Genomic DNA, 115,343 nt, shown 5'->3' with positions numbered 1-115,343 from the left:
TCTAGCTGAAGAAATCGTAAAGGAAGTGTATGAGCACCTAGCTGAGCTCGAGCAGGTTATGGGCAAGCGCTTCGGGGACGTTGAAAACCCTCTGCTGGTATCTGTCAGATCAGGTGCACCGGTATCAATGCCAGGAATGATGGATACTATCTTGAATCTCGGTCTCAATGATGAATCGGTCAAGGGTCTGGCTGCTAAGACCGGCAATGAGAGATTCGCATACGACAGTTACAGAAGATTTATCCAGATGTTCGGAGATGTCGTGCTTGAGATTCCAAAGGCAAAATTTGATATCATCTTCGACGGCAAGAAGGAGGAGGTTGGTGCAGAGTTCGACGTAGATCTCTCCACAGATGATCTCAAGGCAATCATAGAAGGCTATAAGGCTCTAGTCAGAAAAGAGCTGGGAAGAGACTTCCCTCAGGATCCTAGAGACCAGCTGATGGAGGCTATTCTGGCAGTGTTCCGTTCATGGAATAACGACAGAGCTATCCTATACAGACAACTCAACAACATCTCCGCTTCGCTCGGAACAGCTGTTAATGTACAGTCGATGGTATTCGGCAACACCGGCGAGACTTCGGGTACAGGAGTCGCATTTACAAGAAGCCCTGTAAACGGAGAGAACAAGATCTTCGGTGAGTTCCTCGTCAATGCACAGGGCGAGGATGTTGTTGCAGGTATCCGAACACCTCAACCAATTGCTGAGATGGAGCAGGCATTTCCGGAGGTATATGCTAAGTTTGAGTCTGTTGCGGATATCCTCGAGAAGCATTACAGGGATATGCAGGATATGGAGTTCACTGTTGAGGACAACAAGCTCTACATGCTGCAGACCAGAAACGGCAAGAGAACTGCTACAGCTGCAGTTAAAATTGCCGTAGACATGGTCGAGGAAGACCTTATCGACAAGGAGACTGCAATTCTCCGCATCGAGCCTGATCAGATCAACCAGCTGCTGCACCCTACATTCGATGCGGACGAGCTCTCCAAGGCAACAAGTGTTGCAAAGGGGCTTCCTGCGTCGCCGGGAGCTGCTTGCGGCGAGATTGTATTCAGTGCGGATGACGCTGCCGAGGCTGCAGCAGCAGGTAGAAAGGTTATACTCGTTAGAGAAGAGACTTCCCCTGAGGATCTCGCAGGTATGGTTGCTGCAGAGGGAATTCTTACAGCTAGAGGTGGAATGACATCCCATGCTGCTGTGGTTGCACGTGGAATGGGCAAGTGTTGTGTAGCCGGATGCAGTGCAATTGCTGTATATGAGTCTGATAAAAGGATGGTAGTAAACGGCAGGGAATATCGCGAGGGAGATGTAATCTCCATCAACGGTACTGACGGCAGCGTTTATGACGTTGCCATCAAGACGGTCGCTCCTGAGCTGTCCGGTGATTTCGGAACTATCATGAAGTGGGCAGACGAGGTGAGATCTCTCGGAGTAAGAGCTAACGCAGATAATCCAAGGGATGCCATGCAGGCTCTTGAATTTGGGGCAGAAGGAATCGGCCTCTGCAGAACTGAGCATATGTTCTTTGAAGACGAGAGAATTCCTAAGATTAGAAGAATGATTCTCGCTGATTCCGAGGCAGAGAGAAGAGAGGCACTTGCCGGACTCCTTCCTTATCAGAAGAGCGATTTCAAGGGAATTTATGAGGTAATGGGTGAGAGACCGGTTACGATCAGACTTCTCGATCCACCTCTACACGAGTTCCTGCCTAAGACAGAGGCAGATGTTAACCAGCTGTCCGAGCAGTTTGGAATCTCCAAGGAAGCAATCGAGAAGAAGACTGTTGAGCTGCACGAGTTCAATCCGATGCTCGGACACAGAGGTTGCCGTCTGGCTGTTACATATCCTGAGATTGCCGAGATGCAGACAGCTGCTATTATCACTGCTGCTATCGAGGTATCGAAGGAAAAGGGATACAAGATCAAGCCGGAAATCATGGTTCCTTTGGTTGGGAATATCAAGGAGCTTAGATTTGTCAAGAATACTATTGATGAGATGGCTAAGAAGTGCTTTGAAGAGGCAGGTACGGAGCTGGAGTACATGGTAGGAACGATGATTGAGATTCCTAGGGCGGCTCTTACTGCTGACGAAATCGCTGATGATGCTGAATTCTTCTCGTTTGGGACTAACGACTTGACTCAGATGGGCTTTGGTTTCTCACGTGATGATACAGGTAATATCATCAAAGAATACATTAATGATGGCATCATGGAGAGAGATCCGTTCCAGTCACTGGATCAGAAGGGTATCGGAAAACTCGTTAAGATGGCTTGTGAAGGCGGAAAAGAGACTAGACCGAATATTAAGCTAGGTGTTTGCGGAGAGCACGGCGGTGATCCTGCTACTATTGAGTTCATGTACAAGACCGGACTCAACTACGTATCTTGCTCGCCGTTCAGAGTTCCAATCGCAAGACTGGCTGCTGCACAGGCAACTATCAAGAATCGTAAATAATAACTAAAGGTGAAGCATCCCTAAGGGATGCTTCACCATAAATTTTTTGAAATGAACTGGTTTAATAAATTTGAAGACAAATGGAATGGATTATCAAGTGCCATATTGATGATTCTTGGAAACTTAATTTATGCGTTCAGCATAAACCTCCTAATCACTCCGATGCACTTGTATAACGGTGGATTCCTCGGAATATCGCAGATTGTTAGGCATTTAATCGCCGTTAATACTGGATTCACAACTATATACGGACTTGATTTTACGGGTATTATCTACTTCTTAATCAATATACCGCTGTTCTTATATGCTTATTCCTCAGCAGGTTTTAAATTCGCGACTAAGACTCTGATTTCGATAGGTATATCATCGATATGTCTCACACTTGCACCAGTGCCAAAGATTCCTTATATCGATGATTACCTAACTGCGTGCGTAGTAGCTGGTGTCATCGGAGGAATAGGAACTGGAATGATTTTGAGAGGTGGAAGTTCCACTGGTGGACCTGATATCATTGCTGTGTGTATGGCAAAGAAGAATCCTAACGTTAGCGTAGGGATGCTTAACAATATTGTGAATTTTGTTGTATATGGTTGTTGTTTGCTTCTATTTAATGTCAAAATAGCAGTTTACTCTTTCATTTACTCATCTATAAAGGCGATGTTTATCGATAGAATGCATACTCAGAACATAAAGACGGAGGTTCTGATTATTACAAAGAAAGACGGCATAGAAAAATTTCTCACTGAAGAATTAAACAGAGGAGTTACAAGTTGGAAAGGAAGAGGAGCGTATACAGGAGATGAGGTGAATATAGTTCTCACGCTTGTATCGAAATATGAAATTGAACACCTAAAAGGAATAGTTCACGATGTTGACTCTAATGCATTTCTTATGATGTCAGATGGTGAAAGCATAGTGGGTAATTTTAAGAGACACATAGGGATCGGCGAATAGCAAAAGTCTGCAAGCATTGGCAAAGAATTTCACTCGCTTGACGAATTATACGAATGCTGCTTAACTTGATGTGATAAAACAATGCTCACATTCGTAACTTCGCAAGTCTTTGAACTTATCAAAACTTCGTAGCCTTCTGTATTCGCCTCCAGCACTTAGCTGTGATGACTGCCCGCTAGGTAGCCTGAGAGCAATAATCAAAGTCACAGTCTTGACAATATTAGAGAGATTTTGCAACAATAAGGAAAGTGAGAACTAATTTATGAGTTTGTTAATCGAAAGACCTTGGATAGTACCTGTGGGAATGTCTATATTATTCTTTATAAGTTTGGGATTCTTGTATTACAAGCAGACTAAACGCAAGAAGGCATTTAATATGATTAAGACCATGAAGCACGACAAAGAGCTATCAAAAGTATACCTAAGAATAGATAACGGATATGGTGATTTCTATAATATGTCATTTTCTGTTGATGGGGAGAATTGGTCATCAGGAGTTTTATTTTCAGACGAGTTTTTAACACCGTCTATTTTGATGCCTCCTGGAGAGTATGAGATAAAGTTCTCAATAAAATCTCGCTCCGGGGCAACGGCATATTACAAGAAAAAAGGACCTTTTTACACGGAGATCGTAGTAAAACCGTTTATTGACACGACGATCGTGTTTGATAATGATACATTAGCTAGTTGGCAAGAAGAGTTAAAGGAGTAAAGTTACATGAGTGATCTAAGAATCAATTTTATCGACAACTGGGAGAAGAAGGATGTTAACCTAGAAGAGCTAAGACGTGCTCTTGAGGACGGAAACTCATCTGTTTACAACGACGCAAGCCTCAAGAAGGTTTCTGCTAAGTGGAAGAAGTTCAAGGAGAGAGGTGTCTCGAATCTATACCTTCTCAAGGAACTAGATGATGATGGTGTTGCGTGTGCAATGTATGCATATTCGATTACTGATGGTGTAATCGACGATGAGACTCTAGAAAAACTCAGAGAAGTATGTGCTCAGAATCTATCTTCTGGCGAGATGAGAGCTGATGGTTCATTCTCAAAGCCAAACGAGTGGTGGGATACAAATCCTGGTCGTTCAATCAAGGCTGTTGAGTCAGGTTCTGCAGATAGCCTACATCAGTATCTAGGCGCTGAACTATATCCAAAGGGAATCGTGCTAAGCTCGAGAAGCATTAAGTCAAAGCATGCAGGTGAGCTAGCTTGTTCAGCTATTGCATGGGGTGTAAGCACATCAATATTTAAGAAGGGTGCTTACATGAGCGTTCTTATTCATAACGACGCACTATAACCATTGATTTTAGCGTCAAGAGGTAGATGCAATTATGCATCTACCTCTTACGTTTATTTAGGCATTATAAAAATTTTATCCTTATCTATCTACACTAAAGCCTGCTCCAGCGCACCTTTTCCCTGTGCACATGTAACTATACCGTAAGCACCGTTAATCACTGTAAAGCAAGGTTCAACATGACCTATGTCAGCATTCCAGATGAATGGTATATCCGGAATCGCCTGACGTAGCTGAGCGATATATTCTTCGTCTGACTTATCTGGGAACATGGTGCGTCCGAACACTATTGCTGTAGTTCCCTCAAAGTAGCCGCAGTATTTCATCTGCATCATGGTTAGGTACAGATCAAATGCACTCATCGCAAAATTATCCATAAACCAGATCTTGCGGGGATATTTCTTGACGAATTCTCCGGTTCCGTCGTAAGGGGTACCAATCAATTTAGCTATGCAGTCGATACATCCCCCAATTAGACGACCCTCTACGATCAATTTCGGTGAATCAGGGGATGACGATTTGTCGAATATTTCCTCAATCCCGGGCATCGACAATATCCAATTTACCTCGCCATCAAGTGTATTACCGGATACAGAAAAGTCGGTATTCGAATCATAGTACTCGAAGGAGTGCTGCTTTGTTATATCTCCCCGCAAAAACTTTAGTGAGTTGTGCTGAAATTCATGCAGCTCATTCCAGTCGAAGCTGCCCGCGTTGAACCCATACATGGTAGCTATGTCGAGCTTAGTCGTGACGTAGTAAGTGATATTGGTAGGGTCGCTAGCACCGGTTATCCATTTTGGATAGTTGGATAACAACTCCACGTCTATATAGGGGAGCATCTCAATATTGTAATCTCCGCCCGAAGCTGCGAGTATCATCTCGGCATCAGGATTCTCGAGCAGTGAGTTGAACTCTTCGCCGCGGGTTTTGCCGTCGGCAGACCTCACGTTATCAGTTCTGACGTTGGCAGTTTCAATTATGTCGTAGCCTGCATCGCGCAATACCGCTAGAGATTTGTCAAACGATTCAAGCTTGCGACCAACCCCGGCGCTCGGAGCGCAAATCCCGATGGATGAGCCCTTGTCTAAAAATTTTGGATATATCAACAGTTCCTCCTTTAATTACTTAGAACGTTCCTTGCAAACCGCAGCTGTACAGCTTGCCGCACGTAACATACATCGAATATGTCGAGCGCAGAAGTGTGATGCCAAGGGAATTTGCAAGTGAGATCAGAGAAGGCTCCGGCTCGTATATCCCGATGAGAATTACACACTGTACACCCTTCATTTCAGCGGTTTTGAGTATCTGTGGATTGTACACGGCTGTGATGAGTATGGACTTGTCGCTTACGTATGTCACGATGTGGCTGATCACATCGGAGGAAAATGCGTTCACTAGCTCCATGTCCATGTCGGGGTCCTTTGTAAGAATTTCTCCATCTATTATGGCGTTAATCTCTTGTAAAGTCATTTTGTGCCTCCGCAACTTCCCGGTCTCCCGGATATTTTATAACACTATCATTATACGTTACTAATTTATCAATTGCGAGTATTTAGATGCAAAATTTAGAATTAAAAAAAGCGAATAAATATGTGCAAGCATTCATGGTCAAAAGTATAACTATCGTTGCAATCACTGCGTTCCAGATATATAATATTTTCAATGTATAGTTTAATTTTGTTAAACATGACTAATTGGTTAGTCCAAGGAGGTTCTAAGGTATGAAGGTTTCAAACGTCCCTTTTAAGGGAACACCTGAACAGGAACTACAACTACGCGGGGTTATTGACGGCCTTAAGGGTGAAAATGGCTGTCTGATGCCGATTATGCAGAAGGCTCAGGAGATATATGGCTATCTCCCGTACCAGGTCCAGAAGATTATTTCCGATGGAACCGGTATTCCTATGGAGAAGGTGTATGGCGTTGCAACATTTTATGCACAGTTTTCCATGTCACCTAAGGGGGAACACGAGGTTTCAGTCTGTCTCGGCACTGCATGCTATGTAAAGGGTGCAGGCGATATCTTTGACAAGGTATCGGAAGAACTGCAGATCGGTGATGGAGAATGCACTCCGGACGGCAAATTCTCTTTAGATTCCTGCCGCTGTGTAGGAGCCTGCGGCTTGGCTCCGGTAGTGATTGTTGGAGGAGATGTGTACGGCAAGATGACTCCGGACAAGATTCCGGAGGTGCTCGCAAAATACATCTAGTTTCCGGTTATGAAATGATACGCTAAATTATACAGCGTGAGGTTTACTTATGGAGGGTTATTATGAAATCGCTTAATGAGCTTAGGTCCATCAAGAACAAGATGATGTGCCAAGTCGGCCTGAGATTAGATGGTGCAGCTGCTGTCACTGAAGCTGATGGTGTACAGGTTCATAAATATTATGTATTAGTATGTGGCGGTACCGGATGTACATCCAACCATAGCGGAGAGGTCGTAGAGGCCTTGGAAGAGCAGCTCGGAAAGCACGGCCTGGAGGATGATGTCAAAATTATTCAGACCGGATGTCAGGGGCTGTGTGCTAAGGGTCCGGTTGTTGTTGTGCATCCGGGGGCCGTTTATTATGAAGAGGTAAATCCTAAAAAGGTTGAGGCTATTGTAGATGAACACATCATCGGAGGCGTTCCCGCTGATGATTACCTGCTCAAGGAAGAGACCACAGACGGCAGTCCGGCCAAGACGATGACAGAGTCCGACTTCTACACTAAGCAGGAGAGGATTGCCCTTAGAAATTGCGGTGTTATCGATCCGGAGAACATCGATGAATACATTGCCACCGGCGGGTATGAGGCTCTTGGCAGGTGCCTGACAGAGATGACACCGGATGAAGTAATTCAGGTTGTAATGGACAGCGGTATCAGAGGCCGCGGTGGTGCCGGGTTCCCGACAGGTAAAAAATGGAAATTTGCATCAGGCGATAGGGGAAACGTACAGAAATATGTATGTTGTAACGCCGATGAAGGTGATCCCGGTGCATTTATGGATCGTTCAATCCTAGAGGGCGACCCGCATTCGGTATTTGAAGCTATGGCGATTGCCGGCTATGCAATCGGTGCTGATCAGGGTTACATTTATGTTCGTGCCGAGTACCCGATTGCCGTTAACAGACTTGAAATTGCGCTCAAGCAGGCGAGGGAGTATGGACTGATAGGAAAGGATATATTCGGTACAGGCTTCAATTTTGATATAGATCTCAGACTTGGTGCCGGAGCCTTTGTATGTGGTGAGGAGACAGCACTCATGACATCTATCGAGGGAAATAGAGGAGAACCGCACCCACGACCACCTTTCCCGGCAGTTAAGGGTCTGTTCGGGTGTCCTACGATTCTCAACAATGTTGAGACTTATGCAAATATCCCGATGATATTCAACAAGGGTACAGAGTGGTTCAGCTCACTGGGAACCGAGCAGTCGCCCGGTACTAAGGTGTTTGCTCTCGGCGGCAAAATCAACAACACGGGACTTGTCGAGGTGCCAATGGGAACGACTCTGCGCAATGTCGTAGAGAACATCGGAGGCGGCGTTCCCGGAGGCAAGAAATTCAAGGCAGCTCAGACCGGTGGCCCTTCAGGTGGATGTATTCCGAACACCTACTACGATATTCCAATAGACTTCGAGAACCTCAAGAATATCGGGTGTATGATGGGCTCCGGCGGACTGATTGTAATGGACGAGGACAGCTGTATGGTCGATATCGCCAAGTTCTTCCTCGAATTCACCGTAAGCGAATCCTGCGGTAAATGCACTCCTTGCAGAGTCGGAACTAAGAGAATGCTCGAGATTCTGACCAGAATCACAGAGGGCAACGGCGAAATGGATGACATCGACAAGCTGGAAGAATTAGCCAAGTTTGTCCAGGGAAACTCCTTGTGCGGGCTGGGACAGACTGCACCTAACCCGGTACTGTCAACGTTGAGATTCTTTAGAGATGAGTACGTTGCACATATCAAGGACAAAACATGTCCTGCCGGCGTATGTAAGAAGCTGCTCAAATACACCATCATTGCAGAAAAGTGCAAAGGCTGTACTCTCTGTGCCAGAAACTGCCCGGTAGATGCTATTTCCGGTACAGTTAAGACACCACACGTGATTGACAGCGCTAAGTGTATCAAATGCGGCGCTTGTATGGATAATTGCAGATTTGGTGCGATTGTAAGAAAGTAGTGGAGGAAGCGATATGTCAGATGTTAAGGTAACAATTGATAATATAGAGGTTAATGTTCCTGAAGGTTCTACGCTACTGGAGGCAGCGCACATTGCAGGAGTGGATATTCCTACTCTATGTTATCTCAAGGATGTAAATGAAATCGGTGCATGTAGAATGTGTCTGTGTGAAGTAGAGGGTGCGAGGGCGCTTGTGGCGGCTTGCGTATTCCCTGTATTTGACGGGATGGTAGCACATACAAATACCCCTAAGCTGATTGATTCGAGAAGAAAGAATTTGCAGCTTCTGCTGTCGGATCACAACATGGATTGTCTCGGCTGCTATAGAAGCGGGAACTGTGAGTTGCTCAAGCTCTGCAGGAGATACGGAGTGGATGATACGGAGTACTATAAGGGTGTTAAGAATCATTCTGTGATTGAGGACAGCTCTAAGTCTATCGTGCGTGACAACAGTAAATGTATCCTATGCCGCCGTTGCATCGGTGCATGTAACAATCTCCAGAGCATAGGTGTAATCGGGACCAACAGGAGAGGTTTTGATACATATGTCGGAACTGCATTTGACCTGCCACTCGCGGAGACGAGCTGTGTTAACTGCGGACAGTGTATAGTTTCATGTCCGGTTGGAGCGCTGTACGAGAAGGATTCTGTAACTCAGGTTATGGAAGCAATTGAAGATCCGGATAAGTATGTAATAGTTCAGGCGGCACCTTCAACACGTGTTGCTATCGCTGAATGTTTCGATCAGCCGATCGGCACAGAAGCAGAGGGCAAGCTATCTGCAGCACTTCACAGACTTGGATTTGACAGGGTGTTCGACACCAACTTCTCAGCCGATCTTACTATCGTCGAGGAGGCGAACGAGCTGATTGAGAGAGTCCGGGGTGGCGGTGTGCTGCCTATGATTACTTCATGTTCACCGGGGTGGGTTAAATTCTGTGAGCACTACTACCCGGACCTGATTCCTAACCTGTCGACATGTAAGTCGCCGCAGCAGATGTTCGGTGCTGTAACCAAGTCGTACTATGCGGAAGTGATGGGGATACCGGCGGACAGGATTGTGTCCGTCAGCGTGATGCCTTGTACAGCCAAGAAGCATGAGCTGGGTCGAAATGATCAGGGACAGGACGGATATCAGGACGTCGATTTCTCGATCACGACTAGGGAGTTGGCTAAAATGATCAGGCTGGCCGGTATCGAGTTCATGAAGCTTGAGGACGAACCGTACGACAACCCGCTTGGTGAATACACCGGTGCCGGAGTAATATTTGGTGCTACAGGCGGTGTAATGGAGGCTGCTCTCAGAACTGCTGTAGAGAAGCTGACAGGTGATGAGCTAATCAATCTGGACTTCGTGGACGTACGCGGAGTTAAGGGCGTCAAAGAGGCTGAATATGATCTGCAGGGACAGAAGGTCAAGGTTGCTGTTGCCAGCGGACTTGCAAATGCCAGGGTGATTTTAGATAAGGTTAAGGCTGGAGAAGCTGATTACACCTTCATAGAGATTATGGGATGCCCGGGCGGATGTGTAAACGGCGGTGGACAGCCTCACGTTGATTCGCAGATCAGGAATTTCATGGATGTCAGAGCTGAACGTGCAAAGGGCTTGTATACTCTGGACAAGAATGCGCCGATCCGCAAGTCTCACGAGAACCCGGTCATCGTCAAAATGTACGAAGATTACTTCGGAGTGCCGGGAGGAGAGAGGGCTCACCATCTGCTGCATACAACATACGTAGATAGAGTAGTTAATGTTCAGGTCGATTAGTTGACCATACAGCTTGGGAACTTTTGTTGCCCGGATTCTGCTAGGCAAGTGAAACATGCTGATCACAATAAATACAAAAAATATAAGCAAATAGATGATGAAGTGCAAAATCCCGTCTCGGTAGAGACGGGATTTTGTGCATATCTGATATTTGTAAATCTTTCGGCGTATAGACGACGATTAATCGCGGACATACATCGCGGGAAATATAAAGGCTCTATGCTTCAAGGATAAACGCCTTGTAACCCTTATAAGCCTCATATACATCGGACTTGCTGACAGCTTCATAGGGAGCATGCATGTTGAGAACGGCAATGCCGCTGTCCACGACTTCCATGCCATACAGGGCGAGGATATAAGCTATAGTGCCGCCGCCGCCGACATCTACCTTGCCGAGTTCGGCAGACTGGAATTTGACGTCGTGCTTGTGCATTATGGCGCGTAGATGTCCCAGATATTCAGCATTGGCATCGTTAGAACCCCCTTTGCCTCTGCTGCCGGTATACTTGTTGAATACTATTCCGCGTCCGAACAGAGCAGCGTTTCTCTTGCTGAACTTGTCAGCATACATAGGGTCGTAGGTTGCACTGACGTCGGATGAGAGCATGCGCGAATTTCGGAGAACGCGTGCGGCATTCAGTTCTGTGTAGATTCCCATTCTATCCAGTAGCTCTCTCACTATATCCTCGAAGAAGTGTGATTGCATACCTGTTGCGCCGTAGCTTCCAATCTCTTCCTTGTCGACGAACAGTCCGCAGGTCGTGGTCTTGGGATTATCAACTTCAAACAGGGCAACGGCGGACGTGTAGGCGCACGATCTGTCGTCATGTCCGTAACCCAGAATCAGACTTCTATCGAGGCCGGCTTCTCTAGCTCTGCCGGATGGAACTGCTTCAATCTCAGCCGACCAGAAATCGTCCTCTTCAATATCATATTTATCCTTGAGTAGCTTGAGTACGTTGGCCTTGACAGCGTTTTCAGTGTCTTCATCGAGAGGCTGCGTGCCAAATACGATATCCATATTCTCGCCGTCAATCAGCTTGGTGCCTGTGAGCTGCATCTGGTCTTGTGCGAGATGAATGAGCAGGTCGCTGATGAAGAAGACCGGATCCGTAGGGGCCTCGCCGATATTGACATTGACAACTGTTCCGTCCTTCTTAGCGACTACACCGTGAAGTGCGAGCGGCATTGTAACCCACTGGTACTTCTTGATGCCACCGTAATATTGTGTGTCCAGATAAGCGAACTCGTCTGTCTCGTACAGTGGGTTCTGTTTGAGATCGATTCGCGGTGAATCGATGTGCGCACCGAGGATGTTCATGCCGCGGTTAACGATATCTTCGCCGATGTTAAATGTAACCAGACTCTTATGCATATTTACCGCGTAGACCTTACTGCCTACATCCAAAGTCTCGTTATTCCTGATTACCTCGTTTAAGTCGCGGTATCCGTGCTCTTCAGCCATCTTGACCAGTAAATCAGTGCACTCGCGCTCTGTCTTGCCCTCAGAAATAAAGTCTATGTATCCTTTGCTGAGCTTATCGAGCGCTTCAAGCTCAGCGGGAGAGTAGCTATTCCATACGTTTTTATCTTTCATAAATACCTCCTGTAATGCATATGATGGTATCATAAATGGGAGTTGGGCACAATCACGTTCATGTGATGGTGTTATGAATTGATGGGCTTTGCGCCGTGTGATACAATTGACTGGTCCACTGCAGGATAAAGCAGATGGCCGATTATGAAAAAGGTTATATTTTTATTTGAGTATACATGACTAACTCCGTTAGTTCGTAAAGTCCAATTCCTTGTTCTGGGGAATGGGCACATATACAATACATGATTAACTCCAGTAGTTCGTAAAGAGGAGGACGGATGATTACAACACTGCTGATGGCTATGGTGCCGGTCATAGAGCTGCGCGGTGCGATTCCATACGGAGTTGCTGTAGCCGGTCTTGAGATATGGCAGGCGGCACTGATAGCGGTAATTGGAAATCTGCTGCCAATTCCTTTTCTGGTAGTTTTTACCAGAGATGTATTCGCTTGGATGCGCAAAAAATCCGAACGACTCGATAGAATCGTCGTTAGAATGGAAAAGAAAGCGGACAAGAACAAGGACGTGGTACTCAGATACCAGTTCTGGGGGTTAATGATTCTGGTAGCCATTCCGCTTCCCGGTACAGGCGCCTGGACAGGCGCGCTGGTTGCAGCACTGATGGATCTGCAGCTCAAGAGGGCTATGCCTGCTATTGCGCTGGGTGTAGTCATAGCGGCAATAATAGTAACATGGATAACGTATGGAGCATCCGTGTTTTTGTAGGATCTGCATATGACAAAGCTGTCTAATGCTTTACGCCTGCATAATCCGGATAATCAAGTTCATAGCGGTTAAATTCCGACTGAATATCCTCAGTGAGGCTTTCGCCTATCGTATGAGATCTCTTCCATCGCTTTGTCAATCGCAGATACGTATTTCCCTATAATTTTAAATCTTGAATGTCTGGAACTTCTCGTCCTCGCCTTCCTCACTGAACAGATAGTCCTTGCCGGGTAGCAGGCTGTTAGCTGCAATTCCGACAATGGCTGCGATAGCCAGTCCGGAAAGCGTGATGTTTACACCGGCAACCTTGAATGAGAGTCCGCCAATCTGGTTGAAGCCTAGCGAGCATACCAGAATTAAGGCTGTGATGATGGTGTTTCTGGTGTTCTTGAAGTTAACCTGGTTTTCAACCAAGTTTCTGATTCCGACTGCGGAAATCATACCGTAGAGTATCAGGGATACGCCACCGATAATGGCTGCCGGAATAGTCTCGATTATGAATGCAAATTTTGGAATGAACGACAGCACAATCGCAAAGCATGCTGCAATTCTGATTACCAGCGGATCGTACACCTTGGTGAGTGCGAGTACTCCCGTGTTCTCGCCGTAGGTTGTATTTGCAGGGCCGCCAAATAAAGAAGCCATCATCGTGGCTAACCCGTCTCCCAGCAGAGTGCGGTGCAGTCCGGGATCCTTGATATAGTTATTGCCTGTTGTAGCACCGATGGCGGAGATGTCTCCGATGTGTTCCATCATGGTAGCCAACGCGATAGGGGTGATCGTGATGATGGCGCTGAGATCGAACTTTGCCATCATGATTGGTGGAAGTGCAACCAATGACTGTCTGCTCATACCGGTGAAGTCTATCCTGCCCATCAGCAGCGCAACTGCGTAAGCGATAACTACGCCCAAAATAATAGGGACAATCTTGGCCATGCCGCGTCCCCACATGTTGAAGAATATAATAGACGCGAGGGCTATAATCGCCAGAAGCCAGTCTGTCTGAGCGTTCTTGATAGCAGAAGGAGCAAGTATCAATCCGATGGAGATTATTATTGGTCCGGTAACTACAGGAGGAAAGACTCTCATGACCTTTTCTATCGTAAAGAATTTGATGAGTGTTGCGAGAACTACGTATACGAAGCCTGCAACCAGGACACCGCCACATGCGTATGGAAGCATCTCGGTATTGGGATGTCCGTTCTGCAGCGGAGCAACTGCTGCGTATCCGCCGAGAAAAGCAAACGACGAACCGAGGAATGCAGGAACCTTCCCCTTCGTGATAATGTGGAATAGCAGCGTGCCCAGACCTGCCATCAAAAGTGTTGTCGAAATGTTTAAGCCTGTCAGCAGCGGGACCAACACGGTAGCGCCGAACATGGCGAAGGTGTGCTGCAGTCCGAGCAGAATGGTCTTGGGCCAACCCAGCGTTCTCGCGTCGGTTATGCCGTTAGAGTACTGATGTTCGTTACTCTGTGTCATTGTATCCTCCTTGGGGAAATTAAAACATGAAAAAATTAATTAAAATATCTAAAGACTCCCTTGACCTTGCCGACAATCGTGCAATCATCGACGATGATCGGATCCATGAAGTCATTTTCAGGCTGAAGTCTGATATGATACTTCTCCTTGTAAAATCTCTTAACCGTGGCCTCTGTCTCAAAGGCGCCCTGTATCATTGCTACGACGATATCTCCGTTTGCCGCGGTCTGATCTTCCTGCACAATCAGGTAATCACCGTCGTTGATACCGGCATTGACCATGCTGTCTCCGTGCACTACAAGCAGGAAGTTGTTGCCATTTCCGATAAACCTGGCGGGGAATGGAATGCTGTCTTCGATATTTTGCTCGGACAGGATAGGTACCCCTGCCGCTACATTCCCTATTACCGGCAGCTGAACCATACTGATATCGTCAGCTTCGAATTCTGCATTCTGATGCTCGCAGTCAACAACCGCAAGTGCGCGAGGCTTACTGGGGTCCTTTCTGATGTACCCCAGTGACTCCAGCGCCTTGATATCGCTGTAAACTGTAGATGTTGACTTGATGCCTATGGCATCGCAAATCTCCCTCACGGTAGGAGGGAATCCCTTGAGCTTGATAGTTTCTTTCATATATGCCAGCACCTTCTTCTGGCGTTCCTCGCTCTTCTTCATATCAAATCCTCTATCTGTCAAATAAACCGAAGTGATAAAGTATACAAATTGAGAGTATAATCGCTATTGATTGCGCTGCCTGGGATTCAGACTGGCGATTTTATAGTTATAGATATCACTATCGCTATAAAGTCAACGAGTTGAGCGTTAACTCTTCACCGTAATTGTTCCAGTCATCATATATCTCCCCGGTCTGCCTGATGATGATGTCACCAACTCTTCCGTTAATCTTGCTATAGGGCAGAGTTTTGTGATAGGTGATTCTGCTGTCACCGAGTTGAAACAGGAAGCCGGTACGGAAAAGCTCCTTCTCCAGATGTCCCTTGTATTCGGCGATGGAGCTTATGAGCCTGAACAGATCGTCCTGCTCAGTGTCAAACACGTTGTCAAGAGTCAGCTTGGAGTAATTGGCTCTTAGCTGAATCTCGTGTCCCGCGAATCGATCGAGAACCTTGAGAAGCTTCTCCTTAGTCTCAGGCTCGTTGGCATCTTGGAATACTACGCAGTTTATGCGATGAGGTACCTCGAGCAAATCGAAAATCCCGTCCGAACACTCCTTTACGTAGTGCTTGAGATGTCTGGAAACATTGATACAGCTAATCTTGTCCTTGTTCCTGTTGAGAACCTCGGCAACCTTGTGGATATCCTGAGTCTCGTTGGTCGGAAGTGTGGTGTTGATGTAGACGTGATGACCATCCTTGATGTGATTCAAGATGTCCTGAAGCGCATCCAAGTCGGCAAGAGGCTCACCGCCTGTCAAAACCACATCGTTATGAGGCAGCACCTTATCCATCAGGTCAAGCGCTTTATAGCATCGGTCTAAATTAAACGATGATGTATCTCTATAATCATCTTTATTTACACAGAAAGGGCAGCAGTTGTTGCAGTCGTACGGAACGAACATTGTGACTGTTGGCCCCTCCTTAATAAAATCCTTCATTCCGGTTTAATCTCCCTGTACTAAAATCATCAAATTATACCATTTCGAACAGTTGTTTGCAATTGAAATGGTGAGAAAATGCAATAATTTGAACGACTTTAAAATGCACAGTAATCTGAACAAAAGTCTTTAACGGTACGATTCTATCATGTATACTTATATAGCAATTATATTTTCAATCAGTTTTATAACGTTTTATAAATGAAAGGTTAAAGGTAGAGATGAGAGACTTCTTTCGCGACCGACACCTGGTGAGCAATCCATATCTGAACTTCCTGGAAGTGTTCAGCTTGTTATTGCTTTTGTGGATCGTGATGTCAGAGATATTTCAGGTGAAATTCGTTTTATACGGATGTATTTCCGCATTTTTGATTTCATGCTTTGTCATAGATTCTCTGAGAATTGGAGGCCTCAAATCCGACCGCACATATTTCATTCTACATGCCAACTATCTGAAGCTCCTAATATACTTCCTGTGGCTGATCAAGGAAGTGGTGAAAAGTGCTGTGGATGTCACCGGGATTATATTGACATCCAATGACAAGATAGATCCGCTTGTAGTGTGGTTCAAGGCGGACTATGATAATCCGGCAGCGAGGGCTATTCTTGCAAATTCAATAACCTTAACTCCGGGAACTGTCACCATCGATATATATGACAGTGGCGTTTTTTCTGTACACGCACTCACCCGAAAGTTTGCCGACGGATTGCTTTCGGGTGATATGCAGAAGAGGATTGCCAAACTCTACGGTGAGGAGATCGATTACCGTGTCGTCGATGTGGTGGTTGATCCGGATTATACAGTTAAGGAAGTTGTCGAGCTGACAACCAAGCGATTCAAGAGAAGGAGAAAGAAGAAAAATGCATAGTTTTTTCATTGCAATTCTTGCCGGCCTTCTAGCGATTGTGCTGACGATGATCATCACGATGTTTGTCGGCAAGACTGTATACGATAAGCTTAATGCGCTGTTTGTAATAAATACGAATATAGTAATGCTGATTCTGGTAGTGGGACTGATTGATGACAGAATGGACATGCATATCGATATCGCTCTCAGCTATGCGCTTCTCGGTTTCATTACAACTGTAATTTTGGCTAAATTCATAGGAGGTAGGAGGTAATGGGTGTACACAATATTATTGCGATAGCACTTATCGGCCTTGGATACCTCTTCATGGCAATTGCGGCTGTAGGTGTAATTAAATTTCCGGATTTCTTTACACGTCTACACGCATCAGGTGTAGGCGAGACCTTTGGTGCTCTCATGATGACGCTGGGAATCATCGCTTATAAAGAGGGTACGCTGCTGTCCTTAAAGGTGTTTATCATATTCTTCATACTTCTGCTGACCAATCCGCTTGGTACGAATCTGATTATGCTGACTTCAATTCATGCCAAAAACTATCAGGATTATAATCACAAGAGACACGTGGGTGTCAGTGAGGACTTGGATATCGAAGCGCGTGCGGATGCTGATGATGAAGAAAATGCCACAGCTGAAGGAGAAGTTGCTGATGATGAAAACGATGATTTGGAAGAAGGAGGTAGATAGATGAGTACATATATTGTGGAAGCGCTGCTGCTTCTGGCTTTGATATCTATCACGCTGGTGATAATTTTCGATAAGGACCTGGTGGCGGTAGTCGTTGTGTACTGTGCATTCAGCTTTGTGACGATGTTTCTGTACATCATCATGGGGGCTCCTGATGTCGCATTCACTGAGGCGGTAATCGGGGTAATTTCGACTATCTATTTCATCATGACGCTCAAAAACATAGATAGGCGGTGCAAGTGATGCGCAAATATGTCAATGTGACGTTTTTAATTGCTTCCATCGTTACGCTGTTCCTCGTTGTAGCTAAGCTTGACGTGCTTCCGGCAATTGGGGATGTGAATTCAGCGCCGGCATTGCATGTGTCCAAATACTACATCGAGCATGCTGTGCATGACACTAACTCACCCAATATGGTAACCGCAATGATTGTAGATTATCGCGCCTTCGATACTATGTTCGAGACAACGGTAATGTTCCTGTCGGGAATCGGGGTAATCATGATTCTGGCAAACAGACCTAAGGCCAAGAACCGTATCGTAGAGCCGAAGAGGTATTTCGGACATCGCTATAAGCTGGGTGATCCTACTTACAAGACAATCAACAAGGATGTAATGATCACGCTGCTGGAACCGCTGATTCTGATATATGCGTTCTATGTACTGTTCCACGGAGAGGTCAGTCTGGGCGGAGGCTTTCAGTCAGGAGCGCTTATAGCACTGACATATATCATTGATATACTGGTCATACCGGACAAAAAGAACCTGTTCATGATGACAGGTAAGAACTCGTCTAGTATAGCGGGTATCGGCGTTCTGATATACGTTATGACCGGTGTGGTACCGATGTTTAACGGTGGCTCTTTCATGGACTACACATATCTGCCGTTGCCTGTTCATACAGCCGAGAGGCATGCTATCGGCATACTCCTTGTAGAGATTGGAGTAACAATCGGTGTAATGGGTACTATTATTACAATTCTGAATGCGATTATGAAGAGGGTAAGATTTGATGATGACACAGATCAACGCGTTGCTGGCAAGTAAAGGAATATATTTTCTAACGCTTCTGCTGATGTTGCTGGGAGTGTATGGGATGATTTCCTGCAAGAATTATATGAAGAAATTGATATGCATGAATATTATGCAGGTAGCTGTCATATTCTTCTACCTTTGCTTTGCTCAGAAAAAGGGTGGAACTATTCCGATTGCGCTGGATACTATAGTTAATGCCAGCAAATATGTCAATCCGATACCTCATGGTCTAATGCTCACTGCAATTGTTGTAAGCCTTGGTACCACAGGTGTAGGGCTTGCGCTTCTCACTCGCATTAAGGAGAAGTACGGGAGCATCGAGGAGGACGATATAATCAGGAGGGAGAACCGTTTTAAATGAATGATCTTCCAATAATTATTATTTTATTGCCGCTTATCAGTGCTCTGCTGTCGATTGCGCTGTCAAGAATCCATATACATCTGGGCAGAAATATTGTCACAGCTGCAATTTTTGTTGCTCTTGGATGTGCTGTGAAATTATTCATCAACATTATTAAGGGCGGACCTGTTCATTACAGCTTTGGCGGTTACAAAGCACCTTACGGCATCGAATTTTATATTGACTCTATAGGAGCGATTATAGTCGTTGTAATACTGCTGCTCGGTTTTATCACGACACTCTATGTGATGAACTTTGAAGTCACAAATGAACGCAAGGTCATCGGCGGTGCTTACTCGCTTATCGGACTGCTGATAGTGGGCATGTGCGGTATGAGCATGACAGGGGATGTGTTCAACCTGTACGTATTCCTCGAGATTACCTCGCTGTCAGCGTACTGTCTAATAGCGCTCGGTGGAAGCCGAGGCATAGTGGCTTCTTTTAGATATCTCCTTGTAGGAACCGTTGCGGCTACGATGTATCTTCTCGGCGTCGGGATATTATACGCTTCGACTGGTACACTCAACATGGCAGATATGAGGAATATCTTGAATTCCCACAACTACGATACTGAGATGACAGTGTCCATGTGCCTGTTTATAGCTGCATTTGGCATCAAGATGCCGATGTTCCCGTTTCATGGTTGGCAGCCTTCTGCCTATTCGCATGCTGAACCGGGTTCGAGACCGCTTATTGCCGGTGTAATGGGTAAGATTCCTGCGCTCGCGCTGTTCAGATATATGTATTTTATATATGGAACTGATTTTAAATTCTTCAATCTGTTCCTGAACATAATCGGCATACTCTCGTGCTGTGGAATCATCTACGGTTCGGTACGAGCAATGGCGCAGGAGGATGTGAGGAAGATCTTTGCATACTCTTCAATAGCGCAGATTGGGTATATCACGCTTGGTTTTGCCATTGACAGTCCGTATGCGCTGGCAGGCGCTTTTTTGCATTTAATCGGTCATGTGTTCATGAAAAGCGGACTTTTCTTCAGTTCGGCAGCCATCAGATACAGGTTCGGCAGCTTTAAGATATCCAGCTTCGGAGGGATTTATAAAAAGATGCCGCTCACATCAGGCTTGATTGTGTTGGCATCGCTCTCCATGATAGGAATTCCGCCGGCTGTAGGATTTTTCAGCAAATGGTACATCGCTCTAGGCGCAGCGGAGACTCATCAGTACCGGTACATCGCGATACTGGTGTTGAGCAGCTTGCTCAACGCTATCTACTTCTTCAAGCTGATAGAGAAGATATTTATCAATCAACCAAAGGAGTTGTATGATAAGCGAGATGGCGAGACTGTTGAGCTGCCATGGACTATGCTTTTGGCAATCGGCACATGTTTTGTGATCATATTGGCTCTTGGTATATTCAATGCCGGTGTTTTTGATGTGATAATGATGACGGTGAAGGGGGTATGAATATGAACTTGATAGCTCTAAATCTGCGCCCCTTGCTGGCGATTCTTGTTTCACTTGTTGCATCCGGGCTCATCTATGTGCTGGGTGAACACATCAAGGCGAATACAAGAGAGGCGATAACCTTCACGGCTTCCATTCTTAAGATTCTGTTAGTCTATTCGATGGTGCCTGCGGTTCTTACGGGTCAGACGATTAGGCTCGAGCTGTTTAGGCTGGTGGACGGCATCTCATTTGCCTTAAATGTCGATACAGCCGGCATCGTGTTTGCTTGCAGCGCTTCGACACTTTGGTTGCTCACGTCTGCATACTCCGTCGGCTATATGCGAGGTCACGGTGAGAAAAATCAGACAGGCTACTATGCTGCTTTTGCTATGTGTCTGTCAGCTGCAATGGGCATTTGCTTCGCGGCAAATCTCATTACATTTTTCATATTCTTTGAGGTGCTTACCATCGCAACATATCCGCTCGTAGTCCATTACCGTGACGCAGAGGGCACGAGTTCAGGTAGAAAATATCTGGCTTATACATTGATTAGCGGTCAGATATTCTTTGCCGCTATGGTTATCGTGTATGCAGTCTCAGGAACATTAGAATTCAAGCCCGGCGGGTTCATGGATTCCGGCATGATTCCCGGCGGATGGATGTTGGTCATTTTTGTCATGATGATTGGAGCGGGAATCGTCAAGGCCGGCGTGATGCCGTTTCACAGCTGGTTGCCGGCGGCAATGGTTGCGCCGACACCGGTCAGTGCACTGCTTCATGCCGTAGTAGTGGTTAAAGCCGGAGCGTTTGCAACCTTGAGAGTTATGATGTATGTATTTGGACCGAAACTGGCGAGAGAATGTGGAGGAGCGACCCTGCTAGCCTGGATGGCAGCGGTGACGATACTAATATCGTCACTGATAGCGCTCAAGAAGGACAATCTCAAGGCTAGGTTGGCTTTTTCAACCATAGGGCAGCTGTCATATATTGTGCTGGGAATTGCTATCCTATCTCCGCTGAGCACAGTAGGTGCTCTTTATCATCTGGTTGCCCATGCATTTATGAAGATCACACTATTCATGTGTGCCGGTGCCATATTCGTTACAGCTCACAAGAAAAATATCAGTGAGATGGTGGGTCTTGGTCGGAGAATGCCGATAACGATGACAGCATTTACAATAGCTTCACTCGGAATAGCGGGATTCCCGTTCTTTGTCGGCTTCGTTAGCAAAGCAAATATCATCATGGGTGCGCTTAAGTCGGGGCAGCTGTTGTTCGGTGTGACATTGATTGTGAGCGCGTTGCTCGCTTTAACTTATCTTATGCCTGTAGTGCTGATTGCATTTAAAAGAGACGTTGTAAATCCTGATTTTACGGTATACGGAGAGGCTAACAGGATGATGCTCATTCCGCTGGTTATTACAGCAGGCTTGTCGTTGCTGCTTGGACTGGCGCCTAACTTCGGCCTGCATCTGCTGGACTTGGCAATGCAGACTGGCAACGCAGTATTTTCGGCAACAGGAGGTACGCTATGTTGAACGAGATATTACATTACATAGTTCTTTCTCTTGCAGGTTCTGTGGCATTGGTTGTCATGAGTAAGATCATATTAAACAAGCTGCTACGCCGTGATACGGGGTATTACGAGTCAATAGAGCTTGATGAAGAAGCCGAGATGCTGAAGCGCGCATCTATCGATGCATTGTATCCTGAGAGGAGTGAAGACGATGTTAAATAGCTTTCATCCCGGACTCCTGATTATAGCGATCGGCTCTTTGATTTTGATCCTGCCGGCAAAGTGCAGGAAGCCTCTGGCACTGATATCAGCTGCTGTTGGAATAGCAGGTTTGTTCATACTCAGTAGTAGCAGTCATCTTGTATACAGGCTTACGCCTGCGCTTAAACTGAATCTTATTCACGTGGATAGACTGTCGATAATATTCATAATAATATTTGCAATTATCGGAGCTATCAACAATATATATGGGCTGGATATTCAGGACAAATGGGAAAAGGGAATGTCGGTAATTTACGGCGGTAGCATTATCGCCGCGACGTTAGCTGGTGACGTGATTTCTCTTATAGTGTTCTGGGAGGTTGCGGCATTTAGTGCGGCATATTTAATCTATGCTAAACACACCAGACGTTCGTCAAGGGCGGCGCTCAGATATTTGCTGATGCACGCGTTTGGAGGTAACATGCTCTTGGTAGGCTTCTTGATGCATGCGGCAAACAGCGGTTCCTTGGCGATTCCTAAATATACCGGCTCAGATGGCTCTGCAGCCTTCTGGTTCATACTGATTGGAGTCTGTGTCAACGCAGTTGTGCCGCCGTTTAACTCGTGGATTTCCGATTCGTATCCGGAATCTACTATTGCGGGAACAGTATTCATGTGCGGATATACCACAAAGCTGGGAATTTACGCCATGATTAGGATATTTGCAGGAACAGAGATGCTTTTATACGCAGGCGTATTTATGGCTCTCTACGGTGTTTTGATGGCATTTTTGGAGAATGATCTGCGCAGGCTGTTCAGCTACCATATAATGTCACAGCTTGGATACATGGTTGCATCGCTCGCTGTTGGTGGAGCATGGGGGATCGATGGAGCCGCTTCACACGTGTTTAACAACATAATCTACAAGGGCGTTTTGATGATGTGTTCAGGTGCAGTGATAATGGCAACCGGCAAGAGAAAGATTACAGAGCTCGGAGGCCTCAAGGATAAGATGCCTATTACGGCATTTACATTCCTTATAGCTTCGCTTTCGATTGCGGGAATGCCGTTCCTTAACGGATTTGCGTCCAAGACTGTTGTAATGCACGCGGTACAGGCAAGCGGGCACGATGTTGCGGCACTGTTGCTAACCGTCACGTCTATAGGCACCTGGTTATCCGTGGTTCTTAAGGTCAACTGGTTTGTTTTCCTTGGTGAAGCCAGGACTGAGTTTGAAGTCAAAGAGATTCCGCTATCCATGAAGCTCGGCATGCTTCTCGGTGCAGCAGGGTGCATTATAATCGGTATAGTTCCTTCGATTTTGTATAGGCTTTTGCCATTTGCAGTATCTGTACATCCTTTTACAGTCGAGCATGTGCTTGAGTACCTGATTCTATTCGCCGGAGCAACAATCGTATTCTGGCTTGTGAGAGTTAAAATGCTGCCGCATGATCAGCTCTCGTTGGACTTCGACTGGCTTCTGAGAAAGCCCTTAGCCGGGGTAATAACAGCAACATCAACCGGACTTAACAAATTTACAGGGTGGGCAGACGTCAAATCGCTTGGAATAGTTCGTTTCTGTGGCGAGAGACTTGGCAACCCTTACAAATGGACAGAAAGCTCCCGCAGGTCATTCGTTCGGAACATATCGTTTGAAAATGAAGATCGTGATATAGGCATCGTCATTGAGATATCGGTTTCGATGCTGGCATTAATAACTATAATAGCTATGTTATTTATCAATAAATAGCAAATGTATTGACAATGAAGCTCTATTACATATAATTGAAGTTAGAGTATGACAGGTCATACGAAGGGGTACACCACCTTGGGTGTAGAGCTTCGTGTGACCTTTTTTTTGTTGTATTAGCTGTGCCAGACAATCGGAGTTATGAGCGGCTTGTTCATATGATATGATGCGGTTTGCAGTCTTTCGAAGGGAGGTGAGGAGCTTGATTAGGGTTAATGGAAGAGAGCACGAATATATAAAGGATATGACTATCGAGGAGCTTATTGTCGCCCTCGAGTATAATCCGGTTCGCATTGCAGTTGAATATATGGGCCGGATACTACCCCGGAGTGAATATGGACGGGTGGTTATAGCTGATGGCGATTGTATTGAAATTGTCTGCTTTATGGGAGGAGGTTAATTGTCAGTGAGATGTAATATTCCGAGTGAGTCGGAACTCAATCGGGCAAAAGACATGAGATTTACAAGAGAGCTTCACGATAAGCTGCGGAGAGCGTCAGTAGCGATTGCGGGAGCGGGCGGTCTCGGCTCCAATGTGGCTGTAATGCTTGCTAGAGCGGGCATTGGACATCTGCATATCGTCGATTATGATATCGTAGATATAACCAACCTTAACAGACAGGCGTATACGATTAGACATATCGGTATGCACAAGGTGGATGCAATCAGCAATATTTTGCTGGAAATCAATCCGTACATGAAGGTGACTACGGAAAATGTCATGGTGGATGAGTCTAATTGCGTGAGAATATTTGGAGGCTTTGACCTGGTGTGCGAAGCCTTTGACCGGGCGTCGGCAAAATCCATGCTCGTCAGCACGCTGTTATCCGAAACCGGTGAGCAGGTAGTTGTCTCAGGCTCCGGGATGGCAGGATATGGGGATGCTAATGCGATTAAGAGCAGATGCGTGACGAAGAGATTGTATATCTGTGGAGATGAGACAACCGATGTGTCTGAGTGCATTGGGCTGATGGCGCCACGAGTTGCTATCTGTTCAGGTCATCAAGCTAATCTGATAGTCAGGTTGATACTTGGCGAAGCTTGACGGTTCTGAGCTGCTGATGTCAGATACAATGCCGCACTGCGGACAAAACTGTAATACAGCTGACTGTACAAGGCTATATCAAGGTGTATGAAGCTGTATCGCAATTACGAGGAATAAGGACCGGGAAGAACTGGGAGCCGGAATACGTAAAAATGAAAGGAAATATATAGAAGGAGCACAATATGAACGATAAGCTTGCAATAGCAGGAAGAGAATTTGAATCACGCTTTATCCTAGGATCGGGCAAGTACGACCTTGAGCTGATACGAGCAGCCGTTGAAAATGCCAAGGCAGAGATCATTACACTCTCGGTCAGACGAGCAAATACCGGTGGACAGAATATACTTGATTACATTCCCGGTAATGTGACCCTGCTGCCAAACACTTCCGGTGCCAGGAATGCCGATGAGGCTGTGAGAATTGCACGTCTAGCCAGAGAGCTGGGATGCGGCGATTTCATTAAGGTTGAGGTCATTCGCGATTCAAAGTATCTATTTCCGGATAATCAGGAGACGATTCGCGCGACTGAGATACTTGCTAAGGAGGGCTTTGTGGTTATGCCATACATGTACCCTGATCTCAATGCGGCACGCGACCTTGTAAATGCAGGGGCTGCTACCATTATGCCTCTTGCGGCTCCAATCGGATCTAACAGAGGACTCGTCACCAAGGAGATAATCAGGATTCTGGTTGACGAGATAGATATCCCGATAATCGTGGATGCCGGTATCGGTTCTCCCTCACAGGCCTGCGAGGCGATGGAGATGGGGGCAGATGCGATTATGGCTAATACGGCCATTGCAACTGCACGAGATGTAGCTACGATGGCAGGAGCTTTTGGCAAGGCGGTTGAGGCCGGAAGAACTGCGTATCTCGCAGGGCTTGGCAGAATAGTCAAGGATGGTGGCGTCGCGTCGTCGCCGCTCACCGGTTTTCTGGAGGGATAGCGAATGAACGGAAAAGCACGTATAGACCACATGAAATATTTGGAAGGAATGGAGATTATTTCCCATGAAATATATGATGCGGTTCTAAAAGAGATGAATGGATACAGACCTGAGCATTACGGCGATAGCGACGTGATGCGTGCACTTGAGCATGAGTCTTGCAGTGTGGATGATTTTAAAGTGTTGCTGTCACCTGCGGCGGGGAAATATCTGGAGCAGCTTGCGAAGCGAGCTAAGCTCGAGAAGGATAAGCATTTCGGTAATTCGGTCAACATGTTTACGCCACTCTATATATCCAATTATTGTGAAAATTACTGCATCTACTGTGGCTTCAATTGTCATAACAGGATTCACAGGGCGAAGTTGAACGGCGCAGAGATAGAGCGAGAGATGCAGGCAATCGCTGCTACAGGACTTGAAGAGATTTTGATACTGACCGGGGAGAGTCGCAGCATGTCAGATGTTAATTACATAGGTGAAGCTTGCAAAATCGGACGTAAATACTTCAAAAATGTCGGTGTTGAAATATATCCGATTAACTCCGATGAATATGCGTTTCTTCACTCGTGCGGTGCCGACTATGTGACGGTCTTTCAAGAGACGTATGACTCCGATGAATATGAGAAGCTGCATCTGTCCGGTCACAAGCGCATATTCCCTTATCGTTTCAATGCTCAGGAGCGTGCGCTCATTGGAGGCATGCGCGGCGTCGGGTTTGCAGCCCTTTTGGGCTTAGGTGATTTCAGACGCGATGCACTTGCAACCGGCCTTCATGCCTATATGCTGCAGCGCAAGTATCCGTGGGCAGAAATCTCATTTTCTTGTCCCAGACTGCGTCCGATTATCAGCAACAGCGATGATGACATGAGTTTTTCCCTTTCTTCCGATAGTGAAACGGTGGGAGAAAGACAACTGCTTCAGGCTATGTGTGCCTATAGGATATTCATGCCGTTCGCAGCTATGACGCTATCGACCAGGGAGCGAACAGGTTTTCGGGATCATGCAGTCGCAATTGCAGCAACGAGGATATCTGCAGGGGTTGATACAGGTATCGGAAGTCACAGCGACGATACTGCGACAGGTGACAACCAGTTTGAAATTGCAGATGGAAGGACTGTTGATGAGATATATTCAGCCCTATGTAGTCACGGAATGCAGCCGGTGATGAACGATTATGTGTACGTGTAAAAAAATTTTCGTAACGAACCGCCGCTTATCCGACTTGTCGCTTGACGAGCAGGTAGAGAGGGTATTCGAGAAATCAAGGCCAAATACATTGATACTGAGGGAGAAGGATTTGCCTGAAAGCGAATACCGAGATTTATCTTTACAGATAAAAGAAATCTGTGATAGTTTTGATGTCGAATTTATAGTTAATAAGTTTTGGCAAGTAGCATTTGATATGAGTGTTCCGGTACAGTTGTCATTTCAGGATTACATGAACCTAAAAAGGCCGGAATATGGACACAAAACCGAAAGTTTGAGGGATGAAGAGCTGTGCGTCTGTTCAAATATAAAATTCCCCTACACATGGGTATCAATTCATTCTGTAGAGGAAGCACTTGCTGCATCCTCTGCGGGGGCGGATTGCCTAATTGCCGGTCATATATTTACAACAGCCTGCAAGCCCGGGATTGCACCTCGCGGAATACAATTCCTGACTGATGTCATCTCTGAAGTCGAGGTTCCCGTATATGCAATCGGGGGAATCAAGTCCGGCAACCTGCAGCTGGTAATTGCTGCAGGTGCTGATGGAGCATGTCAGATGTCATATTACATGAAAATGTAGTACTATTATTGTGCTTCTTCCATGTTCGGCGGTGTTTTATACTACTAATAATGAGAGGTCAGCAGTAATTGAAAAAATTGTAAAAACTCATTAGCAGTTTGTGATTAGCAGGTTGAATCAATCAGAAAAGAGGATACTGATGTCTATTAGCAGTGTAAGAGAGTATTTCAGAAAATTAGGTATCGAGGATAAGGTGATGGAATTCGACGTATCGAGTGCTACAGTAGAACTCGCAGCGGCTGCACTCGGGTGCGAGGGACAGAGAATTGGCAAAACTATGGCTTTTATAGTCGATGACAGACCAATTCTCATAGTCGTTGCGGGCGATGCGAGAATTGCCAACCCGAAGTTTAAGGGCCGCTTCCATACCAAAGCCAGGATGATAGCTCCGGACCGGTTAGATGAGTTGGTAGGTCATGAGATGGGCGGTGTGTGTCCGTTTGCTATCAGGGAAGGCGTAGAAGTGTATCTCGATGAGTCACTGAAGAGATTTCAGACTGTATTTCCGGCAGCGGGGAGTGCCAACAGCGCAATAGAACTAAGCCTTCCGGAGCTCGAGAGATATGCGCATGCTGAAGGCTGGGTTGATGTGTGCAAGGGTTGGGAATAGCAGTTTCCGGCTACAGTCTCATCTGCTCGAGCTCGGCAATAATTCTGTTGTATGGGAGACCGACAACATTTTCGTAATCACCACGGATTGCTGATATGTATTTGCGAAATCCGCCTTGAATAGCGTAAGAGCCGGCCTTGTCGAAGGGTTCTCCGGTATTTATATACTCTTTGATATCAGAATCGCTGTAGTCCTTACAAATTATCTCCGTAACCTCTGCAAAGTTTTTTCTTCCATCTAGCAAAGGTGTGCCGCCGTCAATCTCCACCAGCGTTACTCCGCTCGCCACAAAGTGTATGGAATTCCTGAGTGATGAAAGCATGCGAAATGCATCGTCTCTATCTCTTGGCTTGCCCATGATTTCGTCATTGTAGACGACGGTGTCCGAAGCAATCAGCAGAGCTCTACCGCGTATGTTTTCAAGTGCTGGTAAGGAGGTCGCTGCAAGTGCCTTTCGCTCTGAAAGCAGTCGCACGGCATCAATATAATCGGTTTCTGCAGGAAGGGTTTCATCTACATCGCATGGAATGAGTATCGGCTCAATCCCATGACCTCGCAGTATATCGAGACGGCGTGGTGATTTGGATGCGAGTATAATGCTATCGTATTTTGTTAGTGCGGGATGCCCCGAATTCGTCTGCATTCTTAATCCTTTCGAATAGATTCTTAACAGGCGGCATATTGATGACAACTATTGTAATTGCTGCCTCAACTGCAATATAGGTGATATTGTACCATACAGACCAGGTAACCGCATTAAACCCCTTTGGTGCGTATGAGCCAAAGAAGATGATTCCGGATGCAACCGCGCACAGGTATCTTGCAAATACTCCTACGACATAGACCTTCGTTAATCCGTTTTTTCCGTTCCTAAACGCTCCACCGATGCCTAACGCTCCGAAAGCGATTGGGTAATCGAGTAGAAGCTGTGCAGGATGGATGACATAAGGGCCAAATATCAGGTTGACGAGGCCCAATGCAACTCCCGCCATTATACCTCGTTTAGTTCCATACAGATATGTCACCACAGCGATCGGAAGTAGCGACAAAAGTGTGATGGATCCGCCCTGAGGCATGGTAAAAATTTTAACATTTGATAGAACCATTGCAATAGCAATGAGAAGGGCAGAGACGGTCATTGCCTTGATATCGACCTTTCTGTTAGCGCCCTTACTCTTACCTCCAAGCGTGATGAGCACAAGCATGAGTACGATGACGAGTATGATTACGACTTGACCTACTCTTGATTCAACAAAACCTTGTAAGTTCATTAAAAAACCTCCTATATTTCAGGAGGGGGTGCAGTTGATATTAGCTAGCTTCCCGTGGCAGCATTATCTGCCTGGTAGAAGGGTCTCGCTTCGCGATTACGCATAACTGCAAATACAATCTTGCGGATAACGTAAACCAAAGCAACTCTCAGCTATCGCTCCCCCAGCATTATTTTATTAGCTAATTGTACATTGTAGTAAATAACAATTCAAGTGAATAAACCTTATCTGTATAGGTTGTATCTTATCTGTATAAGTTGTAAATCAAATTTACCTGATGGCGTGTTTCTCGATTGACACTATGCGTTGCAAACTGATCTGCATCAGGCTGTTGAATTTTAGGGTTAAAAATAACTTGAAAAATAATAAGTAAATCGATTATTAATATAGAATTTATCAATGTGTCTCCTGTATAATCTTACGTGTTATAAAAAGCGGCGGCACAGCTAACTCGCATGTGGCATCGCGCGGAGGAAATATTTATTATAAGTTTGTATTGAGGTGTTTTCAAATGAAAGAGAAAGAGAATCTTCTCGAAGAAAGAGATGCGAGCGGAGTAGCACTATTACCGCTCCTGCTGTTTATCGTAATTTATCTCGGAGCAGGCATGATCTTGCAGTCGAAAGGTGTTGAAATGGCATTCTACCGGTTTCCTACGGTAGTTGCCATGACGATTGCAGTTATTGTTGCATTCCTAATGTATCACAAGACCGGAATCAATGAAAACTTCACACTTTTTGCCAGGGGAGCAGGTGATGAGAATATCATGACAATGCTCATGATTTACCTTCTGGCAGGAGCGTTCTCATCAGTAGCCGGAGCTATGGGCGGAGTTGCTTCCACTGCAAATCTGGGACTTACAATTATTTCACCCAGATTTATCGTCCCCGGGATCTTCGTAATTGCTGCGTTCCTATCTACGGCAACAGGTACATCGATGGGAACCATAGGGGCAATAGTTCCTATCGCTTATCAGATGGCTAAGACTGCGGATCTCAATATGGCGTTCGTTATATCCGCGGTAATGACAGGTGCAATGTTTGGGGATAACCTATCCATGATCTCTGATACAACAATTGCCGCTACCAGGACACAGGGCGTTGATCTGAAGGACAAATTCAGAACCAACGCTTGGATTTCTCTTCCATCGGCGGTAATTACCATAGTGCTGATGATTATATTCAGCAAGGGCGGCACGTCTGTAGGTCAACTTGATTATAGCGTTATCAAGGTTATACCGTATGTTCTGGTACTTGGACTTGCACTTGCAGGGCTCAATGTATTTACGGTACTGCTCATCGGAATACTTATTGCTTCTGTTGTAGGAATAGGAACCGGCACAATCGGTCTGATGGACATTGCAGGTAAAATCTGGACAGGCTATCAGGGCATGATGGAAGTATTCCTGCTATCGATGCTTGTCGGTGGACTCGCAGAGATGACTAAACACTACGGAGGCCTCAAATGGCTGATTACCAAGACGAGCAAGCTGTTCAAGGGTCCTAAGTCGGCTTCCGTTGGTATTGCTGCACTTACAGCAATTACAGATGCTGCTGTAGCTAACAATACTGTAGCTATCATCGTGAACGGTGAAATCGCCAGAGAGATTTCTGAGAAGTACAGAATCGATCCTAGAAGAACGGCTTCGTTCCTTGATATCTTCTCATGTATCATGCAAGGCTTTATTCCTTACGGGGCTCAGTTTCTGATGACCGCCAGCTTAACCAAGAATTCGGTTAATCCAACTGACATGATTCCATACAACTGGTATCTGATTATTATCGCAGCTGTGTCGATCTTGTCCGTAGTTATTCCTTCATATAATAAGAGAGTGTGCAAGGGAGAATGGGATTGGGAGCATATGATGCCTGACTACGCGGTAGCTAAGCTTGAGAAATAGCGATTGCCTAGTAGTAGCCAGTATGGCGCCTTGATTTTTAGAAGGGCTATTGCAGCCCATTTGGTGCACCGCTGTGATTACATCGATAGATGCGGTATAAAAGTGTAGAAAAATGTAAGGGTAAACGATATAAATCAGAGAGCTGCAGAACTTCTGCATGTTTGACGATCCTAGAAAGTAGTATGGGTATTGACAAGTGGACGGCGGTAGTTTACAATTATCGGGTCGAAGAAGAAGTTATCCGCTTCTCACCTTGTATGCGTTGGTGTACGGGTTACCTGTGACTTGATTTAATCAGTTAGTTCGCGGATACTTCTGTATCCGCTTTTTTATTATATGGAGGTAGACCAATTAGCAAGGATAAACAACAGATCAACGGAGATATTCGTGCAAAGGAAGTCCGTTTGATAGATGAGAATGGAGATATGCGCGGAGTTATGGGCATCAGAGAAGCGCTGGCGATTGCTGAGGAGGCCAACCTGGACCTCGTAAATGTTTCTCCGAATGCTGAGCCGCCCGTTTGCAAAATCCTCGACTACGGGAAATATCGCTACGAGCTCCAGAAGAAGGACAAGATAGCTAAGAAAAACCAGAAGACCATGCAGGTCAAGGAGGTTAGACTCAGCACCTTTATTGAGGCTCACGATGTAAATGTAAAGGCGAATACAGCAATCAAGTTCTTGAAGGATGGAGATAAGGTTAAGGTTAGCCTTAGATTCAGAGGTAGAGAGCGTGATTATACAGCTAAAGGCTTTGATGTTATGAACAGCTTTGCGGATCAGGTATCTGAATACGGTGTCATCGACAAGAAGCCGAAGTTTGAGGGACGAAGCCTTACTATGTTCCTATCACCGAAGAACGGCAAGTAATGAATTAACAACTTAGGAGGAAATCATTATGGCAAAGAACAAGATGAAGTCTCATAGAGGCGCAAGCAAGAGAATGAAGCTTACCGGTTCCGGTAAGCTTAAGAGAAACAAGGCATATAAAAGCCATATTCTGACAAAGAAGACTGCAAAGAGAAAGAGAGGTCTTCGTAAGTCCACAGTGCTTACCGGTGCAGATACAAAGCGTATGCTTAGATCAATGGCAAAGTAGTTTAGGGAGGTTTTGAGATATGGCAAGAGTAAAGAAGGGTGTAAACGCTCATAAGAGACATAAGAAGGTATTGAAGCAGGCAAAGGGCTTCTACGGACAGAGAAGCAGGAATTTCAGAGCTGCTAACCCGGCGGTGATGAGAGCACTCAGATCCGCTTTCGTTGGAAGAAAGAACAAGAAGAGAGAGTACAGAAGACTGTGGATTGCCAGAATCAACGCAGCAGCAAGAGCTAACGGTATCAACTACAGTAACCTTATGAACGGCCTAAAGAAGTCCGGAATTGAGCTCAACAGGAAGATGTTATCCGAGATGGCAATCTACGATGCAGCCGGCTTTGCTGAACTGTGCGAGATCGCTAAGAAGGCTAATTAACATATGGAATATTTTTTAAGCCACATAGGCGTCATATTCGTGGCTGCGATAATCGTCGCAGTGTTCGCAGTCATATGGTGGGGTCTGACAGCCAGAAATGAATATCTTAAGCGTAAGCGTGCGATGGCTCGCAAGGAAGCTGCACTTGCAAAGCATAATGAACAAAACAAAAACGATTAGCTTTAAGCAGAACTCCTGATCCAATGTCGTTGAGTCATTAAGTTAAAAAGACTTATCAACACTCTCTCTGATAAAATGGAGAGGGTGTGTTTTTTTAGTTTTAAATTTGTGCAAATTTGTAGACATTATTATAAATTTATGATATCGTATGTAAAACAAACTTGGTGGTGTTAATCTTTAGAAGGGAAATTGACAATCATGATGATTAGGAACACAATCTGTCAGACAGACAGACAGACAGACAGACAGACAGACAGACAGACAGACATAGATGTTTTTTTGTGTTTAAAATTCAAGGTGATTGTTTGAGGACAGTGTTGATGTATCTACATCAAGGCTGCCCTTTTTGTATGCATAAACTCGAGCTTTAAATTTAGCGTTTGTGATTCCGAGAGGACTAATATCCGACATAAATAATTAATATGTTAAAAATGGAATTTATGCAGCATACTCGCATAATATTCGTTTTTATAGTTGATTTATCTGTTTAAGCAGTTCATATGTATATTGTACTGCCTGCAATATATGCGATGAGCTGTTTAAACGGAATATACGTTATCATTATGTAAATCCAATGAAAAAGGAGAAGAAGATGAATACGAAAGTGAAAAGCAGATCACGTTTACTGCTTGCATTCCTCATGATTGTGACCATGCTGTTCACCGGTGGAGCATGGATGTCTTTCGCGGACAATGGAGGTCGCATGACTGTGAAGGGTGTTGAAGCCGGTGCGACAGTTAAGGCGTACAAAATTGTTAAGCAAAATAACAAGGGGCAGTGGGAGCCGGTTCTAAACGGATCTATTAACGATGTCACGAAACCGACAGGTAAGGAAATCGGCAAATTGGCTACTAGGCTTAGTGAGCTTGGTACTCCCGTAGATATGACTGTTTCCGGAAAGGATTACACAGGTACCGGTACACCCGGAATGTACCTCGTCGTTGTAAGCAAGACCAAGAGCACGTACGTTTATAACCCTATGGTTGTTTCAGTTAACTTTGATGGAAGCGGTAAGCATGACGGCGGTACTGTGGATGCAAATTCTAAGTTTCAGTTTGGTCCAAATGCCTATGCTAAGCGCTCTGAACCTTCATTGGACAAGGAAATCACAGGTAAGGAGAACAATCCGCAGGTTGAAAATGATAGCACCAAGCATGGTGATACACTGAAACCCGGTGATGTGACAAGCTTCAAGATTACTACGGATGTACCATCGTATTCACAGGTGTATGACAATGCTAAACTGAAGTTTGAGATCAAAGATACCGTAAGCGAGGGGCTCGATGCTCCAACAGATATTAAGGTTGCAGACGGGAACAAAACGCTGGTCGAGAATACGGATTATGAGCTTGTTAAGAGCGGCAAGTCATTTACGGTTAAACTGAAGAAAGAGTATCTTCTGAGCGGTGATTCGGCTAAGAAGGTTACAGTGACCTACAAAGCAAAGCTTAACAGCAATGCTACAAGCGGCTTTGATGCCAACACAAATAAAGCGGAGATCAAATACTCCAACAGTCCAAGCACAGAAGACGATAAGGATAAAACTACTTATCACTACACATTTGATATAGACGGTGATGTAGCAGGCAGCAAGAATATCAAGGGCGAAGAAATCGTCAAGGTCGGCGTTGATAAGACTACAGGCGAGCTTCTCACAAAGAAGAATATTACAGAGTCATCAACAGTTACAGGAAAGCTGGCGGGTGCAAAGTTTACTCTCTATAAGGCTGATGCTTCCGGCCATAAGACTAATACTGTTGCAGGAACCGCTACAACGGATGCGAACGGTCTTATGAAATTCAGCAAGCTGGATGCCGGTAAGTATGTACTCGTCGAGACTGAGGCACCTGCCGGATATGTCCTTAACGACAAGGAAATTCCTGTTGAGATTACTGCCAAGCTAAATGCCGTAACAGGCATCCTGGAGTCATACAGTGTCAAGATTAACAACGAGTTTACCTCGACCTACAAGGCTAGCTATGATGGCGGTACCACATTGAAGACAGTTGACAAGAGCGGTGATATGACACTCTTCAACAACTATAAGCCGGGGCTGCTTCCGACAACAGGAGGTATGGGAACATATCTCTTCATGATAGTGGGAGGCTCTCTGATTGCAATTGCTGTATCACTACATCTCAAGAGTCGCAGGAAACAAGAGCAGTAGGATAAGAAAAACTGTTTTAAAGAACGAATGCTGCGGGTGCGGCAGACGGGATAAAACAACAAAATAAACTGAGAGGAAAGAGGAGTCCTGATTGATGCAAATAGTTCATAAATTGAAACAAAATGCTGTAGTTTTTGGACTTTTATTCGCAGGACTTCTCGTCCTCTTTTATCCTGCATACAGTAATCTGTTTAACCAAATGCAGGCTCATAGGATGATAACTGATTACCGCAAAGCTGTTGATGGTAAGAGCGATGATACGAAAAAACAGGAAATAGCAAAAGCACATAGATATAATACAAAGCTAATCAATGAAAAGGTTCCCGAATCCTTTGCCAAAAGGTTGGGAATCAAACATGATTCGGAATATGAAGGGCTTCTAAATCCTTCAGGCAACGGTATGATGGGCATAGTGAGTATCCCGTCTATCGACGTCGAATTACCGATTTATCATTATACGACAAATGAAATACTTGAGAAGGGTGCCGGACATTTGTTTGGCAGCAGTCTCCCTGTCGGGGGGAAAAGTGCGCATTCGGTAATTACCGCGCATCGCGGTTTACCAAGTGCAAAGATGTTTACAGACCTTGATGAGCTGAGGAACGGAGATAAGTTCTTTATCGAGGTCTTGGGACAAAAGATTGCTTACAAGGTGGATCGAATCAAAACGGTCAAACCTGAAGATACACAAGATATGAAAATTATCGAAGGAGAGGATCTTGTGACGCTTGTCACCTGTACTCCTTACGGACAGAATACACATAGGCTGTTGGTGCGAGGTCATAGGGTCGCATATAATGCCGGCGATGAGGTTAAGGAACCGACACACCGCAGGATTCCGTGGGCACATATCCTTTGTATTATGCTCGGCGTATTTCTTGCAGTAGATTGCTACGTGCTAGCCGTACGTTTGCGCAGAAACAAAGGGAGATGAGCTGATGAAAAAACAGAGAAAAGCATTCTGGATGAAGGTTCTGATTGCTGTCCTTTTTATCAGCGGAGTGACATTATTATCCTATTCTTCGATTTGTAATATTTACAATAATATAATTAACGCCGGAGCACAGGCTCAGTATACAAAGACTGTTAAGCAAAACTCTGGAGATAAAAATAATGAGCTATGGAATTATGCCCGTTCTTACAACGGTGAACACACTCATAACGTAATTGTAGATGCCTTTGACGGTAAACATAATCAGGCGAATACGGCTAATTATGCCTATGATGATGTGCTTAATCCGGACGGTAGCGGCATGATGGGATATATTGAGATTCCTAAGATAGACATTCGACTGTCGGTATATCACGGAGTTTCGGAAAAAACACTGGAGCAAGGGGTAGGACATTTGACCGGAACAAGTCTGCCTGTCGGTGGCAAGGGATCGCATTGTGTCCTTGCTGCACATCGCGGCTTGCCGAGTGCAAGACTCTTCACCGATCTTGATCAGATGAAGAAAGGTGAACGTTTCTATCTTTATGTGCTGGATAGGACTCTTGCCTACAAGATTGATCGGATTGATGTTGTGCTGCCGGAGCGTATGAATGATAAGCTCTCCATTGTCCAAGGAGAAGATCTTGTGACACTGGTGACATGTACGCCTTATGGGATCAATACACACAGGCTGTTGATCAGGGGGCATCGCGTTCCGTTAGATCGGCATAAGGCAGTAAATCCTTTTATAAAATATATAAAATACGGAAGTTTGTTGGTACTCATAATCGCAAGTTGGGTGGTGTTATATGTTCGCAGAAGAAATAAAAAACAAAATAGTTCGAAGCGCGGTCTTAATCGCACTGCTGACAATGTTCATGATAGGGAACGCAGCCGTAACCGGGATGGCGCTGGAGAATAATATAGTTCCCGCACTTATAGCCGGCAAAACAGGAACGTTGACAGTATGCTATCGGAGCAATGAAAACGGAAAGGCTGTGCCGTTGAAAGATGTGGATTTCGAGATATGTCAGGTTTCCGATTTAACTGTAAGATATGGCTCTGCTAAGTATGCACTGCTGCCTGAGTTTTCATCCACAGGGATTACTTTTGAAGGAATGACTGCATCTGATTCCAACGCTGCCGCAAAGAAGCTGCGTGCGTTTATAAAGCAAAATGGAATTAATATGACTGCAGGCAAAACTGATGCGAATGGATGTGCAGTTTTTCCCGATTTGAAGCCGGGGATGTATCTCGTTGTCCAGTCCGGTACACATAGACAGGGAGAGCGTGACTATATATCTGAACCTTTCCTGGTTTCCGTGCCTCTTGCCGTTGACGGAGGGAACGGTACCAATGTGTGGAAGTATAATGTAACTGCATATCCTAAACATTCATCGAGCATGCCTATTGAGAAGCCGTTGATTCCGCCGTCTCCAAAGACGGGCGACTTGTTTCTGCTTGGCTTTTGGGGCTGTGTATTGATTGTTTGTGCGGTCGGATTAAAGACTGTTTTCATGGGTAAAGAAAGAAATGCACAGCGTTAGCGCACAACGCATATGAGGTTCGTGATGAGAAGAATGATAGAAAAATTTAAATCCAACAAACAGACGGCTTACCGCAATATAGCAGCGAGAGTTTCCTTATGCTGCCTGCTCATAGCTCTTGCGGTTCCGCTATCCGGAGTTGTGGCAGATACAGAAGGAACGGCTGCTTTAAATGATTTTACTTCGGAAAATCGTTTGAATATGATTAAACCGCAGGATGCCGGCATGCTCAGAGCCAGACGACATAAGGTTTGGCTTGACGGAACACTGGGGCTGGGTGTTTCTAAATCTCTTGTTCAGGGCGCCAATGATGAAATTTTATATACGGACACAAGCGGCAGGATAACCTTACCGTCACACAGTGGAAATAACTCTAAGTATAAAGTTAAAGGATGGTATAATATAAAAACCGGAGATTATTATGTTCCCGGCACGAGTATAACTCTTTATGAAGATACCGTGCTTTACGCGGATTGGGTGCAAGCCGATTATAATCTTAAACCTAAGGGTGAGCCTCTTGTAGCTAATCAGCCTGATACGAGCAGCTTTGTCAGAACCGATATGTTTGACTATAATGAAATATTTAATGCGAAACACGGTGCAAAGGCACTTACAGGCATTAATTATCATACAGAGATTTGGGAAGATTATAAAAAGTGGACAGGCTCGGACGGCAAAGAATATGAGAGCTTCCTGTTTACCAACTGGTATAACTATAATAAGACTCATCCCGATCTCAATACTTTGGGCTTCCCTAAAAATTTGACAAACAATAGGAACAGATATACAAGCGATCTTGGCGGCTACACCATCACAAAGGACATCGTTGACAGTCATAATCATCAGATTATTAAGGATTTGTTTACAAAAAATTCTGTGCCGGGAAGAGAATATCTAGGGCGCGGTGATAAGCTTTTCCAATATGATGAAGACGGAAGCTTGACAGACAGCAATTTCGGAAAGGGCTATTACTTTTACGATAGCGATAAAAACGGTGCGGACTATAACAAGGCTGAACAGCGCTTTTATGTATATAAAGACGAGCAATTTATCCAGAATCAGGACAGCGGACAGGATAGAACTCCGGGATTTATGCCTTTTGAGCATGGGACTGTGCATGAGCTTACAGGTCAGACTAATTACTGGTTCGGAATGAAGACGGATGTAGATTTCTTCCTGCCGGATGATGTGGGAAGCCACAGCGGCAAGGGTAACCAATCCGCGGCGGGTAAGGACATGCGATTTTACTTTAGCGGCGATGACGATGTTTGGATATTTGTCGATGGCGTAAAAGTGCTCGATCTCGGCGGTATTCACAGGAGAATGTCAGGCGATATCAACTTCTCGACCGGGGAGATACGCTATGAGAATCCGGAAACCCACGCACTTATGAGTGCCGATACAACGACGCTTAAGAAGATTAAGAGCGGTAATCATAAGTTGACAATCTACTATTTGGAGAGAGGTTCGTCGAAGTCCAACTGCTCGATATATTTCAACCTGGCACCGCGTTACAGTCTCGAAATCGATAAGTTCGATGCTGTAAATCACAGCCAGAAGCTGAAGGATGCCGAGTTCTCTATTTATGCGGATAAGGACTGCACTATTCCGGCGAAGCTATGGCGTAATGAGGAGGATTGCAAGGCTAATGAACCTTCACAGAATGTATTCAAGACGGGTATTGACGGTAAGATAAGCTGCTATGGGCTTTCCGCAAACCGAACATACTATATCAAAGAGACAAAGGCTCCGTCTTCATATCCTTCCGTTGCCGATAAGGTTATACGCTTAAAGTTGGATTCTACGGGTAATGCCACATTGCTTGACCATGATGATATGGTGTCTTTGGTATCAGATGGCGGAAATCAGAAGCTGCAGCTGCATGTCATGAACAAGAAGCCGGAGAAGACCTCTGTGGAGGTTCTCAAGAAGTGGTACAACGATGACGGAAGCGAGATTAACGGAGCGGTTCCAAAGTCAGTTAAGGTTGCGCTGTATCGCAGTAAAACACCAAATACAGGTGGCGGCAGCGGCGCGCGCGTTCCGGTCAATTTTACCACGCAGTATTTCGGAAGCGGTAATGGAAGCAATACTGATACTTCACCTTTGACGCCCGGAGATTATAAATTCAGCACCACAGCGACATCCGGCGGCGGCATTGAATTTACGCTGGAAACAAAAGGTCATAACGGGAAGAAGGATGTCGGAATTTATTCCGTAACGGCTAACGGACGAACGATACGACCGAGCAATATTCAGGACTGGTCTGAACAAAATTGTTATATAGGCGGAAGATGGGGCGTTTATCCATACAGTAAAGCCACCTACAAGATAGATCCTATTGTAGACGGAACTGATATTAAGATTACACTGATTGGATATTTGAACCACGATCATACCGGGATTCCGGCGGTGTCACAATCTCTCTCTATGTCTGTAAAGGAGACCGGCAATCCGCAGAATCCGACTGAGACTCTACCGTCGGATGCCGTAAAGGTGACAGATTCGGGTGTTGATAATCCTGTTGTTCTTAACAAGGAAAATAATTGGTACAAAAAGTGGGATAACCTACCGGCAGAGGATGACCAAGGGCATCAGTATTACTATTATGTCAAGGAAGAGCCGGTGGACGGCTATTCGACATCATATACAGGAAACGGAGTGCTCAACGGAATCATCAATATCAATAACGTAAGGATTCGTGATATAGGCATACGTAAGAAGTGGCTTAATGTAAACGGCACGGAGATGGCGCCGAATGAACGACCCGATATCCCGATCAATGCGGTGTTGATACAAATTGACGAGACGGATAATACTACAAGAGAGATTCCCGTATTATTGAACAAAAGCAACAACTGGAGCAAATCCTGGCGGCGCGATAACGAAGAGCTTGCAGAAAAGAAAGGACACAAGTATAGGTATAAGGTTCGCGAGATTTCACAGATTGAAGGCTATGATACGACCTACAACAATAATAACGGGGCTCAAGAGGGTGTAATAGAGATCGTCAATAAACAACAGCTATATAAGCTGCCTTCTGCCGGCGGGATGGGAACGTACCTGTTTAACATCATCGGCACCATGCTGATCACAATTGCGGTTCTGATGTATAGATCATCACGAGCAAGAAGGCTTAAGGCAAAATAACAGCACCGGAAGATAAAATCTGATGCGGATAAGGTATTAACAGTCTGTTGAGGGTGATTTATAATCCGAGCCGGTTATTGTTCCGTTATTGCCGGTCTGATTCTTAAAGAACGATCTCTTTAAATAATGATATAGAGGATACGAGAAGCGGAGCAGTCTGACTTCACGTATCCTTTAAGCTATATCAAGGGCTTGTGTGGACCTTTTCTGTGCATACATGCATATTTCAGGCAAACTCACAGGTACACGCGTCCGGCCTGAATGTAAATACAAGTCTCATTTTGAAATTGTAATACTCGTGTGGTTACTGTGAAACTCGTTGAACGCTCAAATTCGCTGTGGTAAGATGTAGTAGGTTTTAACTTATAACAAAAATACTGACGTTATACTATATATGAGAGGGTTAATATGTCACATGGAAGAATAGCAAGGTCGGCGATGATGGCGACAATTGTGGCTTCTATCTTGGTGCTCACGGCGTGCGGGGGTGCATCTGTACCGGACAAGTATAATTACGATGACTTCACCAAGTATGTCAAGCTCGGCAGATACAAAAATCTTGAATACACAAAGTCAAATCCCAACGTTTCGGACGCTGAAGTGCAGGACGCAATCACAGCGGCGTTGGATAAGGCCAAAAAGAAGACAGAGGTTAAGGAAGGTACTGCTGAAGCAAATAGTATAGTGAATATCGACTATACCGGCAAGATCAACGGAAGAAAGTTTGATGGTGGAACTGCCAAAGGCTATGAGCTCAATCTTGCTGACAGCAATTTCATCAGCGGATTTGCAGAACAGGTTGTGGGACACAAGGTTGGCGAGACTTTCGATATCAATGTTACATTCCCGGCTAATTATTCTAATAATTCGGAGCTTTCAGGCAAGGCGGCCGTGTTCACTATCAAGATTAATTCGATAGTCAAGACAGTTATTCCTGAGTACAACGATGAGTTTGTAACTAAAAACACTAAATTCAAAACCAAGGCCGAATACGAGAAGAACATCAAAAAGCAGCTTCTCAAGGACAAGAAAGCCAAGGCTGCAAGCGCAGAAAAGCAGGAAATATTCTCGCAGATACTCGAAGCGAGCAAGATTAAAAAATATCCCGATAAGGAGCTCAAGGCTGCATACAATAGTATGATTAGCACTTACAAAGAGCTGGCCAAGAAAAACGATACATCCTATGAGAATTATCTTAAGAACAATCTCGGAATGGATAAAGCGACCTTCGAGAAGCAGGCAAATACAGCAGCCAAGAATACAGTTAGACAGGAACTGGTTCTACATGCACTGGCAGAGAAATATAAGATAAAGATCACAGATAGCGAATACAACGATTATCTCGATAAGCTTCTTAAGGATGCAGGCTATACCCGTTCTCAGTATGAGAAGGCCTCCGGCATGAAAATTGAGAAATATGCGGAACAGAATAATCTGTTTGATACCATGCTCTATGAAAGAGTGATGGATAAGGTCTTAAAGGACAGCATAGCGAAGTAAATTAATAAATATAATTAGGCTAATCTTAATGAGCGACTTTACGGAGCCGCTCATTTATTGATATAATTTTGATTGTAAGATTATAAATTTATGCAGGTATGACGATAGCGGTTTAGCTCATAGATTTGACATGGAGGAACAAGATGAAGTGCCCTTACTGCGGTAACCCTGATACTAAGGTAGTTGATTCCAGGCCTGTGGAAGAAGGCCTGGCTATTAGAAGGCGTCGCGAATGCGACAAGTGCCACAAGCGTTTTACAACATTTGAAAAAATTGAGAATTCATTGCTCGTTGTGATTAAGAGTGACGGTTCAAGGGAAAGTTTCGATCGCAACAAGCTGATCAACGGGGTTCTCAAGGCTTGCGAAAAGACAAAGGTTAAGTACGATGACGTGCAGAGAATCGCTGACAATATCGAGCGCGGGCTCAACAATACTATGGAGAAGGAAATCGACAGCAAGATGATTGGTGCGCTTATCATGGATGAGCTTCGTGATCTCGATCAGGTTGCGTATGTCAGGTTTGCGTCTGTATATCACAGATTCACTGATGTTGACACCTTCGTTAAGGAAATCAACAGCTTGCTTGAGAAGGACCGCAAGGGGCATGACGCAGAGAGATATGTCAAGGAGACTGCAGGGGAAGAGGGAACTTCAGAAAACGCAGCAAAGGACGAGAAGGAAGACTAGATGATCAGAATCGCTATAGATGGTCCCGGCGGAGCAGGCAAGAGCACTATTGCAAAGCTCGTAGGCAATAAGCTTGGATTGGAGTACATAGATACAGGTGCGATGTACCGTGCTATAGGCCTCAAGCTGAATAGAGAGAGAATATCTCCGAATGATATTGAGGCTATTCGTGAGTCTCTCGATAATACGAGCATTGATTTTGTAGACGGGAAGATTATCCTTGATGATGAGGATGTTAGTGATATTATCAGGACGCAAGAGATATCCAAGCTGGCATCGATGTATTCACAGATACCTGATGTGCGAACCAAGCTGGTTGATATTCAGCGTAGAATTGCCGGTGGCAAAGGTGTGATTATGGACGGACGGGATATAGGTACGAACGTGCTGACAGATGCAGAGCTCAAGATTTTCCTCACCGCCGCTCCGATGATTCGTGCTCGCAGGCGATATGATGAGCTGGTGTCAAAGGGAGTTCAGGCGGTTTTCAATGACATATATGATGATATAAAAGACCGCGATTATCAGGATTCGCATAGGAAGCTTAATCCGCTTGTGAAGGCTGAGGATGCCGTCCTGCTCGATACGTCAGAAATGAGTATAGAAGAGGTTGTTGATGCTATATCAGCGGAGGCTGACAGGGTCTCGGCAAAATAGGTTATAAATTTACGATTTGGAGGCGTTATAGGATGAAGGAAAGTGCAGTTGCCTTAGGGAAGGTGAGAGGCTATTGCTATCTGATTTTTTTATTCGATATACTGCTGCTGTTTCATAATGAAATAGCTGTTTTTTTCGGTGCCGCTGACCGCAAGATTCTATATGGCTTTGTTGCCATTATTCTGTTTCAGACAGTGTTAAGCATTCTCTACGTGGTCAAGTACGTTACAACAGTCAACAACAAGGACAAGAAGCGCAAAGAGATAGTGATGTATGCTGCTCGCCTTAGATACTGCTTTATGTTTATGCTGGTCCTGCTTGGGGCTATCGTGCTGAATTTCTCGATGCTCTCCAATATGATGGTCGAGAAGGCGTTGATAATGGTACTGGTGTTGATGCTGTTGATTTCTCTTAAGAATCTGACTATATTGGAAAGAAGACGCTTTTAACTATGATAAAATATCTGTAATTGAGGATTTTTATGCCCTGTCTGTGCTTGTTGCAGGCGGGGTGTTTTGATATAATTTCAGTGTGTTGCTCTCGAGAGAGGGTTGTTAAAATGAATATTGTAAATAGCAATTTGTACAAGCTTCCACAGGAGAAATTGCTCTACTCCGGTGCGTCGGCATTAACCGATGTGGAGCTACTCGCACTAATACTCAGAACCGGCACTGCTGACAGGAAGGTGCTGGAGTTGGCGCGTGATGTGATGGCATATGCAGACAATCTATCGCAGGAGCTCTGCAATGTTGATGTCAGAGAACTCCTTAATATCAACGGTATTGGAGTGAGCAAGGCCTGCTCAATAGTTGCCAGCATGGAACTCGCCAGACGGGTTCGAGAACCGAGCACTGCATCTGGCATAACGATTAGAACCGCGAGTGATGTAGCTGAGCTGTTCATGAAACGGATGCGCGGTGAGAAGCGTGAGCACGTTCAGATGTTTCTGCTAAATTCTAAGTGCAATGTAGAATCGGAATACACAGTTTCAATTGGAGCGCTTAATTCGGCAGAGCTTAATCCTCGCGAAGTGTATAGTGTTGCTATCAGAAGGAGTGCAGCGGCAATCATATTGGCGCATAATCACCCAAGTGGAGATCCAGAGCCCAGCAATGTAGATATTATATCTACCAGAAGAATCGAGGCGGCAGGTGAGCTTGTAGGAATTAAGCTTTTGGACCACGTAATTGTCGGTTATGAAAGGTATGTTAGCCTTAGAGCTGAAGGGTACATTGAACAGGAATAGCTAATACGGAAAGAGTGCGAAAGTGTCAACAACAATATATATTACGTCGGGAAAAGGCGGTACAGGCAAATCAACATTTGCCGCTAATCTTGGACTAACGCTTGCGTATATGGGCAAACGCGTTATTTTGCTTGATATGAATATGGGAATGAGGGATCTTGATCTTTATGTTGGTGCTCAAAACCAGGCAATTTTTGACATATATGATGTGATAATGAGAACCTGCGAACCGGGGGATGCTATTATCGCATCCGAATTCGCAGACAAATTATCGATTATTCCTGCTCACCAAGGCGGAGAGTGGATTGATATCTCACGGGCTGACGTTGATGAGTTGATTGAGTATTTGAGTGATGAATATGATGTCATAATTATGGACGGAGCGCCGGGGATAAATCGTGCAGTTGATCTGTGCTACGGTTCAGCGGATGAGGTAGTTATCGTCACAACACCGGATTATGCTGCGATCAGAGATGCAGATGCGATTGAAGATAGGCTTATCAAGTGCGAGGTTATGAACAGGCATTACGTCATCAACCGTATGCTTCCTGAACTTGAAGCGATGGGGTGTGTGCCCAGACTGGCAGAAATAGACATACGATTTAGGTCGGAACTTCTCGGAGTCATTATGGAAGATGAGAATATCCGCGCTTCATGTAATATAGGTATTCCGATTGTTGCAAAAAGAGATACTTACATCGCCAGGAACTTTGACAAGATGGCGGAACGTGTCATTAGAGAGATTCTCTAGCTGTTGACTATATTTTCATTAAAATATATAATTAATCAGTGCGAGTTTAAACACGCAATGTTTATTTTTTAGTACGAATAAGCAAACATTTTACTGTATAACTAATATTGAATAAGGAGTTAAGCATGACACCGCTGTTAATAACTGTAGTGGCAGGGATTGTATTCCTGGTGACAGGACTGCTGCTAGGCTATGTTGTGCGTAAGCGTGTCGGAGAAAAAGAGATTGGAAGCGCAGAGCAGAAGGCTCAGAACATTATCCTGGATGCTGAGAATTCAGCTGAGAATATCAAGAAGGAAAAGGTGCTCGAGGCGAAGGAAGATGCTCATAAAATAAAGGAAGATCTCGAAAACGAAATACGTGATAGGCGCAACGAAGTAACAAGAACAGAGAGACGTATTCTTCAGAAGGAAGAGAACATCGAAAAGAAGCTGGAGAGCATTGAACGTAGAGAAGATGGCTTGTCTAAGCGTGAGCGTTCGATGGACGAGAAACACAAGGAAATCGATCGGTATTTGGAGAAGCAGATTGCTGAGCTGGAAAAGATTTCAGGATATTCGAAAGAAGAGGCTAAGCACATATTGCTTGCTGAGATAGAAAAGGATATCAGGAAGGATGCTTCAGCAATAATTACCAGGATAGAAGAAGAGACAAAGGATGAGGCAGACAAGAAGGCCAGAGAGATAATTACTCTCGCTATCCAGAGATGTGCTGCCGATCAGGTTGCCGAGACAACAGTTTCGGTTGTGAACCTTCCTAACGACGATATGAAGGGTCGTATTATCGGAAGAGAGGGAAGGAATATCAGGGCAATCGAGACGTTAACAGGAGTGGATCTGATTATCGATGATACACCTGAGGCTGTAATACTGTCGGGTTTTGATCCTGTCAGAAGAGAAATTGCCAAGAGAGCGCTTGAAAAGCTTATCTCAGACGGCAGAATCCACCCGGCGCGCATTGAAGAGATGGTACAGAAGGCTACCAAGGAGGTTAATAACATAATCAAGGAGGAGGGTGAGCAGGCTTGCTTCGAGACAGGCGTTCACAACCTGCATCCCGAGATGGTTAAGCTGTTGGGTAGACTTAAGTACAGAACTTCATATGGACAGAATGTCCTCAAGCATTCGGTTGAGGTTGCACTGCTAGCCGGAATGATGGCTTCAGAGCTTGGCTTGGACCCAAGGCTTGCCAAGAGGGCTGGACTGCTCCACGACATAGGCAAGTCGATAGATCATGAAGTTGAGGGAACACACGTAGAGATAGGTGTTAACATCTGTAAGAAATACAAGGAGTCCTGGAAGGTTATCAACGGAGTAGAGGCACATCATGGAGATGTCGAGGCGACAACTCTTGAGGCTGTTCTCGTCGGAGCTGCGGATGCATTATCGGCGGCAAGACCGGGCTCCAGAAGAGAGACGCTTGAAGCTTATATTAAAAGACTTGAAAGCCTTGAGAATATCGCCAACACCACTAAAGGTGTTGATAAATCCTACGCTATTCAGGCAGGAAGAGAGATTAGAGTTGCGGTTAAACCTAATCAGGTTAAGGATGATGAGATACCAATGCTTGCTAGAGAGATTGCTAAGAAAATCGAGGCAGAGCTTGAATATCCGGGAAACATCAAGGTAAACGTAGTCAGAGAGACTCGCGCAATAGATTATGCAAAGTAAAAGAAAGCTCTCCGCTTGCGGAGAGCTTTTTAAAGCAACGGGAAAACGACGTGTACCGGCACATTGTTGCAAACCGTATTTTTGATGAAGGGTGTACTGCTATTGTACAGTGCGAAGCAGACAGTGGGGAAAAGATGATATATCTAGACAATAGTGCGACAACTCGCCAATACGATGAAGTAACTGAGCTCGTGTATAAGCTGAGCCGGGAGGCCTTTGGCAACCCCTCCTCGCTCCATACATTAGGCCTAAACAGCTCGGAGATCATACGCACAGCGAGAGGTAGGGTTGCCAAAGCCTTACCGGCCGGTGGGGAGATTGTATTCAACTCAGGTGGCACGGAAGGTGATAATACAGCAATCTACGGCACAGCCAGAAAGCTGAGGCGCAGGGGCAACAAGGTGATAACTTCCAAGGTCGAGCATCCGGCAGTGCTGGAATCCTGCAAGAGACTGGCAGAGGACGGCTTCGAGGTGTGCTACCTGAATGTGGATAAGACAGGCGCACTAAAGCTTGATGAGCTCGAGCAGTCTATTGACGATAAAACAATACTTGTAACACTAATGGCTGTCAACAACGAGACAGGTATGATACAGCCGATTGTACCTGCCTGCGAGCTTGTTAAAAACTACAACAAGGAACACGGGACAAAAGTCATCTTTCATACGGATGCGGTACAGGCCTTCGGCAAGATGAGCTTCAGAAATGCACCGTTTGATCTGATTACGATCAGCGGACACAAGTTCCATGCGCCAAAGGGCGTTGGTGCGATGTATATGAAGTCAGGATTCACGCTCCCCGCCTTCATCACCGGAGGGGGACAGGAGAAGGGATACCGTTCCGGCACAGAGAACACCACAGATATAGCGGGACTCGGATTAGCTACAGAGCTGAGCTATGCTGATTTGGCAGGTATACAGAACAAGCTGTGTGCACTCAGCGATAGACTGCGTGATGGCTTGAGCTCGGAGCTGGATGATATAATGATTAACGGCACTGATGAAATCGGACTGGAGCTAGATGATTATGGCAAGCGCTGTCCATCCATTCTTAACGTATCCTTATTAGGTACCAGGGGTGAGGTAATACTGCACACTTTAGAGCAGGATGAGATATATGTGTCAACGGGTTCAGCGTGCTCATCGCACAAGACCGGCGACAGTCACGTGCTGCAGGCGATGGGATTAGGACACAGGGAGATTGAAGGCGCGATAAGGTTCAGCCTCTCTGAGTTCAATACTCTTGAAGAGATGGATGAGACTGTCGAGAAGGTTGCTGCTGCCGTCAATAGATTTAGAAGACTGGGTAGCTTCAGATAGGGGATAGGATGAACGAAAAAAATATTTATATTGTAAGGTGCGGAGAAGTTGCTCTTAAGGGCATGAATAAGCCTTATTTTGAGCGCGTACTGCTCGAGCGGGTACGTGGAGTGCTAAATAGCTATGATGACACCGAATCAAGATGGAACGACGGACTCATGATAGTCAAGGTACCTAAGGATATTGAGAGAGAAGAGATAATCAGAAAGATTTCAAAGGTATTCGGCGTTGCTTCAGTCAGTCCTGCTGTTGAAGCACCTAAGGATATTGAGGCAATTGGCGAGGCGACTGCTTCCTTTATGATGGATTTGATTCAAAAGGAAGATATCAAGACCTTTAAGGTCAAGGGCAAGAGGGCTGACAAGACATTCCCGATTCAGTCACCGGAGATTGGCCGCATAGTCGGTGCGAAGGTACTCAAGACCTGCAAGGTGCTCTCTGTCGATGTGCACCATCCTGACTGCGAGTTATACGTGGATGTACGGAGAGAATGCACTTATATTTTCAGAGATAAGATCAAGGGCTTCGGAGGGCTGCCGTTAGGCACTAACGGCAGGGGGCTGGTGCTGATGTCCGGTGGCATAGATAGTCCTGTTGCTGCGTTTATGATGGCTAAGAGGGGTATGCGCATAGAAGCTGTGCATTTTCATTCATATCCTTATACGAGTCCTCGTGCACAGCAGAAGGTTGAGGATTTATGTGCTGCGCTTGCGGGATACATGGGCACAATCAGGATGTACGTCATTAATTTGCTTCCTATTCAGGAGGAAATTGTCAAGAATTGTCCTGAGGATGAAACTACTCTGCTTGTCAGACGTTTCATGATGAGAATTGCTGAGGGAATTGCTGTCAGAAATAAGGATATGATGTTGATAACCGGCGAGGATCTCGGACAGGTTGCGAGCCAGACTGCTGAAGCGTTGGTTGTAACTGACAGCGTAGTCAAGATGCCTGTCATGAGGCCTCTGATTGCTATGGATAAGGTTGATATTATGGATAAGGCCAAGGAAATCGGAACCTACGACATCTCAATTCAGCCTTATGAGGATTGCTGCACGGTGTTCCTGCCTAAGCATCCGGTGACCAAGCCAAAGCTCAGTAAAATCGAGCAATCCGAGTCAGTGCTTGACGTTGAGAGCCTGGTTGAGGACGCAGTAGCTTCAGCTGAAGTAATTGATATAACACCTAGATAATAGGGGTGAATTTTGCTAACATATTAATAGAATTCAAATAGCTGATTTTAAGAATTTATGATTGACAGGAACTACATATGACAGATAATAACGATAAAAAGAAGAATGACGGTGACAAGCAAAACAAGCTATTCATACGAGAGAACACGTGGCTTGTGGTTGTGATCGTGGTGCTTGTGCTGGCATTTACAGTCGGAATTGTATTTACTTTGTTTTACAATCTCGGTTCTTCCGATAAAGGATCAGGCCGTAAATTTAGCCTTGGCAGTTCAGTTGCTGTGCTGGATGTCACGGGAGAGATTGGTGATACTAGCTTGAGGGCTGCGTACGACCACGACTGGACGATGTCGACCATAGGCGATCTTATAGATGATTCTTCCAACAGGGGTATTGTAATTCGTGTAAATTCGCCAGGCGGCAGCGTCTATACATCAGACGAGCTATACGAGGAGCTGCTCAAATATAAGAAGGAGACAGGTCGTCCGATATATGTGTATTTTCAGGATGAGGCAGCTTCAGGCGGATACTATATATCTATGGCTGCTGACAAGATATACGCTAATCGCAACACATGGACCGGATCAATAGGTGTTACTATGGGGACGCAGTACGATGTGACCGGTCTTCTGGATAAGCTGGGAATCAAGACTCACACCATCACCAGCGGACGCAATAAGGCTATGGGAAGCATGACCGCTGAGCTTACGGATGAACAGCGTCGGATCATGCAGAGCCTGATAGATGAGTCATACGATCAATTCGTCAAGATTGTAGCGAAGGGCAGAAATATGCCTGAGGAAAAGGTGCGAGAAATCGGAGACGGACGCATTTATTCTGCTAAACAGGCCAAGGCACTCGGACTGATTGATGAAATCTGCGGAGAAGAGGAATTCTTTGACAAGGTTAGGAAGATGGACGGACTCGAGGACGTTGATTTTGATTTCATGCATCCGGATACAAAGACAAGCTTTTTAGATATGCTTCAGCAGCTGATACAGTCTAAGAGTGAAATCGGAAAAGCCTCGGAATACCGGCAGTTGATAGATTTGTCAAAGAACGGTAATAAATTTAATATCAAATATTTGGCAGAGATTAGCAAATAGGAGCACACAAGGAGTTATCATGAGCATTAAATACAATAGAGTTTTGATAAAGCTTAGTGGTGAGGCGCTTGCCGGAGACGATAGGTTTGGAGTTAACCAAGATGTGACGCTGAGGACGGCACATCAGATCAAAGAGATTAGAGAAAATGGCGTTGACGTGGCGATAGTTGTCGGTGGAGGAAATTTTTTCCGAGGACGCACAGGCGGTAGTATCGACAGAGCGACGGCAGACTATATGGGTATGCTTGCTACTGTGATGAATGCGCTTGCGCTTCAGGACTCGCTGCTCTCTATCGGCTGTGGGGCTAAGGTCATGACGGCAATCGAGATCAGAGATATGGCAGAGGGGTATTCGAGGCGCAAGGCGCTGGATTATCTGGAAGAGGGCAAGGTTGTGATATTTGGCGGTGGAACGGGAAGTCCGTTCTTCTCCACTGATACAACTGCTGCACTCAGAGCTGCCGAGATGAATGCAGAGGTCATACTTATGGCAAAGGCAATCGATGCAGTGTACTCGGCAGATCCCAAGCTAGATCCTAACGCTGTAAGGTATGAGCATCTCACATATATGGATATCTTGGAGAAGGATCTCAAGGTTATGGACTTAACGGCGGCCACGCTTTGCAAGGATAACTCTATTAAGCTATATGTGTTTGCACTGGCAGAAGAGGGTGGACTGATGAAGGTTATAAATGGGGAGAACATAGGAACTCTAGTCGAGTAGTGACTCACCATTAATAAGGTATTATCTAACATTTATAAGAACCAGCATGGAGGAAATCATGGCTAAAAAGAGCTTAGAAGAGAAGATTGAAGTTACGAAATCCGTTCTTAAGGAGAATTTGAACACGGTGAGAGCAGGAAGAGCTAATCCGGCACTCCTGGACAAGGTTATGGTCAGCTATTACGGAACTATGACTCCGCTTAAGTCTCTATCCAACATCACAACGCCGGATCCGCGCACTCTGATGGTTACACCCTTTGATGCCGGCTCAATCAATGATATCGTGCACGCGCTTAATGAGGCTAATCTGGGTATTAATCCATCAAGTGATGGTAAGGTTATCAGACTTGCTATCCCTCAATTGACAGAGGAGAGACGTAAGGAACTCATGAAGCAGGTCAAGAAGTTTGGTGAGGATGCAAAGGTTGCGGTTCGTAACATCAGACGTGATGAGAACGAGGATTTCAAAAAGCAGGAAAAGGCTAACGAGATTACGGAGGATGAGCTCAAGAGTTCACTCGATAGCGTTCAGAAGAAGGTCGATAAGGCTGTAAAAGATATTGACGCTATCATAGAGGAGAAGAACAAAGAAGTAATGGCGGTATAATTCTCAGCGAACGTGGCTTTGTCACGTTTGCTCTTTTATGAGGTGTAGGGATGTCAGAGATTAACAAAATGCCTGCGCATGTAGCGGTGATTATGGACGGAAACGGTCGCTGGGCCAGGGGCAAGAACAGACCAAGGCTATTCGGACATAATGCGGGCATGCAGGCTATGAAGAAGATTGTCATAGCTGCATCGAATATGGGTATTAAATACCTGACAGTATATGCGTTTTCAACTGAGAATTGGAAGCGCAGCACAGAAGAGGTGTCGGGCATATTTAAACTGATAATCAAATATGTAGATTCGGAGCTCAAGGAGCTGATAGAGAACAATGTCCATATCAATATTTTGGGAAACTACAACATGTTGCCGGTAGACTCAATCGAAGCCATCGACAAACTCGTTGATAAGACAAAGGCTAACGACGGACTTGTATTCAACATCGCGCTCAACTACGGCGGCAGGGATGAAATCGTTCATGCTATCAATGAGATTATCATCGACAGGGAGGCGATGGCTGATCAGGGCGTTTCTGTAGATGTGACAGAGGACGAGGTGTCCAGCCATCTCTATACCGGCGTGCTGCACAATGATATTCCGGATCCCGATCTCATTATTCGCACGAGTGGCGAGGAGCGCCTGTCAAATTTCTTGATATGGCAATCTGCTTACAGCGAGATGATGTTTACCGACACGCTGTGGCCTGACTATTCTCCGGAAGAGTTCGCGGAGATGATAGGGGAGTTTTCTCATCGCAAGAGAAGATTTGGCGGAAGAGAAAAGGAAGATAGATAATGAAAACTAGGATTATTTCATCATTGGTTATGGTTCCGCTTTTGGCAGTTCTGTATTTTGGCGGCGTGTGGCTGGTAGTAGCTGCGCTTTTTATCTCGGTTGTGGGTGTAAAGGAATTCTATGATGGATTCAACGCATGTGATATCAAGCCTTCTCGTAAGATCGCTATTGCGATGGCGATTGTCCTCTATGCGGGTTATCTGATACTTGGTAACGTACCGGACTTCCTCGGAGTATGGATTGTTGTTGCCATCATGGCCAGCCTTGTGTACGGCTGGGATATCAAGAACCGCGGCACAAGCGATGCAATAGCGACTCTCACCGGTATCGTATATATAGTGCTGTTCCCGTATTTCATAGTTCTTATAGACGGAACTAAGTATAGACAACTCACCTGGCTGGTGCTGATTGCTGCATTCGGGGCAGATATAATGGCATATTTTACCGGCATGGCTATCGGTAAACACAAGATGGCTCCTAATCTCAGTCCTAAGAAGACTATCGAGGGGGCAGTCGGCGGGCTTATAGGTTCTGCGCTCTTTTCGGCACTGTTTGGATACTTTGTGATGCCGGAGATAGTCGTTAAATGTGCGATTATCGGAGCTATAGGCGGAGCTGTATCCATGGCCGGTGACCTTACTGCTTCAGCGTTTAAGAGGCAGATGGGAATCAAGGATTATGGCAATCTCATACCGGGACATGGCGGAATACTCGACAGATTTGACAGCGTGCTGTTTGTTGCGCCGTTTGTATATTATTTTTCGGTATTTGTCCTTCAATAAGGGTGGAGAAATAAATGGGAATTAAGAGAATCGTTTTGCTGGGCAGTACCGGTTCCATTGGAACTCAGGCCTTGGATATCGTAAGAGAAAATCCGGACAGATTCAAGGTTGCTGCACTTACATGCAGAAATAGAATACAAGAACTTATGAAACAGGTTAAGGAATTTAGTCCTGAGGCTGTATGCGTTGGAAATGAAGAATCAGCCGCACAAGTAAGTGCGGCTTTTCCTGCACTTGAAGTGTATATCGGAGATGATGGTCTTCGTGAGATTGTCAAAATTGACGCTGATATAGTGTTAAACGCTCTTATGGGCATAAGCGGTATGGCTCCAACATATGAGGCAATTTTGTCGGGAAGGGATATTGCGCTAGCCAACAAAGAGACTTTGGTCGCCGGCGGAAGCCTGATAATGGAATTGGCAACCAGGTGCGGTGTTAAAATCCTACCGGTCGATAGCGAACACAGTGCCATATTTCAATGCCTTGAGGGTAATCATGGAAGAGCGGTGAAGAGAATTTTACTCACCGCTTCAGGCGGACCTTTTAGAAACTATTCCATGACAGAACTCGAGAGAGTATCGCTTCGGGAAGCCCTTCGTCATCCTAAATGGAATATGGGACGCAAGATTACAATCGATTCTGCAACCATGATGAATAAGGGGCTTGAAGTTATTGAGGCGAAATGGCTGTTCGACATTGAACCGGAGAAAATTGATGTGCATGTGCACCCGGAGAGTATCGTTCATTCGATGGTTGAGTTTGCGGATACATCGATAATGGCGCAGCTGGGACTTCCAGATATGCGAATTCCTATAAGTCTGGCGCTGGGATATCCGGACAGACTGCAGTATTCCGGCAAGAGCCTCAACATGTTTGAGGAGGGTGCGAACCTTCACTTTGAAAAGCCTGATCTCGAGGTGTTCCAATGCCTGGCGATGGCTTATGAGGCAATTGGAGAGGGCGGCAGCTATCCTGTCATGCTTAACGGTGCTAACGAGGAGCTGGTAGCAATGCTGCTTGACGGTACGATTGAGTTCATAGATATCCAGCGCTCGCTGCGCAAGCTCATGGATGGGCATAGGGCTGTTGATCCATGTTCGATAGAGGATCTCCTTGAGATAGATAAAGAATCAAGAGCGCGAGCAAGGGAGCTCTTTGCTTAGGATCAATCCTCATGTAGACGCAGAAAATACTGATATAATATTTCACAAAACAGACGATATAATCGGACGATATGATAATAACTATTCTTCTAACAATTTTGATGCTCATGCTGATTACCGTTCCGCATGAGCTCGGACACCTCATTACAGCCAAGCTGTTTGACATCAAGGTCAACGAGTTTGCTGTAGGAATGGGTCCGCTCATAGCCGGCAGGACAAAAGGCGATACTCAGTATTCGCTTAGAGCAATTCCCATAGGCGGATACTGCGCCATGGAGGCGGAGAATGAGGAGAGCGATGACGAACGAGCTTTTAACAACAAGCCTGCATGGCAACGCTTGATTGTATTGGTGGCAGGTGCGACTGTCAATGTTATGGTGGCACTGCTGTTGATGATAATAATAACAACCTCGGTAGGCATTCCTACAAATACTCTGGATAAGGTTGTACCCGATTCTCCGGCGGCTGTTTCGGGTGTCGAAGCCGGTGATGAAATCATATCTATCGATGGCAAAGCGACAAAATCATGGGCTGATACTGTGGCGGCAATCTCCGGTAATCAGGGTGCAAAGTCAATAAATGTGGTTGTCAGGAGAGCCGGTAAGCAGCACAGCTACAGCATCAGGCCCACGAAGGATAAAGATGGCAGACTGGTGATCGGTATTGTTTCAAAGGCATCGCACAATGTGTTTGTATGCGCAGGACAGGGCGCAAAACTGACATGGAGACTCAACGGAGAGATGCTCGGTGCACTCAGGCAGCTGTTCCATAAAGGCATTACCAAGGATAGTGTCACCGGTCCAATTGGAATGGTGAGTCTGGTCAGTCAAACCGCACAAACTGGCTTGATTGCATATCTGTATCTGGTCGCGTTGATTAGCCTCAATATGGCAATTGTCAATCTGCTGCCGTTTCCGGCACTTGATGGAGGCAGAATAATATTTGTGATAATACGGAAGATCACGGGAAATATGATTTCCGACAAGGTTGAAGGATATATGCATATCGCCGGATTTGCGGTTCTGATGCTACTTTTTGTATTTGTGGCATGGCAGGACATCTTGAGGCTGCTGGGACATTAGAAGGGATAGCTGGATTATGACTAAACAGGTTAGATGTGGAAGGATTAAGATTGGCGGCGGTGCGCCAATATCTATCCAGTCCATGACAAATGTGGATACTAGAGACAGTGAGAAGCTGCTCTTTCAGATTAATGAGCTGGAGACAGCAGGCTGTGATATCGTTCGCGTGGCTATACCGGATGAAGCTGCTGCAAAATCGTTCGCCTTGGTTCGTAAACAGACGAAGATGCCGCTTGTTGCCGACATACATTTTAATTACAAGCTTGCTCTGGCGGCTATAGAGGCCGGCGCTGATAAGATCAGAATCAATCCCGGCAATATCGGTAGCGATGAGAAGGTAGCTAGAGTTGTCGAGGCTGCGGCTGATAAGGGAATTCCTATCCGAGTCGGTGTAAATTCCGGTTCGCTGGAGAAGAAGCTCCTGGAGAAGCACGGTGGAGTGACAGCGGCTGCGCTTGCTGAAAGTGCGGTAAATACGCTCGACAAGATAGAACAAATGGGCTTTGATGATCTTGTTCTATCGATTAAATCGTCCAACGTGAAGATAAATTACGATGCGCATATGATGGTCAAGGATATGACGGATCATCCTCTGCATATCGGTATCACCGAGTCAGGTACTCCTGCAAATGGACGTCTCAAGTCCGCAGTAGGCATCGGTTCTCTGCTGCTTGCCGGCGTCGGAGATACGCTTCGAGTTTCGTTAACCGATGACCCTGTAAACGAAGTAATCTTTGGACGCAGAATTCTCGAGACAGTCGGGCTTCGTGAAAAGAGCATCGAGATAGTCTCCTGCCCAACCTGCGGCAGAACCGAGGTCGACCTTATTAACCTGGCCAACGAGGCCGAAGCTCAGCTGAGACCGATTGCCGACAAGAGAGCCGTGCTGGGATTGAAACCTCTCAAGGTTGCTGTTATGGGCTGCGTAGTCAATGGGCCGGGAGAATCCAGAGAAGCGGACTACGGAATAGCCGGAGGCAACATGGAAGGACTCGTATTTGCGCACGGGGAGATAATCGCTAAGGTTCCGGAGAAGCAGTTGATTTCAACATTGATTGAAGTGATCTCGAAGGACGAAAGCTTGATAAATGTATAGGTTGATGGAGATACTGTATATATGATTGATATACCTGATGGAATTCTGATGCCCGAAGAGGTGAGCGCATCTGCAGGTAGGCCTGCTGAAGAGTTAACACTTTCTTTTAAGCATATTTCACTCGATAGAGAAGGACTCGTGCTGGAGCTCGACGTGCTGACCAATTTCGATGTCAGGCCTCAGCTGGAGCACAAGATGAAGGATAGACTTATAAAGACTCTTGGAAATATCACTGATGTCAAGTTCAGCTATTTTTACGACGAGAGCTACGGAGCTTGCAAGCCGTGCTTAGCCGTGAGCGGAGCCAATCCGACTGAAAAGGCTAAGCCTGTAAGCGATGGGGTAATTTTAGGCAAGAGAATCACGATGGCCGAGACATCGTACGAAAATCTTGCCGAGATTTCAGGTGCCCGCACAAAGGTTGCCATCTCCGGCGATGTCTTTGAAATGGAAATCAAAGAGACCAGAAAGAAGAATTTCTGGGTTATGACGCTTAGGATTAATAAGGGACCTCGTGCAGCTGCGGTCAAGGCATTTATCAAGAGCAAGCAGGAGTATGAGACTGTCAGTGAATCGCTCTCCGCCGGAGATACTATAATCGTACAGGGAGATATCAGATATGACGATTATATTCACGAAAATGTGATGATTGCTAACAGCATCAATAGAGGGATAAAGAGCAAGAGAGTTGAAACCTATGATGGCGACAAGAGAGTGGAATTGCATGCTCATACCAGGATGAGCGAAAACGACGGTTTCAACGATGTCGATGAGATGGTTAAACAGGCTGCCGATTGGGGTCAACCGGCGATTGCCATAACAGATCACGGCGTTGTGCAGTCGTTTCCAGATGCGGCTAATACTGCCAAGAAGCTCGCCAAAAAGGGTAAAAAAATCAAAATCCTGTACGGTATGGAGGGATATCTATATCCCGATGACGATGCTTACGATGAGAATGGAAATATCAATCTGAGCAAGAAAAGAAATACCTATCATATTATCCTCATAGCCAAGAATCTGACCGGACTCAAGAACCTATACAAGATAGTTTCGTATACTCATATTGATTATTTCTACAGGAGACCGCAGCTGCCTAGAAGAGTGCTGGATAAATACAAAGATGGGCTGATTATAGGCAGCGCCTGTGAGGCTGGCGAGGTATTTCAGGCAGTGCTTAAGGGTGCAAGTGATGATGAACTGCTCCGGATTGCTTCTTATTACGATTACCTTGAGATTCAGCCTCTCGGCAACAATTTCTTCTTGATAAACAGCGACAGGTATCCCAATGTAACATCCAAACAGGATTTAATCGATCTCAATATGAAGATTGTGGAGCTGGCCGATAAGCTGGGTAAGCCTGTCGTAGCTACTACAGATTCCCATTATCCGGATAAAGAGTCGGCAATATATCGCAACATCGTTATGTCGAGAGTTGGATTTGGCGATACAAATTCCAACTCGCTGTATCTGAGAACTACTGCGGAGATGCTCAAGGAATTCGATTACCTCGGGGAAAGAGCTAAGGAGATAGTAATTGATAATACGAATCTCATCGCTGCGATGACTGAAGAATTTCAACCGGTCCCTGATGAGAAATGCCCGCCAAGCATCGACGGCGCGGATGAGACGCTGCGGAGCACCTGCTACGCAAATGCCGGGAGAATATACGGCGAGCCGCTTCCCGAAGAGATTCGGGAGAGGCTGGACACTGAACTCAACTCTATCATCAGCAACGGATATGCGGTCATGTACGTTGCGGCACAGCTGCTGGTTGAAAAGTCAAATAAAGACGGTTACTTGGTAGGCAGCAGAGGCTCTGTCGGCTCATCGTTTGCAGCTACGATGGCCGGGATCACTGAGGTTAATCCGTTAGAGCCGCATTATATCTGCCCTAAGTGTCACAAGCTGGAGTTTACAAAGAAATTGGATGTGTACGACACCGGTTTTGATATGCCTGACAAGGTATGTGTCAGATGTGGTACCCCTATGGACAAGAACGGACTCAACATTCCGTTTGCGACGTTCCTGGGCTTTAACGGGGACAAGGAGCCTGATATCGACCTCAACTTCGCCGGCGAATATCAGCCGATTGCGCATAAGTTCGTGGGCGAGATATTTGGAGAGAAGAATATCTTTAAGGCCGGAACAGTAGCAACTATCGCTGAAAAGACTGCCTTTGGATATGTTAAGAAGTATGAGGAGGACACCGGCAAGACCTTTTCCAGCTCGGAGGAGCTCATCCTTGCAAATGGGTGCACAGGTACCAAGAGAACTACCGGTCAGCACCCGGGAGGCATCATCGTTGTTCCGGCCGACCGCGAGATATTCGAGTTCTGTCCGGTGCAGAAGCCTGCTAACAACAGGGATGCGGAGTTTATAACTACACATTTCGATTATCACAAGATAGATAAGAACCTGCTGAAGCTGGATATCCTCGGACACGATGTTCCGCAGATGATTAGACATCTGCAGGACATGACAGGGGTGGACCCACTCAAGATAGACATAGCTGACAAGAAAACTCTGAGCATATTTACTTCCATCGATGCGCTCAACATACTGGATCCGGACGAATACGAGTTTAAGCACGGAACGTATGGTATTCCTGAGTTCGGAACCAACTTTACCAGAGGCATGCTGGATGCCATTCAGCCGAAGACAATTTCCGCTCTCATCAAGATTTCCGGCTTCTCGCACGGCACTGACGTGTGGACCAACAATGCCGAGGATCTGATCAAAAGCGGTGTTGCGACCATCGAGGAGCTAATCTCATGTCGTGACGACATCATGAACTATCTGATTATCAAGGGCGTGGACAAGAGCAATGCGTTTAGGATAATGGAGGATGTCCGTAAGAACCGAGAGCTCAAGCAGGATGAGCTGGATATCATGAAGAAACACGGTGTTCCTGACTGGTATGTTGAGTCGTGCAGGACGCTAAAATATCTGTTCCCACGTGCACATGCTGCAGCCTACGTAATAATGGCTCTTCGGATGGCCTGGTTCAAGGTATACTATCCTAGCGCGTTCTACTGCGCATGGTTGTCCACCAAAATCGACAACTTTGATGTGAATGTCGCCGGAGGAGGCATAAACGCCGTAAAGTCGGCTATGAATGCGCTTAATTCTGACGATGACGATACCAGCTCAGCTAAAAAGAAGGAGCTCAAGGTCGTATATGAGGTGATATATGAGCTGCTATCTCGCGGATGTGAGTTCTCAATGCCGGAGCTGGGAGTTTCAGACCCGTGCATGTTCAATGTTGTGGATGACAGGATCAACATTCCTTTTATGGCTGTCACCGGCGTTGGACGGAGTGCTGCTATATCATTGGCAGAGGCGTACAAGGATGCTCCTTTCCTATCTATTGATGAGGTGCAGCGCAAGACTAAGCTGTCAAGCTCCAATATTGAGGACCTCAAGGCATGCGGAGTCTTCGATGATCTTCCCGACAGCGCTCAGGTATCTATATTTGATATGTAGAAATATGTAGAAAAACTTGCAATTTTAAGGTTTATATGATAGCATACATGCGGACGTTGGGAGCGAAAGAGTGGGGCAACCCACTCTTTCACTTATGTTATGACTTTTTCCCGGGAGGAATTATGGCAAAACAGGATGTTGGTGCAAGAATTGAAGGCCTGCTGGATGAGTATCTCGCAGACAAGGAGCTTGAGATATATAACATTGAGTATAAGAAAGAAGGCAAGGACTGGAAGCTTCGCATATATATGGACAAGCCAATAGGCTGTGATTCGGAGTATGTAGACATCAACGAGTGCGAAGATGTTACGCACTTCCTCAGCGACAGGCTGGATGAAGAGGACTTCATCGAGAGAAGCTACACACTCGAGGTTTCCTCGCCGGGATTGGATAGAGAGCTGTTGAAGCCTTCTGACTATGAGAGATTTAAGGGCAGAGATGTAGAAGTCAAGCTATACACAGCTATTGATGGTCGCAAAGAGCTTGCCGGCAGACTGCTCGGTCGTACAGATGAAAGAGTAACTGTAGAGGTTGAAGGACGTGAAGTCGTGATACCTGCTGATAAGATTGCCAAGATAAATTTAGCAGTAATATTTTAGGAGGATTCGATGAATAAAGAGTTTTTGGATGCTCTCACTGAACTTGAGCGTGAGAAAAACATTTCAAAAGAAGACATTATCACTGCGATTGAGGATGCTGTAGAACTCGCATATAAAAAGAACTACGGCAACTACCCTAATGTCAGGGTTTCGGTAGATCGCGAGGATGGCGAGGTTCTTGTTCTGATGAGCAAGGAGGTCGTCGAGGATGTAGAGGACGACATGATGGAGGTTTCCCTAGAGGAGGCCAGATCTTACGACTCCAGATATGAGCTGGGTGACATCATTGAGTATCAGGTGGACCCTAAGGACTTTGGTCGCATCGCTGCACAGACCGCTAAGCAGGTAGTAGTGCAGAGAATCAGAGAAGCTGAGAGACGCAACTCTTACGATGAGTTCGTTAACAAGCAGGGAGAAATCATCACAGCCAAGATTGAGAGAATCAACAACGGAACTATGTTCCTGTCGGTTGGAAATTCCGAGGGTATTCTGCCTCTATCCGAACAGGTGAAGAGCGAGTCTTTCAACGTAGGGGATCGCATCAAGGTATACGTAATAGATGTCAAGAAAGCTACTAAAGGTCCTCAGATATTCCTTTCGAGATCGCATCCCGGCTTAGTTAGAAGGTTGTTTGAGCTTGAGGTTCCGGAAATTGCAGACGGCACAGTTGAAATCAAGGGAGTAGCTCGCGAGGCAGGCTCGAGAACCAAGATTGCCGTATATTCGCACGATGAGAATGTCGATCCTGTCGGTGCATGTGTCGGCAACAGGGGAAGCAGAGTTCAGAATATCGTAGATGAGCTGTTTGGAGAGAAGATTGATATCATCGTATGGGATGAGGATCCGGCTATTCTAATAAGCAACGTGCTCAGACCGGCGGAGGTTGAAGGTGTATACATCAACTACGTGAGCGAGAAGGAAAAGATGGCTACAGCCGTTGTTCCGGAGCAGCAGCTGTCGCTTGCTATCGGTAGAGAAGGCCAGAACGTAAGGCTCGCAGCAAGAGTAAGCGGCTGGAAGATCGATATCAAGAGCAAGGCTCAGCTGGAGGAGAGTGGCTTCGCGTTTGAAGAGTATGAGGACGAGGATGACTCATCGGAAAATGCTGTTAATGAGGTAGAACAGCCGGATAAGAGTCCTGCGGCAGAAGGTCAGATTGCTGCAGAACCGGCAGCTGACGAGGCTGCAGCTCCTGCTGAGGTTGAAGCCGAAGTAGAAGCCGGTACGGAAGCGTAGAGATATGGCTCTAAATGACAATAGAGAACCGATGCGCAGGTGTATCGGCTGCAAGGAGTCACATCCACAAGGAGAGATGTTTAGATTTACATGCCGCGGCATACAAATCTACGAAGATAAAACGGGACATGATGAGGGCAGAGGCGTCTACTTATGCAGAGACGTGTCGTGCATCGAAGCTGCTCGTAAGAGTAGATCGTTCAACAGAGCTTTTCGCAAAGGGTTGGATGACACGAGCTTGAACGAACTGCTCGACGAGATACTGGAGAGAACAAGGAGGTAGCGGATGACAAAAAAGGTTAATGAGCTTATGACAGAACTCGGAGTGTCATATCAGGAGCTCAAGAAGGCCGCTGATACGATGGGAATTGAGGTTAAGACCGAGCGCACTAATCTTGCTCAGAAGGACGCTGACAGACTGAGCGATACCTTTAGCAAGCTCAAGGGGTTGGATTCCAAGTCCGACAAAAATAGCAATAAGCCTAAAATTAAGGCGGCTCCAATAATTAACAAGGATTTTGCACACAAGCCTAAGGCACCTATGGGAAAGCCAATGCCACGCAGGGAAGAAGCTGCAGCTGACAAGGCTGCAGAGGTGTCAGCTAAGGCTGTAGAGGATTCTGGCAGCAAGGAGAAGGTACAGGCTGAGGCTGCTGCAGATGAACCCCAAAAGGCGCCAAAGATCAAGAAAAGCAAGGCTGAAGACAAGAAGCCCGCGAAGAAGGTCAAAGCTGCAGACAATGGTGAGAAGTCGGAGGAAGTATCTAAGAAGGCTGCCAAAACAGAGGAAAAGGCTAAAGATAAGAAGTCAGAGAAGAAGGATGAACCATACGAAAATGCTCCTAATAAGCCAATGCGCTTCAAGAAGATTTTCGACGCGTCAACAGCTCCTAAGGAAGAGTCTAAGAGCTCACGCAAGAAGTCCGGTGACAAGAAAGACGGCAAGAAGGCTGAACGTGGGGGCAGGAGAAACGATCGAAACGGACAGGGCGGCAAGAGCTCCGAGTCCAGACAAGGGAAAAATTCTTCCAGGCCACAGAGTTCATCGCGTGCAGATGCACCTATGGTTGATAAGCCGCAGAAGGGCAAGAGCAAGAAGTTTTTCGACAAGGATAAGGACAAGGATAGAGATAAGTTCAAGCACGAAAAACGTAGCGAAGGAAAGAGCCGTTCACGCTTCTTCGATGAGAGAAACCTCGAGAAGCAGGTTAAGCATAGAAAGAAAAAGGCACCAAAGGTTACGGAGCCTGAGGTTGAGATTGAAGAGCTGCTGCCGGAAGGTACTGTTGCAGTCACAGCTCCAATCACCGTTGCCGGTCTGGCTGAGCAGGCCGAGATATCTGTAAGCAAGATCATCATGTCTCTGATGAAGCTGGGCATCATGGCAACTGTGAATCAGACTCTCGACAAGGATACGATTGAAATGCTGGCTGAGGATCTGGGGATACAGGTTGTCGTGACCGAAGAGCATGAGGAGGTCGTTGAGGAAGGGCTGGATCTGCACGAGGATAAGGAAAGCGAACTCAAACCTCGCGCACCGATCATCACTGTAATGGGGCACGTTGATCACGGCAAGACTTCGCTGCTCGATGCTATCCGTAACACCAATGTTACAGCCGGTGAGTCCGGAGGAATAACACAGCACATCGGTGCTTCTGAGGTCAAGATCAACGGCAAGAAAATTGTATTCCTCGATACTCCGGGACACGAAGCGTTTACGACTATGCGTGCTAGAGGCGCACAGGTTACTGACATCGCAGTGCTTGTAGTTGCGGCTGACGATAGCGTTAAGCCTCAGACAGTTGAGTCTATCAGCCATGCAAAGGCAGCTAATGTTCCTATCATCGTAGCTATCAACAAGATTGATAAGCCGGGTGCAAATATAGATAGAGTTAAGAAGGATCTCGCCGATCACGGAGTTCTCGTTGAAGACTGGGGTGGCGATGTGATCAGCGTTCCGGTTTCAGCCAAGAAGGGCGAAGGGATAACTGATCTGCTGGAGATGATTCTGCTGCAGGCAGAGGTGCTGGAGCTGCGCGCAAATCCGGACAGACTCGCTATGGGTACTGTTATCGAAGCAAGACTCGACAAGAGCAAGGGACCTATCGCTACTCTGCTCGTTACCAACGGTACACTCAAGGCCGGTCAGAGTGTAGTAGCCGGAACAACATCCGGTAAAATACGGGTTATGACGAACTTCCGCGGTGAGACAATCAGAAAGGCTCTCCCGGCTACACCTGTTGAGATTCTGGGACTTTCGGATGTTCCAATGGCGGGAGATTCCTTCAACGCCGTTAAGGATGATAAGGTTGCTCGAGAAATCGCTGAAAGCAGACAGGAGAAGGTGAGAGAGGATATACTTGCCAAGAACTCAAGCACAACTCTGGAGAAGCTGTTCTCCCAGATTCAGGAGGGCGAGACCAAGGAGCTCAACCTCATCATCAAGGGGGACGTGCAGGGATCTGTCGGTGCTATCATATCGTCGCTTGAGAAGCTGGACACAGCTGACGTGCGTGTAAATGTAGTTCACTCCGGAGTCGGTACTGTTACTGAGTCTGATGTAATGCTCGCAGAGACCTCCGGAGCTATCATCATAGGCTTCAATGTCAGACCTACTACGGCAGTTCAGACTCGTGCTGATGATGCAGAAATTGAAATCAGAACGTACCGTGTAATCTACGACATCATCGATGATGTACAGAACGCTATGAAGGGTATGCTTGATCCGGAGTATAAAGAAGAAATACTCGGTAAGGCTGAGATCAGAGAGATATTTAAGGTTCCTAACCTTGGAATCGTCGGTGGTGCATACATCATCGAGGGTAAGGTTAAGAGAAATGCACAGATTCGTCTCGTAAGAGATGGAATCGTAATACACGAGGGCACTATCTCGTCATTGCGCAGATTTAAGGATGACGTAAAGGAGGTTGCTCAGGGGTATGAGTGTGGTCTGGGTATAGAGTCATATAACGATATCAAGCCAAGTGATATTATCGAGTGCTTCCACATGGTGGAAATAGAGAGGTAATATGGGTAGAAATTACAGACAGGGCAGACTTGGAGAGGAGATAAAAAAGTGTATCTCAGGTTATCTCCTCAACGGAATTAAGGATCCTAGATTGTCTGCCAGAATCATAACAATTTCAGCGGTTGAGGTGTCTAGCGACGGGAGCTATGCTACCGTTTATTTCACACCTCTTACGCTGTCTGATGAAGACAGCCGAGAAGTTGCAAAGGAAGTTCTGACTGCATTTAACAGTGCAAAGGGCTTGTTTAGAACCAAAATTTCCCATGATATCAAGTTGAGGCACGCTCCGGAGCTGAACTTCAAGCTGGATTCATCCATGGAATACGGCAGACATATCGATGAGATTATTGATGGATTCAACAAACCGGAAGGTAATAAAAATGACTAATAACACTTATCTGGAAATTGCTGATAATCTGCTTAAGTCAGAAAAGATTCTGATATTTCCTCACGAAAATATGGATGGCGACTGCCTCGGTTCTGCCGCTGCACTGTGTCAGATGATGCGCAACAGCGGAAAGGAAGCGTATGTTGTCGCTGATGGCAAGACTCCGCGGAATCTTGACTTTCTGGAGAGCGGTACATTGACCAGCAACAAGGATGTCTTTAATGAGTATGACCTCGCAGTTTTGGTCGACTGCGGCAGTAGGAGCAGAATCGGAGACCGTGCGGCTGTCTTTGACAGAGGCAGGGTAAAGGCAGTTATCGATCATCATGGTGTCTCAGAGCAGGATACTGCTTTTGATTTTGGCGTTATTGAACCTAGTTCGGCAGCGACTGCGGAGCTGGTGTATCTTATAGCCAAGGAGATGGGGGTTGAGATAACTCTGCCTATCGCGCGATGTGTATTTGCAGCCATAAATACGGACACTGGCAGCTTTCAGCATTCAAATACTACAGCCAGGACTCATGTAATTGTCAGTGAGCTCTACGACATTGATGGATTTGACGGAAACGAAATCACTCAGCTGCTATACAACAGACAATCGCTCGGTTCAATTCAGCTTGAAGGCAGAGTGATTTCCGGCATGAAGGTGTGTGCTGGCGGCAAGCTTGCGATAGGTGCAGTCACCCGACAGCTCCTTGATGAAACCGACACGGATATGAGTGAGTCTGAGGGAATAGTTCAGAAGCTCATGAGCATTGATGGTGTCGAGATAGGCTGTATACTCAAGGAAACGGATGCGAACACTGTCAGAGTCAGTTTGCGAGCAAAGTCCTATGCCAATGTTGCACGTGTCGCGCAGAGCTACGGCGGCGGTGGACACGTGCGGGCTGCGGGTTTTACCTTTGAAGGAACTGTAGACGAAGCGGTTGTTGATGTTTCAAGGGCTCTCGAAGCAGAGCTTGATAGGGCAAATGATGAAAAATAGCGGTGTTATCAATATTAACAAGCCTGAGGGCTACACCTCGCATGATGTGGTTGCCAGGCTTAGGCGTAGGCTTGGCATCAAGCGTGTGGGGCATACGGGAACTCTCGATCCTATGGCGACGGGAGTTCTTCCTGTATGTTACGGTAAGTCGACGAGAATTATCGAGTATTACGACCATGATTGGAAGACCTATGAGGCCGAGCTTGAGCTGGGGAAGGTAAGTGATACGCTCGATTCTACCGGTGAAGTTGTCGAAGAGCGTTCGGCTGCAGGAGTTACACGTGAGGATGTTCTCGCACTTGAGCCTATGTACAGAGGCACTATAACGCAGATTCCGCCAAGGTATTCCGCTCTTAAAATCAACGGTCGACCTCTCTACAAGTATGCTCGTGAGGGACAGGAGATCGACATCGACTCCAAAAAGCGCGAGATTGAAATCCGCAGCTTTGCATTTACGAGCATTGATATTCCCACAAGAAAGGTTTCCTTTACCGTAACCTGCTCGAAGGGCACCTACATAAGGAGCATCTGTGCAGAGATAGGCGAGCTTCTCGGTACAGGTGCAGTGATGACTAAGCTTGAAAGGACGAGAAGCGGGGTATTTGAGATTGTAGATGCCTATAATCTCGATGATGTGCTGGCGATGAACGATGAGGAACTGGAGAAAATAGTAATAGATTGCGACTCGACTATTATCAACCTCAGGAAGCTGGTGCTGAAAGAGGGGAGCGAACCGTTTTATTTTAATGGCAGGAAGATTGAACCTCGGTATTATTCTTCAGCAGGCAGTGATTCCTTTGAAAATGCGAATGACGGGGATATCTTTCCGGATTTGTACAGGCTTTATGACGTACATGGAGAATTTCTCGGAACCTGTCGTATGCTTGAGGATGGCGTTTTAAAACCGGAAAAGGTAATTGGTAACAGAGATTAATATGAAGGTGTATAGATCACTTGCAGATATTAATATTGAATTTGCGACTGCTGTCGCACTCGGGAACTTTGATGGAGTCCATATTGGGCATCAGCAGATTTTGGATGCGGCTGTAGATCTGGCCGGAAAGCTCGGAGCTGTTCCGGCCTGCTTTACTTTCTCCAATCATCCGCGGGAGCTGTTTGCCGGTGACGCTGAGTTGAGAGACAAAATTCTCTTCATCTCCGGCGATGAAGAGAAGCTGCAATTACTCGAACAAGCCGGCATACAGGTCGTATTTGATGTTCCCTTTGATGAATTTACAATGAATATGTCTCCTGAGGTATTCATTAAAGAGATTCTATGTGATAAGCTTAACGCCAAGGGTGTATCTTGTGGCTTTAACTACAGGTTTGGCGCAAGGGCTAGTGGGGATGAAAAGCTTTTGTCGCAGCTAGGAGTCGGCTACGGATATGAAACAAGAGTAATCCGGCCGGTAAAGGTGGGCGGAGAGGTTGTAAGCTCGACGTATATCCGTTGCGCTGTCGAAGCCGGAGACCTTGTCAAGGCTAATGAAGCTCTGGGCAGGCCTTTCAGCATTAGCGGTATAGTCGTTCAGGGAAACCATATCGGTTCCGCTATTGGATTCCCGACGGCTAATGTCCGGCTGAGTAAACGAAAGGTTGCACCGCTTAACGGAGTATATTTTACGCGGACGACGATCGGCGGCAAGTCATATTGCAGCATCTCAAACGTTGGGACGAAGCCTACGATAGGTGAGTATGAGAAGTCTGTTGAAACCAATATATTTGGAATTGACCATGATTTGTACGGCCAAAGTGTGAAGATCGAATTTCTGCAGCTGCTGAGACCTGAGATTAAGTTCGATTCAATAGAGCAGCTTGCCGTGCAAATTGCCGATGATATCAAGTCCGCGAGGAGATTTCATGGTATCGAATAACCCGGGTAGTGATAATCGTATAGATAGAGAACATAATAAAGAGGTACTTTTAGCAGAGAAAATTATAGCCGCAGCACAGGACAAAATTGTCGGAGGTATGCGGTTTATGGACTCTGCTGTTTTTGCGCTTAAGGGAGTTTGTCTTGGAGACGCAGCTGTGAATACGCTTATGACGGATGGTTCAAAGCTGTATTATAATCCGCGCGTCATTTTCGACAGAGCTGAGCATGGATTATCGTGTTTTACACACGACTATATGCATATCCTGCTCCACTGCGTATTCAAGCACTATTTCGTAACGGGCAGAGTTAACATGAGATACTGGAATCTGGCCGCAGACATTGCCGTTGAAGAGCTTATCGAGTCGCTGGGGCTCAGCTGCTTCAATACACCGGCAAGCAGCGAGCGGCGTGATGAGCTGCATAAAATAAGGATTAAGCGCGGCAGACTGTCGGCTGACAGGCTGTACAGGTCATTTCTTAATGACCCACCAATAGAGGCAGAGATTAACACCATGACGGATCTCTTTACCGTGGACGATCACAGATTTTGGTACAGAGATGTTCATCATAGCATTGATATGGCTGATTCTGAAGTTTCAGACAGCTCCGATGTAAAAAGAGAATGCAATCGGGATGCTGATTTATACGATAAAAATTCAGATTATGATTCAAGCCCAGATGATATAAACGAGCTTGAGATTGAAAGAGTGGATGAGGCTGATGCGAACGATGGCAATGCTGACGGTGCTGCTTTGCGGGCAGATCAGGATTGGGACAAGATCAGAGATATGGTCAAGACAGCTCTTGAGATGGATGACTCCGGGTTCGGGGAAGCCGGCGGCAGCATGCAGAAGGAGCTTAGGCGTGCGGAGGAGAAGCAGGTTGACTACAGCGCATTTCTCAGAAAGTTTGCAGCCATGCACGAGACGCTCAAGATTGATGACAATGCATTCGACTACATCATGTACACATACGGTTTAGAAAGGTATAAGGATATGCCGCTGATAGAGCCGCTGGAGTACAGGGATGAAAAGAACATCAGGGATCTGGTCATTGCCATAGATACGTCCGGTTCGACGGACGGTGAGCTAGTCAAGAAGTTCGTGGACAAGAGCTTCGAGATACTGGGCAGCTCTGAGATATTTGGCAACAGATTCAATATCCACGTGATACAATGTGACGCAGAGATACAGGATGATACGGTGCTGCGCACAAGAGAAGATGTGAATAGTTTTCTGCAAAATATCGAGATCAAGGGTCTGGGGGGTACCGACTTCCGCCCGGTGTTTAGTTATATAAATGAACTCATACAGCACAAGGAGATTCGCAATCTGCGCGGGCTGCTGTATTTTACAGATGGAAAGGGCACATATCCGAAGCGCAAGCCTCCATACGATACAGCGTTTATATTTGCAGATGATGAGGCTTATTCGGATGATGTGCCGGCATGGGCAATGAAGGTGTATTTTGATGAGTGAAGTACGTAATCATGTGGAAAGGGAGATAATTTGAACATACAGGAAGCAAAGAATCAGGTGAAATACGCAGTTATTTCATACCTGTCAAAGGATGAATTTGGTGAATATAGAATACAGGTAGAGAGACAGAGACCGATGTTCCTTGTCGGCCCGCCCGGTGTCGGCAAGACCGAGATCATGTCTCAGGTTGCCGAGGAGATGGATATCGCACTTGTTTCATACTCGATGACGCACCATACGAGACAGAGTGCAATCGGTCTGCCTTTTATCTCTGAACATCAGTATGGAGACGAGACCTACAGGACTACTGAGTACACGATGAGCGAAATTATCGCCAGTGTCTACGATAAGATGAAGGAGACCGGCAAGCATGAGGGAATATTATTCCTCGACGAGATTAACTGTGTTTCAGAAACGCTCGCGCCTTCAATGCTGCAGTTCCTGCAGATGAAGACCTTTGGTCGTCACAGGCTGCCGGAGGGCTGGGTTGTGATAACGGCGGGAAATCCACTGGAGTACAACAGTTCGGCAAGAGAATTTGACCTTGCTACGATGGATCGGCTTAAGCGAATAGATGTGGAACCGGAGCTCGATCCGTGGCTTGCTTACGCAAGGACAAATGCAGTTCATGCTTCGGTGCTCAACTATCTGAGCGTCAAAAAAGATGACTTCTACAGCGTGAGACTTACAGTTGACGGCAAGCTGTTTGTCACAGCAAGAGGCTGGGTTGACTTATCCGAGATGATATACTTATATGAGCAGAACGATATAGACGTGAATATAGAGCTTGTAAGCCAGTACATACAGGATGAACGCATAGCGCGTGACTTCACTTCGTATTATGACCTTTTCTATCGATATCGCAGAGAATACGATATCGTGGGTATACTTGAAGGCGAGGGCTTAGATGAAGCGGCTTCCAAGCTGGTCAGGACATCCTTCGATGAGCGCATTACCGTCGTGAGATTGCTATGTGATGCGCTTGCGTCCGAATTTAGAAAGGAATATGTTCGCTCCGGAGTAATTGAAGAGGTTATGAACAGAATTAAGCTTAATAAGGACGAGCTTCTGGGTGCCGGCATTGATGACGCTGCCGGAATTCTGAAGAGCATAGCGGCAGAGATGGACGACGAGCTGAGAGAGAGTAAAAAGGCACATTCTGTATCAAGGATGAACGAACGCATTGCCAGAAAATCTATTCAGACTATGCGCGACATCAGACAGCATATAGTAGGAGGCATAGGAGAAGCAGCGTCTATAATCACCTCCGAGATGGGCAAGCTTAACGATGAACGCAACAGTCTCGTCAAGTCGGTAAATACTCGCCTCAGCAATGCTTTTGTATTTATAGATAAAGCTTTTGAAAGCGATAACGAGATGACGATATTTGTGAGAACGCTTTCCGAGGATAAGTTCAGCGCAGGCTTTCTCGCTAGGCACGGCAACGAAGAATATTCGAGATGGAGCAAGCGCCTTATCATGAGTGACAGGGAGCAGGAACTGGCTTCCGAGATTGCCGGCATCGGCGAGTAAGGGGGAGCTATGCCAAAGTTGATAGCAGGACATATCCTTGTAAATTACGACGAAAACGTATCACGTGTCATTATTCCGAATTTCGTGTATTCAATCGCTGATAAGGCTTTTTCCGAGCGTGGGAATATCAAGGCTGTAGAGATGGGAGCTTCTATTACCGGCATTGGGAATTATGCGTTTAGAATGTGCTATGGCATGAGGGAGATAGTGCTGCCGGAAGAGGTGGAGGAATTTGGAGTCGGCGTCTTCGAGAATTGCTGGGCGCTGGAAAGCGTGGCACTTCCGAGTGGGGTCAAGCGAATAGATAGAGATATGTTCCTCGAATGCAATGCTCTGCGAGATATATTTATACCTGATAGCGTATCAGAGATTGATGCTACGGCATTTGACCAGACACCGTTACTTGAGAGGCTTGTCATTAGTCCGGCAAGGCTGGGTATACTTCCGGCGTCGCATAGAGACTTGGCGGTGCTGACATACATGGCAGAGCACAGCGATGATGAACCGGCAGAGGCTGACGGCAGCGTATTGATCAGCGAGTACGCTCAGACGCATGGTGACACAATTATGCGTCTTGCGATTGGACATTCGAATGCCGGAGCTATAAGGTATATGATTAGAGCAAGCCTGATTCGTTCAGAACAGATAGCGGAGCTGGTTGATCTGGCGGCCGGGCTGAAGAACTCCGAGATTGTAGCGATGCTGATCGATGAACAAGACAAGCTTAGGGCTGTGGGAGCCGAACCGGCTGAAGAGGAATGGAATCCGTTTGCATAGAGCTTTATTAGTTATATCCAAGGGGGGATAGATGAAACAGAAGTTTGAGACTTCAGAATCTATAAGGATAGGCGTTGTGCTCGCCATCTCCGGCGGGTTTATGGACGCGTATTCGTATACCGGCAGGGGCGGAGTCTTTGCAAACGCAGAGACCGGTAACATCGTGCTTCTCGCAATCAGCATAGGTAACAAGAACTTGCAGGGGATCTTCCATTATTTAGTGCCAATTATGTCGTTTGCTGTAGGGGTTATGATTTCGCAGCATGTCAAGATAAGGCGCAAGAACAGACCCACTAAGCTGCACTGGCGGCAGGTCACTATTTTTTTCGAGACCGTAGCGATGTTTATAGCGGCTTTTTTACCGCAGCAGTACAACCTGTTGGCAAACTCTCTTATCTCGCTTACGTGCGGAATTCAGGTAGTCACGTTTGCCAAGATACGCGGTTATGCGATGTCGACGACGATGTGCACAGGCAACCTCAAGATAGGAACTATGAATCTGAATATGTATTTGGCAACAAAGGAATACCAATATATCAGGAAATCCCTTCACTATTACGGATGTATCGTGTTTTTTATAGTAGGCGCGATTATAGGTGATTTCTTTACACGCAGGCTATATGAGTCAGCTGCGTTTATAGTCGTTGCGCTCTTGCTGATTGCCAATATCATGATGTTCTTTAACAACGAGAAAATCCGCAGAAACGAACAATTGAGCGAGCAGCGCAATTCAGCAAACTAAAACAATTAGTAGCAAATAACATAACTATGAGGAATTAGGGACATAGTCAGTTGGCGATATATCAGATCTGACTGACACCGGAGCTTATACAATAAATTCAATCATACATGCCGACAAACGAGGAGGATAAGCATGACAAACAAAGACATCAGGGAACACCTGCTCGGACTTCAGGATTTAGGCTACAAGGAGTTTCACTGCAAGCTTATTCCAAACGTGGATTCTTCACGCGTGATAGGCGTACGTACTCCGATGCTTCGAAGGTATGCTAAAGAACTGATAAAGTCGGGAAATTATCAAGAATTTATAAGCGAGCTTCCTCACGAGTATTTTGACGAGATGAATCTGCATGGCATGATCATCTGCAATATCTCGGATTATGAAGAGGCTGTCTGCGAGATAGACAAATTTCTTCCTTATGTCGATAACTGGGCTACGTGTGATTTGCTCAGCTTCAAGAAAGCCTTCAAAGGAAATCTTGGCAGGCTGGAACACGATGTGTGCAGGTGGATCAATTCCGGCGATACCTATACGATGCGCTTTGGAATGGGGGTACTGCTGGAATTTTATCTTGATGAGGCTTTTAACCCGCGGCATCTGGAATGGGTAGCGACAGTTGAGTCTGACGAATACTATGTCAGAATGATGCAGGCTTGGTATTTTGCCACTGCGATTGCCAAGCAGTATGAAGCTTCAATTCCGTATATCGAGCAGCATAGGCTGCATGAATGGACACACCGCAAGGCTATTCAGAAAGCGCGGGAGAGCTTCAGGGTGAGTGACGAGGTAAAGGCATACCTCAAGTCGCTCAAATAATCGTGTTTTTAGCAGCAACAATGCTAGACAGTTCAACTCCAATATGATAATATTACATGGTAATTTTTTATACCCTTACTTCAGCTGCTCGTTACTCCGAACGGCGGCGATGCGAGGGCGGATGACAAAACAGGAGGAGAAACAATGCTTACAAAGGAAAAGAAGCAGGAAATCATCAAAGAATACGCTAATAAGGAAGGCGATACGGGTTCTCCGGAGGTTCAGGTTGCTATTCTTACCTATAGAATCAACGATCTCAATGAGCACCTCAAGGAGCATGCTAAGGACCATCACTCGAGAAGAGGTCTGCTCAAGATGGTAGGTCAGAGAAGAAACCTTCTCAAGTACCTAAGAGATACTGATATTGAGAGATATAGAACTCTTATTGCCAGACTGGGTCTCAGAAAGTAATATTATTATCTGACAATATAAGCGGGATGTTTATCCCGCTTATTTGTATATAGGAGGGATCTTTTTCCCGAGACCGTTCGCGTTGTGGGCGGTTTGCAATGCGAATCTTATTAATAAAATAGTACGATTAACAGGAAGGAGTTGTTAATTATAATGGGAAGATTCACTGATTATCACACATTTAGAACAGCACTGGGCGGTAGACTGTTGCAGCTCGAGCTCGGTAAGGTATGCGAGCAGGCGAACGGTCAGGTTACAGTAAGATACGGGGACACTGTAGTAAACTGCACAGCTACCGCTTCTAAGCAGCCAAGACAGGATATTGATTTCTTTCCTCTTAGCTGTGATTATGAGGAGAAGATGTATTCCGTAGGAAAGATTCCTGGCGGATATATCAAGAGAGAGGGGCGACCGGGAGAGCACGGAATTCTAACTTCCAGACTTATGGATAGACCGCTCAGGCCGCTTTTTCCTAAGGGGTTTAGAAACGATGTTTCTGTCGTTGCAGTTGCAATGAGCGTTGATCACGATTGCTCACCGGAAATTGCTGCAATGATTGGATCATCCGTTGTACTTGCTACATCAGATATTCCTTGGGATGGTCCAACCGGTTCCGTCAAGGTTGGCAGAGTAAATGGTGAGCTCGTCATCAACCCAACCTATGAGCAGAGAATGAATTCCGATATCGACCTGACTGTAGCTGGAACTAAGGAAGCTATCATGATGGTTGAAGCAGGAGCTAAGGAGGTATCTGAGAGTGATATGCTCGACGCCATCATGTTTGCTCACGCTGAGATCAAGCAGTTATGCGAGTTCATCGAAGAGATTGTCAAGGAAGTCGGCAAGGACAAGATGGAGTATGTTTTATTTAAGGCTGCAGAGGATGTCGAGACTGCAGTCAGAGAGTATGCGACAGACAAGATGGTAGCTGCTATCAAGACTTTCGACAAGCTTGAACGTCTTGAAAATATGGAGAAGGTCGAGGAAGATACTCAGGAGCATTTTACAGAACTCTTTGAGGACAGGGATAAGGAAGTCGGAGAGGTTCTATATGCTATCAAAAAGGAGCAGGTAAGAGCTATGATTCTTGATGAGGGCGTTAGACCTGATAACAGAAAGCTTACAGAGATCAGACCTCTATTCTCCGAGACCGGATTTTTGCCTAGAGCACATGGAACCGGACTGTTCAAGAGAGGACAGACTCAAGTTCTGTCTGTTGCAACACTTGCACCCCTGTCTGATGCTCAGGATTTGGACAGCATTGATATCGACAGAACCACCAAGAGATATATGCATCAGTACAACTTTCCCGGCTACTGTACAGGTGAGCCTAAGCCACCTCGTAGTCCCGGCAGAAGGGAAATCGGACACGGTGCACTGGCTGAGAGAGCATTGCTGCCGGTTATTCCCGGCGAGGAGGAATTCCCATATGCTATTAGAGTAGTATCCGAGGTGCTTTCATCCAATGGTTCATCTTCGATGGCATCTACCTGTGGTTCCTGCTTAGCACTTATGGATGCCGGCGTACCCATCAAGAAGCCGGTATCGGGTATTGCTATGGGACTAATCGAGAGAGTTGATCCGGATGGCAGCAGCAGATATGCTATCCTTTCAGATATTCAGGGGATGGAAGACTTCCTCGGAGACATGGATTTCAAGGTAACAGGTACACCAGATGGCATTACAGCAATCCAGATGGATATCAAGGTTCATGGACTTTCCAGAGAAATCCTGGAGCAGGCACTGGAGCAGGCAAGAGTCGGCAGGGCTCATATTCTTGAGAACATGCTTGAGGAAATCGCTGAACCGAGAGCTGAGCTTTCCCCTTATGCGCCAAGATGCATTTCCATGAGAGTTGATCCGGATAAGGTCAGACTTGTAATCGGACCGGGAGGTAAGAACGTCAACAAGATTGTTGAGGAGACCGGATGCAAGATCGATATTTCAGATGATGATGTCGGTCTAATCAGCATTTACAGTTCTGATGAGCCAAGTGCAGCTAAGGCTAAAGACATGATTGAATATCTTACAGCTGACGTTGAGGTCGGAAAGACCTACGAGGGAGAAGTTAAAAGAATCATGAGCTTCGGTGCATTTATCGAGATTCTCCCCGGCAAGGAGGGCCTTCTGCACATCTCCAGGATTGCAAATCACAGAGTTGAGAAGGTTGAAGATGTCATGAATATAGGCGACAAGGTTAAGGTCAAGGTAACTGAGATTGATAACCAGAATCGCATCAACCTCTCCAGAAAAGAGCTTGTAGAAAACTAGTACTCAATATAGTATTCAGTTGACAGCACATCGGCTTGTTGCTGATGTGCTGCTTTGTTAACATTGGTTAGGGAATTGTTGAGAGATAGGGAGTGTTTGACAATACTCGATTATAGAGGGATTTTATAGCTATGTTTGATAATATACAAGGAAACAAATTAAGTAAGACTCTTCTTTCAATTATGATTGTTATCGTAATTACTTTCAGTGGTATTGTTCCTATTTATGCAGATGATGATGTGTCCAATGATACCAAGTCTATATCATCCGAGCAGCAGGGCTTTGAGTCCGGCTTTAACGAAGATTACTATGTCAACGGCTATGCCACTAATTCTTTTGATGTTGACATAAAGGTTAACAAGGATTATTCGTATGATTTTACAGAGACCATCGATGTGGATTTCAAGACTCAAAAGCATGGTATAGTAAGGAATATTCCAATTGCAGGCAATTACAAAATAAAAAATATCAGCGTTGAAGGTGATGATTACGATGTCAAAAAAGAAGACGGCAATTTAATTATCAAGATAGGCAGCGCCGACAGATATGTCAATGGCAGGAAGACATATAAGATTAAATATAGGATTGAAAATTATCTGCAGAGAAATTCTGAAAATAATATTTATGTGGATGTATTACCTACCGGATGGGAAACTGTTATTTTATCTTCAAAGCTAAGAGTAAAGCTTCCGGATGATTTTAAATACGACGGGTTTAAGGCCTATTCCGGTCATTATGGCAGCAGCGGTGATAATAATGATAAATGGTATTATAACAAAGAAAACCATTCTCTTGAATCAAGTGACACAATGATTCCTGCCAAAGTCGGCATAACTTTGCTGGTAAAAACACCAAAGAGCTACTGGGTTGGAGCACGAAGCAAGTCCTGGAGCAATATATTTAACACGATAGTTGTTCTTGCTTGTTTTGCTGCTGTTGCCTTTATAAGGCTAAGCAGAAATAAAAATAAAGAGATTGTGTCTCCGGTGATGTTCAATCCCCCTGAAGGTATAACCCCGGCGGAATTAGGATATTTAGCGGACGGAGCTGTTGACAAGAAGGATGTGACATCGCTATATTTATACCTTGCTTCTAAGGGATACATCCAAATAGAAGAAGGCTCAGACAAAAAAGCTATAAAGTTTAAGGCTTTAAAAGCACCTATAAATGAACCGGGCTTTGTAAATAAATTCTACAAGTCTTTATTTGGCAGTGACAGTGAGAGCAGCATAGGAAAAACCGCTTCGCTTGAAAAAGCCGGGGAGTCAATTGGAGAAGCATACGATACGATTTGCAGTCAAATTGAGGATAAGTATTCGGGTGAAATGTCCATATTCTCAGGCAGCTCTTTAGTGATGGAACAACTTGCGATGGTTATTGGATGCATTGGATATGGAGTGACATTGGCACTTGGGATATACAGGTCTGATTTACCGATTTATTTTAGCGGTGCAGTGGTCGCGATGATAGGCGGTTTGCTTATATTCACCCTGCTGATATGGATATATATAACGAGTAAAATAAGGACTCATTACTATTACCGTAAATCTATGAATGCTGTGAAGAGTGCGTCAGGTTTAATTGTATGGATTATCCTTTATTTGATTTTTACTGCGGGCTTTATTTTAATGATGGCAGCGATTGGAAAAAAAGAGACGCCTACATATATATTCCTTATATTCGCACTGTATTCGCTTTTAATACCTGTCTTTGTTGTCGGGATAAAAGCCAGAAGTGAATATAATCGCAAAATTTACGGTGAAATACTCGGCTTCAAAGAGTTCATTGCGACCGCTGAAATAGACAGAATCAATGAGCTTGTTACGGATAATCCGTCATATTTCTACGATGTGTTGCCATATGCATACGTATTGGGCTTAACTAGCAAATGGGTTAAGAAGTTTGATAATATCAAGATACCTGAGCATGAAGGGTACAGCTATTATAATATGACTGTTTTTGATTACATGAGAATAAACATGATGATGAACAGCATTCAACATAGCACCTATTCCGGCATCGCTGCCGCAAATGCAGATTCCGGAGGTGGCGGTATCGGCGGTTTTTCCGGCGGCGGTTTCTCGGGAGGCGGCTCCGGCGGCGGAGGCGGAGGTGCCTGGTAGAATACGGCCGGCTTGTGTCTGCCACGGTAATTTTACAATTAAGTGATGTAAAAAACACGTGATTTAACAGCTGTGTAATATAGAATAAATTGAATCGTTTATAACTTAATATATAAGAATGAGGTGTAGAAATGGCAATTTGGATAATTTTAGCGGTAGTCGTACTCTTTGCTATGTGGTTTATCGCTACTTATAACGGTTTTGTTAAACTGGGTGTAGGCTGTGACGAAGCTTTCTCCACGATGGATGTTTATCTCAAGAAGAGGTTTGATTTGATCCCCAATCTGGTGGAGACTGTTAAGGGATATGCAGCTCATGAATCTGAAACACTTCAGGCGGTAACTGCGGCAAGATCTGCTGTAGGGAATTCATCTACAACTGCTGAAAAGCTGGAAAATGAGAATATACTCTCCGGTACGCTAAGGAGTCTTTTTGCAGTTGCAGAAGCATATCCCGATTTAAAGGCGAACACAAACTTTATAGAGCTTATGGAACAGCTCAAGTCTGTGGAAAACGACATCGCAAGTGCTCGCAAATACTATAATGCAGTAGTAAAGAAATATAATGTAAAATGCAGAGTATTCCCATCTTCAATCATCGCCAGGATGTTTGGTTATGAGTCAAAGCCGATGTTCGAGGTATCGGCCGCAGCTGAGCGTGAGAACGTCAAGGTGGACTTTGGCACAAATAAATAAGCGGCAGATATTGTTTCCTGTACCGCAGATACAGATTATTATGAATAATCATTCGTATCGATGAGACTGGGCGCGCAGTGATGCGTGCTCGTTTTCTTGTTTATAACATAAACACAAAAAATTAATATGGAATTGTGTTTCAACTTTATATTTAAAGTGTATTTTGTTAGAATGAATGGACCAATCACAAATTATATGGACAGAGGACGTTTTAATGTATGTAATTATAGATATCGGCTCTAACACTGTGAGGATGGCTGTATACAACATAGAGAAGGACAACTCTTTTAACCAGATTATGAGCAACAAGGTATCCTGTGGATTAGCCGGCTACATTGAGGATGACGAGATGAACGCAGAGGGCATAGAAGTCATGATTGATGCGCTCAAGCAATTCAGAATTGCCGTAGACGGGATGGCGCATGTCACGGTCTTTGCAATTGCCACTGCAAGCCTCAGGGAGCTCAGCAATCGCGATGCGGTTATCAAGCGTATCAAGGATGAAACCGGTTTTGAAGTAAATGTCATCTCTGGCAAAGAGGAAGCTCTTTACGATTATTACGGAATTACGAAGGATATTGGCGAGGCTACCGGGATGCTTACCGACTGTGGAGGCGGAAGTACGGAGGTGTCGCTTTTTACAGGTGATACGGTCATCTTTGCGGATACCATGCCTATCGGATCTCTCAACTCATACTACAATCACGTCAAAGGTATTTTCCCGACTGAGGAGGAATTGCGTGACATCAAGGCGGATACCGAGAGTATGCTGAACAGGCTTAATATTCCGGATGGTATTATCCTCTCAAATGGACACATATATGCAGTTGGTGGAACTGTTAGAGCCACGTGTAAGCTTGCAAATAAGCTTCTCGATAGGAGCAAGGACACGACTACCCTCAGCGGAGTCGAGTATGACAGGCTCTTTGAGCTGTATTTTAAAGAACAAAAGAAATTTATAAAAACGTTGCTCAAGGTCAAGCCGGAGAGAGTACAGACACTGGTAACCGGCATGTGCATACAGAAGACGATAATGGATAGGTTTGGAACAGCTGTCATCAAAGTGTCCGAATCCGGCGTGCGCGAGGGCTATCTGTTGAACAAGCTTGAGGAATTGAATGGGGCTGTAAATGAGTGAGCTATACCTGGAGGGATACACGCAAAATCGTGAACTGTCGTGGTTAAAGTTCAATGAGCGGGTTCTGCTCGAAGCCGGAAACAGTGCCAATCCTCTTTTGGAGCGCATCAGGTTCTTGGGCATATACGAGAGCAATCTGGCTGAATTTATAAGGGTTCGCGTGGGCAGCCTTCATCACCTCAGCAGGGTGGATCACCTCAGCAGGGATTCAATGTCGGGAATGACCGCATCTGAACAGATAAATTCCATCTGGAAGGAGATCAGGCGAATACATGCAGCAGCCGAGCAGATTCTTCTCAAAATTTATGATGACCTGAAGCAGATTGGTGCTGCGCGCGAATCATCCGACAGCTTAAAGGCACAGACTGCGCAGTATCTTGATGGTCAGTTTATGATGAGGCTGGCCAGGGAGTTAGAGCCTAATTTTGTCGAGGTAGGTAACCTTGCCGAAATGGTTGAGGACGGAAAGTTTTATGTCCTCATAGACACTGATGCGGACAACAACCGGACGCTCATGCTGGTAGAGCTTCCTGATTCATGGCTTCAAGGCGTTGTGATTGGTCGTGGCGATATTATGAGCTTGTTGCCGCCGATGGATATACTGCACCGATATATTGCCCGGATATGCTTTCCGTTCGTGCCACGAGGAAGTATTGCCTTCAGAGCTTTTAGAAATGCAGATATCGACTTTGAATATGATGAGTTCGAATTTGGAGCCGGAGCCAGAGAGCGTATTCGCAAGATGCTTGAAAAGCGAACCGACTCTGAGTTTGTGGGGACTTTTGTGCGCACAGATTACAGCAGCTCTGGACTGTGCGAGATACTCTGTGAGGCGCTTACACTGCCTGGGAATGAACTTGTACAATGCTCGGAGCTACCTACGGTTAAGCATCTCGTGCATTTGCAGGAATGTCTGACGAGCAAGACTGTTAGTGCAAATTCATATCGGCGATTTGCTGCTGCTCCGTCTAACTGCAGGAACGGTGAGTCTGTGATAGCTTGTGCTATGGACAGGGATATTTTAGATGCATATCCATATGAGTCTATGGATAATCTGCTTGAGCTGCTCAAAGAGGCTTCCTCTCACCCTAAGGTCAAAGAGATTAGAATCAGTATATACAGGCTGTCCAACCACCCGCGAATATATGAGTACCTGATCAAGGCGGCACACAATGGCAAGTGCGTCAAGGTCCTCATCGAGCTCAGGGCGAGATTTGATGAGTCGAGCAATATTAATTGGGCAAAACGACTGGAAGAAGCTGGTTGTCACGTATACTATGGTACCAAGAGCTACAAATCACACTTTAAGACATGCCAGGTAATTTTTAGGAAATCATTTAACAAATCAGGCGCTAATGAGATTATTACGCAAGTCGGTACTGGTAATTACAACGAGAGCACAGCTAAGCAATACACTGACTTTTCCGTTATTACAGCAAATCATTTGCTGGGACTTGAAGTGATGCGTTTGTTTGACGATGCGGTGCGGGGAATAATCGATGATTCTTTTCAATGTATATTGGCTTCGCCGGGGAGCTTGCGCAAAGGGATCGTTAAACTGATCGATAGAGAAATAGAAAAAGGCTCTGCGGGACGAATTTTCATTAAGGTCAACTCAGTTACGGATAGAGCCATCATTGAGAAGCTGGCGGAGGCTTCGGTTGCAGGTGTTAAAATCCGCATGCTGGTGAGAGGGAGTTGTACATTGCTACCCGGGGTCAGCGGGTATACTGAAAATGTTCAGATTCTGAGCATCGTGGGTAGGTTCCTCGAACATTCACGCGTATATATTTTCGGTTCTGACGATGACGAAATCACATATATATCCTCTGCTGATCTTATGAATCGCAATATGGATAAGCGTTTCGAGCTTGCGTTTCCGATTACGGATAGAGCCGCTATATCTGAGATTAAGCACATAATGTATGAAAACCTTACAGATAACGTTAGAGCAAGGTGCTTACGCAACGATGGACGGTACGCAGAACTGCGCGCAGATGGTATAATGCGTGATAGTCAGGAACGACTCCTGTACCAATTTAACGATTATATAGATTGAAGGGGGAACGATGATAGGGGGCTATCAGATAACAGACATTGCAATTTTCTTTATTGTGTATTCGGTTCTCGGGTGGATTACGGAAGTGATTTATCAGGCGGTAAGCAAGGGGTTAGTCGTAAACAGGGGCTTTCTCAACGGACCGGTGTGCCCGATTTACGGGTTTGGAGCGTTATTCGTAATTCTTCTTGTAAATGTACTTGATCTCAGCCACAGTACTACGACATCAGACATAGAGGTGTTCTTGCTTGGCGTGGTTCTATCTACACTTCTTGAGTTGATCGGCGGCTACGTGCTTCTCAAAGTTTTCCACGCCAGGTGGTGGGACTATTCCGGGAAGCCTCTTAACTACCATGGCTATATATGCCTTGAGTTTAGCCTTATCTGGGGTTTTGGCATTCTGTTTATTGTGAGACGCATTCATCCGTTGACGCAGTCGCTGCTTGGCGGATTCTCTATGTCGACTCCGGGCTTAATTGTGCTTGCAATTGCATATGCAGGATTTGCTTCAGATCTTGTGGTATCAGTTCTGATAATGCTCGGACTCAACAAGAAAATCAGAAAGCTTGACGATATGCAGCAGGCGATGCGGGAATTCAGTGATGAGCTGAGCACGAGGATTGGCGAGAACGCTCTCAGTACGAAGGAACATGTAGATGAATACAAAGTTCAGAGTGCGTTATTTGAGGCCGATGTGCGAGATATGGCAACCGCTAGAAGAGAAGAGGTTAGCCATGAGCTTGCTGAAATGAAACAGCAGTACGAGCTTGTGAGACAGGAGCTTTACAAAAATCTGAGCAAGACCTCGTTATTTGGATCAGGCAGAATTTTGAAGTCCTACCCTGATCTTCATTCTGTAAAATATCCAGAATTAGTGGATAAGATTAAGAGAAATTTCAATGAGTATCGCAAATAGTATTGTTTGTTTTATATGGTTTATAAACCATACATATTGTGAGCTTATAAGCCATACACATTATGGTAATGTTGACATTTTGTGCTTTAATTAGTAAAATTAATGAATATTTTGTTTATTACAATAATTAATGTTAGAGGAAGGGATGAAAATATGTTTGAAAACTTATCTGAGCAATCAGTAGCGGAAGTTCAAGAAGAACAGGTCAAGCATTGGGCCGACATAGATCTTCTGGAGCTCTGCGTAAGAGAGAGAGAAGGTGAACCAAGCTTCGTATTCTACGAGGGGCCTCCGACAGCCAATGGTAAGCCGGGTATACACCATCTGATGGCTAGAACGCTCAAGGATTCCATCAACAGATACAAGACTATGCAGGGTTTCCAGGTAAAGAGAAAGGCTGGATGGGATACACACGGACTTCCGGTCGAAATTGAGGTAGAGAAGCAGCTCGGTATGTCCGGCAAAGGCGATATCGAGAAGTACGGGATCAAGGAGTTTAATGAGAAGTGCCGGGACTCCGTCTTTAAATACACAGGTCTATGGCGTGAGATGTCGGAGAAAATGGCATATTTAGCCGATATGGATGACCCGTATATCACATTTGATAATAACTATATCGAATCTGTATGGTGGATAATCAAGAAGTTCTTTGATGCGGGCTTAATCTACGAAGGTCACAAGGTTCTGCCATATTGCGCCAGATGCGGAACAGGTCTTGCTTCTCACGAGGTTGCACAGGGCTATAAGGAGGATCCGGTCCTCACAGTAACCTGCAAGTTCAAACGCAGAGACAGAGATAATGAGTATTTCTTAGCATGGACAACAACACCGTGGACACTTCCCTCTAACATTTTAATTACAGTAGGTCCAGAGGTTGTATACATCAGAGCTAAGATGCTTGAGGGCGACGAAGAAGGCAACGTATTCTACGTAGCCAAGAATCTTGCCGATAGGGTTCTCGGAGAGGGCAAATACGAGGTTCTCGATGAGATGACAGGTAAGGAGCTCGAGCACGTTGAGTATGAGCCTCTTTCGACATTTGTATATGGCGATGATCCGGAAAAGGTTAAAGGCTTTTTCATAGCGAATGCAGATTATGTAACAGTTGATGACGGTACAGGTCTTGTTCATACGGCATATGCTTTCGGTGAAGACGACTATAATACTTGCCGCAAATATGGTGTTGATTTTGCAGAACCGGTTGATGAGAGAGGATGTTTTACGGCAACTCCATGGAAGGGTAGATTCGTTATGGACGAGGGTCTGGATGTAGAGATACTCAAGCATTTTGCAGCTGAGAACAAGGTATTTGCTAAACAGAAGATGGTTCACAACTATCCACACTGCTGGAGGTGCGATACACCTTTGGTGTACTATTCAAAGCCCGGCTGGTATATTGAGATGACTAAGCTCAGAGAACAGCTGGTTGAGAATAATAATAAAGTTAATTGGTATCCGCCATATGTTGGCGAGAAGAGATTCGGCAATTGGATTTCTGATGTTAAGGACTGGAACATCTCAAGAGCCAGATACTGGGGTACTCCAATTCCAATCTGGAAGTGTGAGTGCGGACATCTTGAGGGTGCCGGCAGCCGTGCTGAGCTGGCTGAAAAGGCAATAGAGGATGTCGATCCGGAGACAATAGAGCTTCACAGACCATATGTAGATGATATTCATTTCAAGTGCCCTCATTGCGGCAAGGCTATGGAGAGAATTCCCGATGTTATGGACTGCTGGTTCGACTCGGGTTCGATGCCGTTTGCACAGTGGCATTATCCATTTGAGAACAAGGAGAGATTCGAAAGTGAGCTGTTCCCGGCTGATTTCATCTGTGAGGGTATTGACCAGACCAGAGGTTGGTTTTATTCACTGATGGCTATATCCACTTTCATCATGGGCAAAGCACCTTACAAGAACGTACTGGTTAACGACCTGATTCTCGACGCAAATGGCAAGAAGATGTCCAAGCATGTAGGAAACACAGTTGATCCGTTCGAGATGATGAGTAAGTACGGAGCTGACGTAATACGTTGGTATCTGGTATCCGTATCACCGGCCTGGACACCAACTAAGTTTGATGAGGAAGGAGTTAAGGACGTGCAGAGCAAGTTCTTCGGTACTCTCAGAAATATCTACAATTTCTTTGTACTATACTCAAATATGGACGACATAGATCCGGCGAAAATAGAGGTTCCTTATGCAGATCGACCGGAGCTGGACAGATGGATTATCTCCAGATATAACAGGCTTGCAGCTGAGGTCACTGAACACATGGATGAGTACGACCATATGAAGACAGTCAGAGCAATCAACGATTTCGTAGTAGAGGACTTCTCCAACTGGTACATCAGAAGAGCTAGAAGAAGATTCTACGCCGAGGGAATGACTGACGATAAGAAGAGCGTTTACGCAACTACTTATGAGGTTCTTCTCGGTACGATCAAGATGATAGCGCCAATCGCTCCGTTTATTTCCGATGAAATGTATGTCAAGCTGACAGGAGATAAGAGCGTTCACGTTGCCTACTTCCCGGTTGCCAACAAAGAACTCATCGATGAAAAAACTGAGGATAGGATGGGTCTAGTCAAGACTCTTGTTAACCTTGGAAGAGGAACCAGAGAAAAAGAGAGACTCAAGGTCAGACAGCCACTCAGCGAGGTAATCGTTGACGGTAAATACGAGAGCCTGATCAGCGACCTCGTATCCCTGATCACCGAGGAGCTCAACGTCAAGAATGTCGTGTTTGAAAACGATTTGGATAAATACATGAACTTCTCAGTTAAGCCGGACTTCAAGACAGCCGGACCGGTGCTCGGGAAGAATATCAAGGAGTTTGCCGCAAAGCTGGCACAGCTGGATGCCAAGGAGCTCCTGGCAAATGTCGCAAACGGTTCTGTTAAGCTGGAGCTCGGTGGTACTGAGTACGACATCACTGAAGAATTCCTCGATGTACGTATTTCGGCAAAGGAAGGCTTTATTGTGGGTATGGAGAACAACGTTTTCACTATCCTGGATACAACTCTAACTCCGGAGCTTGTCAGCGAGGGATATGTCCGTGAGGTTATTTCTAAGGTTCAGCAGCTTCGCAAACAGCACGACTTCAAGATGCTTGACCACATAACCATCAGCTTGGAGGCAGATGATGATGTGAAGGCGGCTGTTCTAGGTGCGATTGATCATATCAAGGAAGAGACTCTCGCCGATGCTGTTGTTGAAGCTACAGGCCTGGATGTGTTTGATATCAATGGTCACAATACCGGACTTGCAGTAGCTAAGTGTTAAGAGCAATAAATATTATGAGTGAAGATAACAAAAATAATTCTAAGCTCAACATCGCAGATTTCGATCCCGACGAATTAGCCGGGGTCGTTTCTTCATACGGTGAGAAAAAGTTTAGAGCCAAACAGATATTTGAGTGGATTTCAAAGGGTGTCGACTCGTTCGATGAGATGAGCAATCTACCAGTGAGGCTTAGAGGTGCGCTCGCTCAAGATTACTATATCGATATGCCCGGAGCGGTTACCGTTCAGGAATCAAAGCAGGACGGAACTTGTAAATGCCTATTTGAGTTTTCGGATGGTGCACGCGTCGAAGCCGTATATATGAAATATAATTACGGCAATTCAATATGCATCAGCTCTCAAGTCGGATGCCGTATGGGGTGTTCGTTCTGTGCATCGACACGCAAAGGACTTGACAGATCGCTGACTGGCGGAGAAATGCTGGCACAGGTTCTCAAGATGCGCAGGTTGATCGGCGAGGACATTGGGCATGTCGTAATAATGGGCATAGGGGAACCCTTTGATAATTACGAAGGACTATCAAAATTTATCAGTCTCATTAACAGCAAGCAGGGGTACAATCTCGGAATGAGGAATATTACCGTATCTACGTGCGGACTTGTGCCGATGATTGAGCAATTCGGGAAAGATTTTCCTCAAGTGAATCTAGCGGTATCGCTACACGCGCCCAATGACGATATCAGAAGACGTACCATGCCGATTGCAAGGAGATATGCGTACGAAGATCTCATTACAGCATGCAGGACATACACAGAGTCGACTAAGAGACGTATAACTTTTGAATATGCGCTCATCGACGGTGTCAATGATCAGAGGGAGCATGCGCTAGAGCTTGCCGGCCATCTCAAGGGTTGGCTTACTCATGTTAATCTGATTCCACTCAATGAGGTAGACGGTACAGGCTACCTCACATCTAACAGGGAAACTGTCAGAAGTTTCGCGTGGACACTCGAGGAACACAGCATTGCGGTTTCAGTGAGAAGGACTCTAGGTACTGATATCGATGCGGCGTGTGGTCAGCTCAGACTCAGATGAATACGATGTCGATCAATACAGTGCTGTGTGCGGCCGGACTCCGGATAACAGCACTTTTTTCATGCTCGATATACAATATAACCCTCAGAAATTCACAAGGTTCAGGGGTTTATGGTATAATATTATGCTTAATTCTGTTTGTGCATTATAGCGGAGGGATTATGAATATATTGATTGATGGCATGGGTGGAGATTACGCTCCACAGGAAATCGTCAAGGGTGCGATTTCTGCCGCTAGAAAGATAGAGGATACGATTACAATAATTGGAGCTCAAGAGCTTATCAGTACCGAACTGGAGAGGCGGGGGTGGGATGGAGACAACATTGCGGTTGTAAATGCAACCGAGGCTGTAACCAACAACGAAGCTCCCGCAATGGCAGTACGCAAGAAGAAGGATGCTACAGTCAATGTTGGAATGAGGATGATCAAGGCAGGAGATGGCGACGTGTTTATCTCTGGTGGCAGCACGGGTGCACTGCTAGCCGCAGGACTTCTGGGGCTGGGCCGTATCAAGGGTATCAAGCGACCGGCAATTGCAGCGTTTTTTCCGCAGATTGGCAAGAATGAGACGACACTTCTCTTAGACTGTGGTGCAAATGTGGACTGCAAGTCTGAATATTTGTACCAGTTCGGTATTATGGGCAGCATTTACGTGGAAAATGTCAAAGGTATTGAGCATCCGGACGTAAGACTGCTTAACGTCGGAACAGAGGCTGAAAAGGGAGATGACCTTCATAAGGAAGCTCATGAACTTCTCGCTAATAGCTCCATCAATTTCAAAGGCAATGTTGAGGGTCGCGAGATTGCCTCTGGTGTCTGCGATGTTGTCGTTACTGACGGATTTTCAGGAAATGTATTCCTCAAGAGCTCGGAGGGTCTGGCGCTTTCGATCATGGGCAGGCTCAAGGATGTTCTGCTAGGGGGAACTATCTCCAGGATTGCTGCGCTTATGCTGTCTAAGCAACTCAAGGAAATGAAGAAGGAATTCGACTATTCAGAAGAAGGTGGAGCTCCTATTCTTGGACTCAAGGGACCGGTTCTCAAGATTCACGGTAGTTCTAAGGCTTACGCTGTCTATAATGCAATCCTCAAAGCCCGAGATTATGTAGCGTCAGATGTGACCGGGCAGATTGAAAAAGCTCTGGCTGATAACGATGAGCTTAGCGAATACAAAACTGAAGTAACGGATGGTAACGCAGAAGCGTAGAAATATCAGGTTTCGGATACATAGCATTCACACGGCAGTGTTATGCATAAGTCATGTATAGGTTAGGATGAAATGGATAGCTTAGAAAATAAATTAGGGTATAAATTCAAAAATGAAAAGCTGCTGGAGACTGCACTCACTCACAGCTCATACGCTTCTGAGCATGGTAAGCACTATGAATTCAACAATGAGCGGCTTGAGTTTCTCGGAGACGCTTTTCTCAATGCAATAATCGGTAAGAAGATGTTTGCGGTTATGCCGGAGGCGCACGAAGGAGTATTGTCAAAAACTCGCGCAGATGTCGTGTGTGAGCGATCTCTTGCTGAGGTAGCTAGTCAGCTTGAGCTGGGTGAATATCTGAAGCTGGGTCATGGTGAAGAAAATGGTGGCGGTCGTCAGAAAACATCAATTGTCGGAGATGCTGTCGAAGCCGTTATCGGTGCGATGATAATCGATGGAGGATATGCTGCAGCTGAGCGAGTGGTGCTGGATCTTTTTGCAGATAAGATTAGACTTGCAGTTAAGGGGGAGCTGTATAAGGATTATAAGACTCTTCTGCAAGAGAAGCTGCAGGATTATATCAAGGGAGTTAATATCAGGTATCAGATAGTGAATGAGGCAGGTCCGGACCATAGCAAGGAGTTCGTGGCAGCGGTGCTTGTTGACGGCAATGAGCTGGGTAGAGGAATAGGCAAGAGCAAGAAGGAATCTGAGCAGGCCGCTGCAGCGGATGCACTTATGAAAGGGGATATATAGCTTGTATTTTAAACGTATTGAGCTACAGGGCTTTAAGTCATTTGCTGACCCGGTGACTATTGACCTCAACGACGGAATAACATGTATAGTCGGACCTAACGGAAGTGGTAAGAGCAACATCAGCGATGCCCTCCGTTGGGTACTTGGCGAGCAGAGTCCTAAGTCGCTGCGTGGCGGTAAAATGGATGATATCATATTCGCCGGAACTGCGACGCGAAAGCCCAAGGGTATGGCCGAGGTGTCACTTGTCATTGATAATTCGCTTGGAATATTACCGCTAGAATACAACGAGGTTCAGGTAACACGCCGCATGTATCGGTCGGGAGACAGCGAATACTTGATTAATGGCAATCAGTGTCGGCTGAAAGATATCAAAGAGCTGTTTATGGATACCGGAATTGGAGTTGACGGATATTCAATTATTGGCCAAGGAAAAATCCAGGATATTGTGAGCACTAAGCCGGAGAACCGCAGGGAGATATTCGAAGAGGCTGCCGGAGTTGTGCTCTATAAGAGTCGCAAGGCAGAAGCTGAGAGAAAGCTGGCGGCGGCTTCTGATAACCTTGAACGCGTCAAGGACATCATTTCCGAGATTGAAAGCCGTATTGGAACTCTTAAGGAAGAGTCGGAAAAGGCGAGCGAATACATAGTGCTTCGCGACAGATATAAATACGTCGGCGTAAATATAATTATTCACAATATCGATAGTCTGATCCGTACGGTTGAGGCTTCTCGAGCTGAATTGTTCGACATGGAAGCTACGCTATCCGAGATGGATGAGAAGGGTAAATCTATCGAAGCCCTGATCGAAGAGAGAAGACTCAATTCGGCAGCGCTCGATCAATCGTATGAAGATGCCAATGCTGAGCTTCTCGATAGAATAGATGAGCTCAACACTGTAACCAGCCGTGGACAGGTAAACGAAGAGAAGCTTCAAAGCATTGAGCGAGAGCTCGCAAGGCTTGAAGCTGTAATTTCAGACAACCTGGCTAAGCTGGATTCTGAAAAGCGAAATTTCGGAGAGCTTGAGGCTAACGAAAAATCCTATAGAGCTGAAAAGGAGCAGGTTGAGAGAGAGCTGGCTCAGGCAGAAGCGGATTTCAACGATAGCAAGCGAAAGCTTGAGGCCGTCAATACAGAGATTGAAAACAGTAAGGACGACATTATCAGCCTGACGAACAAAAATGTAACCCGCAGGGCCGATATTACAACCCTCGAGAATTATGTCAGCACGCTTAATGATAGAAGAGATCAGCTGAATGAGGAATACAGCGGCAAGGATGAGACTGATGCTGAAAATGCTCGCAAGCTCAAGTCACTGGAATCACAGTTTGCTGAGGTTGAAGACAAGCAGAGCCACGCAGCCTCAAAGATCAACGAGATTGTCGTGCAGATCAGAGAGCTTGAAGAAACGTCCAATCAACGGAATAGGCAGATTGCAGAGCTGAGTAACAAGTATAACCGCACGCTGGCTCGTAAAAACACCATCGAAGAGATGGAAAGCAACTACGAAGGCTATAACAATGCTGTCAGACAGCTTATGAGACAGCATGCCAATGGAATTTTCGGTACGGTTTCAGATCTTATCAAGGTACCCTCAGGATACGAGATAGCGACAGAGACTGCGCTCGGAGCGGCTATGCAGAATATAGTCTGTGATGACGATGCATCAGCAAAGGCAGCTGTGAGATGGCTCAAGGATAACAGAGCCGGTAGAGCGACATTCCTGCCTCTGTCATCTCTCAGGTATAACAAGCAATATCAGGAAAGAGATATTGAAAATTCTCCCGGCTATCTCGGCATAGCTTCCCAAATAGTGGGAGCGGACGAAAAATATCACGTCATACTTGAGTACCTGCTGGGACGAGTTATATTTGCAAGCAACATGGATGATGCCGTTCGAATTTCCAAGATGTCGAGCCGCGGATATAGGATTGTAACGATGGATGGAGAGGTTATCAATTCCAGCGGTGCGATCACCGGTGGAAGGTACAAGAACAAATCAGCCAATATACTTGAGCGCAAAAACGAAATCAAGGAACTAAGTGAAATCGCCGATAAGCTGAGAGAACAGATTGCTGAGCATAGAGATAAGATTGCCGCGGGTGAAGCCAATGTCGCGGCACTCAAGGAGTCAAGGGCGCAGTGCTACGATGAGCTGCATCAGATAGAAATTGACAAGAGTGTTATAGGAAGCGAGCTTGATAGAATCAAGAAGTTAACTGAGGATGCTGGTGCGCATAGAGAGCAGTTTAGCAGTGAGCTTGCGACACTTGATGGTGATATCGCTAAAGCTACGGAGATGGTAGACAAGCACAGGGCTGAAATATCCGAGACTGATACGAGGATTGAGAAGCTCAACAATCATATTGAGGAGCTGATGGTAGATGCTGAGCGATACGATTCACGTGTTAACAGGTTACGAGAGGTAACACTTGAGAACAAGCTGCAGCTAAGCGAGCAGGATGCCAGGATCCTTGGACTTAATGAGCTGATAGAGCGTGTCAGGGATACTGTAACGGATCTTGAAAATGAAATCGACGATGCCCGTATGTCATACGAGGAGCTCGATGAGAAGCACCACATGCTGACAAGCAGCGATGCAGAGTCGAGTGATAAGATAGAAGAGCTGCAGAATCGCAGGAAACAGCTGGAGGATAAGATAAAGGCATTAGGAGAAGAAATCGACTCAAACAAGGCTGCATATGAAGTTGCAATTTCTAATCAAAAGGAATTGATCCGCGATGTGACCGAGCTGCAGGACGCTAAATACAAGCTTGAAGTCAAGAGCACCAGAAGTGAGACATTGCTTGATACTCAGAAGGATAAACTATGGGATGAATTCGAGGTGTCATTCGCAGAGGCTCAGGATATACGCGATGAGAATTTCGGAATCACTGCCGGCAACAAAGAGGCTAAGGAAATCAAACTTCGTATGGCCGAACTGGGTGATGTAAACATATCATCAATAGAAGAGTACAAGGCCGTGAGCAGGAGGTATGAGTTTATGACTGCTCAGGAAAACGATATCTCCACAGCTATGAAGGAGCTAAAGTCTATTATCAGCAATATGGAGCGCAAGATTAGAGACAAGTTCAAGGAGAACTTTGACAAGGTGGTTATCAATTTTGAGGAGATTTTCAGCGAGCTCTTTGGCGGCGGTCACGCCGAGCTAAGGCTTGAGGATGAATCTGATCCGCTGGCTTCAGGAATCGAGATCATAGCTCAGCCGCCGGGCAAGAGACTTAAGAATATCAACCTTATGTCCGGAGGAGAGAAAACGCTGACAGCCATTGCGCTTATGTTTGCGGTTATCAAGGCGAAGCCTACGCCATTCTGTATACTGGATGAAGTTGAGGCTGCGCTGGATGAAGCGAATATAGAGCGGTTTTCCAATTACCTCAAGCACTTTGAAGAAGTGCAGTTTGCTCTTATAACGCATCACAAGGCCACGATGGAACACGCAGACGTACTCTACGGTGTCACTATGCCTGAACAGGGAATTTCACGGGTTCTGTCGCTCAAATTTGAAGATGGATTTGATCCAAACGAGTATGCAGACGAATAACCGCACCGGCAAATGCATTTGTACAGCGCAGGACGGAAAGGATAAACATGGGACTTTTCAAAGACAAGAGTACATTTAAAAAATTTACAGAGAGAGTTACAAACGTAATCGTCGGGAACCCTAATATCGACGAGGAGTTTTATGAAGAGCTTGAGGAATCGCTCGTTGTCTCCGATATTGGTATTGAAACCACAGAAAAGATAATGGATATGCTAAAAAAGCGCGTCAATGCCAAGTATCTGACCAAGCCGGACGAAATAAAGAAGGCTCTATCTGATGTCATTGCCGAAATTGTGGACAAGGGCGAACGCAACAAACTATCGGCAGATTATCCGCTTGTGATTCTTATGATCGGGATCAATGGCGGCGGCAAGACGACTTCGATAGGAAAGCTTGCCAACTATTTCAAGGAGCGCGGTCAGAGCGTTTTGCTCGCAGCTGCGGACACCTTTCGTGCGGCGGCTGCCGACCAGCTGGTTGAGTGGGGAAATCGCTCAGGAGTGCGAGTAATTCGCCACGATGAGGGTACAGACCCTGCTGCGGTAATATATGACGCTGTTCAGTCAGCTAAAGCCAACAATATCGACGTGCTCATATGCGACACGGCCGGGAGGCTTCAGAATAAGACAAATCTTATGAAAGAGCTTGAAAAGATGGATAAGATCATTGGACGTGAGTATCCTGATGCTTCACGTGAGACTCTTATAGTTCTCGATTCGACAACCGGCAAAAATGCTATCAGTCAGGCCAAGGAATTCAGTGAAATTGCTGATATCACAGGCATCATACTTACCAAGCTTGACGGTACAGCGAGGGGAGGCATCTCTATAACGGTGACGGACGAGTACGATCTGCCTATCAAGTTCATTGGAGTAGGTGAAGGTATGCATGACCTCAAGGAGTTCGATCCGCAGGAATTTGCAGGAGGTATTTTTGATGAGTAAACCTATACTCGCTGTAGTAGGGAGGCCTAATGTAGGAAAATCTACTTTCTTCAACAGAATAATTGGAGAGCGCAAGGCTATAGTGCAAGATACTCCGGGAGTAACTCGCGATAGGATTTATGCCGAGACTGAATGGAACGGACGTGAATTTGCCATTATCGATACGGGCGGTATTGAAGCAAATACCGGCGATATCATTCTCTCACAGATGCGGGAGCAGGCGGTTACGGCTATGGAGCTCGCCGATGTTATCCTTTTCATGGTTGATGGCAAGGAAGGTCTTACCATTGCCGACCATGACGTTGCTGATATCCTCAGAAGGACGGGCAAGGAGGTCATACTGGTTGTCAATAAGGTTGACAATCCGGGCAAGCTTGGTGACGATATATATGATTTTTATGAGCTTGGATTTGGCGAACCAATCGCTATCAGCTCGGTCAACATGCTCAATATGGGTGACCTGCTCGATGCAATCGTGACAGGCTTCCCGGACGATGAGCTTTATGGATATGAGGATTCAACCAGGATTGCCATTATAGGGAAGCCTAATGTCGGTAAATCCTCACTTGTAAATGCACTCACAAACGAAAAGCGCGTAATTGTCTCGCCGATTGCAGGAACTACCCGTGACTCGATTGATACGCCATTTTCGTATAATGATAAAGAATACACTCTGATAGATACAGCCGGGTTGAGACGCAAGAGCAAGGTCAACGATTCAATCGAGCATTTCAGTGTCATCAGAGCTGTTGCATCCGTTGAGCGGTGTGATATTTGCATAATGATGATTGATGCAGCCGAAGGCTTAACAGAGCAGGATAAGAAGATTCTGGGTATTGCTCATGAAGCCGGCAAGGGCCTTATGATTGTCGTTAATAAGTGGGATCTTGTCCAAAAAGAAACTAACACCATGAGAGATTATGAACGCAAGCTCAGAGCGGATCTCCGCTTCGTGTCATATGCACCGATACTCTTTGTATCAGTACTGGAGAACAGGAGGGTTTTCGACATAATAGACAAAGCAGCTAAGATTGAGGATATTAGGTCGAGGCGAATCACAACAGGTAAGCTCAACAGCATTATCGAGGATGCAGTTATGATGAGGCAGCCGCCTTCAGACAAGGGCAAACGTCTCAAGATTTACTATGCGAGTCAGATTGGCTCCAGACCGCCGCTGTTTTCGTTCAATATAAATTCGCGCCGGCTTATGCACTTCTCGTACTCAAGGTATCTGGAGAACAAGCTGCGTGAGGCATATGACTTTGAAGGAACGTCCATCAAGTTCTTGTTCAATGAGAAAAAGGGAGATAATTAATGAATTATGTATCGCTGACTATAATGGTGGTAATTGCATATCTCATCGGTAATATATCGCCGGCTACATTAATTGGTCGTTTCTACGGAATCGATATCAAGAAGGCAGGAAGCGGCAACGCCGGTACTACAAATGTGCTCAGAGTTCTGGGAACTAAGGCTGCGGCCTGTACTCTTGTAATAGATATACTCAAGGGCCTCGTGGCTGTAACAATAGCACAGGGAAGATTTAATAATCTCGGTGCGATGTTAGCATTTGCAGCTGTTGTTATCGGGCATATATATCCTGTTATCTTTAAATTCAAGGGTGGCAAGGGGGTGGCTACCTTTATAGGTGCTGCCATGGCTATCAATTGGCCAAGTACCTTTGCAGCTGCTCTTATTGCAGTTATAGTTGCCGGAGTATCCAAGAAGATGTCTCTTGGTTCAATTACTGCAGCGCTCATGTATCCTTTGTTAATGCTGTATTACTACCCGAAGGATTTACCAATCGCCATCCTTATGGCACTTGTAATATTGTTCACTCACCGCGGTAATATCAAGAGACTGATGAATGGTGAGGAGAAGGAGCTGAGCATTGGTTCCAGAATCAGAGAGAAGCTCACAGCACAATCTAATACAGATACAGACGAAAGCTTCGATGCTCCCGGTGAAGAATCAAGCATGAATATAGAGAAGGCTCACGATAATCTCGATAAATTTGATAAAGATGAAGACATGGTGCTCACTGACTCGGTACATGATGATATACTGGCGTCCGGCTCCAGGGACGAGCTTGTCAACGAGGCAACATCGATCAACCACACCAGGGTTGAGGTTTTGGATTCGGCGGCAGATTATTACAAGGACGTTGAGATACCACAGCTCAAGGGTTCGGCAAAGAAGAAAGTAGCAGTGATTGGAAACGGCAGCTTCGGTACCGCAATTGCGAATGTAATCGCGCATAACGGCCATAGAGTTACGATCTACGGCCGTAACAAGGAAGATATTAACAGGATTCGAGAGACTAGGGTAAATGAGAAGTATTTGCCGGGAGCCAAGCTGGCTGACAGCATCAGGTTCACCTCGAACCTGCGTACAGGGGTAAGTAAACGTGACATAGTTATATTTGCGATTCCTGCTCAGCAGTTTGGACGCGTTATCGAGAAATCTGCAAAGTATATCGACAAGGAAGCTATTCTTGTAAATCTTGCAAAGGGGATCGAAAACGATTCTCTTAAGACTATGTCTCAAATTGCAAAGTCCTTAGTTGATAACAGATATGTCGCAGTTTCCGGACCTTCGCATGCTGAGGAAATCGTCCGCAACTACCCAACTACAGTAGTTGCTGCGTCTGATGACGATGATGCGGCCAAGGAAATTCAGAACATACTGATGAGTAAGACTTTCCGTGTGTACACCGGCGATGATATTCTCGGGGTCGAGCTTGGAGGTGCACTTAAGAACGTAATTGCACTTGGCACAGGTATTGCAGACGGCATGAAATTCGGAGATAACTCCAAGGCTGCTCTGATGACAAGAGGTATCCACGAGATTTCCAGGCTTGGAGAAGCGATGGGTGCCAAGAGCGAGACTTTTGCAGGGCTGTCAGGAATAGGAGATCTCATGGTTACATGCTCCTCCGATCTGTCGAGAAACAGAAGGTGCGGGTTGCTTATCGGAGGTGGAATGACACCGGATGAAGCGGTCGCCGAGATCAAGACTACAGTTGAGGGCTTCTATACAGTCGAGGCCGCTAGCAGGCTGGCGGCTAAGCTGGGAATAGAGATGCCGATTACAGATGCCGTCAAGAGTGTGATAGATGGCAACCTCAAACCTCGCGATGCAGTTGAACTGCTGATGAACAGAGATAGGAAACAAGAGAACAAATAACACATGAAAAAATATCACATTATTACTTTCGGATGCCAGATGAACGAGCACGACTCGGAGAATATCGCCGGTATGCTCGAAGGCATGGGATGCGAATTTGTTGCTGATCCTTATGAAGCGGATGTTGTAGTCATGAATACCTGCAGCGTCCGCGAGCATGCTGATAAGCGATTTTACGGCATGCTCGGACAGTTTAAAAAACGCAGAGATGAAAATAAAGATTCCCGAATCGTCTGTGTTTGCGGCTGCATGCCGCAACAGCCGCGCGTGCAGGAGGAAATCAAGAAGAGCTTTGGATGGGTAGATGTTGTGTTTGGTACACAGACAATTGGTGATTTTCCGAAGCTCCTCAATTCAAGAATAGCAACTGGCAAAAAGCAGTTTTCCATCACCGCAAACAGCCCTGTAATTCCGGATGAAAAGGAACCTAAGAGGGTTTATGAGCATAAGGCGCTTGTAAATATCACTTACGGCTGCAATAACTTCTGCACCTACTGCATTGTTCCATACACTCGCGGCAGAGAAAAGAGCAGGTCGCTTGCAGATGTTGTCGATGAAGTTAAAAAGCTGGCTTCTGACGGTGTGTTGGAGGTTATGCTGTTGGGACAGAATGTAAATTCCTTTAAGGACGGCGAAGGCAATGATTTCCCAACACTCGTCAGATATATTAACGAGATTGAAGGAATTGAGAGGATCAGATTTATGACATCCAATCCCAAGGATCTTTCAGACGATCTGATAGATTGCTTCCGCACTTGTAACAAGCTGTGTAAGCACATCCATTTACCTGTTCAGTCGGGCAGCAGCACTGTACTGAAGCGCATGAATCGCAGATACGACAGAGATAGGTATATCGAAATTATTGACAAGCTAAAAGCTGCATGCCCGGATATTGCAATCACCACAGACATCATAGTCGGCTTTCCGGGGGAGACAGAAGATGAATTTGCGGAGACATTGTCGCTAGTCGAGTATGTCGGATACGACTCAGCATTTACATTTATATACTCGCCTCGTGAGGGCACTCCTGCGGCTGGTTACACAGATCAGATACCTTACGATATCAAGCACGAGCGTTTTGAACGCCTAAACGAGGTGGTTAACGAATGTTCTCTGCGCAACAATTCGATGCTTACTGATCAAACTGTAAGGGTGCTCGTGGACGGAGCGAGTCGTAAGGACGAAAACGCATATTCGGGAAGAACTGATGGCTTCAAGCTGGTTAATATCTCGTCCGGAAGGGATATCACAGGTCAGCTTGTCGATGTCAGGATTACAGACTGCAAGACGTTCAGCATAGATGGAATTCTGGCCTAGCTATTTATTTGCCACTTAAGAATAATAATACAAAAAGGAATATTTATATGAGAGATAAACTTAGCAGCTTATTGCGGTCAGGACCGGGTATTATATTAATCCTGCTTCTGATTACTAACTTTTTAAATGGCGGACTTAAAGATCCCAAGACGTATTTCTTCAATATGCTGTTGACGCTGCCGGGCATAGTGGTGGGGCTTTCGTTCCACGAATTTGCCCATGCGTTTGCTTCAAATGCATTTGGAGACCCGACACCCAAGGCACAAGGCAGATTGACAATTAATCCGGCAAAGCACATTGATCCGTTTGGTTTCTTTGCGCTTATCTTTTGCGGATTCGGCTGGGGTGTTCCAGTACAAATAGATAATCGTTATTATAAGAGGCCTCGTTTAGACGAGTTTATCGTATCCGTCGCGGGTGTAACGATGAATCTGATAATAGCGATAGTATTCGCCTTCATATCCAGATTTGCGATTAACCTTTGGGGCAGAGATGTTATATTGACAGATTCTGTACAGGGGTTAGCTGTCAAGATTCTGCTGTACGTCGTTATGATCAATATAACACTGATGATATTTAATCTCATCCCCGTTCCGCCGCTGGACGGGTTCGGTTTAGTTACGGAGCTGTTTAATCTGCGCAAGACCGGCTGGTACTACACAGTGTATCAGTATGGCGGATTGGTTTTATTGTTGTTGCTGTTATTCGGGGTAGTCAGCAGGATACTGTATCCACTGACCAGTTCGGTTTATTCAACGCTGCTTACAGGGATTATATTAGCATAGAAGTTCTTCACAATTTCATCACGATAATTATTAGCACTCGTCACAGACGAGTGCTAAATTTATCTTGTAAGCAAGTGAGACTTGGATCATGAAATATTAAATGAGGAGGAAGGCAATGAATATTGAAAAATATACGCAGAAAATGCAGGGTGCCATTCTCGATTCACAAAATTTAGCAACTTCTTACGGGCATCAGCAGTTAGAGATAGCACATGTACATTACGCAATAATAAGCGACAGCGACGGATTGATTCCTAAGCTTCTTGAAGCTATGAACGTAGATGTGAGAGCGCTAAAGGCTGATTTAGAGAAAAATCTTGAGAAGATGCCAAAGGTTAGTGGCGGTAATGGGCAGGTATACATGAGTCCTGAACTCAACAGCGTCCTTATAAAAGCTGAAAAAATCGCCGGAGATTTTAAGGATGATTATGTCAGTGTTGAGCACCTGTATCTGGCAATTATTGATTCCAAAAACTCCGAAGTTAACGGAATCCTGACAAAGTACGGTATCAACAAGGATGATTTTATGAGAGCTCTAACGATGGTTCGAGGTAACCAGAGAGTGACTAATCAGAATCCGGAAGACACCTATGATGCTCTTAATAAGTATGGCATCGATCTTGTTGATGCAGCTAGGAAGGGGAAGCTGGATCCGGTTATTGGCAGGGATGTGGAAATAAGGCGAGCTATCGAGATTCTATCGAGGAGAACCAAGAATAACCCGGTTTTAATTGGACAACCTGGAGTCGGCAAGACTGCCGTAGTAGAGGGATTGGCGCAGAGAATAGTCAATGGTGACGTACCGGATGGCCTGAGGGGTAAGACGATATTCTCGCTCGATATGGGTTCGTTGATTGCGGGAGCTAAGTACCGCGGAGAATTCGAAGAGCGACTCAAGGCTGTTTTAAATGAGATAGATAAATCTGACGGGAACATTATCCTGTTCATAGATGAGATTCATAATATCGTTGGTGCAGGTCGCACAGAGGGATCTATGGATGCGGGAAATCTGCTTAAGCCAAAGCTGGCAAGAGGAGAGCTGCACTGCATCGGAGCGACTACACTTGATGAATATAGGAAATATATAGAAACTGACGCAGCTCTTGAGAGACGATTCCAAAAGGTAATGGTAGACGAACCTACTGTTGAGGACACGATTTCTATACTTAGGGGACTGAAGGAGAAATTTGAGATTCATCACGGTGTCAGAATCACGGACAATGCTCTTATCGCTTGTGCGACACTTTCAAACAGGTATATAAGCGACCGATATTTGCCGGACAAGGCGATAGATTTGATGGATGAAGCAGCTGCCAGAATAAGAACCGAGATTGACAGCATGCCGTCAGATCTCGATCAGATATCACGTAAAATCATGCAGCTTGAAATAGAACAGCAAGCGTTATCCAAGGAGGACGATAAGGCGAGCAAGGTAAGGCTGGAAGCAATAAGCGAAGAGCTCGCTAATCTAAAGAGTGAAAATGACGAGCTGACCGCTAAATGGTCTAACGAGAAAAAGAATATTCAGGAACTCAAGAACAAGAAGCTTGAATTAGAGGAGATTCGTCATCAGATAGAAACAGCTGAGAGAGAGTATGATCTTGAGAAGCTCGCAAAGCTTAGATACGGTGATTTGCCCAGACTCGAGAAGGAGATAGAGGGACTCAAGGAGAAGACTGAGCAATCAAGCGAAAATAGACTGCTGCGCGAGGAAGTGGGAGAAGAAGAAATTCAGTCGGTAATTTCCGAATGGACAGGAATTCCCATCAGTAAACTGGCTGAATCAGAACGCGAAAAACTGCTCCATTTAGGCGATATTCTGCATAAGCGGGTAATCGGACAGGATGCAGGTGTTAAGGCCGTATCTGAAGCGATATTGCGCGCAAGGGCCGGTCTTAAGAATGAGAATCGTCCGGTCGGTTCGTTTATATTCCTCGGACCTACCGGCGTGGGTAAGACTGAGCTGGCAAAGGCGCTTTCTGAAACTCTGTTCGACACAGAAAAAAATCTGATTAGAATCGATATGTCGGAGTATATGGAGAAACACACTGTGTCGAGACTTGTGGGCTCTCCTCCGGGATATGTCGGCTATGATGAGGGCGGACAGCTCACTGAAGCAGTCAGAAGGAAACCGTACAGCGTTATTCTGTTCGATGAAATTGAGAAGGCTCACCCTGATGTATTTAACATTTTACTGCAGCTCCTCGATGATGGAAGATTGACAGACAATCAGGGCAGAACAGTAGATTTTAAGAACACGATCATAATTATGACCTCTAACCTTCAGGAATCTCAGCTGAAGTCGTTCTTCAGACCGGAATTTCTCAACAGAATCGATGATATTATCGTATTCCAGTCGTTAAATTTGGAGGAGATTGAGAAAATCGTTGATTTGACAGTTGAGTCACTGGTCAAAAGGCTTAAGGATAGAGGCATTGAGCTTGAAATGTCACCTGAAGCCCGCAGCTATATAGCTAAGGAGTCATATGACGAGGAGTTTGGCGCCAGACCGGTTAAGCGTTACATACAGCGCAACCTGGAGAATCAAATCGCTGAGATGATAATAGGCAGCAAGGTAGTCGATGGTCAGACGATAGAAGTTGACGTCTCGGATAATGGGCTTATGTTTGATATTCGTTAGTTTGGAATCAAACCGTGCACTATTCAGCGTAGCTGCTGTATAGCAGACAGGTAAAGTTTTTAAAATGATAATTGCAGCATGGGACAGGTGTTTTTATTGCACCTGTCTCTTATGTTATACTTGATATGTTATCCGCGCATAATCGACCTTGCGCGATAGCTGCTATAATAATTTTTAATTAGTAATTACTAATTACCAAGCGTGCGTAGACCGCACACCTTCTATATTTATTCATAAGGGGGGCATATGTCGGAATACAGGGATTTATACAGGAGAGCGGCTAACGGTGAGGGCCAGGTTGTTTCTTTCAAATTCACCAACGTCCATCCGCGAGCGATAGTTCAGATAGTGCACGACATAAGCGAACATAGTCTTCGCTACAGAGAATTCGCTTCGGCGCTCAACGATGCGGGATTCTATGTATGTGGAAATGATTTAATCGGACATGGGATGAGCAAACAGGGACATCCGGGCTGCTTTGGCTTGCGCAAGAACTCCTATGAGGGACTGCTCGGCGACATCGACTCGCTGTTCCGGGAAGTCTCAAATGAAGTCGGCGAAGATATTCCAAGGATAATAATTGGAGCCGGATTTGGCGCAATGCTCAGTGAGCTCTATACAATAAGATATGGCAACATCGCCATGATTGTATCCATGGAAAATCTCGAGATCCCCGGCGGTATCAGCTTCATCAAGATGAACGCCAACAACCACATCATGAGAAAGGGATATAACTCATTCTCTGAAAGCGTTCACAACATGATGTACCAGACTGCCAAGCTCGGAGGCGGTGACGTTTACAGCGATTTTTATTGGGTTAGCAAGGTCAGAGAAGAAATTGATAAGTACATTCAGGATGACAATTGCGGGTGCATGCTTACCGCATCGGCATACAGGGAGATGATTCGAGTTATTGAGGAGCTGAGGAGCAAAAAAGGGATTGTCAGGCTTCCGGATATTCCAATCTATATGGTTGCCGGTGCTGAGGACCAACGTGGCGGCTGCGGAAATGCTGTGATGAAAATAGCTGCCATGTTAACCGAAAAGGGGCATAACGAGGTAGCGTATAAGCTTTACAAAGACTGTTATCACGATATACTGCACGATAGCTGCAAAGCGTGCGTGACAAAGGATATTATCGCTTGGATAGAGCAGAAGCTCAGCCGGATGGGATAGCACCTAGAAGAGGTGAGACATTCTGCGAAGCTTGCTTTGCTGCATATGATAGTCCATGGCATTTTTGCCTGCAGCAGGGTTCTTGGTTTCGAATGCCTCGAATATAGCCTTGTGTTCATCGAGAATAATTCTGAGGTAACCGTCGTTAAAAGTTTTTGCAGGTGCTGAATGCTTGAGATATGTCTGATATAACGACAACGTCTGGTACAGCATGCGATTCTTGGTACCTTTATAGATGATGTTGTGAAATGCGGAATTGAACTGCAGCACCTTTTCGACATCGGCCTTGAGAGTGTAGAATTCCATGAATTCGATATTCTCGCGCAGAGTATCAATTTCACTGTCGTCCATACGCTCGATTGCCCATTCGACAGCCTTGACTTCAAAGGTTCTGCGCAGGTCAAACAGATCAGATATATCGCGACTGCTAAGGCCGATTACGTATGCACCGCGGTTAGGGATGTTCTCGATTAGACCATCCGACTCCAGCTGTCTAAAGGCTTCACGAACCGGAGTCCTGCTGACATCGTACTGCTTGCAAACGGCCTGTTCCGTCAGCTTGGAGTTTGCCGGCAGCTTGCCGCTTAATATATCTTTTTGTATCTGTACAAAAAGCGTGTTGGATAGCGGCTGGTTGCTTTCGATTCCTGGGTTTGTCATCATTATTACTTACCTCCTGAGATTAGTACCGATATCGTACAAGTATACAATCTATGCATTTGTACTATCAGTATACAATTATAGTGAGAGCATACAAAAAGTCAATCAATCAATATATAGAATTAAATTAATTAAATGAAGAAGATTAAACCAATAAAATATTTTAAGAATTCAGATGAGATAAATGAAGTCCTCGACACACTGGAAGCTGAATATCCGGATGCAGGATGTGCGCTTCACCATGACTCTATATTCCATCTGCTTCTGGCTGTTGTTTTATCAGCTCAAACGACTGATGCCAGTGTGAATACAGTGACCCCTGAGCTGTTTAGTACATATCATGAACCTGCTGACCTGTCAGCTGCTGACATAAATGACGTAGAGGACATAATCAAAAAGCTGGGGTTATATAAGAATAAGGCGAAGAATCTTGTGGGCATCGGTAAACTTCTATGTTCCGAGTATGACGGTGTTGTACCACAGGATTTTACAGAGCTTCAAAAGCTCCCTGGCGTCGGCCGCAAGACTGCTAACGTAGTGCTTTCTGTCGGTTTTGGAGAGCAACATATTGCTGTCGACACGCACGTATTCCGAGTTACCAACAGGATTGGGCTGGTTGATGAGGATGATGTTTTAAAGACGGAACGATCTCTTATGGAGATTATTCCGAAACATCGCTGGTCGCATATGCACCATGTTTTTATATTCCACGGCAGGCGTTGTTGCACGGCTAGAAAACCAAAATGTGAAAGCTGCTGTATAGCGGATAAGTGTAAATATAATCAAAAATAATTTAATACTCTGTTTAATATTTATGAGACTACGTAAGGCTCCGAAAATTGCAACTTGAGCGTGTTGACGTCTCAATTACATAAATAGACATTGACGTCTCGATTTTATAAATGCATCATTGAAAATACAATGTTTAACTGATATTATATTTTTGTTGATGGATATTAGTTTAGAGGAGTTTATATTGTCATTCCATATTGTTTTAGTGGAGCCGGAGATACCGCAGAATACTGGCAATATTGCGAGAACCTGCGCTGCTACCAACACAACCCTTCATTTAGTGAAGCCGCTTGGCTTTAGTATAGATGAGAAATCTGTGAGAAGGGCAGGACTCGACTACTGGAGGTACGTCGATGTAGTTGTTCATGGTAGTCTTATGGCATTTCTAGGCGAATTCCCTAACGCCAGGATGTTTCTCTCGACTACTCATGGCGATCGCATCTATACGGATTTCAAGTATAAGGATGGCGATATGTTCTTATTTGGAAGAGAGACCGCCGGCCTTCCACAGAAGCTTATAAGTGAGAATCGGGATTCAGCCATAAGGATTCCTATGAGTGAGAATACGAGACTGAGGTCACTCAACCTCGCTAATTCAGTCAACATCGTTTTGTTTGAAGCTCTCCGTCAAAACGGATTCCCGGAGCTTCTATAGTACTATTCATTAAAAAAGCAATGGCTATCTTTTTCGAATGTTAAGGAGGAAAAAATGATTAAAGTCGGTATTAGCGGATTCGGAAGAATTTCGAGAGTCGTCATGAGAGCAGCACTTGATATGGACGATATCGAGATTGTAGGTATTAACTGGCGTAACTCCGATCTAGATTATATCGTCTACATGCTGAAGTACGATTCGACCTTTGGTAGGTTCCCTGGAGTTATCGAAAAGTATGATGACGGAATCGTGGTTAACGGCAAGAATATTCCGGTATTTAGCGAAGATGATGCTAAAAATATTCCGTGGGGCGAGTGCGGCGCTGAGTACATTGTCGAGGGTACCGGTGCATATAACACAACAGATAAGGCCCAGGCACACCTCGACGCCGGCGCTAAAAAAGTTATTATTTCTGCCCCTGCGAAGGACAAGGCTACACCTACATATGTTTTCGGTGTTAATCATGAGGATTATGATAGCAGGTTTGATGTGGTTTCAAACGCTTCCTGCACCACCAACTGCCTTGCGCCACTTTGTAAAGTAATCAATGATAACTGGGGTATTGAACAGGGGCTTATGTCGACAATTCACGCTGCAACTGCTAAGCAGAAGGTTGTCGATGCAAGGTCGATGAAGGATTGGAGGACGGGAAGATCGGTGTTTAACAACATCATCCCGACAACGACAGGCGCTGCAAAGGCTGTATCACTTGTAATTCCGGAGCTGGAAGGTAAACTGACAGGAAAAGCATATCGCGTTCCTACCGCTAACGTTTCCGTAATCGACCTCAATCTGATATTAAAGAATTCCGCAAAATACGAGGAGATTTGTGCAAAGGTAAAGGAAGCTTCCGAGAATGAATTTAAAGGCATCATCGAATATGTTGATGACGAGGTTGTGTCATGCGATTTTATCGGTGATCCTTGCACCTGTATATACGATGCAAGAGAGGGAATTGAGCTCAACGACAAGTTCTTTAAATTCATAACATTCTATGACAATGAATTCGGATACAGTGTTCAGCTGCTGAGGTTGATTCAGCACATGAGCAATGTTGATAACAAATAATCGGAGACATCTCAATCAGATAATGCCGTGCATATTGCGCGGCATATCGTTTATTTTGTACAAGCGAGGTACATGCTATGAAAAAGACAGTTAGGGATATAGATTGGGCTGGTAAAACAGCTGTAGTTAGGTGCGATTTTAACGTTCCTTTCGTTGATGGAAAAATCAGCGACGAGACTCGGATAGTTGCTGCGCTTCCAACCATCGACTATCTGCGTGAAAATGGTGCAAAGATTGTGTTGCTATCCCATTTAGGCAGACCTAAGGGAGAGCCTAAGCCGGAATTCTCGCTAGCTCCTGTAGCTGAAAGACTTGGAGAAAAGCTGGGAACGGCTGTTAGCTTTATCCCATCAGATTCGGTAGTTGACGGCAGTGTTTATGAGGCAGTCAGCAGCTTAGATGCTTCTGATGTTGCATTGCTGGAGAATGTAAGATATAGGAGCGAAGAGACAAAAAATGATCCGGAATTTGCCAGAGCTCTGGCGGCACTTGGTGACGTATTTGTACAGGATGCCTTTGGAACCGCGCATCGTGCACATGCGTCAACTACCGGAATTGCTGATTATATTCCGGCCGTATCCGGATTTCTAATCGAGAGGGAGCTTAAGTTTCTCGGCAGCGCAATTGAGTCTCCGAAGAGACCTCTTGCAGCGATAATGGGAGGAGCAAAGGTTAAGGATAAGATTCCGGTAATTCTACACCTTATCGACAAAGTTGACCTGCTTTTCATCGGAGGAGGAATGGCATATACATTCCTCAAAGCTGAAGGGTATAATATAGGCACATCGATTTTCGACGAAGAAGGATATGAACTGGTAGGCAGGATAAAATCAGAAGCTGCTGAAAAGGGGGTCAAGCTACTGCTTCCGATAGATGTAGTTGCTGCCAAAACCTTCGACAATGCTGCTGAGCACGGAATATTTAAGGTGGATAAGATTCCGGACGATATGATGGGAATGGATATAGGACCGGAGTCAGTGAAGCTTTACTGTGCAGAGCTTACAAAGGTCAAGACAGTTGTTTGGAACGGGCCTATGGGAGTGTTTGAGATGTCTGCATTTGCCGGAGGAACCAGAGCTGTTGCTGAATGTCTGGCGTCTATTGATGCAACAACAATCATCGGAGGCGGAGATTCGGCAGCCGCAGTAACCTCCTTTGGATTGGCAGACAAAATGACTCATATCTCTACAGGCGGGGGAGCCAGCTTAGAGTTCTTGGAGGGCAAGGAGCTTCCCGGTATCGCATGCCTCAGTGATAAATAAGGTAGGAGAATTTTATGAAGAAATATTTGATAGCCGGCAACTGGAAGATGAATAAATCCATAGCGGAGGCAAAAGCGTTTGCTGTACAGCTTAAGGGGGAATATATCGAGCACCCTGAACAGCTCGTGATTATAGCTCCGTTTACGCAGCTTGAGACGCTTAAGAAAGAGCTTTCCGAAACAGGTATTAGGGTTGGTGCTCAAAACGTTCATTATGAGAAGAGCGGGGCATTTACAGGAGAGATATCCGTGCCTATGCTCAAGGAGCTTGGTGTCGATATGTGTGTAGTCGGTCACTCAGAGAGACGAGAGTATTTTGGTGAAACTGACAGCAGGGTTAATCTTAAGGTTAAGGCATTGATCAATGCGGGCATAACCCCAATTCTCTGCGTCGGAGAGAGCCTTGAGATTAGGGAAGCAGGAAACGCTATGCTGTTTGTAAGTGGCCAAATTGCTGAAGATCTTGATGGGCTTTCAGCAGCGGAGGTTTCCGATGTTGTTATTGCCTATGAGCCGATTTGGGCGATAGGTACCGGTAAAACAGCGTCGCCGGAACAGGCTGAAGAGATGTGCGGTTTTATAAGAGGGATGGTAGAAGGTATGTACGGAGCAGAAACTGCAGAGACTTTGATTATCCAGTACGGTGGAAGCATGAAGCCGTCAAATGCTCCTGAACTCCTGGCAAAACCGGATATTAACGGCGGCTTGATCGGAGGTGCAAGCCTTGAGGTCGACTCGTTCATGGAGATTGCAAAGGCGGCAAATAAGCTTCAATAATATACGCATAATTGTTATTTGTAAGTCGTGCTGCATCAAAGCTATAGCTTTGAGATTTGTATATTAATTTAACGGAGGGTATGATATGTCAACTGTAATCACTAAGGTAATTGGTAGAGAGATTTTAGATTCCAGGGGTAATCCGACTGTGGAGGCTGAGGTGTGGTTAGCTGATGGGACAGTAGCTGTGGGAGATACTCCCAGTGGAGCATCTACAGGTATTTACGAAGCGCTTGAGCTCCGCGATGCTGATAAATCGAGATATGGCGGTAAAGGTGTAACTAAGGCTGTTGATCACGTAAACAAAGAAATCAGCAATCTTCTTGTTGGACAGGATGCGCAGGATATATATGCTATCGAGAAGCTTATGCTTGACGCAGATGGAACTAAGGGCAAGAGCAACCTTGGCGCCAATGCTATACTCGCTGTTTCTCTCGCCTGCTCAAAGGCTGCTGCGGAATCTCTCGGGATTCCTCTTTTTAGATTCTTCGGGGGAATTAATGGGAATACCCTTCCGGTTCCTATGATGAATATTCTAAATGGAGGAGAGCATGCATCCAACACCGTAGACGTGCAGGAATTTATGATTATGCCTGTTGGAGCGCCTTCTTTTAAGGAGTGCCTCAGATGGTGTGCAGAGGTTTATCATCAGCTTGGAAAAGATCTCAAGAATGCAGGATACTCTGTAGGAATTGGAGATGAGGGTGGCTATGCACCTGATTTAAAAGATGAATTTGAAGTCTTAGATTACATAATTGCAGCAGTTAAGAACAGCGGATACGAGCCGGGAAAGGATTTTGTAATTGCAATTGACGCTGCAGCTAGTGGTTGGAAGACTGACAAGACAGGATTCTACAAGATGCCAAAGTCAGGAAGAGAGTTCACTGCTGCTGAGCTTGTTCAGAACTGGGCTGAGTTTTGCGACAGATATCCGATTGCATCTATAGAGGATGGAATGGACGAAGATGATTGGGATGGCTGGAAGCTCATGACAGAGAACCTCGGTGACAAGATTCAGATTGTCGGAGATGATCTTTTTGTTACTAACCCTGAGAAGCTTGCAAAGGGTATCGAGCTTGGTTGTGCCAATGCAATTCTTATTAAGCTTAACCAGATTGGAAGTATCTCTGAAACGCTGGAGGCAATCGCTCTTGCTAAGAAGAATGGATATAATGCGATCGTTTCCCACAGATCCGGAGAGACTGAGGATACGACTATTGCAGATCTTGTGGTTGCTGTGAATGCTTTGCAGATTAAAACCGGAGCCCCTGCTCGTACTGATAGAGTTGCAAAATATAACCAGCTGTTAAGAATCGAAGATAAGCTTGGTAAGGGGGCTAAGTTTCCGGGAGTAAAGTGCTTTTAGGCCTTGCGGATTAGGGGGACAGTTGGAGATTATAAGAGCTGAACATTCAGGGTTTTGTTTCGGCGTGCAGAAAGCCATTGACAAGACCTTTGAACGAATAGACGAAGCGAAAAGGGATTGCCGCACAACTTATACGTGCGGCAATCTGATCCATAACAAAGCTGTCATCAACAAAGTAGCTTCTAAGGGCGTATGTATGATTTCATCGCTTGATGAGGCGACATCGGGTGACGTTGTTATAGTGCGTTCGCATGGTGAACCGAAGGAATTTTACGACAAGGCGGAAAATTACGGGATAGAGCTCGTAGATACTACCTGCGTATTCGTAAAGAAGATTCATGAACTTGTTTATAAAGCCTATTTAGACTGTAGGCCGGTGATAATAGTTGGAAGCGCTGATCATCAGGAGGTGAAAGCAACTAACGGTTGGTGTAATTACACAGCCATTATATTGGGAAATGCTCAAGAAGCTCGTGATTATGCAAAGAATTGCTGTGTAAATCAAATTCCGCTTGTAGTATGCCAGACTACTATTCGAAGAGAACTGCTGGATTCGATAATTGAGGTGTTTGATGAAGCTGCGATTCCATATGAGATAAAGAATACGATATGTAACGCTACAAGGGATAGACAGGAAAGCTGTGCAGAACTTGCGGCGAAAGTCGATTGTATGGTGGTTATTGGCGACCCAAGCAGTTCAAATTCAAAAAAATTATATGAAATAACAAATAATAATTGTAAAAACGCAATGTTTATCCAGGATATTTCAGATTTAGAGTTGAAAGAATTACACAATTATAATAAAATAGGGATAACTGCGGGTGCCTCGACACCCGAATGGATTATTAAGGAGGTTATTGCTAGTATGAGCGAAAATGTCACAGCTAATGTTGATCATAATCCTATGTTGGATTTTATGGATGACATTGAGAATTCTTTGCGTCTACCAAGACCTGGAGAAATTGTTGATGGAACTGTGCATCAGGTAATGGATAATGAGGTAATCGTTAATATCGGATGCAAGAAGGACGGAATCCTTCAGAAGAGTGAGGTTACTCTAGAGCCTGGACAGACTCTAGTTGACTTATTCAAAGAGGGAGATGAGATCCAGGCTAAGGTAATGAAGTCCGATGATGGCGAAGGTGGAATTCTTCTGTCCAAGAAGAGACTCGAGATGAACGAGAACTTCAAGGAACTTGCTGCAGCACAGGCTAACAAGGAGATTATCTCTGTTAAGTTGGTCAAGTCCGTAAATAGCGGAGTTATTGCTGCGTATAAGGAGATATCGGGATTTATTCCTCTATCTCAGCTATCGGACAGATATGTTGAAAATGCCGATGAATTCCTGGGACAAACAGTAGATGTTGAGGTCATCAAGGTTGACAACAAGCGTAATAGAGCAGTTTTCTCAAGAAAGGCTGTACTAGTTGATGAAAAGCGCAAGCAGATTGCGGAGATTTGGGCAAACCTGAATGTTGGCGATATCGTTGAGGGTAAGGTTATGAGATTCACTGACTACGGTGCCTTCGTAGACATTGGTGGAGTTGACGGTCTTCTTCATATTTCTGAGATTTCTTGGGGTAAGCTGAAGCACCCTAAGGAGGTTCTTAACATCGGAGATATCATCAATGTTAAGATTCTTGCTCTTAACGAGGAGAAAGGAAAGATTTCTCTTGGACTTAAGCAGACTCAACCTGAACCTTGGTCCCTTGTCGGCTCGAAGTACGAGGTTGGTCAGGTTATTGAGGGCAAGGTAGTTCAGATTAAGGACTACGGTGCTTTTGTTGAGCTTGAGGCCGGTCTTGATGGGCTGGTTCACATCTCTGAGATTGCTAACAGAAGAGTTGAGAATGTTTCTGATGAACTCGAGCTCGGGAAGATAATCACTGCTAAGATTATGGAGATCGACGTAGATAGAAAGAGAATCAGCTTGAGCATTAAGGCTTTACTCGGTGATGAGGAAGAGTCTGAAGTGGAAGCAACAGAAGAATAATGATCGTTTGATTATTTAGGCCGGCTTATGTCGGCCTTATTTTTGTATTTGAATGTAGGGGTATAATGTCTAGAAAACGAAAAATTAGAAAACCACGACAACACAATAGAAATGCAACAATATTAGAAGGCAGGCTGGTCAAGAATAAGCGTGGCTTCGGTTTTGTGTGCCCGGAAGATGGTGATGACATTTTTGTCTCCGGCCGTGATATGAACGGGGCGATGAATGGTGATTTTGTGAGAGTCAAGGCGCATGAAAACTTCAGAAAGCGAGGAGCATTTGAAGGGAAAATTATCAAGATTATAGAGCGCAGCTGTCAGGTTGTCGTTGGACACCTTATTATGGAACGTGGTCTGTTATTGATTGAGCCGATTAGCTCTAACGATGATGCGATATCAATTTCAAAGAAAAATATTGGGGCAGCACAAATTGGCGATGTTGTTCAAGCCAAAATTATCAAGTATCCTAAGGCAGGCTACATGGCTGAAGGTAAAGTAAAATCGATAGTTGCCGAAGCCGGTGATGAAGATGAATTTGTGTTAAGTCATATTGCCGATTATGGTATAAACCCCTACTTCTCAGATAAGGTAATAAATGAGGCTGAAGCTGTTGCTAATGGTGTTAAAATTGCTCCCACTTCTTATAGGCAGGATTATCGCAGCATCAAGACGATAACCATCGATGGTGCAGATTCAAGTGATTTCGATGACGCAATTTCAGTATCTAAGCTTGAAAACGGAAATTTTATGTTATTAGTGCACATAGCCGATGTTGCTGAGTATGTACGCGAAGGAACAATTCTTGATATGGAAGCTCTGTCTCGCGGCAATAGCGTGTATTTGCCCGATAGGGTAATTCCTATGCTTCCTGAAAGGCTTTCAAATGGTGAGTGCAGCTTGAATCCGGGAGTGAATAGGTTGACTCTCACAGCTTCAATGGAGATCGATGAAGACGGTCACGTGACAAGCTATGATATAGATGAGTCAATCATAAGATCTGATTATAGACTCATATATGATGATATCTCAGATATTCTTGAGTATCGTGATAGTGCACTTGTTGAAAGATATAGCGATATTTATCCGATGCTTCTCGACGCATTAGAGCTGTTTAAGGTTTTGAACAAGCGACGTAAGAGAGACGGCAGTATAGATTTTGATTTACCGGAGTCTAAGATTATTCTTGACGAAGATGGAAAACCGACTGACATCAAACTTTATGAGCGAAGGGTTGCCAATCGGATGATTGAGGAATTCATGCTTGTAGCTAATAAAACTGTCGCAGAGCATTATTTCTGGGCAAAGGTACCGTTTGTATATCGCGTACATCAAAAGCCTGATGCGCTTAAAATGCAAGAGCTAAGAAGTTTTTTATCTGGATTGGGGATTACAATAAATGGCAAGTCTGATTCTATTAAAACAAAAGAGTTGAGCAACGTGCTGCGCGCCATTGCCGGAAAGCCGGAAGAGCCTCTGGTAAGCAGAGTGATGATTCGGACGATGCAGAAAGCTAATTATTCAACAGAGTGTTTGGGGCATTACGGCTTAGCCTTCAAATACTACTGTCATTTCACATCCCCTATTAGAAGATATGCGGATTTGCTTGTCCACAGAGCTATCAAAGATCAGATACATAAAGGCAAATATATAGGTGTTAAAGGTCATTATATGAATGCGCTTGATGATGTGTGCAAGTATATTTCGGAAACAGAGCGCAATTCAATGGAGCTTGAGCGTAAAATTACGAAATATTATCATATTCTCTACATGCAGGGGCATCTTGGTGAAGAATTCGATGGAATTGTCAGCGGGGTAAGGGCTCATGGCATCTATGTAGAACTGCCTAACACCGTTGAAGGCTTTGTCAGCTTTGACTCGCTAGATGAATATTATATCGTTGATGAGAAGACTTATACTGCTGTGGGAGAGGTAAGCGGCAAGACAATAACACTCGGACAACCTGTCAGAATCAAGGTGTCCGAGGTAGTGCCTGAAGACGGATATATAGATTTTGATATTATCTGATATCAGTATCATTCTTCCAGAAGCCTTTGAAGAATATCAGCAACACTGGGTAAATTTCAAGCCTTCCGGCAAGCATCAAGAACATCATGGTGATCTTGGATGCCGACGTGTAGTTATCCAGTACACCCGGGGTTGCAGTTTGACCAATATATGAACCTGTGTTGGTGAGCATAGCAATCGAGGTATTTAGTGAAGTTCTGAGATCAAGGTTAATAGATAGTGCCAGTGCTCCAAGCAGATAGGTTACTATAAATATTACAATATAAAGGTTGCAGCGCAGCAGTGTGTTGAGCTGGAGTGGAACTCCGGCGTACTTCACCGGTCTTATTGCATTCTTGTGGATATGGTGATAAAGCGTGCTTGTGGATGTCTTGAAGGCTATTATTACGCGAGCGCCCTTAATACCTCCACCGGAAGATATAGCACATGCTCCGATGAACATTTGCATAAGTATAATCGCCACCGATGATGCAGGCCAACTGCCAGTATTCGTAATTTTGTAACCGGCAGTTGAGAAATATGATATTACCTGCATTAAAGTCGTGCAAAAATCTTTGAACACATACATTCCTCTATTGTATGTGAAGAAGAGGATGCAAGTAATAATGATTGAAGTAACCAGGATTCGTACAGTGTGGAGCTTGAGTTCCGGTCCTTTTGCGATATCTCTAAATCTTCTCATAGATATGAGAAGCAAAACAGAGAAGTTAATTGAGCCCAGAAACGCAAACATTGAAATTATTACCTTAATTGCTAGATTATAGCCAATTATATTTCCATTATTTAAATTGACAAGTCCCGACGTGCTGATATTGCTGAGGGATGTAATCAGCGAATCACTGAGATTTAGACCTGCAATGTGTAGGCAACAAAACTGCAGAGCGGTGAGAGTTATATAAATCACGAGAGCTCTACGATAAGTTTTTCTAAATGTCGTGTTGCTCTTAAGAAATCCCGGA

The 115,343-nt window shown here is 45.4% G+C and carries 102 protein-coding genes (2 of these 102 running past the window's edge); 92 read left to right on the top strand and 10 right to left on the bottom strand.

Annotation, left to right across the window (positions count from 1 at the left end):
- The 4 genes from ppdK to HMPREF1152_RS08705 all read left to right on the top strand — a co-directional run.
- Positions 1 to 2,458, top strand: the 3' portion of a protein-coding gene (ppdK, locus tag HMPREF1152_RS08720) for a pyruvate, phosphate dikinase (RefSeq protein ID WP_009644764.1). The gene continues 167 nt to the left of window position 1, outside the view; 2,458 of the gene's 2,625 nt are visible here — the last part of the coding sequence; the start codon falls outside the window, past its left edge; the stop codon is at positions 2,456 to 2,458.
- Between the two features lie 51 nt (positions 2,459 to 2,509).
- Positions 2,510 to 3,412, top strand: coding sequence for a YitT family protein (locus tag HMPREF1152_RS08715; protein WP_178978716.1), 903 nt, complete (start codon positions 2,510 to 2,512; stop codon positions 3,410 to 3,412).
- A 376-nt stretch (positions 3,413 to 3,788) separates the two neighbouring features.
- Entirely contained in the window at positions 3,789 to 4,124 is a 336-nt protein-coding gene (locus HMPREF1152_RS08710) for a hypothetical protein (RefSeq protein WP_242822293.1), read from the top strand.
- A gap of 6 nt (positions 4,125 to 4,130) precedes the next feature.
- A complete protein-coding gene (locus tag HMPREF1152_RS08705) occupies positions 4,131 to 4,709 on the top strand; it encodes a hypothetical protein (RefSeq protein WP_009644738.1) in 579 nt (192 codons plus the stop codon).
- An 89-nt stretch (positions 4,710 to 4,798) separates the two neighbouring features.
- Here the strand turns inward: HMPREF1152_RS08705 and HMPREF1152_RS08700 are convergent, their stop codons facing one another.
- Positions 4,799 to 5,818, bottom strand: coding sequence for an LD-carboxypeptidase (locus tag HMPREF1152_RS08700; protein WP_009644806.1), 1,020 nt, complete (start codon positions 5,816 to 5,818; stop codon positions 4,799 to 4,801).
- Between the two features lie 19 nt (positions 5,819 to 5,837).
- The gene (locus HMPREF1152_RS08695; RefSeq protein WP_009644633.1) at positions 5,838 to 6,182 is read right to left on the bottom strand and encodes a DRTGG domain-containing protein; all 345 of its coding nucleotides are present in this window, start codon (positions 6,180 to 6,182) and stop codon (positions 5,838 to 5,840) included.
- Positions 6,183 to 6,433: 251 nt separating this feature from the next.
- On the opposite strand from HMPREF1152_RS08695, the gene HMPREF1152_RS08690 reads away from it, so the two are divergent.
- The 3 genes from HMPREF1152_RS08690 to HMPREF1152_RS08680 all read left to right on the top strand — a co-directional run bounded on the left by HMPREF1152_RS08690 (position 6,434) and on the right by HMPREF1152_RS08680 (position 10,651).
- A complete protein-coding gene (locus HMPREF1152_RS08690; RefSeq protein WP_009644755.1) occupies positions 6,434 to 6,922 on the top strand; it encodes an NADH-quinone oxidoreductase subunit NuoE family protein in 489 nt (162 codons plus the stop codon).
- Positions 6,923 to 6,984: 62 nt separating this feature from the next.
- On the top strand, positions 6,985 to 8,883 hold the full coding sequence (gene nuoF, locus HMPREF1152_RS08685) for an NADH-quinone oxidoreductase subunit NuoF (protein ID WP_009644656.1): 1,899 nt from the start codon (positions 6,985 to 6,987) through the stop codon (positions 8,881 to 8,883).
- Positions 8,884 to 8,896: 13 nt separating this feature from the next.
- The gene (locus HMPREF1152_RS08680; protein ID WP_009644642.1) at positions 8,897 to 10,651 is read left to right on the top strand and encodes an NADH-dependent [FeFe] hydrogenase, group A6; all 1,755 of its coding nucleotides are present in this window, start codon (positions 8,897 to 8,899) and stop codon (positions 10,649 to 10,651) included.
- Positions 10,652 to 10,868: 217 nt separating this feature from the next.
- Here the strand turns inward: HMPREF1152_RS08680 and HMPREF1152_RS08675 are convergent, their stop codons facing one another.
- On the bottom strand, positions 10,869 to 12,248 hold the full coding sequence (locus HMPREF1152_RS08675) for an aminopeptidase (RefSeq protein ID WP_009644856.1): 1,380 nt from the start codon (positions 12,246 to 12,248) through the stop codon (positions 10,869 to 10,871).
- A gap of 278 nt (positions 12,249 to 12,526) precedes the next feature.
- Here HMPREF1152_RS08675 and HMPREF1152_RS08670 point away from each other — a divergent pair, with 278 nt between their 5' ends.
- A complete protein-coding gene (locus tag HMPREF1152_RS08670; RefSeq protein WP_009644611.1) occupies positions 12,527 to 12,973 on the top strand; it encodes a COG2426 family protein in 447 nt (148 codons plus the stop codon).
- Between the two features lie 165 nt (positions 12,974 to 13,138).
- Here the strand turns inward: HMPREF1152_RS08670 and HMPREF1152_RS08665 are convergent, their stop codons facing one another.
- From HMPREF1152_RS08665 to HMPREF1152_RS08655, 3 genes are all read right to left on the bottom strand, one after another.
- On the bottom strand, positions 13,139 to 14,455 hold the full coding sequence (locus tag HMPREF1152_RS08665; protein ID WP_009644699.1) for a uracil-xanthine permease family protein: 1,317 nt from the start codon (positions 14,453 to 14,455) through the stop codon (positions 13,139 to 13,141).
- 35 nt (positions 14,456 to 14,490) lie between these two features.
- Positions 14,491 to 15,129 carry a transcriptional repressor LexA gene (gene lexA / locus HMPREF1152_RS08660; RefSeq protein WP_009644801.1) on the bottom strand — a complete coding sequence of 213 codons (639 nt, stop codon included), beginning with the start codon at positions 15,127 to 15,129 and terminating at the stop codon, positions 14,491 to 14,493.
- 124 nt (positions 15,130 to 15,253) lie between these two features.
- Positions 15,254 to 16,069, bottom strand: a complete 816-nt coding sequence (locus tag HMPREF1152_RS08655; protein WP_009644594.1) for a radical SAM protein — start codon at positions 16,067 to 16,069, stop codon at positions 15,254 to 15,256.
- A gap of 221 nt (positions 16,070 to 16,290) precedes the next feature.
- Between HMPREF1152_RS08655 and HMPREF1152_RS09130 the strand changes: the two genes are divergently transcribed.
- The 16 genes from HMPREF1152_RS09130 (at position 16,291) to HMPREF1152_RS08580 (ending at position 28,323) form a co-directional block, all read left to right on the top strand.
- A complete protein-coding gene (locus tag HMPREF1152_RS09130; protein ID WP_083844369.1) occupies positions 16,291 to 16,938 on the top strand; it encodes a Na+/H+ antiporter subunit E in 648 nt (215 codons plus the stop codon).
- The gene (locus tag HMPREF1152_RS08645) at positions 16,931 to 17,191 is read left to right on the top strand and encodes a monovalent cation/H+ antiporter complex subunit F (RefSeq protein WP_009644760.1); all 261 of its coding nucleotides are present in this window, start codon (positions 16,931 to 16,933) and stop codon (positions 17,189 to 17,191) included. The genes HMPREF1152_RS09130 and HMPREF1152_RS08645 overlap by 8 nt, the downstream gene beginning before the upstream one ends.
- Positions 17,191 to 17,622 carry a monovalent cation/H(+) antiporter subunit G gene (mnhG, locus tag HMPREF1152_RS09125; RefSeq protein WP_009644706.1) on the top strand — a complete coding sequence of 144 codons (432 nt, stop codon included), beginning with the start codon at positions 17,191 to 17,193 and terminating at the stop codon, positions 17,620 to 17,622. Before HMPREF1152_RS08645 ends, mnhG begins: the two co-directional genes overlap by 1 nt.
- Positions 17,623 to 17,865, top strand: coding sequence for a Na(+)/H(+) antiporter subunit B (locus tag HMPREF1152_RS09120; protein WP_009644663.1), 243 nt, complete (start codon positions 17,623 to 17,625; stop codon positions 17,863 to 17,865). It abuts the gene before it with no gap.
- Positions 17,865 to 18,668 carry a hydrogen gas-evolving membrane-bound hydrogenase subunit E gene (gene mbhE / locus HMPREF1152_RS09115; protein ID WP_009644597.1) on the top strand — a complete coding sequence of 268 codons (804 nt, stop codon included), beginning with the start codon at positions 17,865 to 17,867 and terminating at the stop codon, positions 18,666 to 18,668. The genes HMPREF1152_RS09120 and mbhE overlap by 1 nt, the downstream gene beginning before the upstream one ends.
- Positions 18,634 to 19,017: a sodium:proton antiporter gene (locus HMPREF1152_RS08630; RefSeq protein WP_009644679.1), complete on the top strand. Its 384-nt coding sequence runs from the start codon at positions 18,634 to 18,636 to the stop codon at positions 19,015 to 19,017. Before mbhE ends, HMPREF1152_RS08630 begins: the two co-directional genes overlap by 35 nt.
- A complete protein-coding gene (locus HMPREF1152_RS08625; RefSeq protein WP_009644726.1) occupies positions 19,014 to 20,483 on the top strand; it encodes a complex I subunit 5 family protein in 1,470 nt (489 codons plus the stop codon). Before HMPREF1152_RS08630 ends, HMPREF1152_RS08625 begins: the two co-directional genes overlap by 4 nt.
- A gap of 2 nt (positions 20,484 to 20,485) precedes the next feature.
- Entirely contained in the window at positions 20,486 to 22,003 is a 1,518-nt protein-coding gene (locus tag HMPREF1152_RS08620; protein WP_009644700.1) for a monovalent cation/H+ antiporter subunit D family protein, read from the top strand.
- Positions 22,000 to 22,203, top strand: a complete 204-nt coding sequence (locus HMPREF1152_RS08615; RefSeq protein ID WP_156791997.1) for a hypothetical protein — start codon at positions 22,000 to 22,002, stop codon at positions 22,201 to 22,203. Before HMPREF1152_RS08620 ends, HMPREF1152_RS08615 begins: the two co-directional genes overlap by 4 nt.
- Positions 22,193 to 23,932, top strand: coding sequence for a proton-conducting transporter transmembrane domain-containing protein (locus HMPREF1152_RS08610; RefSeq protein ID WP_009644834.1), 1,740 nt, complete (start codon positions 22,193 to 22,195; stop codon positions 23,930 to 23,932). Before HMPREF1152_RS08615 ends, HMPREF1152_RS08610 begins: the two co-directional genes overlap by 11 nt.
- A gap of 202 nt (positions 23,933 to 24,134) precedes the next feature.
- Positions 24,135 to 24,332, top strand: coding sequence for a sulfur carrier protein ThiS (gene thiS, locus HMPREF1152_RS08605; protein ID WP_009644754.1), 198 nt, complete (start codon positions 24,135 to 24,137; stop codon positions 24,330 to 24,332).
- A 6-nt stretch (positions 24,333 to 24,338) separates the two neighbouring features.
- Positions 24,339 to 24,977: a sulfur carrier protein ThiS adenylyltransferase ThiF gene (thiF, locus tag HMPREF1152_RS08600; protein ID WP_009644693.1), complete on the top strand. Its 639-nt coding sequence runs from the start codon at positions 24,339 to 24,341 to the stop codon at positions 24,975 to 24,977.
- Positions 24,978 to 25,159: 182 nt separating this feature from the next.
- A complete protein-coding gene (locus HMPREF1152_RS08595; RefSeq protein ID WP_009644772.1) occupies positions 25,160 to 25,924 on the top strand; it encodes a thiazole synthase in 765 nt (254 codons plus the stop codon).
- Positions 25,925 to 25,927: 3 nt separating this feature from the next.
- Positions 25,928 to 27,112, top strand: a complete 1,185-nt coding sequence (gene thiH, locus HMPREF1152_RS08590; protein WP_009644839.1) for a 2-iminoacetate synthase ThiH — start codon at positions 25,928 to 25,930, stop codon at positions 27,110 to 27,112.
- Positions 27,099 to 27,713, top strand: a complete 615-nt coding sequence (locus HMPREF1152_RS08585; protein WP_039883887.1) for a thiamine phosphate synthase — start codon at positions 27,099 to 27,101, stop codon at positions 27,711 to 27,713. The genes thiH and HMPREF1152_RS08585 overlap by 14 nt, the downstream gene beginning before the upstream one ends.
- A 139-nt stretch (positions 27,714 to 27,852) precedes the next feature.
- A complete protein-coding gene (locus tag HMPREF1152_RS08580; RefSeq protein WP_009644735.1) occupies positions 27,853 to 28,323 on the top strand; it encodes a YbaK/EbsC family protein in 471 nt (156 codons plus the stop codon).
- A gap of 10 nt (positions 28,324 to 28,333) precedes the next feature.
- Here the strand turns inward: HMPREF1152_RS08580 and HMPREF1152_RS08575 are convergent, their stop codons facing one another.
- The gene (locus HMPREF1152_RS08575; RefSeq protein WP_009644762.1) at positions 28,334 to 28,966 is read right to left on the bottom strand and encodes a Maf family protein; all 633 of its coding nucleotides are present in this window, start codon (positions 28,964 to 28,966) and stop codon (positions 28,334 to 28,336) included.
- The gene (gene thiT, locus HMPREF1152_RS08570; RefSeq protein WP_009644824.1) at positions 28,923 to 29,594 is read right to left on the bottom strand and encodes an energy-coupled thiamine transporter ThiT; all 672 of its coding nucleotides are present in this window, start codon (positions 29,592 to 29,594) and stop codon (positions 28,923 to 28,925) included. Before thiT ends, HMPREF1152_RS08575 begins: the two co-directional genes overlap by 44 nt.
- Positions 29,595 to 30,105: 511 nt before the next feature.
- Here thiT and HMPREF1152_RS08565 point away from each other — a divergent pair.
- The 60 genes from HMPREF1152_RS08565 (at position 30,106) to HMPREF1152_RS08275 (ending at position 103,788) form a co-directional block, all read left to right on the top strand.
- Positions 30,106 to 31,494: a Na+/H+ antiporter NhaC family protein gene (locus HMPREF1152_RS08565; protein WP_009644812.1), complete on the top strand. Its 1,389-nt coding sequence runs from the start codon at positions 30,106 to 30,108 to the stop codon at positions 31,492 to 31,494.
- 350 nt (positions 31,495 to 31,844) lie between these two features.
- Positions 31,845 to 32,363, top strand: a complete 519-nt coding sequence (gene infC, locus HMPREF1152_RS08560; RefSeq protein WP_036380926.1) for a translation initiation factor IF-3 — start codon at positions 31,845 to 31,847, stop codon at positions 32,361 to 32,363.
- A 28-nt stretch (positions 32,364 to 32,391) separates the two neighbouring features.
- Positions 32,392 to 32,592, top strand: a complete 201-nt coding sequence (rpmI, locus tag HMPREF1152_RS08555) for a 50S ribosomal protein L35 (RefSeq protein ID WP_009644715.1) — start codon at positions 32,392 to 32,394, stop codon at positions 32,590 to 32,592.
- A gap of 19 nt (positions 32,593 to 32,611) precedes the next feature.
- The gene (rplT, locus tag HMPREF1152_RS08550; protein WP_009644651.1) at positions 32,612 to 32,965 is read left to right on the top strand and encodes a 50S ribosomal protein L20; all 354 of its coding nucleotides are present in this window, start codon (positions 32,612 to 32,614) and stop codon (positions 32,963 to 32,965) included.
- Positions 32,966 to 32,968: 3 nt separating this feature from the next.
- The gene (locus HMPREF1152_RS09655) at positions 32,969 to 33,145 is read left to right on the top strand and encodes a hypothetical protein (RefSeq protein ID WP_009644601.1); all 177 of its coding nucleotides are present in this window, start codon (positions 32,969 to 32,971) and stop codon (positions 33,143 to 33,145) included.
- Between the two features lie 592 nt (positions 33,146 to 33,737).
- Positions 33,738 to 35,312: an isopeptide-forming domain-containing fimbrial protein gene (locus tag HMPREF1152_RS08545; protein ID WP_009644624.1), complete on the top strand. Its 1,575-nt coding sequence runs from the start codon at positions 33,738 to 33,740 to the stop codon at positions 35,310 to 35,312.
- Between the two features lie 94 nt (positions 35,313 to 35,406).
- Complete coding sequence (locus HMPREF1152_RS08540; protein ID WP_009644757.1) at positions 35,407 to 36,246, top strand: class C sortase; 840 nt, start codon at positions 35,407 to 35,409, stop codon at positions 36,244 to 36,246.
- 4 nt (positions 36,247 to 36,250) lie between these two features.
- Positions 36,251 to 37,165, top strand: a complete 915-nt coding sequence (locus tag HMPREF1152_RS08535; RefSeq protein WP_009644617.1) for a class C sortase — start codon at positions 36,251 to 36,253, stop codon at positions 37,163 to 37,165.
- Positions 37,122 to 37,790 (top strand): pilin N-terminal domain-containing protein, encoded by a 669-nt coding sequence (locus tag HMPREF1152_RS08530; RefSeq protein WP_039883881.1) that lies wholly within the window; start codon positions 37,122 to 37,124, stop codon positions 37,788 to 37,790. Before HMPREF1152_RS08535 ends, HMPREF1152_RS08530 begins: the two co-directional genes overlap by 44 nt.
- Positions 37,791 to 37,814: 24 nt before the next feature.
- Complete coding sequence (locus HMPREF1152_RS08525; RefSeq protein ID WP_009644696.1) at positions 37,815 to 40,940, top strand: Cna B-type domain-containing protein; 3,126 nt, start codon at positions 37,815 to 37,817, stop codon at positions 40,938 to 40,940.
- A gap of 408 nt (positions 40,941 to 41,348) precedes the next feature.
- A complete protein-coding gene (tig, locus tag HMPREF1152_RS08520; RefSeq protein ID WP_009644614.1) occupies positions 41,349 to 42,440 on the top strand; it encodes a trigger factor in 1,092 nt (363 codons plus the stop codon).
- 143 nt (positions 42,441 to 42,583) lie between these two features.
- Entirely contained in the window at positions 42,584 to 43,129 is a 546-nt protein-coding gene (gene nrdR, locus HMPREF1152_RS08515; RefSeq protein ID WP_009644677.1) for a transcriptional regulator NrdR, read from the top strand.
- Entirely contained in the window at positions 43,130 to 43,786 is a 657-nt protein-coding gene (cmk, locus tag HMPREF1152_RS08510) for a (d)CMP kinase (RefSeq protein ID WP_009644766.1), read from the top strand.
- Between the two features lie 32 nt (positions 43,787 to 43,818).
- Positions 43,819 to 44,235: a hypothetical protein gene (locus tag HMPREF1152_RS08505; protein ID WP_009644803.1), complete on the top strand. Its 417-nt coding sequence runs from the start codon at positions 43,819 to 43,821 to the stop codon at positions 44,233 to 44,235.
- 110 nt (positions 44,236 to 44,345) lie between these two features.
- The gene (gene radC / locus HMPREF1152_RS08500; RefSeq protein WP_009644836.1) at positions 44,346 to 45,032 is read left to right on the top strand and encodes a RadC family protein; all 687 of its coding nucleotides are present in this window, start codon (positions 44,346 to 44,348) and stop codon (positions 45,030 to 45,032) included.
- A 22-nt stretch (positions 45,033 to 45,054) separates the two neighbouring features.
- Positions 45,055 to 45,783: an AAA family ATPase gene (locus tag HMPREF1152_RS08495; RefSeq protein ID WP_009644831.1), complete on the top strand. Its 729-nt coding sequence runs from the start codon at positions 45,055 to 45,057 to the stop codon at positions 45,781 to 45,783.
- A gap of 125 nt (positions 45,784 to 45,908) precedes the next feature.
- Complete coding sequence (rny, locus tag HMPREF1152_RS08490; protein WP_009644618.1) at positions 45,909 to 47,453, top strand: ribonuclease Y; 1,545 nt, start codon at positions 45,909 to 45,911, stop codon at positions 47,451 to 47,453.
- Between the two features lie 134 nt (positions 47,454 to 47,587).
- Positions 47,588 to 48,772, top strand: coding sequence for a cysteine desulfurase family protein (locus HMPREF1152_RS08485; protein WP_009644698.1), 1,185 nt, complete (start codon positions 47,588 to 47,590; stop codon positions 48,770 to 48,772).
- An 8-nt stretch (positions 48,773 to 48,780) separates the two neighbouring features.
- The gene (gene thiI, locus HMPREF1152_RS08480) at positions 48,781 to 49,965 is read left to right on the top strand and encodes a tRNA uracil 4-sulfurtransferase ThiI (protein WP_009644776.1); all 1,185 of its coding nucleotides are present in this window, start codon (positions 48,781 to 48,783) and stop codon (positions 49,963 to 49,965) included.
- A gap of 77 nt (positions 49,966 to 50,042) precedes the next feature.
- Positions 50,043 to 51,068 (top strand): signal peptide peptidase SppA, encoded by a 1,026-nt coding sequence (gene sppA, locus HMPREF1152_RS08475; protein ID WP_009644723.1) that lies wholly within the window; start codon positions 50,043 to 50,045, stop codon positions 51,066 to 51,068.
- Positions 51,069 to 51,087: 19 nt separating this feature from the next.
- Entirely contained in the window at positions 51,088 to 51,792 is a 705-nt protein-coding gene (gene pyrH / locus HMPREF1152_RS08470; RefSeq protein WP_009644665.1) for a UMP kinase, read from the top strand.
- Positions 51,793 to 51,850: 58 nt separating this feature from the next.
- Positions 51,851 to 52,399: a ribosome recycling factor gene (gene frr, locus HMPREF1152_RS08465; RefSeq protein ID WP_009644610.1), complete on the top strand. Its 549-nt coding sequence runs from the start codon at positions 51,851 to 51,853 to the stop codon at positions 52,397 to 52,399.
- A gap of 50 nt (positions 52,400 to 52,449) precedes the next feature.
- The gene (locus HMPREF1152_RS08460; protein ID WP_009644768.1) at positions 52,450 to 53,193 is read left to right on the top strand and encodes an isoprenyl transferase; all 744 of its coding nucleotides are present in this window, start codon (positions 52,450 to 52,452) and stop codon (positions 53,191 to 53,193) included.
- Entirely contained in the window at positions 53,193 to 53,975 is a 783-nt protein-coding gene (locus HMPREF1152_RS08455) for a phosphatidate cytidylyltransferase (RefSeq protein ID WP_009644736.1), read from the top strand. The genes HMPREF1152_RS08460 and HMPREF1152_RS08455 overlap by 1 nt, the downstream gene beginning before the upstream one ends.
- Positions 53,976 to 53,989: 14 nt before the next feature.
- The gene (locus tag HMPREF1152_RS08450; RefSeq protein WP_009644635.1) at positions 53,990 to 55,138 is read left to right on the top strand and encodes a 1-deoxy-D-xylulose-5-phosphate reductoisomerase; all 1,149 of its coding nucleotides are present in this window, start codon (positions 53,990 to 53,992) and stop codon (positions 55,136 to 55,138) included.
- A gap of 71 nt (positions 55,139 to 55,209) precedes the next feature.
- Positions 55,210 to 56,220, top strand: a complete 1,011-nt coding sequence (gene rseP / locus HMPREF1152_RS08445; RefSeq protein ID WP_009644758.1) for an RIP metalloprotease RseP — start codon at positions 55,210 to 55,212, stop codon at positions 56,218 to 56,220.
- 16 nt (positions 56,221 to 56,236) lie between these two features.
- Positions 56,237 to 57,316: a flavodoxin-dependent (E)-4-hydroxy-3-methylbut-2-enyl-diphosphate synthase gene (gene ispG, locus HMPREF1152_RS08440; RefSeq protein WP_009644721.1), complete on the top strand. Its 1,080-nt coding sequence runs from the start codon at positions 56,237 to 56,239 to the stop codon at positions 57,314 to 57,316.
- A gap of 21 nt (positions 57,317 to 57,337) precedes the next feature.
- Positions 57,338 to 60,799 carry a PolC-type DNA polymerase III gene (locus HMPREF1152_RS08435; RefSeq protein WP_009644638.1) on the top strand — a complete coding sequence of 1,154 codons (3,462 nt, stop codon included), beginning with the start codon at positions 57,338 to 57,340 and terminating at the stop codon, positions 60,797 to 60,799.
- Positions 60,800 to 60,921: 122 nt separating this feature from the next.
- The gene (gene rimP / locus HMPREF1152_RS08430) at positions 60,922 to 61,398 is read left to right on the top strand and encodes a ribosome maturation factor RimP (protein WP_009644703.1); all 477 of its coding nucleotides are present in this window, start codon (positions 60,922 to 60,924) and stop codon (positions 61,396 to 61,398) included.
- A 9-nt stretch (positions 61,399 to 61,407) separates the two neighbouring features.
- Positions 61,408 to 62,634 (top strand): transcription termination factor NusA, encoded by a 1,227-nt coding sequence (gene nusA, locus HMPREF1152_RS08425; protein ID WP_009644713.1) that lies wholly within the window; start codon positions 61,408 to 61,410, stop codon positions 62,632 to 62,634.
- Between the two features lie 4 nt (positions 62,635 to 62,638).
- Positions 62,639 to 62,917, top strand: coding sequence for a YlxR family protein (locus tag HMPREF1152_RS08420; RefSeq protein ID WP_009644786.1), 279 nt, complete (start codon positions 62,639 to 62,641; stop codon positions 62,915 to 62,917).
- Between the two features lie 3 nt (positions 62,918 to 62,920).
- Complete coding sequence (infB, locus tag HMPREF1152_RS08415) at positions 62,921 to 65,662, top strand: translation initiation factor IF-2 (protein WP_009644859.1); 2,742 nt, start codon at positions 62,921 to 62,923, stop codon at positions 65,660 to 65,662.
- Between the two features lies 1 nt (position 65,663).
- Complete coding sequence (gene rbfA / locus HMPREF1152_RS08410) at positions 65,664 to 66,050, top strand: 30S ribosome-binding factor RbfA (protein WP_009644646.1); 387 nt, start codon at positions 65,664 to 65,666, stop codon at positions 66,048 to 66,050.
- Positions 66,043 to 67,035, top strand: a complete 993-nt coding sequence (locus HMPREF1152_RS08405) for a DHH family phosphoesterase (protein WP_009644608.1) — start codon at positions 66,043 to 66,045, stop codon at positions 67,033 to 67,035. Before rbfA ends, HMPREF1152_RS08405 begins: the two co-directional genes overlap by 8 nt.
- Complete coding sequence (truB, locus tag HMPREF1152_RS08400; protein ID WP_009644785.1) at positions 67,025 to 67,969, top strand: tRNA pseudouridine(55) synthase TruB; 945 nt, start codon at positions 67,025 to 67,027, stop codon at positions 67,967 to 67,969. Before HMPREF1152_RS08405 ends, truB begins: the two co-directional genes overlap by 11 nt.
- A gap of 1 nt (position 67,970) precedes the next feature.
- Entirely contained in the window at positions 67,971 to 68,909 is a 939-nt protein-coding gene (locus HMPREF1152_RS08395) for a bifunctional riboflavin kinase/FAD synthetase (RefSeq protein ID WP_009644717.1), read from the top strand.
- Positions 68,896 to 70,389, top strand: coding sequence for a vWA domain-containing protein (locus tag HMPREF1152_RS09110; RefSeq protein WP_009644598.1), 1,494 nt, complete (start codon positions 68,896 to 68,898; stop codon positions 70,387 to 70,389). Before HMPREF1152_RS08395 ends, HMPREF1152_RS09110 begins: the two co-directional genes overlap by 14 nt.
- A gap of 30 nt (positions 70,390 to 70,419) precedes the next feature.
- On the top strand, positions 70,420 to 71,922 hold the full coding sequence (locus HMPREF1152_RS08385; protein WP_009644858.1) for an ATP-binding protein: 1,503 nt from the start codon (positions 70,420 to 70,422) through the stop codon (positions 71,920 to 71,922).
- A 9-nt stretch (positions 71,923 to 71,931) separates the two neighbouring features.
- Entirely contained in the window at positions 71,932 to 72,699 is a 768-nt protein-coding gene (locus HMPREF1152_RS08380; protein WP_009644643.1) for a leucine-rich repeat domain-containing protein, read from the top strand.
- 31 nt (positions 72,700 to 72,730) lie between these two features.
- The gene (locus tag HMPREF1152_RS08375) at positions 72,731 to 73,441 is read left to right on the top strand and encodes a YoaK family protein (protein WP_009644675.1); all 711 of its coding nucleotides are present in this window, start codon (positions 72,731 to 72,733) and stop codon (positions 73,439 to 73,441) included.
- Positions 73,442 to 73,573: 132 nt separating this feature from the next.
- A complete protein-coding gene (locus tag HMPREF1152_RS08370; protein ID WP_009644771.1) occupies positions 73,574 to 74,257 on the top strand; it encodes a DNA alkylation repair protein in 684 nt (227 codons plus the stop codon).
- 144 nt (positions 74,258 to 74,401) lie between these two features.
- Entirely contained in the window at positions 74,402 to 74,668 is a 267-nt protein-coding gene (gene rpsO / locus HMPREF1152_RS08365) for a 30S ribosomal protein S15 (protein WP_009644797.1), read from the top strand.
- A gap of 153 nt (positions 74,669 to 74,821) precedes the next feature.
- On the top strand, positions 74,822 to 76,939 hold the full coding sequence (locus HMPREF1152_RS08360) for a polyribonucleotide nucleotidyltransferase (RefSeq protein ID WP_009644600.1): 2,118 nt from the start codon (positions 74,822 to 74,824) through the stop codon (positions 76,937 to 76,939).
- Between the two features lie 131 nt (positions 76,940 to 77,070).
- Positions 77,071 to 79,062: a DUF2207 domain-containing protein gene (locus HMPREF1152_RS08355; protein ID WP_009644855.1), complete on the top strand. Its 1,992-nt coding sequence runs from the start codon at positions 77,071 to 77,073 to the stop codon at positions 79,060 to 79,062.
- 131 nt (positions 79,063 to 79,193) lie between these two features.
- Positions 79,194 to 79,757, top strand: a complete 564-nt coding sequence (locus HMPREF1152_RS08350; protein ID WP_009644833.1) for a LemA family protein — start codon at positions 79,194 to 79,196, stop codon at positions 79,755 to 79,757.
- A 214-nt stretch (positions 79,758 to 79,971) separates the two neighbouring features.
- Positions 79,972 to 80,895: a Ppx/GppA phosphatase family protein gene (locus tag HMPREF1152_RS08345; RefSeq protein WP_009644734.1), complete on the top strand. Its 924-nt coding sequence runs from the start codon at positions 79,972 to 79,974 to the stop codon at positions 80,893 to 80,895.
- Entirely contained in the window at positions 80,888 to 82,954 is a 2,067-nt protein-coding gene (ppk1, locus tag HMPREF1152_RS08340; protein ID WP_009644707.1) for a polyphosphate kinase 1, read from the top strand. The genes HMPREF1152_RS08345 and ppk1 overlap by 8 nt, the downstream gene beginning before the upstream one ends.
- A 10-nt stretch (positions 82,955 to 82,964) precedes the next feature.
- A complete protein-coding gene (locus HMPREF1152_RS08335) occupies positions 82,965 to 83,870 on the top strand; it encodes a putative ABC transporter permease (protein WP_009644622.1) in 906 nt (301 codons plus the stop codon).
- A gap of 153 nt (positions 83,871 to 84,023) precedes the next feature.
- Positions 84,024 to 87,152 (top strand): isoleucine--tRNA ligase, encoded by a 3,129-nt coding sequence (gene ileS, locus HMPREF1152_RS08330; RefSeq protein WP_009644830.1) that lies wholly within the window; start codon positions 84,024 to 84,026, stop codon positions 87,150 to 87,152.
- Positions 87,153 to 87,166: 14 nt separating this feature from the next.
- On the top strand, positions 87,167 to 88,207 hold the full coding sequence (gene rlmN / locus HMPREF1152_RS08325; protein WP_009644753.1) for a 23S rRNA (adenine(2503)-C(2))-methyltransferase RlmN: 1,041 nt from the start codon (positions 87,167 to 87,169) through the stop codon (positions 88,205 to 88,207).
- A 161-nt stretch (positions 88,208 to 88,368) separates the two neighbouring features.
- Positions 88,369 to 89,415 carry a phosphate acyltransferase PlsX gene (plsX, locus tag HMPREF1152_RS08320; protein WP_009644684.1) on the top strand — a complete coding sequence of 349 codons (1,047 nt, stop codon included), beginning with the start codon at positions 88,369 to 88,371 and terminating at the stop codon, positions 89,413 to 89,415.
- Positions 89,416 to 89,487: 72 nt separating this feature from the next.
- The gene (rnc, locus tag HMPREF1152_RS08315; RefSeq protein WP_009644650.1) at positions 89,488 to 90,171 is read left to right on the top strand and encodes a ribonuclease III; all 684 of its coding nucleotides are present in this window, start codon (positions 89,488 to 89,490) and stop codon (positions 90,169 to 90,171) included.
- 1 nt (position 90,172) lies between these two features.
- The gene (gene smc / locus HMPREF1152_RS08310; RefSeq protein ID WP_009644825.1) at positions 90,173 to 93,739 is read left to right on the top strand and encodes a chromosome segregation protein SMC; all 3,567 of its coding nucleotides are present in this window, start codon (positions 90,173 to 90,175) and stop codon (positions 93,737 to 93,739) included.
- Positions 93,740 to 93,786: 47 nt separating this feature from the next.
- The gene (gene ftsY / locus HMPREF1152_RS08305; RefSeq protein WP_009644632.1) at positions 93,787 to 94,683 is read left to right on the top strand and encodes a signal recognition particle-docking protein FtsY; all 897 of its coding nucleotides are present in this window, start codon (positions 93,787 to 93,789) and stop codon (positions 94,681 to 94,683) included.
- Entirely contained in the window at positions 94,676 to 95,998 is a 1,323-nt protein-coding gene (gene der / locus HMPREF1152_RS08300) for a ribosome biogenesis GTPase Der (RefSeq protein WP_009644837.1), read from the top strand. The genes ftsY and der overlap by 8 nt, the downstream gene beginning before the upstream one ends.
- On the top strand, positions 95,998 to 97,869 hold the full coding sequence (gene plsY, locus HMPREF1152_RS09455; protein WP_009644810.1) for a glycerol-3-phosphate 1-O-acyltransferase PlsY: 1,872 nt from the start codon (positions 95,998 to 96,000) through the stop codon (positions 97,867 to 97,869). The genes der and plsY overlap by 1 nt, the downstream gene beginning before the upstream one ends.
- A gap of 3 nt (positions 97,870 to 97,872) precedes the next feature.
- Positions 97,873 to 99,186: a tRNA (N6-isopentenyl adenosine(37)-C2)-methylthiotransferase MiaB gene (miaB, locus tag HMPREF1152_RS08290; RefSeq protein WP_009644716.1), complete on the top strand. Its 1,314-nt coding sequence runs from the start codon at positions 97,873 to 97,875 to the stop codon at positions 99,184 to 99,186.
- Between the two features lie 47 nt (positions 99,187 to 99,233).
- Entirely contained in the window at positions 99,234 to 99,971 is a 738-nt protein-coding gene (locus HMPREF1152_RS08285) for a site-2 protease family protein (protein WP_009644779.1), read from the top strand.
- Between the two features lie 115 nt (positions 99,972 to 100,086).
- Complete coding sequence (gene clpB / locus HMPREF1152_RS08280) at positions 100,087 to 102,612, top strand: ATP-dependent chaperone ClpB (protein ID WP_009644835.1); 2,526 nt, start codon at positions 100,087 to 100,089, stop codon at positions 102,610 to 102,612.
- A gap of 246 nt (positions 102,613 to 102,858) precedes the next feature.
- Positions 102,859 to 103,788: a serine aminopeptidase domain-containing protein gene (locus tag HMPREF1152_RS08275; protein ID WP_009644748.1), complete on the top strand. Its 930-nt coding sequence runs from the start codon at positions 102,859 to 102,861 to the stop codon at positions 103,786 to 103,788.
- A 3-nt stretch (positions 103,789 to 103,791) separates the two neighbouring features.
- Here HMPREF1152_RS08275 and HMPREF1152_RS08270 read toward each other — a convergent pair whose 3' ends face one another.
- Complete coding sequence (locus HMPREF1152_RS08270; protein ID WP_009644808.1) at positions 103,792 to 104,451, bottom strand: GntR family transcriptional regulator; 660 nt, start codon at positions 104,449 to 104,451, stop codon at positions 103,792 to 103,794.
- Between the two features lie 132 nt (positions 104,452 to 104,583).
- On the opposite strand from HMPREF1152_RS08270, the gene nth reads away from it, so the two are divergent.
- The 8 genes from nth (at position 104,584) to rnr (ending at position 114,384) form a co-directional block, all read left to right on the top strand.
- Positions 104,584 to 105,240, top strand: a complete 657-nt coding sequence (gene nth, locus HMPREF1152_RS08265; RefSeq protein WP_009644605.1) for an endonuclease III — start codon at positions 104,584 to 104,586, stop codon at positions 105,238 to 105,240.
- A 184-nt stretch (positions 105,241 to 105,424) separates the two neighbouring features.
- The gene (gene trmL, locus HMPREF1152_RS08260; RefSeq protein ID WP_009644714.1) at positions 105,425 to 105,895 is read left to right on the top strand and encodes a tRNA (uridine(34)/cytosine(34)/5-carboxymethylaminomethyluridine(34)-2'-O)-methyltransferase TrmL; all 471 of its coding nucleotides are present in this window, start codon (positions 105,425 to 105,427) and stop codon (positions 105,893 to 105,895) included.
- Positions 105,896 to 105,949: 54 nt separating this feature from the next.
- A complete protein-coding gene (gene gap / locus HMPREF1152_RS08255) occupies positions 105,950 to 106,963 on the top strand; it encodes a type I glyceraldehyde-3-phosphate dehydrogenase (protein ID WP_009644849.1) in 1,014 nt (337 codons plus the stop codon).
- 77 nt (positions 106,964 to 107,040) lie between these two features.
- Positions 107,041 to 108,225, top strand: a complete 1,185-nt coding sequence (locus HMPREF1152_RS08250; protein WP_009644795.1) for a phosphoglycerate kinase — start codon at positions 107,041 to 107,043, stop codon at positions 108,223 to 108,225.
- 14 nt (positions 108,226 to 108,239) lie between these two features.
- Positions 108,240 to 109,001 (top strand): triose-phosphate isomerase, encoded by a 762-nt coding sequence (gene tpiA, locus HMPREF1152_RS08245; protein WP_009644851.1) that lies wholly within the window; start codon positions 108,240 to 108,242, stop codon positions 108,999 to 109,001.
- Positions 109,002 to 109,086: 85 nt separating this feature from the next.
- A complete protein-coding gene (eno, locus tag HMPREF1152_RS08240) occupies positions 109,087 to 110,367 on the top strand; it encodes a phosphopyruvate hydratase (RefSeq protein ID WP_009644660.1) in 1,281 nt (426 codons plus the stop codon).
- A 22-nt stretch (positions 110,368 to 110,389) separates the two neighbouring features.
- Complete coding sequence (locus tag HMPREF1152_RS08235; protein ID WP_009644695.1) at positions 110,390 to 112,360, top strand: bifunctional 4-hydroxy-3-methylbut-2-enyl diphosphate reductase/30S ribosomal protein S1; 1,971 nt, start codon at positions 110,390 to 110,392, stop codon at positions 112,358 to 112,360.
- A gap of 65 nt (positions 112,361 to 112,425) precedes the next feature.
- On the top strand, positions 112,426 to 114,384 hold the full coding sequence (gene rnr / locus HMPREF1152_RS08230; protein ID WP_009644666.1) for a ribonuclease R: 1,959 nt from the start codon (positions 112,426 to 112,428) through the stop codon (positions 114,382 to 114,384).
- Here rnr and HMPREF1152_RS08225 read toward each other — a convergent pair.
- Positions 114,377 to 115,343, bottom strand: partial view of a TrkH family potassium uptake protein gene (locus tag HMPREF1152_RS08225; RefSeq protein WP_009644802.1) — the 3' portion only. 506 nt of this gene lie beyond the right edge of the window; the window shows 967 of its 1,473 coding nt (coding positions 507–1,473); the start codon falls outside the window, past its right edge; its stop codon occupies positions 114,377 to 114,379. The two genes, rnr and HMPREF1152_RS08225, sit on opposite strands and share 8 nt — an antisense overlap.

Source organism: Mogibacterium sp. CM50 (genome assembly GCF_000293155.1).
Classification (GTDB): Bacteria; Bacillota; Clostridia; order Peptostreptococcales; family Anaerovoracaceae; genus Mogibacterium; species Mogibacterium timidum.
Note: the sequence above shows the minus strand (reverse complement) of the source record. Positions and strands in the feature narration are given on the sequence as shown.

Coding starts and splice junctions, on each gene's coding strand:
- HMPREF1152_RS08715 (WP_178978716.1), top strand. CDS start 2,510: ATGAACTGGTTTAATAAATTTGAAGACAAATGGAATGGATTATCAAGT.
- HMPREF1152_RS08710 (WP_242822293.1), top strand. CDS start 3,789: ATGATTAAGACCATGAAGCACGACAAAGAGCTATCAAAAGTATACCTA.
- HMPREF1152_RS08705 (WP_009644738.1), top strand. CDS start 4,131: ATGAGTGATCTAAGAATCAATTTTATCGACAACTGGGAGAAGAAGGAT.
- HMPREF1152_RS08695 (WP_009644633.1), bottom strand. CDS start 6,182: ATGACTTTACAAGAGATTAACGCCATAATAGATGGAGAAATTCTTACA.
- HMPREF1152_RS08690 (WP_009644755.1), top strand. CDS start 6,434: ATGAAGGTTTCAAACGTCCCTTTTAAGGGAACACCTGAACAGGAACTA.
- nuoF (WP_009644656.1), top strand. CDS start 6,985: ATGAAATCGCTTAATGAGCTTAGGTCCATCAAGAACAAGATGATGTGC.
- HMPREF1152_RS08680 (WP_009644642.1), top strand. CDS start 8,897: ATGTCAGATGTTAAGGTAACAATTGATAATATAGAGGTTAATGTTCCT.
- HMPREF1152_RS08675 (WP_009644856.1), bottom strand. CDS start 12,248: ATGAAAGATAAAAACGTATGGAATAGCTACTCTCCCGCTGAGCTTGAA.
- HMPREF1152_RS08670 (WP_009644611.1), top strand. CDS start 12,527: ATGATTACAACACTGCTGATGGCTATGGTGCCGGTCATAGAGCTGCGC.
- HMPREF1152_RS08665 (WP_009644699.1), bottom strand. CDS start 14,455: ATGACACAGAGTAACGAACATCAGTACTCTAACGGCATAACCGACGCG.
- lexA (WP_009644801.1), bottom strand. CDS start 15,129: ATGAAGAAGAGCGAGGAACGCCAGAAGAAGGTGCTGGCATATATGAAA.
- HMPREF1152_RS08655 (WP_009644594.1), bottom strand. CDS start 16,069: ATGAAGGATTTTATTAAGGAGGGGCCAACAGTCACAATGTTCGTTCCG.
- HMPREF1152_RS09130 (WP_083844369.1), top strand. CDS start 16,291: ATGAGAGACTTCTTTCGCGACCGACACCTGGTGAGCAATCCATATCTG.
- HMPREF1152_RS08645 (WP_009644760.1), top strand. CDS start 16,931: ATGCATAGTTTTTTCATTGCAATTCTTGCCGGCCTTCTAGCGATTGTG.
- mnhG (WP_009644706.1), top strand. CDS start 17,191: ATGGGTGTACACAATATTATTGCGATAGCACTTATCGGCCTTGGATAC.
- HMPREF1152_RS09120 (WP_009644663.1), top strand. CDS start 17,623: ATGAGTACATATATTGTGGAAGCGCTGCTGCTTCTGGCTTTGATATCT.
- mbhE (WP_009644597.1), top strand. CDS start 17,865: ATGCGCAAATATGTCAATGTGACGTTTTTAATTGCTTCCATCGTTACG.
- HMPREF1152_RS08630 (WP_009644679.1), top strand. CDS start 18,634: ATGATGACACAGATCAACGCGTTGCTGGCAAGTAAAGGAATATATTTT.
- HMPREF1152_RS08625 (WP_009644726.1), top strand. CDS start 19,014: ATGAATGATCTTCCAATAATTATTATTTTATTGCCGCTTATCAGTGCT.
- HMPREF1152_RS08620 (WP_009644700.1), top strand. CDS start 20,486: ATGAACTTGATAGCTCTAAATCTGCGCCCCTTGCTGGCGATTCTTGTT.
- HMPREF1152_RS08610 (WP_009644834.1), top strand. CDS start 22,193: ATGTTAAATAGCTTTCATCCCGGACTCCTGATTATAGCGATCGGCTCT.
- HMPREF1152_RS08595 (WP_009644772.1), top strand. CDS start 25,160: ATGAACGATAAGCTTGCAATAGCAGGAAGAGAATTTGAATCACGCTTT.
- thiH (WP_009644839.1), top strand. CDS start 25,928: ATGAACGGAAAAGCACGTATAGACCACATGAAATATTTGGAAGGAATG.
- HMPREF1152_RS08585 (WP_039883887.1), top strand. CDS start 27,099: ATGTGTACGTGTAAAAAAATTTTCGTAACGAACCGCCGCTTATCCGAC.
- HMPREF1152_RS08580 (WP_009644735.1), top strand. CDS start 27,853: ATGTCTATTAGCAGTGTAAGAGAGTATTTCAGAAAATTAGGTATCGAG.
- HMPREF1152_RS08575 (WP_009644762.1), bottom strand. CDS start 28,966: ATGCAGACGAATTCGGGGCATCCCGCACTAACAAAATACGATAGCATT.
- thiT (WP_009644824.1), bottom strand. CDS start 29,594: ATGAACTTACAAGGTTTTGTTGAATCAAGAGTAGGTCAAGTCGTAATC.
- HMPREF1152_RS08565 (WP_009644812.1), top strand. CDS start 30,106: ATGAAAGAGAAAGAGAATCTTCTCGAAGAAAGAGATGCGAGCGGAGTA.
- rpmI (WP_009644715.1), top strand. CDS start 32,392: ATGGCAAAGAACAAGATGAAGTCTCATAGAGGCGCAAGCAAGAGAATG.
- rplT (WP_009644651.1), top strand. CDS start 32,612: ATGGCAAGAGTAAAGAAGGGTGTAAACGCTCATAAGAGACATAAGAAG.
- HMPREF1152_RS09655 (WP_009644601.1), top strand. CDS start 32,969: ATGGAATATTTTTTAAGCCACATAGGCGTCATATTCGTGGCTGCGATA.
- HMPREF1152_RS08545 (WP_009644624.1), top strand. CDS start 33,738: ATGAATACGAAAGTGAAAAGCAGATCACGTTTACTGCTTGCATTCCTC.
- HMPREF1152_RS08540 (WP_009644757.1), top strand. CDS start 35,407: ATGCAAATAGTTCATAAATTGAAACAAAATGCTGTAGTTTTTGGACTT.
- HMPREF1152_RS08535 (WP_009644617.1), top strand. CDS start 36,251: ATGAAAAAACAGAGAAAAGCATTCTGGATGAAGGTTCTGATTGCTGTC.
- HMPREF1152_RS08530 (WP_039883881.1), top strand. CDS start 37,122: ATGATAGGGAACGCAGCCGTAACCGGGATGGCGCTGGAGAATAATATA.
- HMPREF1152_RS08525 (WP_009644696.1), top strand. CDS start 37,815: ATGAGAAGAATGATAGAAAAATTTAAATCCAACAAACAGACGGCTTAC.
- tig (WP_009644614.1), top strand. CDS start 41,349: ATGTCACATGGAAGAATAGCAAGGTCGGCGATGATGGCGACAATTGTG.
- nrdR (WP_009644677.1), top strand. CDS start 42,584: ATGAAGTGCCCTTACTGCGGTAACCCTGATACTAAGGTAGTTGATTCC.
- cmk (WP_009644766.1), top strand. CDS start 43,130: ATGATCAGAATCGCTATAGATGGTCCCGGCGGAGCAGGCAAGAGCACT.
- HMPREF1152_RS08505 (WP_009644803.1), top strand. CDS start 43,819: ATGAAGGAAAGTGCAGTTGCCTTAGGGAAGGTGAGAGGCTATTGCTAT.
- radC (WP_009644836.1), top strand. CDS start 44,346: ATGAATATTGTAAATAGCAATTTGTACAAGCTTCCACAGGAGAAATTG.
- rny (WP_009644618.1), top strand. CDS start 45,909: ATGACACCGCTGTTAATAACTGTAGTGGCAGGGATTGTATTCCTGGTG.
- HMPREF1152_RS08485 (WP_009644698.1), top strand. CDS start 47,588: ATGATATATCTAGACAATAGTGCGACAACTCGCCAATACGATGAAGTA.
- thiI (WP_009644776.1), top strand. CDS start 48,781: ATGAACGAAAAAAATATTTATATTGTAAGGTGCGGAGAAGTTGCTCTT.
- sppA (WP_009644723.1), top strand. CDS start 50,043: ATGACAGATAATAACGATAAAAAGAAGAATGACGGTGACAAGCAAAAC.
- pyrH (WP_009644665.1), top strand. CDS start 51,088: ATGAGCATTAAATACAATAGAGTTTTGATAAAGCTTAGTGGTGAGGCG.
- frr (WP_009644610.1), top strand. CDS start 51,851: ATGGCTAAAAAGAGCTTAGAAGAGAAGATTGAAGTTACGAAATCCGTT.
- HMPREF1152_RS08460 (WP_009644768.1), top strand. CDS start 52,450: ATGTCAGAGATTAACAAAATGCCTGCGCATGTAGCGGTGATTATGGAC.
- HMPREF1152_RS08455 (WP_009644736.1), top strand. CDS start 53,193: ATGAAAACTAGGATTATTTCATCATTGGTTATGGTTCCGCTTTTGGCA.
- HMPREF1152_RS08450 (WP_009644635.1), top strand. CDS start 53,990: ATGGGAATTAAGAGAATCGTTTTGCTGGGCAGTACCGGTTCCATTGGA.
- rseP (WP_009644758.1), top strand. CDS start 55,210: ATGATAATAACTATTCTTCTAACAATTTTGATGCTCATGCTGATTACC.
- ispG (WP_009644721.1), top strand. CDS start 56,237: ATGACTAAACAGGTTAGATGTGGAAGGATTAAGATTGGCGGCGGTGCG.
- HMPREF1152_RS08435 (WP_009644638.1), top strand. CDS start 57,338: ATGATTGATATACCTGATGGAATTCTGATGCCCGAAGAGGTGAGCGCA.
- rimP (WP_009644703.1), top strand. CDS start 60,922: ATGGCAAAACAGGATGTTGGTGCAAGAATTGAAGGCCTGCTGGATGAG.
- nusA (WP_009644713.1), top strand. CDS start 61,408: ATGAATAAAGAGTTTTTGGATGCTCTCACTGAACTTGAGCGTGAGAAA.
- HMPREF1152_RS08420 (WP_009644786.1), top strand. CDS start 62,639: ATGGCTCTAAATGACAATAGAGAACCGATGCGCAGGTGTATCGGCTGC.
- infB (WP_009644859.1), top strand. CDS start 62,921: ATGACAAAAAAGGTTAATGAGCTTATGACAGAACTCGGAGTGTCATAT.
- rbfA (WP_009644646.1), top strand. CDS start 65,664: ATGGGTAGAAATTACAGACAGGGCAGACTTGGAGAGGAGATAAAAAAG.
- HMPREF1152_RS08405 (WP_009644608.1), top strand. CDS start 66,043: ATGACTAATAACACTTATCTGGAAATTGCTGATAATCTGCTTAAGTCA.
- truB (WP_009644785.1), top strand. CDS start 67,025: ATGAAAAATAGCGGTGTTATCAATATTAACAAGCCTGAGGGCTACACC.
- HMPREF1152_RS08395 (WP_009644717.1), top strand. CDS start 67,971: ATGAAGGTGTATAGATCACTTGCAGATATTAATATTGAATTTGCGACT.
- HMPREF1152_RS09110 (WP_009644598.1), top strand. CDS start 68,896: ATGGTATCGAATAACCCGGGTAGTGATAATCGTATAGATAGAGAACAT.
- HMPREF1152_RS08380 (WP_009644643.1), top strand. CDS start 71,932: ATGCCAAAGTTGATAGCAGGACATATCCTTGTAAATTACGACGAAAAC.
- HMPREF1152_RS08375 (WP_009644675.1), top strand. CDS start 72,731: ATGAAACAGAAGTTTGAGACTTCAGAATCTATAAGGATAGGCGTTGTG.
- HMPREF1152_RS08370 (WP_009644771.1), top strand. CDS start 73,574: ATGACAAACAAAGACATCAGGGAACACCTGCTCGGACTTCAGGATTTA.
- rpsO (WP_009644797.1), top strand. CDS start 74,402: ATGCTTACAAAGGAAAAGAAGCAGGAAATCATCAAAGAATACGCTAAT.
- HMPREF1152_RS08360 (WP_009644600.1), top strand. CDS start 74,822: ATGGGAAGATTCACTGATTATCACACATTTAGAACAGCACTGGGCGGT.
- HMPREF1152_RS08355 (WP_009644855.1), top strand. CDS start 77,071: ATGTTTGATAATATACAAGGAAACAAATTAAGTAAGACTCTTCTTTCA.
- HMPREF1152_RS08350 (WP_009644833.1), top strand. CDS start 79,194: ATGGCAATTTGGATAATTTTAGCGGTAGTCGTACTCTTTGCTATGTGG.
- HMPREF1152_RS08345 (WP_009644734.1), top strand. CDS start 79,972: ATGTATGTAATTATAGATATCGGCTCTAACACTGTGAGGATGGCTGTA.
- ppk1 (WP_009644707.1), top strand. CDS start 80,888: ATGAGTGAGCTATACCTGGAGGGATACACGCAAAATCGTGAACTGTCG.
- HMPREF1152_RS08335 (WP_009644622.1), top strand. CDS start 82,965: ATGATAGGGGGCTATCAGATAACAGACATTGCAATTTTCTTTATTGTG.
- ileS (WP_009644830.1), top strand. CDS start 84,024: ATGTTTGAAAACTTATCTGAGCAATCAGTAGCGGAAGTTCAAGAAGAA.
- rlmN (WP_009644753.1), top strand. CDS start 87,167: ATGAGTGAAGATAACAAAAATAATTCTAAGCTCAACATCGCAGATTTC.
- plsX (WP_009644684.1), top strand. CDS start 88,369: ATGAATATATTGATTGATGGCATGGGTGGAGATTACGCTCCACAGGAA.
- rnc (WP_009644650.1), top strand. CDS start 89,488: ATGGATAGCTTAGAAAATAAATTAGGGTATAAATTCAAAAATGAAAAG.
- ftsY (WP_009644632.1), top strand. CDS start 93,787: ATGGGACTTTTCAAAGACAAGAGTACATTTAAAAAATTTACAGAGAGA.
- der (WP_009644837.1), top strand. CDS start 94,676: ATGAGTAAACCTATACTCGCTGTAGTAGGGAGGCCTAATGTAGGAAAA.
- plsY (WP_009644810.1), top strand. CDS start 95,998: ATGAATTATGTATCGCTGACTATAATGGTGGTAATTGCATATCTCATC.
- miaB (WP_009644716.1), top strand. CDS start 97,873: ATGAAAAAATATCACATTATTACTTTCGGATGCCAGATGAACGAGCAC.
- HMPREF1152_RS08285 (WP_009644779.1), top strand. CDS start 99,234: ATGAGAGATAAACTTAGCAGCTTATTGCGGTCAGGACCGGGTATTATA.
- clpB (WP_009644835.1), top strand. CDS start 100,087: ATGAATATTGAAAAATATACGCAGAAAATGCAGGGTGCCATTCTCGAT.
- HMPREF1152_RS08275 (WP_009644748.1), top strand. CDS start 102,859: ATGTCGGAATACAGGGATTTATACAGGAGAGCGGCTAACGGTGAGGGC.
- HMPREF1152_RS08270 (WP_009644808.1), bottom strand. CDS start 104,451: ATGATGACAAACCCAGGAATCGAAAGCAACCAGCCGCTATCCAACACG.
- nth (WP_009644605.1), top strand. CDS start 104,584: ATGAAGAAGATTAAACCAATAAAATATTTTAAGAATTCAGATGAGATA.
- gap (WP_009644849.1), top strand. CDS start 105,950: ATGATTAAAGTCGGTATTAGCGGATTCGGAAGAATTTCGAGAGTCGTC.
- HMPREF1152_RS08250 (WP_009644795.1), top strand. CDS start 107,041: ATGAAAAAGACAGTTAGGGATATAGATTGGGCTGGTAAAACAGCTGTA.
- tpiA (WP_009644851.1), top strand. CDS start 108,240: ATGAAGAAATATTTGATAGCCGGCAACTGGAAGATGAATAAATCCATA.
- eno (WP_009644660.1), top strand. CDS start 109,087: ATGTCAACTGTAATCACTAAGGTAATTGGTAGAGAGATTTTAGATTCC.
- rnr (WP_009644666.1), top strand. CDS start 112,426: ATGTCTAGAAAACGAAAAATTAGAAAACCACGACAACACAATAGAAAT.